This window comes from Stenotrophomonas sp. 109824_Sma, from assembly GCF_056480025.1.
Genome location: NZ_CM151078.1, coordinates 4,442,936 through 4,558,278, shown reverse-complemented (window position 1 = coordinate 4,558,278; position 115,343 = coordinate 4,442,936). Strand labels below are relative to the sequence as shown.

Below are 115,343 nucleotides of genomic sequence, written 5' to 3'. Positions count from 1 at the left end.
ACCACGCCTGCGGCATCGGCATCCGCGAGGACGACAGCGCGATCACCCGCGACAGTGCGCGCTTCGTGCCGCACGCAATCGTTGATGAGGCGCCGACGCGGATCTACGTCTGATGGCGGTGCGGCGCAATCGCGACCTGCGGCCTGCGCCACTGCCGGGTCGGCATCTGGATGACGGCCACGCCCTGTGGCGCTATGCCGACCGTATCGCGGTGCGTTGCCACCGCTGCGATACCCCCGGCTGGGTGGTGGGTACGTCGGAATCGCGACGCTTCCGCTGCCTGGGCTGCAGCGAAGCACTGAACGGAGGCTGCGGCTGCAGTCGTTGTGGCCCGGGTGACTGGGTGGGACCGGTGCGCTACGGCGGCTACCGGCCTTGCGGCTACTGCGGCCACAAGTGGGTAAGCGCTGAAGTGCATCGTGCACGCGCGACGCCGCCACTGCGGACGCTGGCGGCGGACTGCAGTCAGTGCGGACGTAGCAGCGAGGTGGAGGTCACGCTGTCGCGATGGCGTGGCAATGAGGCGATCGACCCGCATTTCGGCCTGCCGCTGCGGTTGGTCGAAAAGACGGCGGCGGGCGTGCTGTGGGCCTACAACGAGGCCCATCTGCAGGCACTGCACGATTATGCCGCCGCGCCTCTGCGCGAGCGCGCGGGCGTCACCAATGGCTCCATGTTCTCGCGCCTGCCGCAGTGGATGAAGCTGGCCCGCAACCGGGTGTTGCTGCGGCGCGCGGTGGAGCGGTTGCAGCGGCGATTGCTGCAGGGGTGATGCCGGCCTTGGTCGGCGCTGTGGGTTTTGTGCCAACCAAGGTTGGCACCTACCCGGGCGATGTGCCGGCTGCTGCATGGGTAGTGCCGGCCGCTGGCCGGCAATCGGTGTTGGTAGATGCCGACCTTGGTCGGCGCTGTGGGCTTCGTGCCAACCAAGGTTGGCACCCACCAGAGCGATGCGGCGGTTGTTGCATGGGTAGTGCCGGCCGCTGGCCGGCAATCGGTGTTGGTAGATGCCGACCTTGGTCGGCGCTGTGGGTCTTGTGCCAACCAAGGTTGGCACCTACCCGGGCGATGCGCCGGTTGTTGCAGGGGTAGTGCCGGCCGCTGGCCGGCAACCGTTGTTGGCACCCACCAGAGCGATCGTTGGTATCAGAGCAGACCTTCGCGCTTCACCGCCAGGTAGCGCTCTACCAGCGCGCCCGGCAGGGCATCGGCGGTCACGTCGAGCACCATCACCTTTTCGCTACGCAGGGCGTCGTGCGCCTTCGCGCGCTGCTGCAGGTACAGCGCTGCGGCACCGGCTTGGGTGGCGTCCTCCAGCGTCTGCACCTCACCCTCCAGTGCGCCGTCCAGCTCGCGCTCGCGCAGGCTGGCCACGCACACCAGGTGGCGCCGCTGCAGCAGGCGCACCGCCGCCAGCAGGTCTTCGATGTCCTCGTCGCGCACGTTGCTGACCAGCATCACCAGCGCGCGCCGGCGCTGGCGCAGCGACACTTCGGTGGCGGCGGCCAGATAATCGGTGGCCACGGCACGTGGCTGCAGGTCGTAGCTGGCGCGCAGCAGGTGCTCGACGGTGCCCATGCCGCGCTGCGGTGCCACCCAGCGGCGCTCGCCACCGGTGGCGAACAGGCCGGCGGCATCGCCCTGGCGCAGCGCCAGGTAGGCCACCACCAGTGAGGCGTTCAAGGCATGGTCGAAGTGCGAGAGCCCGCCTTCGCTGGCCAGCATGCGCCGCCCGCTGTCGAGCATCAGCAGCAGCTGCTGGTTCTTCTCGTCCTGGTATTCACGCGAGATCAGCTTGCGCGCACGTGCGGTGGCCTTCCAGTCGAGCTGGCGCAGGCTGTCGCCGATGCGGTACTCGCGCATCTGGTGGAAGTCGGTGCCTTCACCGCGGCGGCGCTTCACGTGTGCGCCGACCAGCCGCGAGGCCTGGTCGGCACTGAACAGGGCGAAGCGGGTGAGCGGCACGAAGTTCGGATAGACCCGCACGTCCAGCGCCGGTGGCAGCGTGCGTTGCTGCCACCACAGGCGCCACGGCGAGTGCATGCGCAGGTGCACGCCTTCAAAGCGGAAGTGCCCACGCTGCAGCGGCTGCAGGTGGTAGTGCAACGTGGAGGCGTTGCCGGCCTGCAGGCGCACGCGCTGCGGCAGCGCTTCCAGCGGCCAGCCGCCGGGGACCAGATCGAACACCTGCACGGTCATCGATTGCTCGGCCTGCAGCCGCAGCGCGGCCTCGCGGCGCACGCCCAGCGCGAGTGCTTCGGGCAGCTCGCGTTGTACATGCGGCGACGGACGCCGCGACTGGCGCCACAGATCCATCAGCGCCGGCACGGCAATCGCCAGCGCCGCCAGCGCCCAGCTCCAGCGCGGCAGCAACCCGCCCAGCACCAGGCCACCCAGGGCAGCCCAGGCCAGCAGCAGCGCCAGCAGCAGCGGGGCCGGCCTCATCGGCGCGGCGCTTCCACCTTGGCCAGCAACGCGCCCAGCACATCGTCGGCGTCCTGGCCTTCGATCTGCAGTTCCGGGGCCAGTGCAATGCGGTGGCGCAGCGCGGGGCGCGCGATGTCGCGCACATCGTCCGGAGTGACGAAGTCACGGCCGGCCAGCACCGCCTGCGCGCGCGAGGCACGCACCAGCGCGATGCTGCCGCGCGGGCCAGCGCCGACCGCGATGCCCGGCCACTGCCTCGTGGCGGCCACAATCCGCACCGCGTAGTCGATCACTTCGTCATCGACGGTGATCGCCGCGGTCGCGCGCTGCAGTTCCAGCAGCTCGCCAGCCCCCAGTACACGCGGCACCTGGCTCAGGTCGAAATCGCTGGCGGCACGGCCACTGGTGATCGCGGTCACCATGCGCTTCTCGTCCTCCAGCTGCGGGTAGTCGATCAGCACCTTCAGCAGGAAACGATCCAGCTGTGCTTCCGGCAACGGGTAGGTGCCTTCCTGTTCCAGCGGGTTCTGCGTGGCCAGCGCCATGAACGGCGGCGCCAGGGTGAAGGCCTTGCCTTCGATGGTCACCTGGCCTTCCTGCATCACTTCCAGCAGCGCGGACTGGGTCTTGGCCGGCGCACGGTTGATCTCGTCGGCCAGCAGCAGGTTGGTGAACACCGGGCCGCGGCGGATCTTGAAGCTCTCGCTCTTCGGGTCGTACACCGCATGGCCACTGACGTCGCTGGGCATCAGGTCGGGGGTGAACTGCACGCGGCCGTAGTCCAGCTCCAGGGCCTGTGCCAGTGCGCGCACCAGCAGGGTCTTGCCCAGCCCGGGCACGCCCTCGATCAGCACGTGGCCACCGGCCAGCAGCGCCACCAGGATCTGGTCCAGTACATCGGCCTGGCCAATGAAGGCGTGGCCGACGGCATCGCGGATGGCATCGACGCGTTCGATCAGGCGGGCGTTGGCGGCCGCCGGCAGCTCGGGGACTTCGGTCATAGCAGGGATCTCATCTGGAGCAGCAAGCGGATGCGCTCGCGCAGGGCGGAGGAATCGTGCGGCGGAGGGGGCGTGAGCGCGCTGGCAACGCGGCCTTGCGGCCAGGACAGCAGTTCGGCGATGGCCTGTTCGCGCGATGCGCCATCCAGTGCGGCGGCCACCGGTGCGCGCAGGCGCAGGCGATGCAGGAACAGGGCGAGCACGGCGTCATACAGGCGCGCGCCGTGGCCGAAACGCAGCAGCAGCTCGCCGCTGGCACGCACGTGTTCCAGCAGCGAGCGACGCTCCAGCACCGGCGACGGCAGGCGGCTGCCGAAGCGTTGCGAACGGCCCCACAGCCAGCCCAGCAGGGCCAGCAGCAGTGGCGTCCACACCGGCCAGCCCAGGTAGAACACGCGCGCCCACAGCGACGGCGGGCGGCTGGCGTAGACCAGCCAGAAAGCGCCCTTGCCGTAGTTCGGATCGAGCAGGTAACGGGTCAGGTCGCGGTGCGAGAGATCGTGCAGGCCGTCGCTGGCCTTGCCCGCAGCCGACGCCAGGCGGGCCGCCGGCGAATCCACCTCGCCGCGCATGAATTCCATGTCGGCCAGCACGCTCACCTTGCCCTGGCCATGGCGCAGTCGCGCGAACACCAGGTTGCGCTCGTTGCCCCAGCGTCGTTCGGCCTGCGCACTGGCGGCAAAGCCCAGCGTGAAGCGACGGCCGCCGCAGAACTCCACATGGCTGGGATCGTCGATGACGTGGAACGGCTGGCAGTCGCTCTGCTGGTACAGGCTGTCCACACCCAGCTGGTCCAGCAGCGGGCCCTGCGTGCTGCTGGCGTCGTCCTCGGCCGGTGGCGGCGTGCGCACCAGCAGATGGCCACCACCATCGACCCAGGCCAGCAGGGCCCTGGCCGCCGGCGCCGGCAGCTCGCTGCTGTCCTGCAGCAGCACCACCGTATCGTGCGGGCCCAGCGCCATCTGCTGCAGGTCCAGCCGCGGCCGCGCGTGCACGTCGATGCCGTCAGCGCGCAGGGCCTGCCCAAGCACGTACAGCGGGTTGTAGCCCGCTTCGCCCTGCGGCGGCAGCTGCACGGTCTCGGTCACGCGCTCGTGCGTTCGCAGGTAAAGGATCGTCAGCGGTACGCCGAACAGCACCAGCGCGCCCAGCAGCAGCGACCAGAACAGGCGCGGGCTCATGCCAGCCACCTGTACTGCTGGCGCAGGGTATCGGCCAATGCATCGAAATCGGCGCGGCTGGGCAGGCGGCCACCGTAGGCGGCGTACTGCCACATGCGCACGATGCGCGCGAACAGGTCACGGTCGGTGGCATCGGGCATGCGCCGCGACGCGCGCAGGCATTGCGCTTCGGTGGCACCGGGCGGAAGCGCGATGCCGCTGCGCTCGCCCACCGTGCGCACGCTGGCGCGGTACAGCAGGGCCAGCGCCTGCCGAGGCCGCCCCTGGTCCCACAGCAGGCCGGCCTGGGAGGCCACGTCCGGCGGCAGTACGACCGGCAGCTCCACCTGTTCTTCCACCACCTGCGGTGCAGCGTCGGCCTTGCGCCGGCCACTGCCGCGCAGCCACGGCAGCCACAGCCGCGCGGTCAGCAGCAGCACCAGCAGCAGGATGCCGAGCAGGCCCCACAGGCCCCACTCGGCCAGGCGCGCCAGCCAGGCGATGCCGGCCTTGCGGTTGCTGCGCTCGCCCTTGTTGCTGCTGTCGCCCTGTGGCGACGCATCTTCCTTCTTCTTTTCCTCGGCCTGTTCGATCGGCTTCCAGCGCGTGACCTGGCGGGTAGGGCGCTGCAGCGGATCTTCATAGGCGCGGTTCACCGCCTGGCGGAAGCCGGCGGTGTCCACTGGCGCCGCACCGAAGATCATGGCCGGTGCATTGGCCGGATCGTTCGCCGCGGTGGCTGGTTCCTCCGCGCTGTCTTCGTCCTCGTCGGCATCGTCTGCCTGCTCCGCGACCGTCTGCGCGTCCTGCGCATGCACCGGCATGGACACCAGCGGCAGCGCCAGGCACAGCAGCAGGGCCAGCGTCGGCGCCGCCGGCAGCAGCCGCTCGCGCAGGCGGCGCAGGGCGATCTCAACGTCCCAGGCTTCCATCTGCGTGCGCCGGTTCAAGTACAGGCCGAAGCCGGCGCCGACGTAGAACGGCCCGATCAGCACCGACGCCAGCCAGCACGCCAGGTTGAAGCCCAGCCGCGCCCATGCAGGCGTGTCCTGGCCGATCATGTCCCATGCGGCCCGCCACGATTCGGACATCAGCTCCAGTGGCATGAACATGAACACCGCGCCGATCGCGCCGGACACCAGCACCGCTTCAAAGGCCATGCAGGCCACGGTCAGCACGACAGCGGCGCCCGCGGCACCGGCGACCACGGCGCGGCGGCGTGCACCGCGCTGGGCCGGTGCGTTGCCCTCCAGCAGGTTCACCGGCAGGCACAGGCTGCGCAGCACGCTGAAACGGCGCCAGCCCAGGTAGCCCCAGAATCCGCTGTTGCCCCAGTGACGTTGCGCGCGCAGCGCCGCCAGCGTACCGACCGGCTCGCCGAAGATGCCGCGCGACAGCACGTACAGCGGCGCACGTTCGAACAGCGGCTTGCACCACCACATCGCCAGCCAGGCCCAGCCGAACGCATCCAGCCACCAGCCCAGCGCGTTGAAGACCACGAACAGCGGCGCACTGGCCATCAGCCAGCTGCCCCATACCGCGCGCGCGTGGCGGCGTGACAGGGCACTGCCCAGCTCCATCGCTTCCCAGCCGCTGCGCGCGCGCAGCACGACGTCCAGGTGGTCAATGCGCATTGCCGCCTCCGCGTCCGCCGCGCCACAGCCACAGCAGCACGCCGGCCCACAGCACGCCGGCCACGCTGAACTTGCCCCACGCCGGTACTTCGGCAATCGACGACCAGAAGGCCTCGATGAAGGCGGCCACCAGCAGCATGAACGCCACGCCCAGGCACAGGCGCGCACCGATGCGGCCACCCTCGACCAGCGCATCCAGGCGGCTGCGCCGGCCGGGTGCCAGCAGTTTCATGCCCAGCTGCAGGCCGGCACCGCCGGCGATCACGATCGCGGTCAGCTCGAAGGCACCATGGCCTGCGACGAAGCGCCAGAACGGATCACCATGGCCGATGTGCTGCAGGTGGCCGGCCACTGAACCGATGATCACGCCGTTGAACAGCAACACCAGCAGCGTGCCCAGGCCGGCCAGCAGGCCGCTGGCGAAGGTACGCAGGGCGATGCTGATGTTGTTCAGGATGTAGTGGCCGAACATCATCCAGTCGGTGCCGCTGTCGCGCCCCAGGCGCTCGGCGGCAGGATCGTACATGCGCTCCATCTCGGCGATCTGGCGGTTGTCCATCACCATGTGGATCAGGTCCGGATAGACCTGCGCCAGCACGAAGCAGGCCAGCGCCGGCAGCGCGAACATCGCCAGCGCCACCCACATGCTGCGCGCCTGGCTGCGCACCAGCAACGGGAAGTCGGCCACCAGGAATTCCAGTGCACCGCGCCAGCGCGTCGGCGGCGTGCGGTACAGCACGCTGTGGCCCTGCTGCATCAACTGCTGCAGGCGCTGCACCAGCTGCGGGCTGTAGCCGCGCTCGCGGGCCAGCGCCAGCTGCTGGCACAGGCGCCGGTAGCGCTGCGGGAAGGCGGTATCGTCCAGCGCCAGCGCGCTGGCCTTGCGCCGCGTGCGGCGCGAAGCACCGGCGCGCAGCAGCAGCCAGTGTTCCAGGTCCTGCCATTCCTGCTGGTAGCGGGCGACGAACTGTTCCTGCTTCATCGCCGCCCCAGCAGCCAGTTGGCCATGGCATACAGGCGCAGCACGCCGACCTGGCCGTGGGTGCCGGTCAGGGGCTCGGCAATGCCAGCCAGCTCCTGCTGGCGTGCCGCCGACAAGCGCGGCGCGCGCTCGGCGAAGGCCATCAGTGCCGCCTGTTCCTCCGGCCGCAGCGGCTGCGGCGGGGCCAGCACGCTGTCGATGGTGGGCGGAGGCGGCAGGTACAGCACCGGCGCATGCACCACCACGGTGCCGGCCACCAGATCGCCGAGGCGGCGGCCGTGGGGATCGAACAGACTGCTGACCAGGCCCAGTGCATAGCCGAACGGCAGCATGTCCACGGTGCGCAGCAGGTTGCGGGTGATCGACGCCATCCAGCCCACCGGTGCGCCATCGCGCGACAGTACGCGCAGGCCCAGTGCGCGCTTGCCCAGGGTACGGCCCCACAGTGCCTCGCAGACGATCGGGTAGGCCCAGTAGACCAGGAACATCAGCACCAGGTAGAGGCCGGAGCCGAACTTGTCCAGCAATGCCAGCGGGATCGACATCATCACCAGCACCGCGATGCGCACGCCCAGATCCACCAGCCAGGCCATCGCCCGTGGCACCGGGCCGGCCGCCGGCAACTGCAGCGGCACACCCTCTGGCGTCACCACCTCGCGGTAGGTATCGAGCATCGGTGCGGCCATCAGTGCGATGGCCTTCGTTGTGGGCGGCGGAGTCCTCTCCGGCAGGCAGCCACAGGCATGGGGGGTCTCGACAGGTCCTGGTCGGGCCCAGACTTTAGCAGAGCCGCATGGCGGCGTTGGCCGCTCAGCCCAGGTATTCGTCCTTCAGCCGCACGTAGTGGTCGGCCGAGTAGTGCAGCGACTCGATCTCCTTGTCGCTCAGCGTGCGCGCCGGGCGGGCAGGATTGCCGACCCAGAGCTCGCCTTCGCCCACCACCTTGCCCGGGCCGACCACCGCACCGGCACCGACGAAAGCGTGCCGTTCCACACGGGCGCCATCGAGGATGCAGGCGCCCATGCCGATCAGGCTGTAATCACCGATGGTGCAGGCGTGGATGATGCAGCCGTGGCCGACGGTCACGCCTTCGCCGATCAGGGTCGGGTAGCCGGCCTTGTTGTACGGGCTGTGGTGGCTGACGTGGATGATCGTGCCGTCCTGTACATTGGTGCGCGCACCGATGCGGACGTAGTTGACGTCGCCGCGGATGATCGTGCCCGGCCACACCGACACGTCCTCGGCCAGTTCCACGTCACCGATGACGGTGCAGGCCGGATCGATGTACACGCGCTCGCCGAGGACGGGCATCTTGTCGCGGAAGGGGCGCAGCGGGTTCATCGGTGTCTCCGGAAATCAGGGCGTTCACCGCGATGATACCCGCGTGGTCGGCACGCCGCGTGCGTGCCGCGGGGTAGTGCCGGCCGCTGGCCGGGAACTACGGAAATCCAGGCGCGCCATGAGGTTGCCGGCCAGCGGCCGGCACTACCAGGCGCAGCTGCGGCGCTTCATGCAGGCGCGTGTTCGGCCAGCATCTTCCGGAACAGCGCGTCCAGCCACGCACTGTCGCCCTGTCCTGCCGGCAGCGCCGGGGCCTGCGCAGCGCGCACGGCCATTGCCTGGTCGATGTAGTCGCTGATGATGACGACGCGCGGACGGGCCGTGACTTCGGCGCTGGCTCGCTTCACCACCAGCAGGGCGTCGATGGCGTCGCGCACGGGACCGTCCGGCAGCAGCCGGTCCAGCAGGTCCTCGAAGGCCATGGGCGGCGGCGTGGGCTCGCTCTCGATCCACTGGCAGGCAAGCAGGGCACGCAGCACGTACAGGTACTTCTTGGTACTGATGGTGGGCTCGCCCAGATGGCGGTTGTACGTGGTCTTCGCCATGCTCATGTAGTGCCACCAGCTGCCCAGCGGCGAATAGAACTCCTTCGCCGCCTCCCACAGCTGCGCCACCGCAGCGTCCTCCTGCCGGTACACGATCGGCGAACGCAGCCACTCGATCAGCGTTGGATTGGATTTGGAGACCAGCCGCAGTGCCTTGCGCAGGTCCCAGCCGCTGACATCGAGCTCCTCGTCGATCGGCAGCTCGATCACATCGCGCTGTGCTTCGCCGGGGCCGGTGGATTCGTTGACGCTGAGGTACCACGACTGGCGATGCACGTAGATGAAGCGCGCATCGTAGTCGCTGTCCGGCGAAGAGAAGCCCCAGCCACGGCTGCCCGATTCGCAGGCCAGCAGCACACGCACATCGTGGCGCTGTTCGATCCCGGCGAGGGTGGAAAGGAGGGCGGCGCGCTTGTCCGGCGCGATCGGGTGGATGTCGTCCATGCAGTCGTGATTCGTTGATGTCGAGCGTGCTCGACTGTAACGCAGTTGCGCACGGGTCGTGCCGGCCGCTGGCCGGCAACCTCATGGGCGCAGCTGGAATTCTGCGGTTGCCCGCCAGCGGCCGGCACGACCGGTTAGGGTTCGTAGCTGTAGCCCATCCCGTATACCGAACGGATCGGCTCGCCTTCCATGCCGGCGTCGGCCAGCTTGCGGCGCAGGTTGCGCACATGGCTGTCGACGGTGCGGTCGACCACCACGCGGTGGTCCAGATAGAGGCGGTCAAGCAGTTCGTCGCGTGCCCAGATCCGGCCTGGCGTGGCCAGCAGGGTGCGCAGCAGGCGGTATTCCACCGGCGTCAGGTCCAGGCCCTTGCCGTTCCAGGTGGCGCGTGCCGCCGGTTCGTCGATGTGCAGCCCGCTGTTGGCGCGTGCAGCGGGGTCCGGGCGATAGCGGCGCAGTACCGCCACCACCCGCGCGACCACTTCGCGCGGGCTGAACGGCTTGCAGATGTAGTCGTCGGCACCGATGTCCAGACCGAGCAGGCGATCGATCTCTTCCACCCGCGCGGTGACCATGATCACCGGCACGTCGCTGCTGGCGCGCAGTTCGCGGCACAGGTCCACGCCATCGCGTTGCGGCAGCATCAGGTCCAGCAGCACCAGGTCGGGATGGTAGCGCGTGAACGCGTCGATCACCAGGCCGCCATCATCCACCCATTCGCTGGTCATGCCGGCGGCGGCCAGGTAGTCACGCAGCACCGAGGCCAGGCGTGGCTCGTCCTCGACGATCAGGATCTTCGCGGACGTGGCGGCGGACGTGCTCATGCAGACTCCGGCAGGGTGATGACCACGCGCAGCCCGCCCAGTGGCGAGGGTTCGGCGTGGATGTGGCCGTGGTGGGCGAGGATGATGTTGTGGCTGATGGCCAGGCCCAGCCCGCTGCCGCCGCTGGCACGGTTGCGCGAACTCTCCACCCGGTAGAAGCGCTCGAACAGCAGCGCGCATTTGTCGGCCGGCACGCCCGGCGCGGTGTCTTCCACGATCAGCTGCACGCCGGAAGGTACGCGCGCGGCCTGCACACGTACGCGGCCGCCGGTATGGGTATAGCGCAGCGCATTTTCCAGCAGGTTGGCCAGGACCTGCTGCAGGCGCCGTTCGTCGCCGGATACCTGCAGTGGCGTCGCGGGCAGCGCTTCTTCCAGGGCCAGCCCCGCCGCGGAGAAGCGTACGCGCATGCCATTGAGCTCGCTGCGCAGCAATGCCACCAGGTCCAGCGGGGCGAAGCGGTAGGCCAGGCCCCCGGACTGGGTCATCGACAGGTCGTGCAGGTCGTCGATCAGTTTGCCCAGCTGGCGGATCTCGCCCTGCAGGGCACCGAGATTGGCGCGGTCCAGCGGGCGGATGCCGTCTTCGATCGCCTCCAGTTCGGCGCGCACCACCGCCAGCGGCGTGCGCAGTTCGTGCGAGATGTCGGCGATGAAGGCGCGGCGGTTGCGCTCGGTGTCGTCCAGCGCCTGTGCCATCCGGTTGAAGTCGTTGACCAGTGCATCGAGCTCGTCATCGCTGGTGCGCTCGATGCGGGTGGCGTAGTCGCCAGCGGCGAGCCGGTGGGTGGCGGCGGCCAGCTTGGCCAGGCGCTGGCGCAGCGCGCGCGACACCAGCCAGGCCAGCAATACCGTCACCAGCAGCAGCGAGATGCCGATCACCCACCATGCGCGCATCTGGGTATTGTAGAAATTCAGGTCATTGGTGGCGATGACGGTCTGGAACGGCACCATGCCCAGCCAGCCGACGGTGTGCCCATCCAGCAGCACCGGATGCGGATCATCATCACTGGTGGCATCGGGATTGCCGGCCACGAACCGATGCTGCGCATCGAACAGGCCGAGCCGCGAGGGAACGCCGGTCTGGTCGGACAGCGGCGGCACCGGGCCTTCGTGCCCATGGGCCAGGTCCGGGCGCAGCAGCCGCGCCCAGCGGTCACTGTCACCGCGCAGATGCTCCCAGCCGCCGTGTGCGCTGTACTCGCGCTGCAGGTGCGGCATCAGGCGCTGCATGCGCAGGTCGCCCTGGTCGTTGAGGTAGTCCAGGAAGCCGGTCTGGAACGCCACGCGGCTGGCAATGCCGTTCACTGCCAGCACCAGCAGGCAGGCGGTGAAGATCGCGAGGAAGGTCTTCGCGGTCAGGCCGAATTTGAGTCGAATCTTCGCCATCGCGGGGGCCATTAGCGGCGCATGCGGCGCCGAAAGCAAGCGCCAGCTGAGCCGGTCGCACAATCTCCATATTCTCTGCACAGTTTCACGGCAGCGTGCGAGGGTCAACGAAAGGCCCCCACGCCCCCCATGTCACTCCTGCGTCCGCTGTCCCGCTCCCCCCGTCCGCTGTTGTTGCCCCTGCTGCTGGCCCTGGCGGCCTGCTCGGCGGGCCGGACCGAGGCCCCGGCCACCCCCGAAGTGGGCGTCATCACCGCCAGCGCGCAGCCGCTGGCACTGCAGCAGACCCTGCCCGGCCGGGCGGTACCGTTCGAGGTATCCGAGGTGCGGCCGCAGATCGGTGGGCTGATCCGCCAGCGGTTGTTCACCGAAGGCCAGCAGGTCAAGGCCGGCCAGCTGCTGTACCAGGTCGATCCGGCGCCGTACCAGGCCGCCTTCGATACCGCGCGTGGCCAGCTGGCGCAGGCCGAGGCCACCGTGCTGTCGGCGCAGCCGAAGGCCGAGCGCACCCGCACGCTGCTGGGCATGGACGCAGCCAGCAAGCAGGACGCCGACGATGCCACCTCGGCACTGAAGCAGGCCCAGGCCAATGTGATCGCCGCGCGCGCTGCGCTGCAGGCCGCCCGCATCAACCTCGACTACACCCGGGTGACCGCACCGATCGAGGGCCGCATCGGTACCTCCAGCGTCACCGCCGGCGCGCTTGTTGCTGCCGGCCAGGACGCGGCGCTGGCGACCATCCAGCGGTTGGACCCGGTCTATCTGGACGTCACCCAGTCCAGCACGCAGATGCTGGCGCTGCGCAAGCAGCTCGATGCCGGCCTGGTGAAGGCCATCGATGGCAAGGCGCAGGTGAAGGTGCTGCTGGAGGACGGCAGCACCTATGCCCATGAAGGCACGCTGGAGTTCGTAGGCAGCGCGGTCGATCCGGGCACCGGCAACGTGGTGCTGCGCGCGGTCATTCCGAACCCGGACGGCCTGCTGCTGCCGGGCATGTACCTGAAGGCGGTGCTGCCGATGGCCACCGATGCGCGCGCGCTGCTGGTGCCGCAGAAGGCGGTGGTGCGCAATGAACGTGGCGAGCCGCTGCTGCGCCTGCTCGACGCAAAGGATCGCGTGGTCGAGCGGCGGGTCAGCACCGGCCAGGTGGTGGGCAACCAGTGGCAGATCACGCAGGGCCTGAAGGCCGGCGAGCGGGTGATCGTCAGCAACGGCAGTGCGGTTTCGCTCGGCCAGCAGGTGAAGGCGGTGGCGGCCACCACCGCACAGCTGGCAGCAATGCCGGCGATCGACCCGAACGGCAACACCGACGAAAAGTCGCACTGAGGCCTGCCGCGCATGGTTCGTTTCTTCATCGACCGGCCGATCTTTGCCTGGGTGATCGCCATCGCGGTCAGCCTGCTCGGCCTGCTCGCGATCCTGATCCTGCCGGTGGACCGCTACCCGCAGATCGCCCCGCCCACCATCACCATCCGCGCCACCTACACCGGCGCCTCGTCGCAGACCGTGGAAAACGCGGTCACCCAGGTCATCGAGCAGTCCCAGCAGAGCCTGGACCACCTGATGTACATGACCTCCACCAGCGCTTCCGATGGCTCGGCGCAGGTCAACCTGGTGTTCGCCACCGGCACCAATCCGGACACTGCGCAGGTGCAGGTGCAGAACCAGCTGCAGGCCGCGATGGCCACGTTGCCGCAGGCGGTGCAGCAGAACGGACTGACCATCACCAAGTCCAGTGGTTCGATCTTCGAGGTGCTGTCGTTCACCAGCGAAGACGGCAGCATGGACAACTTCGATGTCGCCAACTTCATGGAAGCGCGCATCGACGACCAGATCAGCCGTGTCAGCGGCGTCGGCAACATCCAGCCGATCGGCCAGGAATACGCCATGCGTATCTGGCTGGACCCGGAAAAGATGCGCCAGTACGCACTGATGCCGTCGGACATCGAGACCGCACTGCAGGCGCAGAACACCGACGTGTCGGCCGGTGAACTCGGTGGCCAGCCGGCGCTGAAGGGCCAGCAGCTGGACGCGACCGTGACCGCGCGCAGCCGCCTGCACACCCCCGAACAGTTCGCGCAGGTGGTGCTCAAGGCCGATGCCAATGGCAGCGTGGTGCACCTGGGCGACGTGGCGACGATCGGCCTGGGGCCGGAGAGCTACGACAGCATCAGCACCTTCAACGGCAAGCCGTCGGCCTCGCTGGGCATCGAGCTCAACGCCGGTGCGAACGCCATCGCCGTGTCCAAGGCCATCGATGCACGGCTTCAGCAGCTGCAGAAGTACTGGCCGCATGGCTACACGGCCCACGTGGCATTCACCACCACGCCGTTCGTGACCATCTCGCTGAAGGAAGTAGTGATCACCCTGATCGAGGCGATCGCGCTGGTCGTGCTGGTGATGTACCTGTTCCTGCAGAACTGGCGGGCCACGTTGATCCCGACCATCGCGGTGCCGGTGGTGCTGCTGGGCACGTTCGGCGTGCTGGCGGCCTTCGGCTATTCGATCAACACGCTGACCATGTTCGCGCTGGTGCTGGCCATCGGCCTGCTGGTGGACGATGCCATCGTGGTCGTGGAGAACGTGGAGCGGGTGATGACCTTCGAAGGGCTGGCACCGAAGCCGGCCACGCTGAAGGCGATGGGCCAGATCACCGGCGCGCTGGTCGGCATCGTGCTGGTGCTGACCGCGGTGTTCCTGCCGATGGCGTTCTTCAGCGGTGTCACCGGCGTGATCTATCGCCAGTTCTCGGTGACGATTGCCGCGGCGATGATCCTGTCGGTGCTGGTGGCGATGACCATCACCCCGGCGCTGTGCGGCAGCATCCTGCACCAGATTCCCAAGGGCGGCCACCCGCATGGTGACCACGGCGGCGAGCCGAGCCTGCTGGGCAAGTTCTTCATCTGGTTCAACCACCGCTTCGAGCGCACCTCCAACGGCCTGCGCCATCGCGTGGATGGTTTCCTTGGCCGGCGCACGCTGGGCGTACTGTTCTACCTGGTGCTGAGCGTGGCCACCGGCCTGCTGCTGTGGCACCTGCCCGGCGCATTCCTGCCCGATGAGGACCAGGGCATGCTCAACGCGCTGGTGAAGCTGCCAGCCGGCTCCACCCTGGAGCAGACCCGTGCAGTGATGGATCGCCTCAGTGCCGCTGCGGTGAAGGACGACAGCGTGCTCTCGATCCAGGCCACCGCTGGTTTCAGTGTCACCGGCAGCGGCCAGAACGTCGGCCAGGCCTTCATCCGGCTGAAGGACTGGGATGACCGCAAGGACGATGCCGATACCATCGCCGCGCGCTTGACCGCGGCCATGGCCAGCGTGCCCGATGCGCAGGTATTCATCACCTCGCCACCGGCCATTCTTGGCCTGGGCGATGCGGGCGGTTTCACCCTGGAACTGCAGGACGAAGGCGGTGCCGGCCATGCCGCCGCCGTGGCCGCGCGCAACACGCTGCTGAAGGAGGCGGCCAAGGATCCAAAGCTGGTCAACGTGCGTTATGCCAGCCTGGAAGACGCGCCAGTGTACGCGGTGAAGGTGGACGACGCGAAGGCACAGGCCATGGGCGTGAATCCGCAGGACATCAATGACACCTTGAACGCGGCGTTGGGCGGCGACTTCGTCAACAACTTCATCTACAAGGGCCGCATCAAGAAGGTGTTCATCCAGGGCACGGCCGAAGCGCGCATGCAGCCGCAGGACATCGAGCGCTGGAGCGTGCGCAACCAGGCCGGCCAGATGGTGCCGCTGTCGTCGCTGGTCAGCGCCCACTGGACCAGCGCGCCGGCCGCATTGCAGCGCTACAACGGCGTGTCGGCGATGGAAATCACCGGCCAGCCAGCGCCGGGCGTCAGCTCCGGTGAGGCGATGGCCGAGATCGCGCGCCTGGCCGACACACTGCCGGAAGGCTTCAGCCATGCCTGGTCGGACATGGCCTACCAGGAGCAGCTGTCGGGCAACCAGGCGCCCATGTTGTACGCCATCTCGCTGCTGTTCGTGTTCCTGTGCCTGGCCGCGCTGTATGAAAGCTGGGCGGTGCCGTTCGCGGTGATGCTGGCGGTGCCGGTGGGCGTGTTCGGTGCCGTGCTGATGATGAACCTGCGTGGCCTCAACAACGACGTGTACTTCCAGGTCGGCCTGTTGACCACGATTGGTCTGGCTGCGAAGAACGGCATCCTGATCGTCGAGTTCGCACGCATCCTCGAGCAGCAGGGCAAGCGCACCCGCGAAGCGATCCTGCAGGCGGTCTATCTGCGGCTGCGGCCGATCGTGATGACCTCGCTGGCGTTCCTGATGGGCGTGCTGCCGCTGGTGTTCGCCACCGGCGCCGGTTCGGCCGCGCGCCGTTCGCTGGGTACCGGCGTGGCCGGTGGTACGGTCGCCTCGATGGTGCTGGGCATGTTCTTCGTGCCGTTGTTCTACCTGCTGGTGCGCCGCATGTTCCCGGGCCGCGCACCGGCCGAAGCCACTGCCACGGAGGCAAGCCCATGAAGCCGATGCTGCTGCGCGCCCTGGCGGCCGCAACGATGACCACCGTGCTGGGCGGCTGCGTGAGCATGGCACCGCGCTACCAGCGCCCCAAGGCGCCGGTGCCGGCGCAGTTCGGCAATGCCGCCACCGGCGAGGCCGGGCCGGCACTGGCGATGCCGCCCTGGCGCGAGGTGTTCCTGGAACCGCGCCTGCAGCAGGTGATCGCGCTGGCGCTGCAGAACAACCGCGACCTGCGCGTGGCGGTGCTGCAGGTGGAGAAGGAACGCGCGCAGTACCGCATCCAGCGCGCGGCGCTGCTGCCGTCGGTGGATGCCAGTGGCAGTGTCACCCGCGCGCGGGTGAGTGATGCCAACAGCGAGATCGGCGTCAGCCAGGTAACCGAATCCGATGCCGTGCAGGTGGGCATCAGCAGCTGGGAGCTGGACCTCTTCGGGCGCATCCGCAGCCTGAAGAACGAGGCCCTGCAGAACTGGCTGGCCAGCGCCGAGAACCAGCGCGCCGCGCGCACCAGCCTGGTGGCCGAAGTGGCCACGGCGTGGCTGGCGCTGGCGGCCGACGAGCAGTCGCTGGCGTTCACCCGGCAGACCCTGGACAGCCAGCAGCAGACCCTGCAGCGCACCGAGGCCCGCCACGCACAGGGGTTGGCCTCGGGCCTGGACCTGTCGCAGGTGCAGACCAGCGTGGAAGCCGCGCGCGCTGCGCTGGCCAGGCTGCAGACCCAGCAGGCGCAGGATCGTGATGCGCTGCAGTTGCTGGTGGGTGCGCCGCTGGACGCGGCATTGCTGCCGAGCGCGCAGGCACTGGACGGCACCGTGGCGCTGGCGCCGTTGCCGGCCAACCTGCCGTCAAGCGTGCTGCTGCAGCGCCCGGACGTGCTGTCTGCCGAACACGTATTGCAGGCGGCCAATGCCGATATCGGTGCGGCGCGCGCCGCGTTCTTCCCGACGCTGACGCTGACCGCGAACTACGGCCACAGCTCCACCGCGTTGTCCACGCTGTTCTCGGCCGGCACCCGCGGCTGGTCGTTCGCGCCCAGCATCACCGCGCCGATCTTCCACGCCGGTGCGCTGAAGGCCTCGCTGGATGCCTCGAAGATTGGCAAGGACATTGGCATCGCCCAGTACGAGAAGGCGATCCAGCAGGCCTTCAGTGAAGTGGCCGACGCGCTCGCCACGCGCGATCACCTGGCCACGCAGATGGACGCCCAGCGTGCACTGGTCGCCGCCAGCCAGCGCAGCTACACGCTGGCCGATGCGCGTTATCGCACCGGCCTGGACGGCTATCTGCAGGCGCTGGATGCGCAGCGCAGCCTGTTCGCCGCGCAGCAGGACCTGATCGCGTTGCAGCAGCAGGAGGCGGGCAACCGGGTGACCTTGTTCAAGGTGCTGGGCGGTGGCGCCGACGCACGGTAACGCGCTTGCGCGGGTGTGTGCGTCTTCCGCTCCGGTGGGTGCCGACCTTGGTCGGCACAAAGGCCTTCATCCACGCATGGCGTGGATCTACCGGGGGGGAGGCCTTGGTAGGTGCCGACCTTGGTCGGCACGAATGCATGCAGCATCGCGATCGGATGATTCGTGCCGACCAAGGTCGGCACCCACCAGAAGTAGGTGTGACTGCTTACGCCACGCGGCCGCGGCGTGCGCGCTCCAGATGCACCAGCAGCAGCGAGATCGCTGCCGGGGTCATGCCCGGGATGCGCTGCGCCTGGCCGATGGTCTGCGGGCGCACGCGCTCCAGCTTCTGCAGCGCTTCGGCCGACAGCCCGCGCACCGTCGCGTAATCGAAGGCTTCAGCGATCGGGGTGGCTTCATGCCGCTGCTGGCGCTCGATCTCCTCGCGCTGGCGGTCCAGGTAGCCGGCGTACTTCACGCCGATCTCCACCTGCTCGGCCACCTTGGCGTCGGTCACGGCCGGGCCCAGCGATGGCACCTGCATCAGCTGCGCGTAATCCAGCTCCGGGCGCTTGATCAGGTCCAGCACGTTGGTTTCGCGACTGACTGCCACGCCCAGCGTGTCCTGCACTTCGCGGCCCAGCGCATTGGCCGGGGTTGCCCACAGTGCGCCCAGGCGTGCGCGCTCTGCGGCGACCGCGGCCTGCTTGGTCTCGAACGCGTTCCAGCGGCGGTCATCCACCAGGCCCATCTCGCGGCCGGCCGGGGTCAGGCGCTGGTCGGCATTGTCCTCGCGCAGCTGCAGGCGGTACTCGGCGCGGCTGGTGAACATGCGGTACGGCTCGTTGGTGCCGTGGGTGATCAGATCATCCACCAGCACGCCGAGGTACGCCTCGTCGCGGCGCGGGCACCAGCTGTCCAGCCCGCGCACCTGGCGCGCGGCGTTGAGGCCGGCCAGCAGGCCCTGCGCGGCGGCTTCTTCATAGCCGGTGGTGCCGTTGATCTGGCCGGCGAAGAACAGGCCGTTGACCAGCTTGGTTTCCAGCGAGGCCTTCAGCCCGCGCGGGTCGAAGAAGTCGTACTCGATCGCGTAGCCGGGGCGGGTGATGTGCGCGTTCTCGAAGCCGCGGATGCTGCGCACCATCTCCAGCTGCACGTCGAACGGCAGCGAGGTGGAGATGCCGTTGGGGTAGATCTCGACGATGCCCAGGCCTTCGGGTTCGACGAAGATCTGGTGGCTGGCCTTCTCGGCAAAGCGCACCACCTTGTCTTCGATGGACGGGCAGTAGCGCGGGCCGATGCCTTCGATCTGGCCGCTGTACAGCGGCGAGCGGTGCAGCGCGTCGCGGATGATCTGGTGGGTCTGTTCGGTGGTGTGGGTGATCCAGCAGCTGACCTGCTGCGGATGCTCGTCCACCGAGCCGAGGAAGGACATCACCGGCCGCGGTGTGTCGCCGGGCTGCTCGTCCATCACACTGTAGTCCAGCGAGCGGCCATCGATGCGCGGCGGCGTGCCGGTCTTCAGGCGGTCGACCTGGAACGGGCGCTCGCGCAGGCGCGCCGCCAGCGTGGTGGCCGGCGGATCGCCCATGCGGCCGGCGGCGTACTGGGTCGGGCCGACGTGGATCTTGCCGGCCAGGAACGTGCCGGCCGTCAGCACTACGGCCTCGGCGTCGAAGCGCAGCCCGGTCTGGGTGATCACCCCACGCACGGCGTCGCCTTCGATGACCAGGTCATCGACCGCCGCCTGGAACACGGTCAGGTTGGCCTGGCCTTCGACGATGGCGCGGATCGCCATGCGGTACAGGTTGCGGTCGGCCTGGCAGCGGGTGGCGCGCACAGCCGGGCCCTTGGAGGCGTTGAGCGTGCGCCACTGGATACCGGCGCGGTCGGCGGCATGCGCCATCGCACCGCCCAGGGCGTCGATTTCCTTGACCAGGTGGCCCTTGCCGATGCCGCCGATGGCCGGGTTGCAGCTCATTGCGCCCACCGTCTCGATGTTGTGGGTCAGCAGCAGGGTGCGCACGCCGGTACGGGCCGCGGCCAGCGCGGCTTCGGTGCCGGCGTGGCCACCGCCGATGACGATGACGTCGTAACGATGGAAGGACGGGTTCATGGGGGCTGTTCAGCTGGGGGCGGGCGCGGACCGGGGGCGGCGCCGGGGTGGCGATTTTAGCGCCATTCGGGGCCGGGACGTCGGTGCCGGCCGGCCGGCGTCGAAATCAGCCCTAAAGTTGGCAGGATTTTTGCAGATAACCCAATAGCACCCACCGTGGCTGGCGCCGTAGGCGCCCGTGACCGGAATTGGAACAGGGGCCGGTACAGGCGCACGGTGGGGGAGCAGAGGGCCGGCAGTCGGGGGACTGTCCGGCCCTGTTTTTTGGGGCTGTCGGGAAGGCCCCATCCACGCATGGCGTGGATCTACTGATGCTGGGGCTCTCGCCGAAAACAAACGGCCCCGCATTGCGGGGCCGTCTGCCTTCAGAGGTGCCGACATCCGACAGGGCCGGAACAGGGGGGATCCAGATGTTCCTGTCGGATATCGACGTAGAGCTTTTTGCGGCGGCCCGTGTCGTTTTTGTCACTTTGTGACGCGGGCCGTCACTGGTCCCGTAGAGTGCGGCTTGGACCGTGTGAAATGCAAGACGGTTCAGCGCTCAACTGTGCGCTGCGTCCCACGATCCATGTTGCGCCAGGGGGAACCGTTCATCCTTGGCGCACTGGGCGCCGGGGCCGGACGGGCCTGCGGCGGAGGCGCCGACGGCTGGATGTTCGACTGCGGCGGGCGACGCATCGAGTCCATGTTCCGCCACGGCGAACCGCCGTTGTACGACGGCCGCGACGGCGGCGGCGGACGGTTCTCGCCACCATTGCCGGGCGGGCGCGGCGGCGGGCGGTGGTTGTGCGGCGGGCGGTAGACCGGGCGCGAGTAGTACGGATTGCCATAGCCGCCGTAGTAGCCGCCATAGCCGCCGTAGTACGGGTAGCCGTAGTTGTAGGGATAGCCGGCCGGGTAGCGGTATTCCACCGACGGCGCACCGTGGTAGTAGCTGCCGCTGCGGCCACCGCCGACGTAGTCGTAGGTGGTGCAGCCGGTCAGGGCCAGCATCAGGCCACCGGCAAGCATCAGGCGCGTTTTCATGGTGGGTCCCCCCAGAGGACGGGTTGTGCAGTCAGCTTCGTGCGCAGGCGTTGAATCGGCCCTTAACTTCACTGGCCAGGATGAATGGAGGTGAAGGCCCTCATGCTGGCATGACCTGTGCCGGGGTCGCCAGCGCGGAGCCATACGTTAATCTTGCGTCATGAGCGATTCACTGTTGCCCCGTGCCCACGATGTCCTGGCTGCCGCTGCGCGGATCGCGCCGCACGCCAGCGTGACCCCGGTGCTGCGCTCGCGCACGCTTGATGCGCTGGCCGGCGCGCAGCTGGCGTTCAAGGCCGAACACCTGCAGCGCGGCGGCGCATTCAAGTTCCGCGGTGCCTGCAACGCGGTGTGGTCTTTGGATGCCGATCGCGCCCGTGCCGGCGTGGTCACCCATTCCTCCGGCAACCACGGCGCTGCCCTGGCCCTGGCCGCGCGCACCCGTGGCATCCCCTGTCACGTGGTGGTGCCCGAAGGTGCGGTGGCGGCCAAGCTGGCCAACATCGCCCGGCACGGTGCCACCCTCTGGCGCTGCCCGCCGACCATCGCCGACCGTGAGGCCACCTGCGCCAAGGTGCAGGCCGATACCGGCGCGACCCTGGTTCATCCGTATGCGGACCCGGCGGTGATGGCCGGACAGGGCACCGCGGCGCTGGAACTGCTGCACAGCGACGGCCCGTTCGATGTGCTGGTGGTGCCGGTGGGCGGCGGTGGCCTGGCCAGCGGTAGCGCGCTGGCCCTGCAGCTCGCCAGCCCGCAGACCCGGCTGGTGCTGGCCGAACCGGCCGGCGCCGATGACACCGCACGCTCGCTGGCCGCAGGCGAGCGCCAGGCGGCCTTCACCCCGGACACGATCTGCGATGGCCTGCGTACCCTGATCGGCGCCCCCAACTTCGCGCTGCTGCGCGCGGCCGGCGCCGAGGTGATCGTGGTTGACGACGCTGCCACCACGGCCGCGATGCGCCTGCTGTGGGAGGTGCTCAAGCAGGTGGTCGAGCCGTCCTCGGCCACCGTGCTGGCCGCGGTGCTGGCACAGCCGCAGCGGTTCGCCGGCCTGCGCGTGGGCCTGGTGCTGTCCGGTGGCAATGTCGACCTGCCCGCGCTGCGCTGGGGGGCGCCTTGAGCCGCGACCGGCACCGGCATCGCACCGGCCTGCTGGGCTGGCTGTGGCGGCTGTTCGTGCTGCTGGTGATCTGGCTGCTGGGGGTGACCGCCTGGATCGTCTGGGTGGGTGAGCGCGACCAGGCGGCCAAGGCCGACGCGATCATCGTGCTCGGCGCGGCGGCCTATGACGCCAAGCCGTCGCCGGTGTTCGAAGAACGCATCCGCCATGGCCTGGATCTCTATGACGCACAGTACGCGCCACTGCTGATCTTCACCGGTGGCTATGGCGGCACCGGCGCGCGCTTTTCCGAATCGCAGGTGGCGCGGCGTTATGCGCTCAAGCATGGCGTGCCGGACGACGCGATCCTGATCGAGACCGCCTCGCGCAACACCGTGCAGAACCTGGTCGAAGCCAAGCGGCTGATGGACCAGCGCGACCTGCACCGGGTGATCATCGTCAGCGACCCGCTGCACATGGCGCGCGCGCTGCGCCTGAGCAAGGCGCTGGGCATCGATGCGCTGGCCTCGTCCACGCCCAGCACGCGCTTCCGCAGCTTCCACACCAGCTGGCGCTTCCTGGTGCAGGAGATCTATTTCTTCCACCGCGACCTGGTGCGCCCGCCGCTGAGTTCGCCGGCCAATACCTGATTGGTTGCAGTCGGTAGTGCCGGCCGCTGGCCGGCAACCTCATGATTCCATGGTGGACATCTGCCGGCCAGCGGCCGGCACTACCGGATGATCGGTAGAGGCCAACCAAGGTTGGCACCTACCAGAAGCAGGTGCGCGGTCGCGTGATCAGGTCTGCTTGCGCCGGATCGGAATCGCCGACACCGGTACCGAGGCCACGTCGTGCCCGCCTTCGCGGATCGGTGCGCCCGGGTCCGGTGCCCAGGCGTGGGCATAGATCACTTCCCAGCTGCTGGGCAGCTTGCCGTCGGCACGGCGCATCGGTTCATACGCCGCCGCAGCAGCGGCGAAACGGCCACGCCCGGTCAGCGTGTGGCGGCGGTCCACCCGCGCATTGGTCGCGCCCATCGCGCGCAGCTCGCGCATCAGCGAGGGCAGGTCGTCGTAGGTCAGGGTGAACAGATCGCGGTCCAGCACCGGGTCGCGGAAGCCGGCCATCATCAGCGCATCGCCGAACTGGGCGATCTGCGCGAAGCGGCTCACGTGCGGGCGGTCATCGGCGGCCGCGAAGGCTTCGTTGAGTTCGACCAGCGTGTCCGGGCCGAAAGTGGAGCACAACAGCAGGCCACCGGGCTTGAGCACGCGACGGAACCCGGCGAACACTGCCGGCAGGTCGTCCACCCACTGCAGGCACAGGTTGCTGAAGATCACGTCCACGCTGTTGTCGGCCAGCGGCAGCGCGGCGGCGTCGCCGCACAGGCGCTGGAACGGCTTCCACCAGCCAGCCTGGCGCTTGGCCTGGTCCAGCATCGGCAGCGCCACGTCCAGCGCGATCACCTGCGCCTTCGGCCAGCGCTTCTTCATCAGTGCACTGGCGTGGCCGGTGCCGGCACCGATGTCCAGCACCACCTCCGGCTTGCGTGCCTCCAGGTAGTCCAGCGATTCGATCAGCCGCGCCTGCACCTCGCGCTGCAGGGCGGCGGCGGCGTCATAGCTGTTGGCGGCGCGGGCGAACGCGCGGCGGACATGGCGGGCATCGAAGTGGGACGGCATTGCGAAAGTCTCTTAGAACGTACCGGGGTAGGCGCCGCCGTCGATCAGCAGGTTCTGCCCGGTGAGGTAACCGGCCTGTGCACTGCACAGGAAGGCGCAGGCGGCGCCGAATTCATCCGGCGTGCCGAAGCGGCCGGCGGGGATCTGCTGGCGGCGGCGTTCGGCCACTTCCGCAGCATCGCCGTCCTTGCCCGCAGAGTGGGCGAAGTTGGCGCGCAGGCGGTCGGTGTCGAACTGGCCGGGCAGCAGGTTGTTGATGGTGACGTTGTGCGCCACGGTGCGGCGCGACAGCCCGGCGACGAAGCCGGTCAGGCCACTGCGCGCGCCGTTGGACAGCGCCAGGATGTCGATCGGGGCTTTCACTGCCGAGGACGTGATGTTGACGATGCGGCCGAAGCCGCGCGCGATCATCGCGTCCACGGTGGCGCGGATCAGCGCGATCGGCGCCAGCATGTTGGCGTCCAGTGCGGCGATCCAGTCGTCGCGCTCGAAGCTGCGGAAATCGCCCGGCGGCGGGCCACCGGCGTTGGTGACCAGGATGTCCACCTGCGGGCACGCGGCCAGCGCCGCGGCACGGCCGGCCTCGGCGGTGACGTCGGCGGCGACCACGCGGACTTCCGCGGCGCCGGGCAGGGCACGCAGCTCTTCAGCGGCGGCCTGCAGGGTGGCTTCGCCCCGGGCCACGATCACCACGTTGACGCCCTCGCGCACCAGTGCCCGCGCGCAGCCCAGGCCCAACCCCTTGCTTGCGCCGCAGACCAGTGCCCAGCGGCCGTTGATACCCAGATCCATGCGTCAATCCCGCGGAATGAGGAAGGCGCTCATTGTCCGCCATCGGCCGGTGACAGGCCGGCAACGAAGTGTTGCAGGGCCGCGGCGACCTCGTCGGCATGGCCGAGGAAGGGCGCATGGCCGCCGTGGGCGATGGTCAGCGCCTGCCCGCCCGGGGCCAGTGCCGCAGCGGCCTGCATCGCCGTCGGCGACACCAGCCGGTCACGCTGGCCGGCGATCCACAGGCTGGGTTTGCCCAGCGTCGGCAGTGCGCCGCGCAGGTCGGTGCCTTCCAGCAGGCGCAGGCCTTCCAGCAGGGCGCGTTCGGTGGGTGCACCGCGCTCGACCAGGCGCTGGCGCAGCGTGCGCAGCTCCTCGCGGGCGTGTGCCGAGCCCATCACGTCCAGCGCCAGGAAGCGCTCCAGGGTGCCGCCGAAATCGCTGGCCAGCTCGCGCCCGAACTGCTCGAACACCGCCGGTTCCACCGCATGCGGCCAGTCTTCGCCACGCACGAAGCGCGGCGTGGCCGCGATCATCGCCAGCCCGCGCACCTTCGGCAGCGTTGCGGCGGCGTGCAGTGCGAACAGGCCGCCCAGCGACCAACCACACCACACCGCCGGCGGCGTGGCCGCGGCGATGGCGTTGACCACGAACGGCAGGCGCAGCGGCGTGGTGTCCTCGCGGCTGTGGCCATGGCCCGGCAGATCAACCAGATGCAGGGTGAAGCGATCGGCCAGGCGTTGCACCAGCGGCGCGAACACGCCGCCCTGCAGGGCCCAGCCATGGATCAGTACCAGGTCCGGCCCCTGGCCGGTGACGTCGATATGCATGGGAAAACGGCAACAGGCTCAGGCAAAGACCGGCAGCGGCGGTGGCGCGGCCTCACGCGCGGCCAGGTCGACGCGATCGCGCGCGCTGGCAATGGCTTCGACCACGCCACGCACCTGCTCGGGGGTGTGCAACGCGGACAGGGTGACGCGCAGGCGCGCCTTGCCTTCGGGAACCGTGGGCGGGCGGATCGCGCCGACCAGCCAACCGGCCTGTTCCAATGCCTTGGACATCGCCACGGCGCGGTGGTCGTCGCCACACAGCAGCGGCTGGATCGGCGTTTCCGAGGCCATCAGGTCCAGGCCATGGCGGCGGGCTTCGCCGCGGAACAGCGCGATCAGGTCGGTCAGTTTCGAACGCCGCCAGTTGTCACGGCGGGCCAGGCGCACCGCTTCCAGTGCTGCGGCGGCCAGCGGCGGCGGCATCGCGGTGGTGTAGATGTAGGGGCGCGCGGTTTCGGCCAGGTGCTCGACCAGGTCGTCGCGGCCCAGCACCAGCGCGCCGGAACCGCCCAGTGCCTTGCCCAGCGTGACCAGCTGTAGCGGCACATCGTCCACGCCCAGTCCGGCAGCCGCGACCGCGCCACGGCCATCGCCCACCACGCCCACGCCATGCGCATCGTCCACATAGAACAGCGCCTGCTGCAGGCGTGCCACAAGCGACAATGCACGCAGCGGTGCGATGTCACCATCCATGCTGAAGACACCATCGGTGGCCAGCATCGCCGCGCCATCGGGCGCGTGCTTGAGCTGGCGCATCGCGCCTTCGGCATCAAGGTGCGGATAACGGCGCAGGCGCGCACCGGCCAGCCGCGTCGCATCGAGCAGGCTGGCGTGGTTGAGCTTGTCCTGCACGCACACATCGTTCTCTTCGCTCAGCAGCGCCTGCTGCACGGCCAGGTTGGCGGCGAAGCCACTGCCGAACAGCAGCGCGCGCGGGTAGCCCAGCCACTCTGCCACTTCGCGCTCCAGCGCGTCATGCAGGGCGTGGTGGCCGCAGACCAGATGCGAGGCACCCGCGCCGGTGCCTTCGCGTGCGGCCGCATCCTGCAGTGCGTTGACCACGCTGAACTGCTGGGCCAGGCCCAGGTAATCGTTGCTGCAGAAGCCGGTCAGCCACTGGCCGTCCACTTCCAGGCGGACGCCGTCACGACGGGTGACCGTGCGCCGCGTGCGGCGACGGCCTTGGGCATCGCGCAGGGCGCGTTGGGCGTGGAGGCGGGCGGTCAGGTCGGGGCGGGCCATGGCGGCTGAATGCGGCGACGGGGCGGCTAGGGTAGCGCGTTGCCGCGGCGCCTGCTTGCGACCCGTCTCAGGCCGCGTGAGCGCAGCCACAGGCCGGCGCATCGGCGCTGATATCGGCGTGCACGGTACCGCCGTGGTCATGACCCTCGGCATCCACCTGCACCGCCATCGGTTGCAATCCCAGCCGAGCGAACAAGGCCAGGTCGCGCTCGCTCTCCGGGTTGCCGGTGGTCAGCAGCTTGTCGCCGTAGAAGATCGAGTTGGCACCGGCCAGGAAGCACAGCGCCTGCAGTTCGTCGCTCATCGCCTCGCGCCCGGCCGACAGCCGTACCATCGAGCGCGGCATGGCGATGCGTGCCACCGCGATCATGCGCACGAACTCGAACGGGTCCAGCTCGGCGCTGCCGTGCAGCGGCGTACCCGCCACCTGCACCAGCTTGTTGATCGGCACCGAATCGGGATGTGCCGGCAGCGTGGCCAGCGCCAGCAGCAGGCCGACGCGCTGCGCGCGCGTCTCGCCCATGCCGACGATGCCACCGCAGCAGGTCTTCAGGCCGGCATCGCGCACGTGCTCCAGCGTGTCCAGGCGGTCCTGGTACTGGCGCGTGTGGATGATCGAATCGTAGTAGTCCGGCGCTGTGTCGAGGTTGTGGTTGTAGTAGTCCAGGCCGGCGTCCTTCAGCGCACGTGCCTGTTCGCCGCTGAGCATGCCCAGCGTGGCGCAGGTCTCCAGGCCAAGCGCCTTCACCCCGGCGATCATTGCCGCCACCTTCGGAATGTCGCGGTCCTTCGGCGAACGCCACGCGGCACCCATGCAGAAGCGCGAGGCACCGGCGGCCTTGGCCTGGCGTGCCTTGGCCAGCACCGCATCGGTCTCCATCAGCTTCTGCGCGTTCACGCCGGTGCTGTAGCGCTGCGCCTGCGGGCAGTACGCGCAGTCTTCCGGGCAGCCGCCGGTCTTCACCGACAGCAACGTGGAGACCTGCACCTGCGATGGGTCGAAATGCTCGCGATGGACCGCGGCGGCGCGGAACAGCAGCTCGGGAAACGGCAGATCGAACAGCGCCTGCAGTTCGTCGTGTTGCCAGTCGTGGCGGATGGCAGCAGCCATGGCGGGACCTTGGGTACGAGTGGAGCGAGGGCGGCAGTGTGGGTGGGCTGGCGAGGCCTGTCAACTTAAATATTCTTGTGCAGTTTACAGAAATCGACCGCCAGAAATGCGCGCTACGGTGTAAGTTCATTGCTGCATACGGACTCGCGAGCATGAGCCATGGACAGCTACCAGCCCTACCCGATCCGCCCCGATGCGGTGCTGTGCAGCCTGGCCGAACTGCCTGACGGCGGCCTGCGCGTGGTGATGGATGATCTGCGCCAGACGAGTGAACCCGGTCACTGGCAGAACCGCATCTTCGTGACCTTCAAGGACTACGCGGCGGGGCAGCTCGATCCCTCGACGCTGCCCGACGAGGAGTTGCAGGCGTTCGGTCTGTACGTGCTGGTTCGCCTGCTGGCCATCAATGGCTGCCTGCGCGACACCGAGGAGGAGCCCGACAGCGATGCCCACCTTACCGAGCAGCAGCGGCAGAACATCGCCGCGCTGACCGACGAGGACATCGCCTGGATCGATGCGCAACTGCTTTCCCACTGCGATGGGCAGTTCCGGAAAATCGCCTTCATCGTGGGCAACGCGATGTCGCTGGACCCGCAGCGCCGCCCCGGCATTGCCGATGTCTTCTACGCCCAGCGCGTGCGCAAACTGGTCGCGCGCGGCGTACTGGAAGCGCAGGGCGACCTGGCGCGCATGCGCCATGGCGAAGTGCGCATCCGGCAGCAGCCCTGACCGGTGATGCGAGCGATGATGAGTTGGCACATCTGCCGCGCTATCTGGATTGGCTGCGGTAGCAGCCCAACGTGCGCAGCGTGGAAAAGCGCCGGTGGCGGGAGCGCCTGCCCGTCTAGCGGTGCACGCACGGGGCAGGCTGTCAGCAGGATCCACGGCCGGGCATTTCACCGCATCCTGCAAGGCCTTCAGCCACAGTAGCCGCTGTCCGCCTTCCTCCGCAGCGTCCAGACTGCCCCGCATGACCGATCTCCATCGCCTCCGCGGCCGTATCACCGCGCTGGTTCTCAGTGAGGCCTGGCGCCGCCGCGCCGCACTCTGGGGCGGCGCCGTGGCCGTGGCACTGGTGGCCATCCTGTTCGCCAAGGCCAGCGACGCGGCCTTCCACCTGTTCCAGCGCATCACCTCGCATTCGCCGTGGTGGGCCCTGCTGCTCACACCGGGCATCTTCGCGTTGTTGGCGTGGCTCACTTCTGGCGTGCTGAAGCCCACACGGGGCAGCGGCATTCCGCAGGTCATCGCCGCACTGGACAAGCCGGATGAGTCGTTCCGCAGGACCAATCTTTCGCCTGCGGTCTCGGCGGGCAAGCTGTTGCTGACGTCGTTGTCGCTGCTGGGCGGCGCGTCGGTCGGGCGCGAGGGCCCGACGGTGCATGTGGGTGCCAGCCTGATGTACCTGTTCGGCCGCTGGTTCGGCTTCAAGGACCCACGCGAGCTCTCGCACTTCCTGCTGGCGGGCGGCGCGGCGGGCATTGCGGCGGCGTTCAACACGCCGCTGGCCGGCATCGTCTTCGCCATCGAGGAGCTCAGCGGCCGTTTCGAGCATCGGTTCTCCGGCACCTTGCTGACCGCAGTGATTGTCGGTGGCGTGGTGTCGCTCGGCCTGCTCGGCAACTACACCTACTTCGGTCATGTGAGCGCGCGGCTGCCGCTGGGACAGGGCTGGCTGGCGATCCTGCTGTGCGGCGCAGTGGCCGGATTGCTGGGTGGATTGTTCGCGCGCGCGGTGCTGGCGAGTGCGGCGGGCCGCCCGCGTTGGCTGGGCCAGCTGCGGCAGCGGCATCCCGTGCTGCTGGCTGCAGGCTGCGGCCTGGTGGTGGTGGCGCTGGCGTTGACGTTCGGCGAAGGCGCGTTCGGCACCGGCTACGAGCAGGCGCGCAGCCTGGTGCAGGGGCAGGCGATGGTCGGCCATGAATTCGGTCTGATGAAGCTGCTGGCGAATCTGGCGTCCTACGTGGCGGGTATCCCCGGTGGCCTGTTCTCGCCGGCGCTGGCGGTCGGTGCCGGCCTTGGGCATAACCTGGCGGTACTGATGCCGGGCGTGGATCCGCGAGCATTTGTACTGTTAGGCATGTGCGCCTATCTGACCGGCGTCACCCAGGCACCGCTGACCTCGGCGGTGATTTCGCTGGAGCTGACCGACAGCGGCGACCTGCTGCTGCCGATCCTGGCCACGGTGCTGATCGCGCGTGGTGTGTCCGGGTTGGTGTGCCGGGTGCCGATCTATCGTGGGTTGGCGGAGTTGTTGATGATGCCCGTCGTCGCGCCACACTCGCCTTCCAGCGGAAAGGATTTCACGAAGTGAGCTACACCATCGCCCCTGAACAGGTCATCGATTACCCGCCCGAGCGCTTGCGCGAGTTCCATGGCAGCGTGGTCGAGTACATCGACAACCGGGTGTTCATGCTGGATCCGGGGCAACTGGTCGGCGAGGCTGCCGCGCAGGCCTACCGGGAGACCGCAGCCGGGATGTTCACCGCCCTGGGCTGGCAGGGAGATGGCCGCATCGAGCTGTTGTGGCTGCCCGCCTTTGTTTTCCCGCTGTCGGAGCACATGGCGGATGTCGGTGTTGGCGTCTGGCACGTCAAGCAGGAAGAAGACGGCATCTCCTACCTGTTGTCGCCGGTGCCGATGCCGTTCGAGGCACTGCACAACACGCCACACTGGAAGGAGGTCCGCCAGGCGGCAGAACGCAGGCGCGGTGCACTGGGCCGAGCGGTGGATGAAGTCCTGCACTATGTATGGGATCCAATAGGCATCCAGGCCAATCCGGACTGCCGTGGCGAGTACGCCGCCTACGCAGATCGCATCGAGTCCCAGCTGCTGCGCGGTGCAGGCGAACAGGAACTGTGTGCGGCCCTTGCCGGCATGGCGCGCAATGAAATGGGCGTCAATCCGGATGAGTACAGGACCCAGCGCGCCGCCGCCGCCCTGGTGGCCTGGCGGGCATCCCTGCGTGACTGACCCGATGAGACGACTGACGGTACTGCGTCCGCTTTCCTGACCGTCCGGTGTGGTTGCCGGTGATGGTTCCGGCATCGCTGCGCGGGCAGGTTGGGGTATGCCTCTTGCCTACCTCCCTCTACCGGCGGATTGGCCCGCAGCGCTGCTTCGCGTGCTCCTGCCACTGCGGTGTCTGGTCTGCGGCGACCCGGGCCACGATGATCTTGACCTGTGCCGCGCCTGCCTTGCCGACCTGCCGTGGTCCGGCCGTGCCTGCCTGCGCTGTGCGTTGCCGTTGCCCGACACGGCGTTGATCGTCTGCGGCAGCTGCCGCGAGGAAGCACCACCGCAGACGGCCACCCATGCCAGCCTGTTGTACCTGCCACCGGTCGACCAGCTGCTGGTGCGCTACAAGTTTCATCAGGACCTGGCGGCCGGCCGCCTGCTGGCGCAGTTGATGCGACGCGCACCGCCGCCCTGGTCATGCCCACCGCTGGTGCCGGTACCGCTGCACCGGCGCCGCCTGCGCCAGCGCGGCTACAACCAGGCCGCCGAACTGTGTCGCCTGCTGCCGATGCCGGTCTGGCACGGGCTGTACCGGCAGCGGCATACGGCGCCGCAGTCCGAACGCACGGCCGAACAGCGCCGGGAGAACCTGTTCGATGCGTTCGATGTACGCGATCCGGTGCCACCGCGACTGACCGTGGTCGACGACGTGATGACCACCGGCAGTACGGTGATGGAGATTGCCGAAACGCTGCGCTGCGTGGGCGCTGAAGAGGTGCGGGTATGGGTGTGCGCGCGGGTGCCGTGATCGTCCTCTTCATCGCCAGGGGCTAGGATGAGGCCGGTTCCGGATCGAAGGAGTGGCCATGAATTCCCCCTTGTCTCCCTTGTTGTCGGCGGTGGGTCGCAGCTGGTGGATCCTGCTGCTGTATGGGCTGGTTGCGCTGGGCTTCGGCATCATCGCCATTGGCTGGCCGCTGTCCGCCGCCATGGCACTGGCGTGGACGCTGGGCGTGATGGCCATCGTTGAAGGTGTCATCAGCCTGTTCGCACTGGTCAGCGGCGGCAGCGGTGCGTCGCGTGGCTGGCTGGCACTGTATGCCATCGCCTCGCTGGGTTTCGGCATCCTGGCGGTGATCAATCCGCTGGCCACCGCCAGCGTGCTGGTGCTGTTCCTGGCGGCATGGCTGCTGGTGGCCGGCATCTATCGCATCGTGTTCGCGATCCGCGTACGCAAGCAGATCCAGGGCGAGTGGCTGCTGATTCTCAGTGGCGTGCTGGCGGTGGTGCTGGGCCTGCTGTTCGCTGCCAATCCGTATGCAGGCGTGGCGGTGACCACGCTGTGGATCGGCATCGGCAGCCTGCTGTACGGGCTGTTGCAGGTGCTTGTGGCGTTCAAGCTGCGGAAGCTGAAGTGAGGGTTGCGCTTCCGCTTCTGCTGGGGGCGGCGCTGGTGCTGGCCGGATGCATGCCAGGTGCCGCGCCCGGTGCGCTGGCAGGCAAGGAGCATGCGCCACGCCCCGGCGTGGATGTGCGCCTGAGCGCGGTCGATGCAGACGGCAAGGGTACCCAAGCGCAGTGGCAGGGCGAGACGCTGGCCCTGCGCGAGCCGCCGATTGCCGGCAGCGCGGACATCGCCGATGTGCGCTATGTGCTGGATGAAGGCAAGCAGCCGGGCCTGCAGATCCGCTATCGGCCGGAGGCGCACCAGCGCATCCACGATGGCACCGCGGCCCTGGTGGGCCAGCGGGCGGCGATCAGCGTGGACGGCCGCGTGCTGATGGTGGCGACGGTGCAGGGACCGTTCGGCGAATCGATGATGCTGAGCGGGCTGTCCAGCGTTGCCGAAGCGCAGGCGCTGGCCAGGCACATCACGGGCGAATGACGGGCGCGCCTGCAACCCCGCGCTGCGCGCGGAGGTCGACCCAGGTCGACTGCTACCGCGCGAAGCGGGCCTCGATCTCTTCCAGCGACTTGCCCTTGGTCTCCGGCAGCCAGAACGCGGCTACCAGGAAGAACACGAAGGTGCACGCCGCCCAGAACACGAACATGCTGGCGTAGCCGTAGTGGCCCACCGTGGGCAGGAAGATCGCGGCGATGGTGGTCGACACGAACTGGTTGATCAGCAGTGCGATGCTCATGCCGTTGGAGCGGATGCGGTTCGGCATCAGCTCCGACAGCGCCAGCCACACGCAGACGCCGGGGCCGACCGCGAAGAACGCGACGAACACCAGGATGCAGGCGGCCACCGCCCAGCCGTGGGCCGGCGGCGGCACCGGGCCGATGCGTGCCTGCTCGATGCGCAGCGGTGCCTGCGCGGCCTTGGCCGGGTCGGCGAACGGGTTCAGATGCAGTTTGCGGAAGAACGCGCCGATCACGCTGTCCGGCTGCACGGTGCCGGCACGCTCGATGCGCAGCTCGCGGTCGGTCAGATTGTCGCTGCGCAGGGCGCGCACATTGGTGAAGTCGCCATAGGCATACGACACGGTCAGCTGCAGCGGCCTGCCTTCGCTGTCGATGCCAACACCCAAGCGCTGCCACTGCGCGTCATCCAGTACCAGTTGCAGGCCATCGCCGCTGACCGCCGCCTGCAGCTGCGGCTGCACGTCGGTACGGCCGCGCTCGGCCTGGAAGAACAGCGTGGCGGCGGCCAGCAGGGCCACGCAGATGCCGCCGCTGCCGAGCATCAGCAGGAATTTGCGGCCCTTGCGGTCGACCAGCAGCAGCGCGACCACGGTCATCACCGCATTGAGCAGCTTGATCGCCACGTCAGCGCCATTGGCCACCGAGCCGGACAGGCCCGCCTGGTTGAGGATGTTCACTGCGTAGGCCAGCACCGAGTTGATGCCAGTGGCCTGGGTGCAGGCCAGCACCACGCAGGCGAGCAGGAACGGCACCACGTAGCGGCGGCTGAGCAGCGGGTCGCGCTTGCCGCTGCTGCTGCGCGATTCCGGTGCCTGGATCTGTGCAAGCGTGGGTTCCACCTCCGCAGCCGGCAGCACGCGCTGCAGGCTGCGGCGCGCGTCATCGATGCGGCCGCGCCGCACCAGCCAGCGCGGTGACTCGGACAGCCAGAAGATGCCGGCGCAGAACAGCAGGCCCGGCGCCAGGCAGGTCCAGAAGATGGTGCGCCAGGCGTGGTCCTTCACCGCAAACAGCTCCTGCGCCTGCTGCGCGACCGGCAGTGAGCGCACGGCTTCGGCGGCGGCATCCACTGCATGGGCCTGGTACAGGCCGATCAGCGCCGCCAGCACCAGGCCGACGGTCAGCAACAGCTGGAACATCGCCGCGCCGCGCCCGCGTCGTTCGGGGCTGAGCACTTCGGCCAGGTACAGCGGAATCACCACGCCAATCAGGCCGCCACTGATGCCCTGCAGCAGCCGGCCGAGCAGCAGCGGCGTGTAGCCCGAAGCCAGCGCCATGATCGGAATCGAGGCGGTGAACAGCAGGCCGGCCAGCAGCATCGCGCCGCGGCGGCCGATCAGGTCGGCGACCATGCCGGCGAACAGCGAGGACAACACACTGCCCAGCAGCACTGCCGCGACGACGAAGCCGAGCTGCTGGCTGCTGAGCTGCCACGCGTGGCTGGCCGTTGCCTCCAGGTAGGGCAGGGCACCGGCGATGATGCCGATGTCGATGCCGTACAGCAGGCCACCGAGGCCGCCGATGAAGAGCAGGTAGCGTACGGTCCAGCGCGGGGTGGTGGAAGCGGGTACGGCAGGTGCGGCGGCTGCGGTCATCGGCGTATTCCTGGAATAACGGGGATGGTGCGTGGCTGAGGCATTGCGCTTGCGCGCTTCATGTAGAGCCGAGCCATGCTCGGCTTGCCGCGCGAAGCGCGGCACGGACGTCATCGATGTCGGTATGAAAAGCAGCCGAGCCTGGCTATGCCGATCGTCCTGATCGGCACCCTCCGGGCCGTCGCAAGCGACGTTGGCAATGGCTCCTGCCATTGCCTTCGGCTCTACAAAAACGCAGATATCAGGCGTTTGCGGCGTTCAAATCGACTACCCGCCCGCCCACCACCACCTGCTGCAGGCGCAGTTCGGCATCCAGCACCACCAGGTCGGCGCGGGCGTCGGGCGCGATGCGGCCGCGATCGTCCAGGCCGAGATACGCGGCGGGGAAGGTGGAAACACGCTGCGACGCGTCGGCCAGCTCCAGGCCGACCCGCACCAGGTTGCGCAGCGCCTGGTCCATGGTCAGCGCGCTGCCGGCCAGCGAACCGGTCGCCAGGCGCACGCAGCCGCCGCACTTGTGCACGCGCTGTTCGCCCAGCGCGTACTCGCCATCGGGCATGCCCGTGGCGGCGGTGGCGTCGGTCACCGCGTACAGGCGCGGGATCGCACGCGCGGCCAGGCGGATCACGCCGGGGTGGATGTGCTGCAGGTCGGGGATGATCTCGGCGTACTGTGCATGTGCCAGCGCCGCTGCGGCGATGCCCGGGCGATAGTGATCGACGCCGGTCATGCCATTGAACAGGTGGGTGAAGCCGGAGGCGCCGGCCTGCAGCGCGGCCACGCCTTCCTCGTAGGTGCCGGCGCTGTGGCCAAGCTGCACGCGGATGCCCATCGCCGAAAGCGCAGGTATCAGCGCGGTGTGCTCGCCGATTTCCGGGGCCAGCGTCATCACCCGGATCGGTGCCAGCGCATGCAGCTGTTGCACCAGCGCCAGCGTCGCCTCGATGGTGCGGTTGGGCTGCGCGCCCAGGCGCTGCGGGCTGATGAACGGGCCTTCCAGATGCACGCCGGCAATGCAGGCGGCGTCGGCATCGGGCGCCGCCATGGTGGCGGCCACACCCTGCAGCGCGTGCTCGATCTCGTCCAGCCCGGCGGTCATGGTGGTCGCCAGCAGCGTGGTGGTACCGAAGCGCAGATGGGTGCGGGCGATGGTGCGTGCCACGTCGCCGCCCTGCATCAGGTCCACGCCGGCCGCGCCGTGCACATGCAGGTCGATGAAGCCGGGCAGGATCACCGGCAGCTGCAGGTCGTCAGCGCCGCTGTGGTCATCCACCTGCAGCTGGCGCACCTGCGAATCGAAGTGGACGTGACCACGCCGCCAACCCAGCGGGGTGAGGATGCGGCCATGCAGGGTGCGGGTGTCGGTCATGCGGTGGGCTCGGCGATGATCACTTCGATGCCCAGCCGCTGCAGCCCTTCGCGGGTTGCATCGTCGATGCCGGCGTCGGTGATGATGGCGTGGATCTGATCCAGCAGGGCGATGCGGTGCAGGCTGACGCGGCCGAACTTGGAGGCATCGGTCAGCACCACGATGCGGCGCGCGCGCTCGACCATGCGGTGGTTGAGGCGGGCTTCGGCCTCGTCGTGGGTGGTCAGGCCGAACTGCAGGTCCAGGCCGTCCACGCCCAGGAACAGGGTGTCGAAGCTGTACGAGTTGAGGCTGGCCTCGGCCTGGCTGCCCTGCAGCGACAGCGACTGCTGGCGCAGCAGGCCGCCGGTCAGCAGCACGGTGATGCCTGCGGCATTGGCCAGTTCCCAGGCGATGTTCAGGCCGTTGGTCATCACCGTCACGTCGCGATGCGCGCGCAGGTGGCGGGCCAGGGTCATCGTGGTCGAGCCGGAGTCGATGATGATGTTGTCGCCGGGCTGCACCAGGCGCGCGGCGCGCGCACCGATCGATTCCTTCAGCGGCAGGTTCAGTGCGTCCTTCTCGTGGATGTCCTGTTCCTGCGGCGGCGTACGAACGAGCGTGGCACCACCGTGGGTACGGTTGGCCAGGCCCTGCGACTCGAAGTGGGTCAGATCGGCACGGATGGTCACCGCCGACACGCCGAAGCGCTCGACCAGATCGGCCACCTGTACCGAGCCGTGCTCGATCAGCAGCTGCAGGATCTGTTGCCGGCGGGAGCGGGTGTTGCGCATGGCCATTCTCGGTTTCGCGGGAAAAGGTAGAGATTAGCCGTTCGCAGGAACGCCGGCAGCCGAACCTGCGCTCTGCACGCGGGTGCCGGCCTGGTTGGCGCTGCAGGCGCGGGCGTACTCGCCCAGGCACAGGCCGATGCGGTGCTGCACCAGGGCGGTGGGGGTGTTGACAAGGCGGCCTTCGCGCACGGCGCGGTACTGCTCCGGCAGGTACTGGCTGAGCAGTACCAGCGGCGGCGCGTGCTGCTCCAGGTTGTCGAACAGGGTCTGCACCGCCTGCACCAGCGCCGGCTCGCCCCAGTAGTAGCGGCAGCGGTCGCTGAAGGAGTAGCTGCGCAGCAGCCGCAGCGCGGCGTCATCGCCCTGGTAATAGGACTGCCAGTACTTCGGCTGCGCCACCATCACCTCGTCCAGCACCTGCGGCAGGCGCGAGCACTGTGCGGCCGGCAGCAGTTCGGCTTCGATCGCGGCCAGCGCGAACAGCGCCTCGCGGTAGGCGAAGGTGGCGGCCGGGCCGACCTTCAGGATGGCGAAGTGGTCGCGTACCAGCGCGTGCAGGCCACTTTCGCGCTGGTAGTCGGTGGAATGCGCTTCGAACACGATGCGCGGCTGCTGTTCGAGGAAATCGGCCAGCGCACTGGCGGCGGCCGGGTCGTATTCGTGCACGCTGCTGTGGTCGAAGTCCACGCCGGGCTGCACCACCATCGCGATCACGCGCTGCCACGCGTCGCGCAGCTGCGGGGTATCGAACGCCTGCTGGTGGATGGCCAGGGTCTGCGCGGCGGCGGCCGGCGTGGTCACCTGCAGGCCTTCGGCCAGCGAGGCTTCGCCACCGGGAATCGGCACTTCGGTGCCGATCACGTAGACCGGCGGCGGCAGGCCGTGTTCGGCGGCGGTGCGCTCGGCGATCTCGGCCAGCTCGGCCGAACGCGCGGCGACGATGGCATCGGGCAGCGGCACCGGGTCGTCGGCGCAGGACATGCTGCAGTCCAGGTGGATCTTGTGGAAACCGGCGGCGACGTAGGCTTCGATCAGCACGCGCGCGTGGGTCATCGCTTCGGCCGCCGGGCGCTTCTGCCAGGCATTCGGGCCGAGATGGTCACCGCCCAGGATCAGCCGCTCGCGCGGGAAGCCTTCCTCATCGGCCAGCGTGCCGACGTAATCGCGGTACTGCGGCGGGGTCATGCCGGTGTAGCCGCCGAACTGGTCGACCTGGTTGGAGGTGGCCTCGACCAGCAGCACGGTGCCATGTGCCTGCGCCACGTGCATGGCTGCGCGCAGCACCTGCTCGTTGCTGCAGCAGACGCTGTACAGGCCGACGTTGGCACCAGCGCGGTGGGAGGCAAGCAGGGTCTGCAACGGGGACATGGTCAGGCTCCGGACATCAGGAAAACGAGGGTTGGCAGGCGAGCAGGGCAGCACCACGTGCGCCGCCGGCATCGCCAAAGCGTGGCGGCACGATCGGTGGCACCTGCACGCCCTTGAACAGATGGGCGGCGATGGCGGCGGGCAGGTGCTCGTAGAGCGGCGCGTACTGCGAAAGACCGCCGCCGAGCACGATCACGTGCGGGTCCAGCGCCAGCACCAGCGCGGCCAGGCTGTGGCCGAGCAGGTCGCGATGGATGTCCAGCGCCTTGCGCGCGCGCGCATCACCGGCTTCGGCCAGGGCGATCACCGCACTGGCGTCGGCGGCGCTGCCACCAAGGTGGCGCTCGATCATCGCCACGCCACTGCCGGACACATAGCGCTCCACGCAGCCCTGCAGGCCACAGGCGCAGTCGATCAGCGGCAGGCCGTGGCGCTGCAGCAGATGCCCGGGCACGCTCCAGTGGCCCCATTCGCCGGCCAGCCCGTTGAAACCGGACAGCAGGCGGCCCTGCACGCAGAAACCACCGCCAGCGCCGGTGCCGAGGATGGCGCCGAACATGCTGGGATAGCCGTCGGCGGCACCGCCGTGTGCTTCAGACAGGGCAAAACACTGCAGGTCATTGCCGAAATGTAGCGGCCGCTGCAGGCGCGCCTGCAGGTCGGCCGCCACGCTGTGGCCGGTCAACGCCGGCACATTCGCGCTCAGCTGGCGGCCACTGTGGCGGTCGCGCACGCCGGGCAGGGCGATGCCGATGGCCGCATCACTGCGGCCAAGTGCAGCGTCTGCCTCGGCCACCAGCGCCACCACCGCCTGCAGGAAACCGTCGTAGTCGCCCTGCGGCGTGCTGACGCGACGGCGCCAGGTGACCTGCATCGCCGCATCGCACGCCACCAGCTCGATCTTGGTGCCGCCGATGTCGATGCCGTAGCAGGCGTGGGCGATCAGCTCAGCCATGGTGGATGGTGACGCCCTTGACGACGCGGTTGACGGTGCCGTCCGGGAACGGGTTGTCCGGGGTCAGCCCGAGCGCGGCCGAGCGCTGCAGCGCGAACAGCTGCGCGAAGCCCAGCCATACCGGCGCCAGCCACGGATCGTCCAGTGCCGGCACGATCAGGGGGTATTCGTCATCGGCGCCGATGTCCGAATGCGGGCCGATCGCCAGTACCTGGCCGGCCACGCCGTCGCGGCGCAGCTCTTCCAGCAGGTCCTGTTCGTAGCGGCGCGCCAGCGGCTGCACGCTGCGCAGCACCACCACCAGGGTGTTGCCGTCCAGCGTCGATTTCGGGCCATGGCGGAAGCCCAGCGGGGTGTTGGCCAGCGCCAGCACGCGGCCGGCGGTCAGCTCCAGCACCTTCAGCGCGCACTCGCGTGCCAGCGCTTCCAGCGGGCCGCTGCCGAGGTAGATGATGCGGTTGAACGGGCGTTGCGCCAGCGCCGCCACCGGTGCATCCCACTGTGCCTGGCCTTCGCGGGCCAGCGCGGCGATCTGCTTCAGGCGCGCCACGCGCGCATCCCACGGCGAACGATCGAACACGGTCAATGCGGCCAGCAGCATGCAGGTCAGGCTGCTGGTCATGGCGAAGGCACGGTCGCAGCTGGCGGAGGGCATCAGCAGGGTGCAGGTGTCGGCACGGCCGGCGCCACGACGGGCCAGTTCGCCATCGGCGTTGCAGGTGATGTCGAGGAAGCGCGCGTCATCCACGTCGCTGCGCACGCGGCCCACTGCCGCCACGCTCTCCGGGCTGGAGCCGCTGCGGCCGAACGAGACCAGCAGGGTCGGGCGGTCGCGCTGCAGGTACAGCGCCGGGTGGGTCAGCAGGCTGGTGGTGTGCACCACGCGCACATCAGCTGGCCACTGCGCGTTGATCGCGTCGGCCACCATCTCGGCAATGAAGCCGGAGCTGCCGGCGCCGGTGAACAGCACGCGCTGGTTGGGATCGTTGAGGCTGTCGCCGAGGAAGGCCTGCAGGCGGTCGCGCGCACGCGACAGGTCCTGTGCGAGGGCTTCCCACAGCGCAGGCTGCTGGGCGATTTCGGTAGCGGTATCGGCTCCGCCAAGGCGCTGCCAGGCGGACACATCGGAAAGCAGGGTGACGTCCATTCGGAGGTTCCAGTTGGGCCAGCGCACCATCTGCGTTTTCTTTCGAAATGTCAAACATCGAAAGTAAAAGGAAAGAAAATGGGTGAGTGACTTTCCGCGTCGCGAGGTGCCCGGGAAAACGAAAGGATCGACGAAATGCCGTATCGCACAACGCTTAACAGGCACCTGCAAGCGCTTACACAAAGTATTGCGACGCAACAACTTTCGTTTCAATGGAATATATCTTCCTTTTTCCTTTCAATTTGTTGACATCTTTCGAATCGCTGCCCTAGAGTCGGCCCAACCGCTTTCGAAACGCCCGGTGAACGGGTTGGGAGTCCGCGTGGAAAACTGCGTTCGTCGCTCGCCGCTGATGCTGGCCCTGTTGCCGGCATTGATGCTGGCGTCCATGCCGGCCCGGGCCGAGCCGGTCGGCAACCTGCGTTCGGTGGCCGCCAGCGACAGCCGCGACGGCGTGCAGGGCTGGGACCTGCAGACCGACAAGGGCGCGCGCATCCGCATCGAGCTGCCGGCCACCGACATCATCCGCGTGCAGGCCGGCCGCAACGGCAAGCTCACCGGTGCAGGCGACAAGGCCGCGCCGATCGTGCTGCCGCAGCCCAAGGCGAACGTGCAGGCGCAGCTGGAAGAAGACGCGCAGGAACTCCGCGTGCGCACCGATGCACTGGTGCTGCATGTACAACGGCAGCCGCTGCGCCTGCGCCTGGAGCGGCTGGACAACGGCCAGCCCACCGCCCTCTGGCAGGAGCTGCAACCACTGGACCTGGATGCCACGCAGAGCGTGCAGGTGCTGTCCTCGCAGGCCGACGAAGGCTATTACGGCGGTGGCCAGCAGAACGGCCGCTACCAGTTCAAGGGCCGCGAGCTGGAAGTGTCCTACTCCGGCGGCTGGGAAGAGGGCGACCGCCCCAGCCCGGCACCGATGCTGCTGAGCAGCCGCGGCTGGGGCATGTTGCGCAATACCTGGAGCGATGGCAGCTACGATCTGCGCGAGGCCGACCAGGCCACGCTGCTGCATCGCGAAGACCGCTTCGATGCCTATTACTTCGTAGGCTCCGATCTGCCGAAGCTGATCGAACGCTACACCCAGCTGACCGGTCGCCCCAACATGGTGGCGCGCTGGGCGCTGTCCTACGGCGATGCCGATTGCTACAACGACGGCGACAACAGCAAGAAGCCCGGCACCGTGCCCGAGGGCTGGAGTGACGGCCCGACCGGCACCACGCCGGATGTGATCGACAGCGTGGCCAAGCAGTACCGCGCCCACGACATGCCCGGTGGCTGGATCCTGCCCAACGATGGCTATGGCTGCGGTTACAAGCAGCTGCCGGAAACGGTGAAGGGCCTGGCCTCGTACGGCTTCCGCACCGGTCTGTGGACCGAGAACGGCGTCGACAAGATCGCCTGGGAAGTGGGCAAGGCCGGCAGCCGCGTGCAGAAGCTGGACGTGGCCTGGACCGGCAAGGGCTACCAGTTCGCGATGGATGCCAACCGCCAGGCGTTCAACGGCATCCTCGACAATTCCGATTCGCGCCCGTTCCTGTGGACGGTGATGGGCTGGGCCGGCATCCAGCGCTATGCCGTAGCGTGGACCGGCGACCAGAGCAGCAGCTGGGACTACATCCGCTGGCACGTACCGACCCTGGTCGGCTCGGGGCTGTCCGGCATGGCCTACGCCAGCGGCGACGTTGATGCGATCTTCGGCGGCAGCGCCGAGACCTTCACCCGCGACCTGCAGTGGAAGGCATTCACCCCGGTGCTGATGGGCATGAGCGGCTGGTCGTCGAATGCGCGCAAGCACCCGTGGTGGTACGACGAGCCCTATCGCAGCATCAACCGCGATTACCTGAAGCTGAAGATGCGCCTGACCCCGTACATGTATGGGCTGGTGCACGAGGCCGCGCAGACCGGTGCACCGCCGGTGCGTGGCCTGATGTGGGACAACCCGCGCGACCCACACGCGCAGGATGAAACCTACAAGTACCAGTTCCTGCTCGGCCGCGACCTGCTGGTGGCGCCGGTGTACCGCAGCCAGGCCGCCAGCCGTGGCTGGCGCCGCGACATCCATCTGCCGGCTGGTGGCTGGATCGACTACTGGGATGGCCGCCGCGTGCAGGCCGCCGCCGATGGCCGCCAGCTCGACCGCCAGGTGGACCTGGCCACGCTGCCGGTGTTCGTGCGTGCCGGTGCGATCCTGCCGATGTACCCGTCGATGCTGTTCGATGGCGAAAAGCCACTCGATGAGGTGACGTTCGACCTGTACCCGCAGGGCGATTCGCAGTACACGCTGTACGAAGACGACGGCAACACCCGCCGCTACCAGCAGGGCGAATCGAGCACGCAGCAGATCCGCGTGCAGGCGCCGGCACAGGGCAGTGGCCCGGTGCAGGTGCAGATTGACGCCGTGCAAGGCCAGTACAACGGCCAGCTGGCGCAGCGTCGCTATGGTCTGCGTGTACTCAGCCGGCAGGCGCCGCGTGCGGTGCAGGCTGGTGGCCGTGCGCTGCCAGCTTTGGCCAATGCCGCCGCCTTCAACGGCGCTGCTGAAGGCTGGTATTTCGATGCCGCCGAACGCCGCGGCACCCTGCATGTGCGCACGGCCACACAGGACATCCGCCAGCCACTGCAGCTGCAGCTGGACTTCGCGGTGGCCGCTGCAGCCGCCGACGATGCCTATCCGGCCGCGCCGGTGCTGGGACGCGAACTGCCGGCCGACAGCCTGCTGGTGGTCAACCGCCCGGCCGAAGAGCCCGGCCATGCGCTGGAAAATGCCTTCGATGATGATCCGGGCACCTGGTTCCGCAGCGTCCGCAACCAGGCCGTGCGCACCGGCGCGCATGAGTGGGTGATCGGCTTCGGCGAGCGGAAGATGATCGATGGCATCGACATCGCGCCGCGCAACGACAAGAACTGGAAGCACGGCCAGGTCCGCGACTACGAGGTGTACCTGGGCGACAGCAATGGCGAGTGGGGCGAGCCGATCGCCCGCGGCCGCCTGCAGCTGAAGGAAGGCGTGCAGCGCATCGACTTCCCGGCGCATGCCGGCCGACTGCTGCGCTTCCGCGTGCTGAGCGTGCAGAACCCGGAAGGCGACGGCGCCAGCAGCACCGACCCGATGGTCACCGCAGCGCAGGGCAGTGCCCGCGCCTTCGATGCGCTGCAGCCACGCGACGTTGGCCCGATTGCGTTGTCCACCTTCCACATCCTCGAGCACCAGGAACCGGAGCGACCGGCCCGGCAGCGCTATCTCTCCGAGCTGCCGGTGCCGGCCGCGCTGGCCAGCCAGGTGCGCACCGACCAGTCCTTCCGTGGCGACGCCGGCATGCGCATGAACGGGCTGCAGTTCCGCCGTGGCCTGGGTGTCGGCGCCAACAGCCGCATCGACCTGCGCCTTCAGGGCGGCTGGCACCTGCTGCGCGCCGACCTCGGCATCGACGACGCCTGCCGCAACGCCGGTGGCCTGCAGTTCCAGGTCTGGGGTGACAACCGCCTGCTGTACGGCAGCGGCCTGGTGAAGGCGCCCGGCGTGGTCAAGCCGGAGCTGGACATCCGAGGCCTTTCCACCCTGAGCCTGCGCACGCTGGGTGCGCAGGGCAGCCAACCCGCCCAGGTCTGTGCCAACTGGGCCAACGCCGTGCTGATCGGCCAGGAGGGCGACTCCGCCAGCATCGTCGCCCCATGACTCCCTCGTAACACCGCTCCTCCCCCCGCCCATTCCGACTACGGCCCTCATGGCCGTGGCCCGGGAGCGTTTTGCCCGCCGAACGCCCACGCGCTCACTTTTTGCGCCGCACCCCTGCCAGGAGAGAACCCCGATGTTGCCCGCCCGCCACCACCGCCCCCCCTGTCGTTCGATCGCTCCGCTGTCGCTGGCCATCGCCGGCGTGCTGCTGTCGGTCGCCGTTCCTGCCTTCGCCCAGGAGAGCAAGGACAAGGCCACCGACCTGGCCCGCATCGAGGTCACCGGCTCCAACATCCGCCGCACCGACGTTGAAACCGCGTCGCCGGTGCAGGTGATCAGCAAGCAGGACATCCAGAACATGGGTGCGCGCACGCTGCTGCAGGTGCTCGACAACCTGCCCGCCGCACGCCCGGCGCAACAGGACGCGCGTTCGCTGTTCACCGGCTCCGACGGTGCCTCGCAGGCCAACCTGCGTGGCCTCGGCGCACAGGGCACGCTGGTGCTGCTGAACGGTCGCCGCCTGTCGTACTACGGTGCGCCGGCCGGCTTCCAGACCCAGTTCGTCAACATCGATGCGATCCCGGCCGCGGCCATCGAGCGCATGGAAGTGCTGACCGACGGCGCCTCGGCGGTGTACGGCACTGACGCGGTGGCCGGCGTGATCAACGTGATCACCAAGCGCAACTTCCAGGGCGCCGAGATCAGCTTCACCAACGACACCTCGTCGCGCATCGATTCCTACGGCGAGCGCCAGGCCAGCATCACCGCCGGCTTCGGTGACCTGACCGAGAACCGCTTCAACATCTACGGCGCGGTGAACATGTACCGCCGCGACGCGATTCCGCTCAGCGACTTCTACGACAAGCGGCCCGACCAGTACTACGTCAACAACCCGAACTACCTCAACAACCTGCGCCTGGGCGTGGGCAGCAAGCCGGGCGAATTCAACCCGGGCAGCTACTTCGCGTTCGATCCGGTCACCGGCCGTCGCGTGCAGGAAGCGGCACCGGGCTGCAAGAACGTGCTGACCAGTGAAGCGGCCGGACCGCGTTGCGTCTGGGAAACCTGGATGAACAACGAGATCGATGCCGGCGCCAAGTCCGAGCGCAACACGGCCTACCTCAACGGCACGTTCCTGGTGGGCGACAGCACCGAGATCTTCGCCGAGGCGACCTACACCGACATCGACCTGCGTGCCAACGGCGGCACGCCGCGCACCTACGGCACCACCACCGGCAACCCGACCAGCTGGTTCTCGCGCAACACCGGCAACAACGTCAACCAGTTCCTGTACCCGTTCCTGGGCCCGAACAACGAGTACAACCACGCCAGCCCGCAGATGAAGGCGATGATGGGCGGCGTGGTCGGCCTGAATTACCTGCTGCAGGATGCTGGCCCGAACTACTTCGGCCAGCGCAACACCGACAAGAGCTACCGCGTGCTGGCCGGCGCGCGTGGCAACCGGGGTGACTGGAACTGGGAGACCGCGTTCGCCAGCGCGGGTACGCACTCCACCACGTACCAGACGATCAACGTCAACATCAAGGGCTTCGAGAAGGCCTTCGGCCCGTACTCGATCGATCCGACCACGGGCCGCGTGATCATCTCCGACCACCCGGCGTACAAGTTCGGCGAGATCAGCGAAGCCAACGCTGCGCTGATCCGCGAAGCGTTCCCGACCTTCGACATCCAGTCGTGGACGCGCCTGCACACCCTGGACGGCAAGATCGAAGGCCCGCTGTTCCAGCTGCCGGCCGGCGAGATGCGCGCCGCGTTCGGCTTCAACGCCAGCCGCGAAACCTTCTACACCCCGGGCAACGCCGATGCAGCCAATGGCCTGATTTCCCAGCAGGGCGGCTCGTGGTTCGACGGCAAGCGCAACACCTACGCGCTGTTCGCCGAGACCGTGGCACCGATCACCGACAAGCTGGAACTGGATGCCGCGGTGCGCGTGGACAAGTACCCGAACTTCAGCGCCAACGTCGCGCCGAAGATCGGCTTCAAGTACCAGGCGTTCGACCAGCTGATGCTGCGCGGTACGTACTCCACCGGTTTCCGTGCACCGAGCCTGGCCGAGTCCGGCAACGGTGGCGTGTTCGCTCAGCTCGGCGGCTTCCGTGACGAGCTGCGCTGCAACGAGACCAACGCCATCGCCAACCTGTTGCTGAAGTCGCAGCGGCCGGGCGATGTCGATCTCGGCAAGACCCTGCTCAACGTCGACTGCAGCCGCACCGTGGCGCGCATGACCCAGCCGAACAAGGACCTGAAGCCGGAGAAGGCGAAGATCGCCACCCTTGGCTTCGTCTACGAGCCGGCGAGCTGGCTGTCGGTGTCGGCCGACTACTGGTTCATCTACCGCAACAATGAAATCGTCGCGCCGGACTATCGCCGCATGGAAGACATCATCTCGATGTCGCGCTCGCCGATCACCGACAGCGACCGTGCCAACCTGGCCCAGCTGACGGCGATGTGCGCCGACCCGGCCAGCGGCGTGAGCTGCCCGGCGAACCTGCCGGGCTACTCGGCCGGCAACGTGGCCAGCGTGGTGGGCCAGTACAAGAACCGCGGCAAGACCCTGATCGACGGCTTCGACATCGATGCGCGTAGTCGCTTCTCGCTGGGCGACTGGGGCAACCTGAACATCGGCCTGGCCGCCACCATCGCCAACCGCAACCGCTTCTACATGGACGCCGAGAACGGCTGGTACTACGGCGACGTGGTCGGCTACTACAACAACCCGCGCCTGCGTGCCACGCTCAATGCCGACTGGACCTACAAGCAGGTGACCACCAGCATGTTCGTCAACTACGTCGGCGGCACCAAGTGGGCCACCGACCAGGTCGATGAAGTGAGCAACAACAAGGAGACCTGCACCGGCGGCTACCTGGCCCTGCAGAAGAGCAAGTGTGACGGCGCGCCGTCGTGGTGGACCGCCAACATGAGCGTCACCTGGCGCCCGGATGATGCGTGGAACCTGAGCTTCACTGTCAAGAACCTGTTCAACCGCCTGCCGTTCTACGACCCGAACAGCTTCCTGGGTGACTCCAGTGACTACGCAACCATCTTCGGCCGTGGTTACAGTGTGACCATCGGCTACCGGTTCAAGTAATTCCGTTTGCGTGACCTGGCGTGCCGGCTACGGCCGGCACGCTGCCAAGAGGAGAGATGTTTGCCATGAAGCGTAGGGAATTCATCGCGGCCAGTGCCGCTGTCGCCGCCAGCAGCCTGCTGCCGCAGACCCCGGCCTGGGCACGCGGGCGCAAGGTGCGCCTGGCCATGATCGGTACCGGCATGCGTGGCCTGGTGCTGCTGAAGGAACTGGTGCGCCGCGACGACGTCGAAGTGGTTGCCGTCTGCGATATCGAGCCGATCATGCTCGGCCGCGCCGTGGACATGGTGGCCAAGGCCGGCAAGCCGGCGCCGAAGACCTACGGCCAGGACCGCGACACCAATGCGTGGAAGCGCCTGCTGGAGCAGAAGGGCATCGATGGCGTGATCATCGCCACGCCGTGGGAATACCACGCGCCGATGGCGATTGCCGCGATGCAGGCCGGCGTGGCCGTGGGCTGCGAAGTGGTGGCCGGCATCACCCTGCAGGACCACTGGGACGTGCTGAAGACCCAGCTGGGCACCGGCACCCCGTACATGCTGCTGGAGAACGTCTGCTACCGCCGCGACGTAATGGCCGCATTGCAGATGGTGCGCCAGGGCCTGTTCGGCGAACTGGTGCATCTGCAGGCCGGCTACCAGCACGACCTGCGCGGCGTGAAGTTCAATTCCGGCGACCCGAACCAGCCCTACGACAGCGGCGTGGAATTCGGCCCCAAGGGCTGGAGCGAAGCACGCTGGCGCACCGAGCATTCGGTGGAGCGCAACGGCGAGCTGTATCCCAGCCATGGCATCGGCCCGTGCGCGATGTACACCGGCATCAACCGTGGCAACCGCTTCACCCACATCAACGCCTTCGCGACCAAGGCGCGCGGCCTGCATGAATACACCGTGGCCAAGAGTGGCGGCACCACCCACCCCAGCACCAAGGTGAAGTTCAAGCTGGGCGACATCGTGACCACCACGCTGGCCTGCGAGAACGGCGAGACCATCCTGCTGCAGCACGATACCTCGCTGCCGCGCCCGTACTCGATGGGCTTCCGCGTGCAGGGCACCAAGGGCTTGTGGATGGACGTGAACCATTCGATCCACATCGAAGGCCGCAGCCCGCCGCACCAGTGGGAAGAGTTCAAGAAGTACCAGGACGAGTACGAGCACCCGCTGTGGAAGCAGAATGCCGACACCGCTGCCAGCGCCGGCCACGGCGGCATGGACTGGTTCGTCATCCATGCGTTTGTTGAAGCGCTGAAGGCCAAGGCACCGATGCCGATCGACATCTACGACGCGGTGACCTGGAGTGCGATCACCCCGTTGAGCGAGCAGTCGATCGCGAACAGCTTCCAGACGCTGGAGTTCCCGGACTTCACCGCCGGTGCGTGGAAGCAGCGCAAGCCGATCTTCGCGTTCGACGGCAAGTACTGAGGTTTACCCCTTCCATGCTGTGACGGAAACGCCGGGCCATGCCCGGCGTTGCTGTATATGGCGTACTGGCCCCTGTAGCGCCGGACCCACGCTCGGCCGCCTGTTCGGTCGGCCGCCCGCTTTATCAGAAAACTCTGAAATCCGACCCATTCCACAGTTTCTGACTTGAATGTGTAAACCACATCGGAGATAACGTCCCCCGTGCGGTCAGCCCGCATTCCGGACCAGGGACGATCCGAAGCATGACGTGGTGAGGCAACCGCCCCACGTTCTCGTTCCCGCCGGCGCTGTGTTCGTCCAGGAAGGAGAACAGGGATGTTGAAGCGATTGAAGGATCTGTCGAGCACAGTGCTGGCGATGGCCGCGCTGGGATGCATGGGCACCTCTGCGGTTCAGGCGCAGGAGGTGAAGAAGCAGTGGTTCGCGTTCGCGTCCGGCAACCAGCCCCGCGCGACGGAGAAGCTGGTACAGAAGGACATTGAAACCCGCTTTGCCGCCCATCAGGCCTATGGCCCCTTCAGCTGGGAGATGCGGGGGACCACTACCCTGACCGACAAGATCATCTATGACTACGCGATCAAACCCGCGAAGCTGATCAAGACCGATTGGACATACCGCTTCGACAGCCAGGCGCATGGCTCGGAGGAGGCCCTGTTCGAGGCGCTCAGGCTGACGGTGCCCAAGGAGCCCGCCTGCCCGGCGCCGCAGGTTTCGATGACGCAGGCGTGGACGGGGATCCCTGGCGGTGGCGCAGGTGCCGGCGCCGATGGCAGCAATGTGGGTGAGCAGGGCGTGGCCACCGTTTCCTACCACTTCTTCAATGCAGGCAGTGCAACCTGCGAGCCGATGACAGCGCCACGCCCTGTCCAGCGGACACGGGAAGTGAAGTGCCCCAATACCAGCAGCACCATCATGAAGTGGCGTGAAGATCTGCAGATGTGCGGCATGCCCCCGGCGCTTGAGACGGGGACGGCGGCGATGACCCGCCGATACCACAGCCCGATGATCGCGCAACAGTGTGATGCACCTGGAAATCCATGCGACCCGACAACAGGTGACAAGACCCAGCCCGAGCCCGATTTCGATCTGGGCTGGATCAGCTTCCGCCGTCACTACCACTCGCTGACCAGCACGCCTGGAGCCGCCTTGGGCACGGGTTGGACGCACTCGCACAACCTGCGGTTGACGGTCGGTGTGGACAGCACCACGTTCCCACCGGGCACCGAAGTGAAGGTCGGTCGGATCGGTCAGGACGGCACGCACCTCGCTTTCCCCAAGCGCGGCGCCTACTACGAAGCCAATGACGGCAGCGGCGAGCGGGTAACGCAGCAGGGTTCCAACTGGCTGCTCTCACGCGCCGGGGAGCGCATCCTGTTCAGTTCCACCGGCCTGATGCAGCGTCGCGATTTCGAGGACGGAACGTCGCTGACCTATGCGCACGACAGCCGTGGCCGCCTGCTCAGCGTCACCCATTCAACCGGGCGGCGTCTGGATATTCAGTACCTCCTGCCAGGTGACGACTCGCTGATCTCCGCGGTGATGGTCGCCGGCCAGCCTGTGGTGAGCTACGCCTATTCACCGGCCGGCGAACTGATCCGTGCGACCTACGCAGACGGCGCCAGTCGTACTTACCATTATGAAGACGCCCGCTTCCCGGGTTACCTGACTGGCATTACCGCCGAAGACAACCAGCGCTACAGCTGGTACGGCTATGACACGCAAGGGCGGGTCACCTGCAGCCGCCATTCCGGCGATTGCAGCCAAGCCGACGTGGGCATTGATGGCGTGCGCCTGGAGTACACCCCGGCAGGCACCACCATCGTCACCGACGCACTGGGCAAGCAGAGCACCTACGCATTGACCGCCAGCGGTACCAGCGGCCTTCCGCGCAAGGTCAATGGCATCACCGAAAGCAACGGCAGCATCACTCGCGCCTATCTGCCCGAGGGCACCGATTTCCGGCGTCGGCTGCAGTCGTTGACCGATCGCCGTGGTGTTGTCACCAACTACGCCTATGCCGAGGCCAGCGATTCTGCCGCAGGCGCCGTCAGCGTGACCACCACGACGGAAGCGGCGGGTACCCCGGATCAGCGCATCAGCGAAACGCGCGTGGCCATGGACAGCAATCGGCTGGTGCAGCAAACCGTCGGTAGCCGTGAGATCCGCATCGCACGCAATGCACGCCTCCAGCCGACCACCATCACGGTGCGCGACATGGTGACCGGTGACACCCGCGTCACCACGCAGACCTACTGTGAGGCAGAGGGCCCGGAGTGCCCGCTGGTAGGACTGCTGCGTAGCGTGGATGGCCCACGCAGTGATGTGGCGGATGTCTCCACCTATGCCTACTACACCGCGGACGACGCGGGATGCGCGGCCAATGGTGCCTGCAGTTATCGCAAGGGCGACCTGCGCAGTGTGACCAATGCGCTGGGCCAGACGGTTGAGACCCTGGCCTACGACGCACTCGGGCGGCCGTTGTCGGCGAGGGATGCCAACGGCGTGGTCACCGCCTACACCTACCATGCCCGTGGCTGGCCGACCTCGATCACCGTGCGCGGTGCCACTACAGCCGAGGACCGCGTTACCCAGATCAGCTACTGGCCGACCGGCCAGGTGCAACAGGTCACCGAGCCTGACGGCAGCAGCGTTACCTATGTCTACGACGCCGCCCAGAGGCTGACGGACATCGCGGACAGTGCGGGCAACACCATTCACTATGCGCTGGACAACGCCGGCAACCGCCTCAAGGAAGACACGCTGGATGCCGGCGGCACCCTGCGCCGTACCCTGGCACGGACGTTCAACACGCTCGGCCAGCTGACCGCATTGAAGGACGCAGGCAATCACGCCACCGGCTTTGTCTACGACGCCAACGGCAACCCGCAGACGATCACCGACGCCCTGCAGCGCGTGACCAGCCAGCAGTACGACCCGCTGAACCGCCTGGCGCAGACCCTGCAGGACGTCGGCGGCGTCGCGGCCGAGATCCGCAGCCAGTACAACGCGCTGGACCAGGTCACCCAGGTCACCGACCCGAAGGGCCTGCATACCACCTACGCCTACAACGGGTTCGGTGACCTGACCGGCCAGGTCAGCCCGGACAGTGGCGCCAGCAGCTTCACCGTGGATGCGGCAGGCAACCGCAAGACCACTACCGATGCACGCGGCGTCACCGCCACCTATCACTACGATGCACTCAACCGCCTGATCGGCATTGCCTACCCGGACCCCAACCTGGACGTGGGCTACAACTACGACGTGGCACCGACCGCCTGTGCCGCCGACGAGCGCTTCGCGAAGGGACGGCTGGGGCAGGTGCTGCACGCCAATGGCAGCACCCAGTACTGCCACGACCGCTTCGGCCAGGTCACCCGCAAGGTGCAGACCGTCAACGGCGTTGCCAGCACGCTGCGCTATGCCTACAGCAAGTCGGGTCGCCTGACCGCGCTGACCTACCCCGATGGCAGTGTGGCCGACTACGTGCGCGATACCCAGGGGCGCATCAGCCAGATCGGCCTGACCCGGCCCGGCCAGGCGCGCCAGATCGTGGTGAACAACGTGACCTATGCGGCCTTCGGCCCGGCGACCGGTTGGACTTATGGCAATGGCCGCCAGCTGCAGCGTCCGCTCGACCTGGACTATCGCCCGCAGGCGGTGCACGACCCGGCCGCGGGCGGACTGTCGCTGGGCTACGGCTATGACCCGGTGGGTTCGATCACCGAGCTGAAGAACGGCGCAGGCTCGGCGGTGCTGGCCAAGTACGCTTACGACGCGCTGGGTCGCCTGACCCAGACCCAGGACGGCGCGACCGGCACGCCGATTGAAACCTATGCGTATGACGCCACCGGCAATCGCACCGCCCTGACCACCTCTGCAGGCACCGCCAGCTACACCTATCCCGCAACCAGCCACCGGCTGACTGCCGTGGACGGCGAGGTACGCAGCCATGACGCGGTGGGCAACACCACCGGCATCGGTGGCAAGACGTTCATCTACAACGATGCCAACCGCATGAACGCGGTTAAGCAGGGCAATGCCGTACTGGAAAGCTACGCCTACAACCATCGTGGGGAGCGCGTGCTGCGTACCCCGGCTGGTGGTGCAGCGCAGATCACGCTGTACGATGAGGCCGGGCAGTGGCTGGGCAATTATTCCGCCACGGGCAAGGCCCAGCAGCAGGCCATCTGGCTGGACAACTACCCGGTGGCGCTGATCAACGCGCCAAGCGCTGGAGTGCCGGAGTTGGCCTACGTCCAGCCGGATCATCTGGGTACGCCGCGCGTGGTGATCGATCCGGTGCGCGATGTGGCGATCTGGGAGTGGAGCAACAAGAGCGAGGTGTTCGGTAATCAGATTCCGAGTGCTGACCCGGATGGCGATGGTGTGGTGTTCGAGCTGGTGCTGCGCTTCCCAGGCCAGCAGGCGACGGATGCGAGTGGGCTGTTCTACAACTATCAGCGGGAATACGACCCGGCGGTGGGGCGGTATTCGCAGAGTGATCCGATTGGGTTGATGGGAGGGATTGGTACGTACCCGTATGCCTCCGGGAAGCCTCTTTCGAAGGTCGATGAAAAGGGGCTGGTCGATGTCTGGGTATGGATGCCACTCCCCTATGAGGGAGGGCTGCCGAGCTATGGAAAGCTGCATTCCTCTTTCGGGCACATATCGACAACTTCAAATGGTGTCGATTACTCATTTGGCCCTGCGGGCAACTCAATAAGTACAAACTATGTTTCATCTCAGCTTAATTTGCGCACTGGAATTAAGCACACAATAGAACTTACACCGCAGCAGGAGTCAAAACTATCGGCATGTCTCGCGAGGCCGCAGGGGGCGTACAGTGCAATAAATAATAACTGCGGGACGCCGTTGCAGAATTGCATGCGGGAGATTGGCAAGGAGCTTCAGCCTGTGAACATGATTCTTCCGGAATCAATAAATCACCTACTTTGGTGGATGTCTGATGAATCAACCATTCAGCGCGGGAAAAGATGATGAAATTGATTCCTTGTATTTTTTTTATCTTCTCAGTATTCACTGTCACCTCTTGCGAGCACAAGGGCAGGGAGGTTGTGCCGGAGGGCGTGATCGAAGTTTATGATTCGGCAGAGGGGGGGGCCGTAATTGGTACAAGTACTACTCCGGTTCCGGTTGTTGGATATGTTTATCCGGACAAGACTCGTTACGTGCTGAAGGTCTGCCATCTGGGTCACATAGGATATGTGCGGGATGGAATACGAGAGCTAAGAGCAACAGTAAACCGGAGCTCATCCTGCCCGGAAACCGCGAGGAGCGCGGACTAGAATTAACTAAGCGGGGCGAAACTGAGATCATCAAGCTGGAGACTGTGGCGAAACAGGCGCTGCCACTGCGTGAATTACCGGGTTGGATATGGGCCAGGGCGTACCCCAGCCAGGTTGGGAAGACACAGTGATGGCAGGGCACCTCGGTGCGGTGAGGCCTGCTGAGGGATGCACGGGGGCTCGGCGCCCCCGCCAACTACACCTGTCCCGCAACCAGCCATCGCCTGACTGCGGTGGACGGCGAAGCGCGCAACCATGACGCAGCGGGCAACACCACCAGCATCGGCAGCAAGACGTTCACCTACAGCGATGCCAACCGCATGAGCGCGGTGAAGCAGGGTGATGCTGTACTGGAAAGCTACAGCTACAACCATCGCGGTGAGCGCGTGCTGCGTACCCCGGCTAGTGGCGCAGCGCAGATCACCCTGTACGATGAGGCCGGGCAGTGGCTGGGCAACTACTCGGCCACGGGCCAAGTGCAGCAGCAGGCCATCTGGCTGGACAACTACCCGGTGGCGCTGATCAATGTGCCGGCTACCGGCGTGCCGGAACTTGCCTACGTGCAGCCGGATCATCTGGGTACGCCGCGCGTGGTGATCGATCCGGTGCGTGATGTGGCGATCTGGGAGTGGAACAACAAGAGCGAAGTGTTCGGCAACCAGATTCCGAGTGCGGACCCGGACGGCGATGGCGTGGTGTTCGAGCTGGCGCTGCGCTTCCCGGGCCAGCAGGCGACGGATGCGAGTGGGTTGTTCTACAACTACCAGCGCGAGTACGACCCGGCAGTGGGGCGGTATTCGCAGAGTGATCCGATTGGACTGGACGGGGGCATTAATACCTTCGCTTACGTTGAGGGAGATCCCCTTCTGGGAGTAGATCCACACGGGTTAGCGAACTCGGGCCGAACCGAGAAAGTTACTGGTGGGCGCCCGACCACTGTTCGAGTGGATAATTCGCATGTTGAGGGGCAACAACGTCACGCCCACGTTTGTGCGAAAGGCTGTAAGGAGATCGTCGTGAACCAGGACGGAAGTGGGAGTCACGGGACGGACCCGGCGGGCCTTTCTGATAGAGTCAAGCAGTTCCTTCGTGGGAAGGGATTTTCGCTCTCGATGTGTGGCGGAGCTCTGAATGTAGCCAAAGAAATTGCTCGCGAGGGATGCGAGCGTGGTGATCCAGTCAAGTGCGACATATTCAAGGCTCTCGGCGGAGAAGTCATAGTGGAAGGAAACGAAGGGGCATGAAATAGATGAAGATTTACGGGAAAAGACAGCTCGTTGATGACCCCGGTCGGCTAGAGGAGGTGGTTCTACAGGTCGGGCCCGCTGAAGCGCGCCTCCTTGCCGCGTTCCTGACTGAGTGTGCTCAGGAGATGGAAAGTAGCGATGCATGGGAGCATCGCCACTTCTCTGATTGGCAGAGAGGTGCGGATGTAGAGGGGGCGTGTGAATTGATCGTCTTCAGGCCATGACAGCCTGAAGCGGTAATCCGTCCGAAGATGAATTAGGCGCAGTCTCCAAGTGCAGTCCGGCCGCTCGCCGCGCGTGCTGCGCTCTCCGGCCGGTGGCGAAGCGCAGATCACCCTGTACGACGAGGCTGTATGGTGGATTTGTAACTACTCGGCCACGTGCCAAGAACAGCAGCAGGCCATCTGGCCTGAATGTGCTGGATTGATACGGAAGCTCGAAGTCGGACGGGCAAGTGCGGCCGTTCTCGGCAGGATGCGGGAAATATGCAGATAGTGATTTTCAGATACTCTTCGTCTCACCTACAGTATGGGGCGCAGATGCCCGCTGTGGGTCGGTAGGCGCAATCTTCTTTTCAGTACCACCCTGGCCCTATGAAATTCGAATTTGGTGTCTAGCATTAAGATGAATTTGGACACCTTGGAAAAGGTCTCATCAATATTGTTCGACGAGCTGTGCTCCAAGGGCTTGCAAGAGATTGAAGTGGAGGACGTGTTTTACCGCGTGGTGCCATGGTCGGAACGTCACTCCATGGGCGGTGAGCGGGTGGAGCTTGAAGTTGGAAGTCTTTTCGATGACTACTCTGATATTCAAAGAGTCGCATTGGGGCAGCAGGAACCACTGGCCTATCATCTTTCCGCCCTGGCCTGCCTTCTCTACGAGATAGGGGGGAGGTTGAGTGAAGAAGTGTGATTGCAGATATGCGTGCAGGTTCCGGAGCATCCCATGCACCGTGTGATCGCTGTGAGCTTGAAGGAGAAGCCCAGCAGTGTCTTCGCAGGATGTTCTGCAGCGCGCTGACAGCTCTGTTCGTTGTCGCCGGTCCAGAGTAATCAGTGCAAAGGCTGGAATGGGATGGGTAATCCAAATGACGTGGTTGAATGGACGGTGATTTACCATGGAGCTTGAAGCGAAAAGGGTAGTTTTCTTTTCTCAACAGGATGAACGGTTCTTCTTCGAGTGGATTGGTCGAATCGGCTGCATCGGGAATGTGGTCGGCAGAGGGGATGTCATCTATCTACCCCTGGATCCAGATGCGGTTCTGGAGGAGGAGGTCTGGGAACTGGCTGCACTGTTCAGGAGATATCGGATTCCGCTGGTCCAGCTGCAAATGCTGGAGGCAGGCAGGTACTCTCGAGCGCTGCGCGATGCATTGCGCGAGTAGGGCGCCAAGCGGGAGGCAAGGTGCATGAGCTCCCGCGCTCCTCCACAAAAGAACGCGATCGGTCTGCACGCTCTCGGAGAGATACAAGATGAAAGCCAGGCAGATTCTTCGGTACGGGCTGGCCTACGCGGTGTCGTGTGGAGCGCTCTGGCTGTTCCTGCACATTGTGGGCAGGGCGCTTTACGCCTTCGACTCACATCAGGTTTTCTTCTGGCTGTATGCCGTCAGCCTTCTGTTGCTGGGATTTGGCGCACGGGTTCCCGCCGCTGGCCGCCTGACGATCAGGCGGCTTGCCAAGGGGGCTGGCTTGGGGCTGCTCGCGGGCCTTCTGGCCCAGGTCGTGGTGCTTGCACTGGAAGCCTATAGATTCAGCGGGTTCAGGTCATCGCTGCTCTGGCAGGTACCGGTTTCGCTGACGGTGATGAACGTCGTGCTGCTCACGCCGCTCTGGGGCGTAGTGCTGGTTGCCCTCACCGCCGCATGCCGCCGCGACAACAACCCACATCAGGCCTCGAACCCATGAAGCGACTGACTGCCTTTTGCCTCGTGGTTGCACTGACATCCTGTGCGGCGCATCCGAACCGCACCACGAAGTGTCCGCCGGCCCATTTCACCTATGTCGGCACCGAGAGAGTCGACGGGTTGACCTACGGGCGCTTCCAGATCACCCACAACGCTGATCAGCCACTTCAGCTGTGGGTGGATGAAAGACGCAGGTTGAACTCAAGGACTGCTCGCGCAGAGATGAGGCGTACAGGCGAGGATGCCTGGCGGCCTTACAACGTGATCCTTGAGGAAATCACACCGGGAGCGATCGGGCTGTCGATCGGGCAGGGTGAACAGCAGAGCGTTTTGTTCGATGGTGATGGCGTATTCCTGCCCGGCCAATCCAGCGCGGACACGGAGTACTCCATCGTGGTACGGGATGCAGCCGGTTGCGAGCGTCGCTCGGCATCGTTCATTCCCTGACGTTCCCGCCGTGTGCGAGATTCACGGGCACCACTCGTTCAGTGGCACCCGCCGCATGCGCAGCGGGTACGCCACAGCGGGCAGCGCGAGCTCAATCGGCAGACCAGCGCTCATTCACCCGGTACGCCAGCACCAGCTCGGCATCTGAGGTCAAACTACAATAAATGCCAATGTCCGGCGAACTGATCTTCATAAGGTGCATGAAGGGCGCAGCTGCAGTTGGAGCGTTGGCGATCTGCTGCGCGCTGATTGAGTCCATGATGAGTATGGGCTGTCCAGTCGTTGGATACTCTCCATCAGTTATGTTTGCTCTTTTTGTGGCATTGCTGGTGCTGTTTGTGTATTCCAAGTTCGAACTGGCGAGAAGGGGAATTCTGTCGGTTGAGGTTAGGCGAGTGCGATTCGCATTCGCCATGGCTTTCCTGGCCGAGATGTTCATGATTGGGTTGCTGGTCGCCCGCAACCTCGAATGCGATAGCTTCGTTCGCGCGATTCCCATTCCTGGGGCACTACTTGTTTTCTATACAGCTGCCGCCTTCTCATTTGTATTCAGTGACTTCTATCTTGGTGCCGCGCGAAAAATCATCAGACTTGGCGCTCGGCCGAGGAACTTCTTAAGAGACAAATAGTTGGCACTGCCTTTGTGGTGCTCCGCAGGGATAGCGCCAGTACTGACTCAATCGGCACGCCATCCCGCAGCCACCCGGTCCGCCAGCACCAGCTCGGTATCCACCTGCCGGCCATCGCGCAGATAACGGATGCCCACGCGCGTCCCAACCGGGCGCTCACGCAGCAGCGCACGCCAGTCCGCCAGTCTCCGCGTGGCAATCGGCTCGCCTGAAATCATGACGATGCGATCATCCCTTCGCAGCCCGGCGCGCGCACCAGCGCTGGTCGGCGCCACATCGGCCACACGCAGTGCACCGTGCTCGGCTTGCAACCACAGCCCGCTGCGGTCGAAGGCATCGGCCTGCGTGCTTTCAGCGTTGGGCACCAGATAGAGACGTTTGGCATCGTAGTCGATGCCCATGGAGAAGCGCCGCAGCACGCCGCCACCGAGAATCGCGCCATAGTCGGCCAGGGCCAGCGCGCCCTTGTCGGTGCTGGACAGGTCACCGACCAGGCCGGTGACCTCGATGCTGCCCATGCGCAGCACACCGAGCCGGGCCGGTCGCGCGCGGCCCGGGCCTCCGAGGCCCCACCCAAGCACCGCCTCCTCACTGGCGTGGTACTTCTCCAACAGACCATGGGTACGCACGAACGGGCTGCTCAGGCTCAGCGAGTTGCGTGAGCCGGTGTCCAGCCACAACCGCAGCGGGATGCCGTCCAGTTCGCCATTCAGTACCGGTGCGCGGTCATCCTGCTCGAACGGCAGCACCACCGCGTTGGCGGGTGGCTGGTAGTGGCCTGGCCGGGTGAAGCTGAGCACACGCGCGCCATAGTCGAAGGTGGTGACGAAGCGCAGGAAGGTTTCGTAGCCGATGAAGCCATCGTGTGGCACGCCCATCGAGTTGATCTGCTGGCCGAGGTCGATGATGTGGAACACCGGGTTTGCAAGGTGCGCGCCACCGATGCGCAGGTGGCGGGCCTGTGCCAGGCCCAGGTCGCTGGCGTTGTCGCCGGCACCATGCACGCTCAGGCGGCCCGCTGTGGTCAGTCCCAGGCGTTTGGCGGCGATCGGTGTCAGCAGGTTGATGGCGCCGGTGTCCACCAGGAAGCGCGCCGGCTGGCCGTCCACTTCGGCCTCGATGTAGACATGGTTGTTGATCAGGTCGAACGGGACACGGGTGGTGCCGCTGGCATCCTCGATGTAGCTGTCGTCGGCCATCGCTGGTGGTGCATACAGTACATCCGGCACGGGGAAATCCACCCGGTAGCGCTGCACCTGCACGTCGCTGCGCAGTCGCGGATCAGCACGGCCCTGGGCATCGAGCGTATCGGTGATGAGGCGATGGGGCAGCAGCAGGCCATCGACCGCCCGGTAGTCTTCCAGCGTGGTGGCGGTGGGGGTGCGCGCGGAGGCGATGACCACCCGGCCGAGCAGGCCGCTGCGGGTGTCGAACCAGAGTTCGATCGGGTCCGCGCCCTCCGGCGTCGTCGACAGCACGTCATAGCGCTGCCCGTCGTGGGCCTCGGTGCGAGGGCCCGCAAAGCGCGAGGCCGGATAGGCGCTGGACCAGTAGGCGCGGGTGGCCAGCCACGCCTGCGTGCGCGCGGTCCGACGTGGCACGGTGCCATCCAGCAGGCCGACCTCGCCGCCATAGTCGCGCCGCCAGGACAGCTGGCCGTCGAACCCCTGGGCGACGGTGAAGTCTCCCAGTTGCGCCTGTTCGGCATAGCGCCCGGCGCGCAGGTCCTGGTTGAGCTGCCAGCGCCCGTGCAGGCCGCCCACCGACTGCTCGCCCTCCGCCTGCAGGCGCTGTACCGACAGCCACGGCTCGCCGCCACTGGCTGCACGGGCCCGGGCCAGCACGCTCGCCGCATCCCCCACCGCAGCCTGCACGGGAACCGCCAGCATCCACAGCAGGCCGAACATCATCCGTTGCCATCGCATCGCATCACCTTCTTCGTCGGGTCGAGCGTTGATGGCAACGCAGCGGCGGGCGCCGTTCGACCGGGCGTGAAGGATTGGACGTTCAGTCGGACGTGGTGAGGCGGCGGTACTCGCTCGGTGTCTGCCCGGTGGCGCGCTTGAACGCGCTGTTGAAGGTCGACTTGCTGCCGAAGCCGGCGGCCAGGCCGATGTCCAGCACGCTGCGGAGGTCGGACGGATCGGACAGGCATGCCCTCGCGGCAGCGACGCGGAAGCTGTTCACGAACTCGGAAAAGCTCTGGCCGAGGCCCTGGTTGAGCGCCTGCGAGACCTGGTTGGGTGACCACCCGCTGCGCTGGCTGAGGGACTGAAGGTCCAGCCCGGGCGCTTCATGCAGGCGTTCGTCCCGCATCAATGCGGTCAGCGCGCTGGCGATGGCCGCGCACTGCGCGGCGTCGATGCCCGAGCGCTCGTAGCGTGCGACGGCGACGTCCTCGATGGGCGCGGGGATGAGATTCCCCACGCCCGGTGCGGCGGCATTCACAGGCGCGCGCAGCTGCTGCCGCACCACGCGGCAGGCCAGCAGATACATGCCGGCGGTGGTCAGCAGGCTGAGCCCGATGCTGGCCAGCAGCGGAGCGGCGTGCGGCGGCCATCGGTTCATCGCGCTGGCAAGCCAGCAGCCTGTCATCACGATCGCCAGCCCGCGCAGTCCGCTGCGTTGGATCGCGGTTCCGCGCGGGGCCGAAGACGTACGCAGCGACAGCCACAGCGTGGCCAGCAGGTAGGGCGTGCCCTGCAGCAGCCAGCCATGGAAGCTGAGCTGGAACAGCGCCTTGCCCAGCGGCGAGACGTCGAAAGGCGCAACAGCGTTCAACAGGGAAACGACGAACGCGAGCATGGCCGGCAGCAGATGCGCGAGCGGCAGCAACGAAGTGTGGCCCGGTGCGGGCAACAGCAGCGCACGCGCATGGCCATACAGCAGCGGACCGAGCAGATAGACCAGCGGCACTTCGATGACCCGCAGCCAGCGCACCGCGTCGGCCGAGAGCCAGGCCTGGCCACCCAACAGCACCAGTCCGAACAGATTGGCGGCGGCGAAACAGGCGAAGAAGATGGTGAGCAGATGACTGCCACGCCGAGCGCGGCCGAAGCTCACTCCGGTGGACAAGGCGGCCAGGCCCAGAATCGCAGCGCCTGCCGCCAGCTGCAGCAGATCCGGTGGCGTCATGCGCGCAGTGTTGATGAAGCGCGCGGCAACGTCCAGCGCGGGCTGGCGGCATGCAGGCAACACAGGGGGAGATGGCGCGCCCGGAGGGATTCGAACCCCCGACCAATGGCTTCGGAAGCCACTACTCTATCCGGCTGAGCTACGGGCGCGTTGTAGAACCGCCGCGCCGTCGGCCGGTGCCGGGGCGGGCATCGCAGCGCCATGAAGCGGTGCGGGACCGGCATTCTATCCAGTTTCGCCGAACAAATCTCCCCCCACGGGCAAAGCCCTGCCAGAGGGGCAGGAGTATCCTATCGCCATGGCTGATACCCCCCTCACTTCGCCGCAGTCGCCGGCGACGCCGCGTTGGCGGCATTACTGGAGTCTGATGCGCGCTGATCGCCCGATCGGCACGCTGCTGCTGCTGTGGCCCACCTGGTGGGCATTGTGGCTGGCCGCGGGCGGCCTGCCGCCGCTGTGGACGCTGTTCGTGTTCACCGCCGGCGTGTGGCTGACCCGCTCGGCCGGTTGCGTCATCAACGACTACGCCGACCGCTGGCTCGACCCGCATGTGGAACGCACCAAGGCGCGTCCGCTGGCCACCGGCGCAATCAGCGGCCGTGCCGCGCTGGCACTGTTTGCCGTGCTGATGCTGGTGGCGTTCGGCCTGGTGCTGACCCTGAACGGGTTGACCATCGGCCTCAGTTTCATCGGCGTGTTCCTGGCCGCCAGCTATCCGTACCTGAAGCGCTACACCCATCTGCCGCAGGTCTACCTGGGCATGTCGTTCGGCTGGGGCATCCCGATGGCGTTCGCCGCCGTGCAGGGCGAGGTGCCGATGCTGGGCTGGCTGCTGTATGCCGGCAACATCCTGTGGTCCACCGCCTACGACACCTGGTATGCCATGGTCGACCGCGAAGACGACCTGAAGATGGGCTCGCACTCCACCGCGATCCTGTTCGGTGATCTCGACCTGGTCATCCAGGGCGTGTTGTACGCGCTGTTCCTGGCCACCATGGCGCTGGTCGGCGTGCGTGGCGGGCTGGGCGGGTACTATCTGGCCGGCGTGGCCGTCGCCACCGCGCTGGTGGTGTACGAGTTCTGGATCTGCCGCCACCGCGAACGCGGCCCGTGCTTCAAGGCGTTCCTGCACAACAACTGGGTGGGTGCCGCGCTGTTTGCCGGTATCGCCGTGGACCTGGCGCTGCGTTGATCGCCCGGGGTCGGATCCCTTTCCCGCCGGGAAAGGGCTCTGACCCTTCTGCCGCGCCGATACCCGGCTCGGGGTCAGAGCCCTCTCCTGTGGAGATGGATCCGACCCCGCCACCTACGACCAATAGGTGGCTGACAGCCCGCACCCCACCGCCCAGAATCGGTCCATCGAACCTGGGAGGGTAGGCGATGGCCTCGACGGCAGCAGTACAGGACGGCTGGATGGCGCGTGCAGCATTGCGCTCGGCCGCCTGGGCGGAAAAGTGGTTCCCCGACGCGTATGTGTTCGCGGTGCTGGGCGTGGTCATTGTCGCGCTGGCCGCGATGGGCTTCGGCTCGACCCCGCAGGCCACCGCCAGCGCCTTCGGTGACGGCTTCTGGAGCCTGATTCCCTTCACCATGCAGATGGCCTTCGTGGTCATCGGTGGCTACGCCGTGGCCACCGCGCCGGTGGTCGCGCGCTTCATCGACTTCCTGGCCCGGGTGCCGCGCACTGGCCGTGGTGCGGTGGTGTACGTGGGCCTGGTCAGCATGCTCGCCTCGCTGCTCAGCTGGGGTTTCTCGCTGGTGTTCGGCGGTCTGCTGGTGCGCGCGCTGGCCCGCCGTACCGAACTGCGCATGGACTACCGCGCGGCCGGTGCGTCGGCGTATCTCGGTCTGGGTGCGGTGTGGGCGATGGGGCTGAGCTCATCGGCCGCACAACTGCAGGCCAACCCGGCCAGCATGCCGCCGGGGCTGGTGGAGATCACCGGCGTGCTGCCGTTCACCGAAACCATCTTCCTGTGGCAGTCGATCGCGCTGACCTCGGTACTGATCCTGGCCTCGCTGCTGATTGCCTGGTTGACCGCACCCGCCGCCGGCAGCGCCCGCACCGCCGAGGAGTTCCCCGGCGCTGCGCAGGCCGAGCCGGAGCCGCTGCAGCGACGCACGCGCCCGGGCGAATGGCTGGAATACAGCCCGTTGCTGACCGTGCTGCTCTCGCTGCTGGCGTTCGGCTGGCTGTTCAACGAGTTCGCCAACAAGCCGGTGATCACGGCGATCGCCAACCTCAATACCTACAACTTCCTGTTCATTTCGCTGGGCCTGCTGCTGCACTGGCGCCCGCGCAGCTTCCTCAACGCGGTGGCCAAGGCGGTGCCGAGCACCACCGGCGTACTGATCCAGTTCCCGCTGTACGGCGGCATCGCGATGATCCTCACCCACGCCGCTGGCGGTGACGGTCAGACCCTGGCGCACCGGCTGTCGAGCCTGTTCGTGCACGTGGCCAGCACCGATTCGTTCGCGCTGGTGATGGGCGTCTACTCGGCGGTGCTGGGCTTCTTCGTGCCGTCCGGTGGCGGCAAGTGGATCATCGAGGCGCCGTACGTGATGCAGGCCGCCAACGAACTGAAGGCGCACCTGGGCTGGGCGGTGCAGGTCTACAACGCGGCCGAAGCGCTGCCGAACCTGATCAACCCGTTCTGGATGCTGCCGCTGCTGGGCGTGCTGGGCCTGAAGGCGCGCGACATCGTGGGGTTCACCTTCATCCAGCTGCTGGTGCATATCCCGCTGGTGCTGGGCCTGCTGTGGCTGCTGGGCATGACCCTGGCGTATGTGCCGCCGGTGATGCCCTGAATGCAGGGCTGGCGTCCGTGCTCGACCAGGACGCCAGCCTCGTTCAGCGCGTGTTTCCGGCGGAGCACGCCATGAATGGGCATGGCGCCAAGGCCTGCATGAGCACATGCCGAACCCGCATGAATCCTTCAGGCGCTTGTGCCGCAAGGGGCTCTGCGCGTTCATTCACGCGCGTACACACGAATGTAGCCGGCCCCCCACGCGTGATTAACCAATCGCTGCAGACGATGGCCCCGTCCACCGCATTCCGCGCGTGGCTTTCGGAGAACGGACATGGCACAGCAGAACCAGAACCCGAACCAGAAGCAACCGGGTCAGCAGAATCAGCAGGACCAGCAGCAGGGACGCCGTGACCAGCAGCAGCAACAGCAGCAGGATCAGCAGCGCAAAGAGCGCAACCAGCAGCAGGGCGGCCACGACGAAGAAGAATGACCGCGCCGCGCACGCGGAGTGACTGGCGAAGCCCCGCCCTGTGCGGGGCTTCGCTTATTCCAGCACGCCGATGCGCTGCAGGACCGGCGCCGCCGACATGTCGTTGGGATTGGTCCCGGGCTGGTCCTGTGGCACCTCCATGCCCATGCCGCGGTAAAGATCGACCCAGTGCTGTGCGATCTGCCCGGTCTGCGGGTTGCGGAAGTTCATCGGCTGCAGTGCGAACACGTGGTGCGCACGGAACGCGCGTTCGATGAAGTCCGAGCAGTAGTAGCTGTCTTCGTTCAACACGTATGACGTGTTGTACGGTTTGCCGAGCATCGTGCGCGCGGTGGCGACCGCATCCTTGATCGTTGCCTGCTGCGGTGCGCGCAGGCGATAGATCACGATCTGCCGCTGCTTGGCCCGGGCATCCTGGCGGAACTCGACCAGCGATTGCCGGCGCGATCCCTTCTCGTCCGCATGCAGTACCTCCCAGCCGTTTGACGCCGCGGCGACCAGGGCCACGTGATCGAAGCTGGGTGCGCCCTGCTTGCCGGTGGCATCGTCGATGGCGGCGCTGAGCCCGCTGCGGCCGGCGGTGACGAACAGCAGATCGCCCTCGTGGACATCGACGGCCATCGCCACCGCTGGCCACAGGGCGGGCAGCAGCAGGCCGATCAGGAGCAGGAGGCGACGCATGGGGTATCTCGGACAGGCGGAATGCCGGAATTGTAGGGCGCGCGGTAGCATGGGGCGACCGAACCGGATTCAGGATGAGCCCATGCGTCGAAACCGTTCCGCTGCCGTGCTGGTGCTTGCCTGTGGCGTGGCGCTGGTTGCCTGCACGCCCGAGCCCCAGGCGACGCCCGCGGAAGCCGCACCTGCACATCCCGCGCCGTCGTCCACGACGGCAGCGGTCCAGCACGCACCGGTGCCTGCCAGCGGTGAATGCCCCTATCCGCAGTTCGATGCGTTCCTGAAGCACTTCGGCAACGAGATCACGCTGCAGGAAAAGGCCACTGCCGATCCGCTGCTGGACAGCTACATCGATGCCGAGGCCGAGCCGGAACCGCGCAAGGTGGAAAGCCGACTGGCGCTGGCCGATGTCGAGTGGCCGGTGATGCCCGATCCCGCCGCGTTGGCCGGGCAGGGCCGTGAGATGCAGGTCAGCACGCTGGCCGATGGGCAACGACAGGTACAGATCCGCACGCCGGACAGCAGCGACCAGCAGACCTACACCTTCGCGCAGTCGCCCTGCTGGACGCTGGTCAAGCGTGAGGATGAGTCGATCTGACGCCTGTTCCGGCACAGGCGCGGCCGGGCAGCGCCTGCTAGGCTCGGAGCCTGATCCAGGCAGGGAGACGCCGATGCAGGCTCGCAGGATGCGTACCATCACCGCCACCATGGCCGTCGTGCTGGCGATGGCGCCCTTCACCGGCGCCCAGGCGCAGTCGCTGCGGGCCGACGATCGCGCCTACTTCGCCAGTGCCACCGCCGAACAGGCCGCGCGTGACGAACTTGGCAAGCGTGTCGAGGCCCTGCAGCAGGCATCCACCCTTGCGCCGGCGGAGCGCTTCCATCAGGCCGAAGTGCTGGAGGCGCAGTGCCTGCGCCATCACAGCTATCTGCATCTGCAGGCCGCCCGCAACGCGCGCGATCTTCGCCCGGCGCAGGCGCTGGATCAGGTGATGGGGCTGTGCAGCCGCATCGCCCGCACTGGTCGCGCGGCGCTGCGCGAAGCGCCTGCAGGCGCGGCGTGGGCAGCACCGTATGCCTTCCTGCGCGCGCGTGCGCTGAAGGAAGCTGCAGCCCCGGCCAATACCGCACTGGATGAGGCCGTGGAGGCGCTGGCCGATCCGGCGCTGGACAGTTTCGCGCGGCTGCGTGGGCAGATCCTGCGCAGTGCCGAGTACCCGCAGATCGAGCGTGATGGTCGGCACTGGGACACCGGGCACGACAAGCAGGCACTGGCCCAGCAGCAGGACCGCGCGTTGCGGGAAGCGGGCTGGAAGGGTTACTGGCAGGGCCTTCACTCGCGCCGTGAGCCGATGGCCTCGGTGCTGCTGGGCCTGGTGCAGGTGAACGATGCCGCCGCGCGCCTGCAGGGCGATGGCTCCGCACCGGCGCGGGGCTACCAGCGGATGGGCCTGGATGCATCGGCGGTGGATGCGACGCTGCAGGCGATCGAACGCCATGCAGGGGATCGTCGCGCCTACCAGGACATGCTGCTGCACCACGCTGCGCGCTCCGGCATCGACGCGCCGCAGATCTGGGATACCACCGTGCCCGATACCGGTTACACGCCACCGGTGCTGACGCTGGCGCAGTTGCGCGACAATGCCGCCGATGCCATGCAGCACCTTGGCCCGACGTATGTTGCCGAGCTGCGCGCGCTGCTCGATCCGGTCAACCAGCGCATGGACCTGGCCACCGAGCAAGGCAATCGCAGCCATGATGCGTTCGCAGTGAATGCTCCTGGCGCGCCGGCGATGCTGTACGTCGGGGTGCGCAGGGGGGATCTGGAAAGCGATGTTGAAATCGCCCACGAAGCTGGTCATGCCATGCACGGTGAGTGGATGCAGCGCGGCCATGCGTCGCCGCTGCAGCGCAATGGCAGCCAGTGGCTGACCGAGGCGTTCGCGATCTACAACGAGCTGCGCTTCCGCGACCAGCTGTACCAGCAGGCACAGGACCCGCGCGCCAAGGCCTACTACCTGAAATCGCTGCTGGACGACATGGTGCTGCAGCTGTTCACCTCGTCCGAGGAAGCGCAGCTGGAGCAGTCGATCTATCGGGGCGTGGCCGCGGGCACCTTGGGCACCGCCGATGATCTGGACGCGCTGACCGGCCAGGTGCTGGCGCGCTTCGGTCAGGATCCGGAGCGCTATCCGCAACTGCGCAACAGCTGGATCGGCAAGCGCTTGATGTTTGAAGATCCGAACTATCTGGTGAACTACCTCTATGCAGGGCTGCTGGCAGTGCAGCTCTATGTGCAGGACCAGCGCGACCCCGAAGGGTTCCGTGAGCGCTATCTTGCCGTGCTGGGCGAAGGCTTCGACCGCGCGCCGACCGAGCAGGTGACGCAGCTGTTGGGGCACGCGCCCGACTGGCCGGCATTGGTCGATGCCGATCTGCAGGTGTTCAACCAGACGGCGGCGCAGCTGCAGGCGCTGCATGCGCAGGTTGAAGCGGGGCAGGGTGTGCGCACGCGGTAGCGCGCATCAGGTCTGGAACGGCAGGTCAGGTCGAGAAAACCCGCCAGCCCAAGGCATCGTCGCGGAGTTCGCCGGTGCCGGCGACGTCACCCACACGCAGCAACAGTCCCTGCGCATTCGGCAGGTCCTTCTGCTCGGGGAACCAGCGACGATCCGCCGCAACCACGATCAGCAGACCCTCGTCGTCGCCCATCGGTGCGAACTGCGGCGAAGCCGGGCTGATCGGTTGCAGGCCGAAACGTTGACAGGACTGTTCGCGCACCGCATCGACATCGTGGCTGGGCAGGCCGACTTCGCTCAGGCAGGTCAGCTCGCTGCCATGGAAAACGCCTTCGCGCGCACTGGCTGGCAGGCGGCGGCGGCCGATCAGTTCCAGGATCAGGCCGTCCGGGCCGGTGAAGTACACCGACTGCGATTGCCAGCTGCTTTCCAGCGCGAAGTAATCCAGTCCTGCCGGGTTGCGCTGTAGTGGCGTACGCTCGAGCAGCCAGGCCATCGCCTCGCTGAAGCGGTTGTCCGGCACGTTGAAGGCCAGGTGCACGCCTCCGACCGGACGCCCAGCCGCAGGCTGCAGTTCGATCGTGCTCCAGCCGATGTGCACATGATTGCCGACCACGCGCTGCTGCAGCACATCGTGGAAATACGCGGCGACGGTGGTGACGTCGGACACCGGCAGGGTGAGGTGAAGCAGGCGCATGGCCAATCCTCCTTGGATGCAGCCACTGTAGCGCCGGGCCATGCCCGGCGGCCACTACCGCAGTGCTTCGGCGAAGAAGCGCACCGCGACATCCACTGCCTGCGCGTGGGTGCCCGCCTTCGGAACTGAACTGCTGCAGAGCTCGGGCAGCCTCTGCAAACCAACTGCTGTACAGCCCGCCAGGAAGTCGTAGTGACCGACATCCGGCAGACGCTGCAGCGCGGCGCCCGCAATCAGTGCCTGTGCGGCCTCGCCATTGCTCTGTGGTGGCGCAACCGTGTCAGCCTCGCCCAGTACGATCGACACCGGCTGCCTCAGCGAGGACAGCTGTTCCGGCGCGAATGCCTGCACGATTGCTGGCGCCAGCAGGAATACCGCGCGCACGACGGGGATCGCGCGCGATTCATTGGCGTGGGAGATCCATGGCGACAGTTCCGGCGAGCTTGCAGCGGCAATACGAGCCTCCATCGTGTGCGTGACGGCTTCCCGCTGGGGCCGGCAGACGCCGTCATCCGGATGCGCTTGGCAGAAGGCCAGAAGCCGCTGCAGATCGGGGCGTGCACCGGCGGCGAGCAGTGCGGTGTAGCCACCGGCGGAGAACCCGGCCACACCCAGCCGTTCGCGATCGACGTGTGGACCGAGCACGGGATCGGCCTGCACCGCCGCCAGCGCGGCGCGCAGATCATCCGCACGCAACCAGCTCAGCATGCTACCGGGCAGGGTCATCTCCTCCACGCCGTTGTTGCCGGGATGATCGACCGCGATCACCAGGTACCCGGCGTGTGCCAATGCCGTACCCAGCCAACCCATCATGCGCGCGCTGCCGCCGTTGCCGTGGGAGAGCAGCAGCGTTGGCAGGCGTGCACCCGCGACCGGCGCATCCAGTGCCGCGCGGCCGACGTCGAACAGCGGTGCATCGGGCGGACCGATTGTCAGGGCGGTTTCCCTGCTGCCAGCGGGCGCCGGATACCAGACCGTGTAGCGCAGGGCGTCGCGGTGTTGCGCATCGCGCACCACGGCGCTGGCCACCGTGGTGGTGCCGTGGCGTTCGCCTGCTTTCCAAGGCTCGCCAGCGCTGGCGCCCCCCGCGGAGGCCATCAGCATCATTCCCATCACAGTGGCTTTCATGCGCATCCTCAGCTCCTTGTCAGCGTGGGCGTTCGTCCACCGGCAGCCAGATCTCCACGCCGCCGTTGCCGGTGTGCTCGTCGAAGCGGGTGTCGTAGCGTTCCAGGTCTGGTGCATCGGCCAGGCTGAGGCCGGAGCTGGGCAGGTAATGATCCAGCAGCCAGAACCAGGTCGAGCGGATGGTCGAGATATGTCCGCCGTGCCAGGCCACAAGATAGCGACGCGCCGGCACGTCCACTCGTTGCCAGTGCGCCGGCACGGTCGGCAGCGTGCTGGCGGGCAGTGCGGCGATGTAATCAAAGCCGCCATCGTCGTCGCTGTTGCAGCACACACCGAAACTGATCGGTGCCGGCGTCGGCCATTCGCGGTTGAGCTGCGCCCATTGGCCGGGAATCGCACCGCCACTGTCGCGGGTATGCCGCATACCGATGCCCGCCACCTGGAAAGCGGGCGTGTCGAGCAGTCGCGGCGCCTCACCGCAGGCAGCCGGCGCATCCTCCACGCGGATCGCCTGTACCAGCGCCAGTCCATCGGTGCCCTGTTCGCGTACGCGCTCCGGCGTCTGCCCGAACTGTTCGCTGAAGGCGCGGGTGAACGCCGCATGGGTGGTGTAGCCCGCGCCCAGCGCGACCTGCAGGATGTCACCGGCCCCGTTGGCCAACCGCTGCGCAGCAGCGGTCAGGCGCCGTCCCCGCAGATAGCGCACCACCGAGGTGCCGGTGCGGGCCTGGAACAGGCGTGACAGATGGAACGGCGACAGCCCCGCTACGGCGGCGATATCGGCCAGCGCCAATGGCTGGTCCACATGGGTTTCGATGTACCACAACGCCTTGCCTGCCGCGCTCATCCTGCCGTTCCCCGATTCCGATGCCGGGCACAGTAGCGGATCCTCAGGCAGGGCGTTTAGCAGTTCTTGCGCTGCCGGGGCCTTGCGTCTGCCGGCGTACCGGCAACAATGTGCGCTTCATGGATGTGAGGGAGGGCAGGGAGATGCGATCGACGACGTGGGATGCCCGACCAGCGGAGCCAGGCCCATGATGGAACTGGTACTTGTCTACCTGGTGCTGCCCGCGGTGCTGACACTGGCCTTGCTGGTGCTGATGGTGAAGCGCGCGTCGCGCTGGAAGGGCAATCCCTGGCTTTATCGCGCCGGCTTCGCGTTCCTGGCCGGGTTGCTGTCACCCACGTTGCTGATGGGCGGTCACGGTGGGCTTCCCGGCCCGACCATCGGTGGGCTGGTGATGGTGCTGACGCGGTTGGAATGGATCGGTGACCTGCGTGCCAGCTTCATCGGGTTTGGCAGCAAAGACTTCGGGTTCCTGTCCGCTCCCTTCCTGGTGGTGTTCGCCCTCGCGATGTTTGTTCCGCTGCGAACGGCACGGCCGGCCCGCTTCGGTTTCGACGACGACAGCAACGGCTGACGCCGTGTGCGCGGCCGTGAAGGGCCGGGTGTCCGTCGGCACCGCCCATCCACGCACGACGTGGATCTACGGATGGGCTCTGGCAGTGCTCAACCTTGGTTGGCGCATCAAGTTGTCGCACTGACGTCATGGCTCCTTCACAGATCGCGCCGAGACTGCGCGCCTTGTCCAGCCCTGTTGTTTCCGAACAGGTACTGGCCCTGTCGCGTCCTCCCGGAGCCCTGCCGTGCATCGTTCGAAGCTTTCGCGTTCCATCCTCCTTGCCCTTTCCATGGCCAGCGCAGGAGGCGCGATTGCAGCGGAGGCCGATGCGGTCGATGCCATGGCGGGCAGCCGAGCGGCACCCACCCAGCTCGATGCGATGCTGGTCACCGGTACCCGCGCGTCCAACCGCACCCAGTTCGAAACGCTGGCGCCGGTGGACGTGTTCACCAAGGAAGACATCACGTCGGTGGAATCCACCGACCTGAAGGACGTGCTGGCGCAACTGGTGCCGTCGTTCGTGGTGCAGCGCCTGCCGATGGCGGACGGCCAGGTGTTCGTGCGCCCGGCCACGCTGCGTGGCCTGTCGCCGGACCAGACCCTGGTGCTGGTCAACGGTCGTCGCTTCCACCGCAGCGCGCTGCTCGGCAACCGTGGTGCACAGGCCGCTGATCTGGCACAGATTCCCACCAGTGCGATCAAGCGCATCGAGGTGCTGCGTGATGGTGCGTCGGCGCAATACGGCTCGGACGCCATCGCCGGTGTCATCAACATCATCCTCGAGGATGGTCCGGGCACCGAGATCACCGCCGGCTATTCGCAGTACGCACAGGGCGATGGCGCGTCGCGTGATTTCAGCGCACGTACCGGCTGGTCGCTGGGTGACTACGGCAGCCTGGTGCTGTTCGCCGAATCGTCGAATTCCGACGCCACCTCGCGCACCCGCCAGCGCCCGGATGCGATCGCCTTCCAGGCCGCGCATCCGGATCTGGATGTGCCCAATCCGGTACAGCGCTGGGGCCAGCCGGAACTGGAAAGCCGCCGCGTCGGCTTCAATGTGAAGGCCAATGCCAGCGACACGCTGGAGCTGTATGCGCTCGGCCTGTACAGCCACAGCGATGGCGTCAGCGATTTCAACTGGCGCAACCCGGACACCACCACCGGCGCGTATCGCACCACCGCCATCTTCCCGGGCTGGAACCTGCGCTCGCTGTATCCGGTCGGCTTCAGCCCGCAGTACGGCAACGTCCAGAACGACCTGCAACTGGTCGGTGGCCTGCGTGGCGAGATCACCCCGAAGCTGCGCTGGGATGTCAGCGCGTCGTATGGCCGCAACGCCATCGACTACACCCTGAAGAACTCGATCAATGCCTCACTCGGCCCGGCCAGCCCGACCGCGTTCGATCTCGGCCGCCTGACCCAGACCGAGAAGAACGCCAACGCCGACTTCAACTACGAGTGGGATGTGGCCGCGCTGTCCAAGCCAATCAACGTCGCCTTCGGTGGCGAGTTCCGCCAGGAGACCTACCAGGTGCGCGCCGGTGATCCGGCTTCGTACGCGGTGGGCCCGGGCGCGGTGGCAGGGCTGGAAGCCAATTCCAACGGCGCGCCAGGCTTCTCGGCCAGCCAGGCCGGGCAGTGGAGCCAGCGCAGCAAGGCGGCCTATGTGGATATGGAAGTGCCGCTGGGCGAGCGCTGGAGCATCGGTGCGGCCAGCCGCTACGAGGACTTCTCCAGCTTCGGCAGCACCCTGGACGGCAAGCTGTCGGCACGTTTCGCGATCACCCCTGACGTAGCCCTGCGCGGTACGGTGTCCACCGGCTTCCGCGCACCGACCCCGGCGCAGCTCAACACCACCAGCACCACCCAGGGCCTGGATACGCGCACCCTGCAGATCTTCACCAGTGGCCGCCTGTCGCCGAACGACCCGCTGGCGCAGATGCTCGGTGCCAGGCCACTGAAGCCGGAAGAATCGCGTACCGCGTCGCTGGGCCTGACCTGGCGCACCGACCTCGGCCTGTCCGGCTCGGTGGATGTCTACCAGATCAAGCTCACCGACCGCTTCAGCCAGTCGGCCAGCTTTGCCATTCCGGCAGGCACGCCGAATCCGCTGGGCTATACCTCGGTGAACTACTTCACCAACGATTTCGACACCACCACCACCGGCGTGGACGTGGTCGGCAACTACCTGCGCGATCTCGGCGCCGGCCGCATGACGCTGACCCTGGCCTACAACTACAACCGTACGCGGGTGGACAACGGCAGCACCTCGGTGGCCACCAACGAAACCCAGCGCGTGCTGTTCGAAGATCGCCTGCCCGAGCACAAGGGCAGCCTGACCGGCAGCTGGGACATCGGTGCCTGGTCGCTGATGGCGCGCATGCGCTACTACGGCGCCTGGACCGATTCCAGCGGCAATGCAGTGGGCGATATCTACCAGCGTTTCGGTGCGATGAGCTTCCTCGACCTGGCCGTCGGCTATCGCATCAACGAACACCACAGCCTGCGCGTGGGCGCGGACAACGTGTTCGACCGCTATCCGGACGAAGCCACCTTCCAGGCCAGTCGCGGCCTGGTCTACTCGCGCAACGCGCCGTACGACACCGACGGTGCCAACCTGTACGCACAATACTGGCTGAGCTTCTGATGGACCGCAACCGCCGCTCCCTGCTGCGCGCCGGTGCACTGCTGCCGGCCGCAGCTGCACTGTCTTCACTGCCCGCCATGGCCGCCACGCGTTACGCTGCGCCCATGCAGATTCCCGCAACGACCGTAGCGCCGGACGTGCTGGCCCGCGATGAAGGCTACTGGACCGCCGTCGCCAGCCACTTCGACATCACCGACGAAGTGAACCATCTGGAGAACGGCTACTGGGGGGCGATGGGCCGCGAAACGCTGGCCAGCTACCAGCGGCACACCGCCGAGGTGAACCGTGGCAACGCGTGGTATGGCCGTCGCGAGTTTCCGGCGCAGTACATGGCGGTGCAGCGGCAGGTGGCCGAGTTGCTGGGCGTGGGCGCCGACGAGATCGCACTGACCCGTGGCGCCACCGAGGCGATGCTGGCGCTGATCGGTGGCTACAACCGCCTGCAGCCCGGCGACCAGGTGCTCTACGCCGACATCGACTACGACAGCATGATCGGCGCGATGCGCTGGCTGCAGCAGCGTCGCGGCGTGCAGGTCGAGCGCATCGCGCTGCCGGCCGTGCCCGACCACGCGCAGATCCTGCAGGCCTACGAGGCCGCATTCGCGCGGTTGCCGCGCCTGAAACTGGTGCTGCTGACCCAGGTCAGCCATCGCCATGGGCTGGTGCTGCCGGTGGCGGAGATCGCCGAGCGTGCGCGCGCACGCGGTATCGATGTGATTGTCGATGCGGCACATGGTTTCGGCCAGATCGACTATGCGGTGCCGGACCTGAAAGCCGACTTCGTCGGCATCAACCTGCACAAGTGGATCGGTGCGCCGGTCGGCGTCGGCGCGATGTACGTGCGCAAGGGCCGTGTGGTGGATCTGGACCCGTACATGGGCGAGACCGACGACGGCCGGGTGGGCAGCCGGGTGCACACCGGCACGGTCAACTTCGCTGCCTATCTGGCACTGCCGGAAGCGATTGCCCTGCATCAGCGCATTGGTGTAGCCAACAAGCAGGCGCGCCTGCGCTACCTGCGCGAGCGCTGGACCGTGCCGGCGCGGCAGATGGCACATATCGAAGTGCTGTCCTCGCCGGACCCGGCGCTGGCCAGTGCGCTGGCCAGCTTCCGCCTGCGCGGGCGCGCCAGCGTGGCTGACAACCTCGCGCTGCAGAAGCGCCTGCTGGATGAGCATCGCGTGTTCACCACCCATCGCGATGGCTTGGACTCCGGCGCCTGCGTGCGGGTGACGCCGTCGGTGTTCACCCGGCCGGAGCAGATGGATGCCCTCGTGCAGGCGCTCGTGGCATTGACCTGACCTCCGCCGGTACGGTGGGTGCCGACCGTTGGTCGGCACATTCCATCCACGCATGGCGTGGATGTTCCCCACCTACCGCTCGATCGCCGGCAACGCATCCGACAACAACAACCGATCAATCCGCCGCAGCGCACTTTCCAGCTGCCGGCGATCCGCCGCCAGCCCCAGCGACAACCGCACGCCGTTCTGATGCTGCACCCCCGGTGGGCAGAACGCCGATGACGGTGCGATCGCCAGCCCCTGCAGCTGTGCGGTACGCACCAGCGTGGCATCGGTCCACGGCGCCGGTACCCGGCACCAGGCATGCAGGCCCTCGGCACGCTGCAGCAGCGACGGCGCCAGCAGATACCGCGCCATGCGCATGCGCTCGCGTGCCTCGGTGCGCACCTGCGCCAGCAGTGACTGTGCCGAACCATCCAGCAGCAGCTGGCTTGCCAGCGCCGCCACCAGCGGATGCCCCATCAACCGGGTGGCGCGCAGGGCCGACACCATCGCCTCGGCATGCGCGGCGCTTGGGCAGCGCACGAAGGCGGTGCGCAGGCCGGGGCTGATCACCTTCGACAACGTCGCCACATGGAACACATGACGCGGTGCCAGTGTTGCCAGTGGTATCGGCGCGTTCTCGGCAAGGTGCCAGTACGGATCGTCTTCGATCGCCAACAGGCCTTCGCTCTCCAGTACACGCGCCAGCGCTTCGCGTCGCTGCAACGACAACGTCAGCGCGGTCGGGTTCTGGCAGGTGGGGTTGAGATAGACCAGCCGCGCGCCACTCCCGCGCGCCTGCCGCACCAGCGCCTCGGGGCACATGCCGTGTTCGTCGCCGTCCACCGGCACCAGCCGCCGTCCAAGCGCCCCCGCGGCCTGCAGCAGCCCTGGGTAGACCAGCGTGTCGCACAGGATCGCGTCGCCATCGCGGCCCTGGCTGAGCAGGATCGCGGCCAGCGCCACCTGCGCACCCTCGGTCAGCAGCAGGCAGGCATCGTCCACCGCGCCCAACATCGGCTGCAACCAGCGTGCCGCTGCGTGGCGATCGGTCGGATTGCCGCCGCCCAGGTGATAGGTCATCAGGTTCGGCGCGTTGCTGCGCGCAAGCACGGCGGCCGCACCACGCCGCAGCGTCTCGGCCAGCGCATCGGCATCGGGCACCGGCGGCACGTTCATGCTCAGGTCCACCACCTGGTCGAAGCCGGCCTTGGGCGGTGCGATGAAACTGCCCTGCGGACCGCGTGCCTCGATCAGGCCGCGCTTGCGTGCTTCATCGAAGGCCCGCGTTACCGTGGTCAGGTCGACGCCGAGCTGCTGTGCCAACGCGCGCTGCGAGGGCAGGCGTTGCCCTGGTGCAAGACCACCGCGGCGCACCGTGCGTTCCAGCGAATTGACGATGCGCAGGTAGATCGGCCCGCTGTGCGCGAGCACGTCCTGCACCCATTCGCGGGCTGCGACATCAGGTCGCGGCATGTACGGAGCATGTCGGGGCGTATCGTTGCTTCCAACGGCGGGAGCCTGTCCATAACCATCGGTCGGTTCGGACAGGTGACCGCCGTTGTTGTTTGCGGCGGCCACGCCGGCCAGCATCAGTGATGTCATTGCGCGTCCTCAGCGCTTGGCCTGCCAGGGGCAGTAGCAGCCCACGGCAAGCAGTCCTTTCGGGCGCACGGTTTCGCCGCGCACCAGTTTGTCCAGCAGTGGTTCGACGAAGCTGTTGGCTGAGTTGCAGACCATGCCGATGCTGTAAGGGCCGGCGTAGGCGAGGTGGCCCTGGCGATCCCAGATCGCGACAGCGGGGCTGGCCGGAATGTGCTCGATGCCGTCGATGGTGGGCAGGTTGATCACCTTGTCGCGCAGCGGCTCGGGCAGCTCGCCCTGGGTACCGGGGCGGCGGATGGCATAGAAGTCGATGCCGGCGCGGCGGTACATGCTGATCAGGTAGCTCAGGTGCGCACCGGTTTCGCGGTTGCACACGCCACAGGCCGGGTCCCAGAAATGCACCACGCGGATGCGGCCGGTGTCACCGGCCAGATCGGCCGGCAGGCGCAGCTGCGAGTCGTCGAAGACGATGGCCTGTTCGGTGAAGGTGGACTGCGCGCTGTAGCCGAAGTACTGCCACAGCGCGGCCGCGACGCCGGCCATGAACAGGCAGGCGAGGGCGATCATCGTTGGCAGCAGCCAGCGGCGACGCGGCGCGGCCGCGCCCATCAGGAATCTTCCCGGCCGAACTTGTGCACGTACTGCTTGCGCATCTCGCGGCAGGAATCGGCCTGCGCGCGGCGCTGGATCTCGCTACGCGACGGATCCTCGCTGCGCTGCACGCACTGTTCGATGGCGTGGCGCTCGGCGGCCTGCACATCCACGGTCTGCGGCTGCAGGCAGACCCAGGCCAGCGCAGCCAGCATCAGCACCACAAAGCCGCCACAGCCGGCCATCACCAGGTGGAACTTCAGTTTCTCGGCGCGCATCGGGGCACGTCCCTTCATCCATACATTGCATACAAAATATCATCTTGTATGGATGAAGTGCCATGCACCCGGTTCAGACGATGGCGTTGTGCCGTGCCTCGGGGGCCTCGGACAGGATCTCGTTCAGCTTGGCCAGCGCCCCGGCCAGCGCGCCCTGGTCGACCGCGCCGCCCAGCGACAGGCGGATCGCGTTGCCCGGCGGTGGCTCTTCCACGCTGAAGGCATCCGAGCTGGCAATGCCCAGCCCCTGCTCCTGTGCGGCCTGGATCAACCGGTACTGGTCGAGCCGCGGCGGCAGTGGCAGCCACACGTGCAGGCCGGCCGGATGCGCCTGGGCACGGGCCGGCAGGTAACGGGCGGCAATGGCCTGGCGCTCGCGCAACTCCTGCTGGAAGCGCTGCACCATGTCCTGGGCCTGGCCGCTGCGGATCCACTGCGAGGCCACCGCCACCATCGACTGGGTCGGCATCAGCGCGATCGCGCGCAGCGCGTCCAGCACCGGTTCCATCGGCTCGCCGGCCGGCACCACCAGGTAGGCGGTGCGCAGGCCCGGCGCCAGGCACTTGGACAGGGTGGAGATGTAATAGACCGGGCAGCCCGCATCGCGGTGTGCGGCCAGCGGCGGTGCGGCGTCCCCGGCCAGCAACCAGTAGGGATCGTCTTCGATCACGGTCAGATCGTGGCGCTTCGCGACCGCCAGCAGCGCCTGCCGGCGCTGTGCCGACATCGTCGCCGTGGTCGGGTTCTGGATGGTCGGCACCAGGTACAGCAGGCGCGGGCGACGCAGCTGGCAGGCCTCTTCCAGCGCTTCAGGCAGCATGCCTTCGGCGTCCATCGCCACCGGCACCACGCCCCGCTGCAGCACGCGCGCGGCGGCCAGCAGGCCCGGGTAGGTCAGCTGCTCGGCGGCGATCAGCTCGCCCGGCTGGGTGCGGGCCAGGATCAGCGCGCACAGCGCGGTCTGCGCGCCGGGGCAGATCACCACCTGGTCGGCGCCGACCGTGCCCAGCATCGGCGCCAGCCACTGCACGGCGGCGGCGCGGTCCTCGCGGGTGCCGGCACCGACGTGGTAGCTCATCAGTTCGCCCTGGCCCAGCTGCTGGCCCACGTGCTGGAAACCGGCCTCCATGCCCTGTGCGAACGGCGCGCTGCCCAGCAGCGGCGGGATGTTCATGCTCAGGTCGACCGAGGTGCTGCGGTTGCCGGCCGACAGCGCGATGAAGGTACCGCCGGCGCCCTGCGCGTCGAGCAGGCCGGCCTGGCGCAGCTCGGCGAAGGCGCGGGTGACCGTGGTCAGGTCCACGCCCACCTGCTGGGCCAGGTCGCGCTGCGGCGGCAGGCGGTCACCCGGGCGCAGCACCCCATCGTCCACTGCCTCGCGGACCTGCTGGGCAATCTGCAGGTACAGCGGGCCGGCGCCCTCGCGGAAGGGGCGAACCCAGGTGCGATTGGGGTGTTTCAGGCGGCGGCCGGCGGCAGGTGGCGTCATCGGTCAGTTTTTTCCATACGTGCAGATGCACAAGTCCATACAATGATGTATCTTGTATGGGCTTGATTGGAGTGGCTCGCCCCTCTTGTAGGCGACCTCGTACCCACAGTGTAGCCGCTCCACGCCCGGGCGCTGCGCGCAGGCGAGCCGGTCAAGCGCGCTTCTTCAACAGGGTTGACCTCCAATGAATATCTGCTGGAACCGCATCCGCCTGGCGCTGGTCGCCCTGGCCTGCGTCGGCCTGTCGGGCTGTGACTGGGTGCTGCTGGATTCGAAGGGCATGGTCGGGCTCGCCCAGCGCGACCTGATCCTGATCTGCATCGGCGTGATGCTGATCGTGGTGATACCGGCCATCGTGCTGACCTTCGTGTTCGCTTGGCGCTTCCGTGCCGGCAACACCAAAGCGAAATACACGCCGGACTGGTCGCACTCCACCAAGGTGGAGATCGTGGTCTGGGGCGTGCCGCTGCTGATCATTGCCGGTCTGGCGGTGATCGTGTGGAAGTCGACCCACGAGCTGGACCCGTACAAGCCGCTGGACGTGGCCGGTGAACCGCTACACGTGGACGTGATCGCCACCGACTGGAAGTGGGTGTTCGTGTATCCGGACCTGGGCATCGCCACGGTCAACCAGCTCAACTTCCCGGCCAACCGCCCGCTGGCATTCAACATCACCTCCAACTCGACGATGAATACCTTCTTCATCCCGCAGCTGGGTGGGCAGATCTACGCGATGGCCGGCATGCGCACGCAGCTGCACCTGATCGCCAACGAGCCCGGCCAGTTCCGTGGCATGTCCGGCAACTACAGCGGGCATGGCTTCTCGAACATGAAGTTCATCGCCACCGCTAGCAGCAACGAAGAGTTCGAGCGCTGGGTGGCCGAGGTGCGCAGCGCGCCGCAGGCACTGGATTTCAACCAGTTCAAGGCGCTGGCCGCACCGTCGAAGAACGCACCGGTGCAGCACTTCTCCAGCGTCGAACCGCTGCTGTTCAAGAAGGTCATCGACCAGTTCATCGGCGTTGGTGAGAACACCGCTGCTGCTACCCCGGCGGGTGCTGCCGGTGGTGCCCAGGTTTCCCAGGAGTAACGAACATGTTGGGTAAATTGACGTGGGAGGCCGTGCCGCTGCACGAGCCGATCGTCGTGGTCACACTGGCGGCCATGGTGCTGGGTGGCCTCGCGCTGCTCGGCGCGGTGACGTACTTCAAGCTGTGGGGCCCGTTGTGGCGTGACTGGTTCACCACCGTGGACCACAAGAAGATCGGCATCATGTACGTGGTGGTGGCGCTGGTCATGCTGGTGCGTGGCTTCGCCGATGCGCTGATGATGCGCGCGCAGCTGGCCGCGGCCGGGCCGGGCAGTGATGGCTTCCTGCCACCGGAGCACTACGACCAGATCTTCACCGCGCACGGCGTGATCATGATCTTCTTCGTGGCCACTCCGTTCGTGGTCGGCCTGATGAACATCATCGTGCCGCTGCAGATCGGCGCACGCGACATGGCGTTCCCGTTCCTCAACGCCTTCAGCTTCTGGATCTTCGTGGTCGGCGCCGCGCTGATGATGATCTCGCTCGGCGTTGGCGAGTTCGCCATGACCGGCTGGGTGGCCTATCCGCCGCTGTCGGGCATCGAGTTCAGTCCAGGAGTCGGTGTCGATTACTACATCTGGGCGTTGCAGGCTTCGGGCATCGGCACATTGCTGACCGGCGTCAACCTGTTCATCACCATCCTGCGCATGCGTGCGCCGGGCATGACGCTGATGAAGATGCCGGTGTTCACCTGGACCGTGCTGGTCACCAGCGTGATCATCATCGCCGCCTTCCCGATCCTGACCGTGGCGCTGGGTGCGCTCACCCTGGACCGCTACCTGGACTTCAACTTCTACACCAACACGTTGGGTGGCAACCCGATGATGTACGTGAACCTGGTGTGGGCCTGGGGCCATCCGGAGGTGTACATCCTGGTGCTGCCGGCGTTCGGCATCTTCTCCGAAGTGACCGCCACGTTCGCGCGCAAGAAGCTGTTCGGCTACAAGTCGATGGTGGGCGCCACGCTGGCGATCGGCATCCTGTCGTTCATCGTCTGGCTGCACCACTTCTTCACCATGGGTTCCGGTGCCAGCGTCAATGCCTTCTTCGGCATCATGACGATGATCATCGCCATTCCCACCGGCGTGAAGATCTTCACCTGGCTGTTCACCATGTACGGTGGCCGCGTCGAGTTCAGCGTGCCGATGCTGTGGACCATCGCCTTCCTGGTCACCTTCACCATCGGTGGCATGACCGGCGTGCTGCTGGCCATCCCGGGCGCGGACTTCCTGCTGCACAACAGCCTGTTCCTGGTCGCGCACTTCCACAACACCATCATCGGCGGCGCACTATTCGGCTACCTGGCCGGCTTCGCCTACTGGTTCCCGAAGGTGTTCGGCTTCACCCTCAACGAGCGCCTTGGCAAGTGGTCGTTCGCCTGCTGGGTGATCGGCTTCTACCTGGCCTTCATGCCGCTGTACATGCTCGGCTTCATGGGCATGACCCGCCGCATGAACCAGTACGACAACCCGGCGTGGACGCCGTACCTGATCGCCGCCTTCATCGGTGCACTGTTCGTGTTCGCCGGCATCATCCTGATGCTGGTGCAGATCTACGTGAGCGTGCGCGACCGCAAGCGCAACCTGGACCTGACCGGCGACCCGTGGAATGCACGCACGCTGGAATGGGCCACGCCGTCGCCGCCGCCGTTCTACAACTTCGCCGTGGTGCCCAAGGCCGATGAGCTGGATGCCTTCCACGAAGCGAAGAAGCGTGGCCTGCCGCCGCCGCCGAAGAAGTACGCACCGATCCACATGCCGAAGAACACCGGCGTGCCGCTGATCCTCAACATCTGGATCCTGGTGCTGTGCTTCGCCCTGGTCTGGCACATCTGGTGGATGGCCGCGGCCAGCTTCATCGCGATGATCGTCACCCTGATCGTGCGGTCCTACGACGAGGACGTGGACTACTACGTCAGTTCCGAAGAGGTGGCGCGCACCGAAGCGGCCAGCCTGGCCAAGTTGAAGGAGGTACGCGCATGAACCTGTTGACCCGCCCGGAGCTGGCCAGCGACACGCAGGCGCAAGAGGACCACCACGAACACGACCATGGCCACGAACAGGGCGGCATGAAGGTGTTCGGCATGTGGGTCTACCTCATGTCCGACCTGGTGCTGTTCGGTTCGCTGTTCGCCTCGTACGCGGTGCTCAGCACCGCCTACGCCGGCGGCCCCACCGGCAAGGAGCTGTTCTCGCTGCCGTTCGTGATGGCCGAGACCTTCCTGCTGCTGGTCTCCAGCATCACCTACGGCCAGGCCGTGCTGGCGATGCATCGCCACGACACCTCGGCAGTGCTGCGCTGGCTGGGCGTGACCTTCGTGCTCGGTGCCTCGTTCATCGGCATGGAGATCTACGAGTTCTCGCACCTGATCCACGAAGGCGCGGGCCCGAGCACCAGCGCCTACCTGTCGGCGTTCTTCGCGCTGGTCGCCACCCACGGCCTGCACGTGGCCAGCGGCCTGATCTGGATGGCGGTGGTCATGCATCAGGTCTACCGCCGTGGCCTGACCCCGACCAACATCACCCGCGTGTCGTGCCTGAGCCTGTTCTGGCACTTCCTGGACCTGGTGTGGATCTGCGTCTTCACCTTCGTCTACCTGATCGGAGCCTTCTGACATGGCCCACGTCGAAACCTCGCGCGCCGGCAATGCGCACGGCTCCACCAAGTCCTACCTGATCGGCTTCGTGCTGTGCGCGCTGCTGACCGTGGTGCCGTTCGCACTGGTGATGAACCCGGTGCTGTCGCGGCCGCTCACGCTGTTCCTGCTGGTCGGCTTCGCGGTGGCGCAGATCCTGGTGCAGCTGGTCTATTTCCTGCACATGGACCGCAAATCCGAAGGCGGCTGGAACCTGGCCAGCTTCGTGTTCACCCTGGTGATCCTGTTCATCGTCGTCGCGCTGTCGGTCTGGATCATCTGGAGCATGCACTACCACATGATGATCAACTGAGCCTGCGAACCGTGAAAGGCATTGCGTTCCCCCATCGTGGCCTGCGGCTGGCCGCAGGCCTGCTGCTCGGCCTGCTGGCCGGCTGCAGCGCGCAGTCGCGCATGGACTTCTATTCCAAGGACATCGCCTGCGAAGAACTCGGCCAGCACTGGTCGATGCCCGACAGCCACGGCACCGTGCGTGGCCCGAACGACCTGCAGGGGCAGGTGACCTATCTGTTCTTCGGCTTCACCAGCTGCCCGGACGTGTGCCCGACCACGATGGTCGAGCTGAGCCAGGTGAAGCACCTGATGGGCAAGGATGCCGATCAGCTGCAGGTGGTGTTCGTCAGCGTCGACCCGGCCCGCGACACGCCGGAGGTGGCGCGTACCTATGTGGAAGCGTTCGACCCCAAGGCGATCGCGCTGGTCGGCAACGAAGCGCAGCTGGCAGCGATGGCCAGCGACTTCAAGGCGTTCTACGAGAAAGAGCCCGGCCAGGTACCGGATACGTACACCATGAGCCACATCGCCGGTGGCTACGTGTTCGACCGCCAGGGCCGCCTGCGCCTGTTCGCGCCGTACGGCATGCCGGTGGACAAGCTGTTCTCCGACGTGCAGCGCCTGCTGCTCGAGCCCGGCCACCCGGCCGCCGGCAACGGTCCGCTGGCCAGCTGCAGCCCAAGGCACAGCGACACACTCGCCGCCCGCTGACGCCACCTCTGCCGCGGTGGGTGCCGACCGTTGGTCGGCACACCCTGACATCAATCCCCGGCCGGCCAGGAGAGCCAACCGGCCAGGGGCACCACTCAACGCCTTACTTGGTCTCTTCCCACTGCACCACGTCCGGCTCGGTGGCGCGGATACCGGCGGTGGACAGCAGCTTGGTGCTCGCATCCAGCGCCGCGTTCACCGACGGGTACTCCACGATGGCCTGGCCCGAAGCCTTGGAAACCTTCACCACGGTGCCACCGGTGGCGGTTGCCGCACGCTGGGCCGAGGCTGCATCGGTGAAGAACACCTTGACCCGCGACGTCGCCACCACCGGCGCTCCGTCACGGGAGACCGCTGCCGCGAACTTGCCGGCACCGGCATCAGCAGGCGCGGCCGCCGCACTATCCAGCGAACGCTTGGTGCGCGAACTGGTGGTCGCCGCCGCCTGCGGGGTGATCGTGAACTGACCGCCGCTGGCCTGCTTCACCGTGGTCGAGGGAGACAGCTGGAAGCGCGTGCCGCCCACATCGAACGAGCGGCCGGTAGCGGACGCCTTCAGTTCCTGCGCATCCACGGTCGACAGGGTCCTGGCCGGAGGAGTCTGCCCCGAGCTCTGTGCCCAGGCAGGGGAGGTCATCGCCGCGAAGGCGAGCGTGCTCAACAGAATGGTGGTCTTCATCATCAGTGCCCCAGAACGCGGATCTTGAAGAATTCGAGGTTGCCGCGCGATGCTGCGGTCGCGGCCTGCCCCATGTCGGTCACTTCCAGCGTCCAGGTGCCGCTGGCATTCTCATCCAGGAAGGCATTGCTGGACAGCAGGTCCCAGCTGGTGAAGTTGCTCTGCGCGCCACCCGTGCCCGAACCGATCGCGGTGAACGCCGGCTGCACCACGCTGCGGGTGCCGCTGGGCGACACCAGCACGAACTGCAGCTGGCGCGTGTTGCGGTGGTTGACCCGGAAGCCCAGCTGCACGCTTTCGATGTTGCGCGCGCCGTTGGCCAACTGGAAGGTCAGGCGTGCGGCGGCAGCCGAGGTGTTGCCGATGGCCACGGTACGGGTCGTGTTGCGCCAGCCGCTGTCGACCAGCGGTCCCAGCGACTGGAAGTTCTCGGCGACCTGCACTGCACGCGCAGCGTTGACCACACCGAAGCCATACCAGTTGCTGTAGGCACGGTTGGCCGCATTCACCGTCCAGCCCGGCACCAGCGTGCGCCCGTCGGCCAGCGTCACCGCCGGCTGGTTCGGGTGGTTGCGGGTGGCGGTGGTGGCCAGGATGTACTTCACATCGCGATAGGACAGGTTCGGATTGGCTTCCAGCACCAGTGCCGCCACGCCCGAGACCATCGGCGCCGACGCCGAGGTGCCGTTCATCTTGGCGGTGTAGTTGCAGGTGCTGTCGATGGCCGACAGGTTGCTGTCCAGCGTGTTCTGGCGGTTGGTGTTCTTGTTGCTGCCCTGCGCGCACCCGGTCACGTCGGTGGTGACGATGGCCGGATCGTAGGCGCGTGCCACCAGGCCGGGGGCGTACTGCGCCTGCAGGCCGTACTCGCCGCCAAAGGCCGACACCCACAGGGCCGAGCCGGTGGAGGAGTACGACGAGCGCACGCCATCGGCGCGCACCGCGCCTACGGTGATCACGTTGAACAGGTTGTTGCGCGGATCGCGGCCGGCCGGCACGCAGCCGGTGTTGCGGTTCTTGGTGTCGGTGGTGCAGACATCCTGGGTCTGGCTGATCGAGGCATTGTTGAAGTTGTTGCCGGCCGACTTCACGTAGATGCCGCCGCGGCCACCACGCGTGCCCGACAGTGCCTGCTCGTACGAACGAATCGTGTTTTCGCTGTACGCCAGCGGCAGGTTCGGATTGCCCGGGCCGGCGCCCCAGCTGTTGTTGAACACCTGCACGTCGGCCGATTCCGCGCCATCCCACCAGGCGTACTCGATGTTGCTCTGCTGGTTGCCCAGGGCTGAGCGCGAAATCGGATTGAAGCCCTTCAGCGTCGCTGCCGGGGCCACACCGCGCACGCCCAGGTTGTTGGCGCCCACCGCACCGGCGATGCCGCCGACCATGGTGCCGTGGTTGTCGACATCCGGGTTGGTGGGGGTGGGGTTGTTCGAACCGTTGGTGAAGTTCTTGCCGGCCACCGCCGCCACGTTGGCCGCCAGGTCCGGATGCGCGATCTGCAGGCCGTCATCGACGATGGCGATGGTGACGCCCTGGCCGCGGATGCCGTTGCGGAACAGGCCATCCACGTTCAGATCGTTGCCGGCCACCGGCAGCGTGTCGGCCGGTACCGTCTGCCCGGTGTTGAGCAGGTGCCACTGGATGCCCGCCAGTGGATCGGCCTGTTGGGCCTGGGCGGTGGCGGCCAGGCTGCCCAGCACCAGGGCAGTGGCAAGGGCCAGGCGCGCGGAGCGCGGTGGCGCGGAGCGTTGCGTGTGTCGCTTCATACACGAATCCTTCTGTTGTGAATCGGCATGGCAGGACGGCGGGGCGGGACTGCCCCATCGCAACGAGCCAAACGCGACACAACGAACAACCCCCTACCTCTTCACATAGGCAATCTGCAGATGTGCCAATTGCGTCACAAACACTTAGTACGTCTGGTTATGACAGTGCACACAAACATCTTCACGCCATCTTCGCGCGGTTGAATTTGAGTAGTGGGGAACAGGGAGAACTACTTGCAGATGACCACACACATGAAGAACGAACGGCAGCGCGGCCGTGCGCGCGCAGACCAGACCCAGCTCTCGGTCGCCGCCATCCGCAAGGTGGTGCTGGCCGTGCATACGCGCAGCCACGACTATGGCGACGATGCCGATATCGCCGAGTTGCTGCCCGAACTGGCAGCATTCGGCATCACCACGGTGAAGCCGCTGCGCCTGTTGATGAAGAAGCACCGTCGCGCGCTGCTGCAGGAGGAGCGGATCGTCATGCGGCGCGCGGAGACGCTGCATCTGCGCGCCGAATGGCGGCCCGGTGGCATCGACGTGCATGCCAACACCAGCCGCTACGCCATCGGCGGCCTGGTCCGCACCAGCATGGAACACGAATTCGGCTTCGAGACGATGCTGCCCTTCCACGAGGTGCGCGAGGACGAATCCACGTAGCACGGTGCCCGTCCGGCGGGCGTGGCAGCCCCATCCCGGCGTCATCGCGCGCCCTCACATCGCGCTGTGCTACTACAGCCCGTGCACCCTTCCGCACGGAGCACGATGATGGTCAATCCGCTCGCCCAGGCCCATCGCGGCCTCGGCACCACGCTGTTCAGCCTGTTGAACCCGATACCCTTCGGCTTCTTCGTCGGCGCGCTGATCTTCGACGCGATCTATCTCAACAGCGCCGAGGTGATGTGGGGCAAGGCGGCCGCCTGGCTGATCACCTTCGGCCTGCTGATCGCCATCATTCCGCGCCTGATCAACCTGTTCGCGGTCTGGCGCCGCAACGGCACCGCCACCCGCATCGACCGCATCGACTTCTTCCTCAACCTGGTCGCGGTCGTGCTGGCCATCTGGAACGCCTTCGTGCACAGCCGCGATGCCTATGCCGTCGCGGTGCCGGGCACGATCCTGTCGGCGCTGACCGTGGCCCTGATCGCCCTGGGCCTGATCCTCCTGTCGATGCAGCCGCCGGTGCTGCAGGGAGGTCGTCATGGCTAAGCACATCCTGCCCACCGTGGGCGCCCTGGCGCTGGCCGTGACGCTGTCGGCCTGTGCCGGCAAGGCCGAATACCATCCCGCTGACCAGTCCGGTGCACAACCGCCGTTGCCGGCACCGAAGAACTTCCTGATGCCGCCGATGCAGGTGCCCACGGGCGTCGGCTGGGCCGACGGCCAGTCGCCCACCGTGGCCGACGGCCTGAAGATCGAACGCATCGCCGCCAACCTGCTGCATCCGCGGCGCCTGCTGACCCTGCCCAATGGCGATGTGCTGGTGGTGGAAGGCAATGGCCCCGGTGAAGAACCGGTCACCACGCCCAAGCAGTGGATCGCCGGCAAGGTGAAGGCGCGCTCGGGCAAGGCCGGCAAGGGCGGCAACCGGGTCACCCTGCTGCGCCGCACACCGGGAACGAACACCTGGACCCAGCATGTCTACATCGAAGGCCTGCATTCGCCGTTCGGCATCCAGCTGATCGGCGACACGCTGTACGTGGCCAACACCGGCAACATCGTGCAGTACCACTACGTACCCGGTGAAATCCGCATGTCCGACAAGGGCCGCGAGTTCACCGACCTGCCCAGCACCATCAACCACCACTGGACCAAGGAACTGCTGGCCAGCCGTGATGGCAGCAAGCTGTATGTGGGCGTGGGCTCCAACAGCAACATCACCGAGAACGGCCTGGCCGTCGAGTACCGCCGCGCGGTGGTGCTGGAAGTGGACGTGGCCACCCGCGGCAGCCGCATCTACGCCTCGGGCATCCGCAATCCGACCGGGCTGGACTGGGAGCCGAGTACCGGCAAGCTGTGGGCGGTGGCAAACGAGCGCGACGAGATCGGTGCCGACCTGGTGCCGGACTACCTCACCTCGGTGAAGGAGGATGGCTTCTACGGGTGGCCCTACAGCTACTACGGCCAGCACGTGGACGAGCGCGTGCAGCCGCAGCGGCCGGACCTGGTGGCCAAGGCGATCGTGCCCGACTACGCCATCGGCTCGCACGTGGCACCGCTGGGCCTGCTGTTCTACACCGGCCAGGCACTGCCGGCGCAGTACCACGGTGGCGCCTTCATCGGCGAGCACGGCAGCTGGGACCGCTCGCCGCTGAGCGGCTACGAAGTGGTCTACGTGCCTTTCAAGGACGGCAAGCCGACCGGGCGGCCGCAGACGGTGGTCAGTGGTTTCGCCTCAAAGGACGAGAAGACCCTGATGGGCGCACCGGTGGGCATGGCGATGGACGCCGAAGGCGCACTGCTGGTCGCCGACGACGTGGGCGACGTGGTGTGGCGGGTGTCTGCGAAATAGCGGTGTAGCGTCGAGCCACGCCCGACTGCTGTGGATCCGGCCTTTGTAGAGTCGAGCCATGCTCGACTGCTGTGGATCCGGCCTTTGTAGAGTCGAGCCATGCTCGACTGCTTCTGCCAGCAGCAGTCGAGCATGGCTCGACTCTACAAAAGGCCAGAAGCAGCCGAGCGTGGGCCCGGCGCTACACTTCCGAAGGCGCCGCGCGCAGCCCGCTGAACACCGACTCGGCAGCAAACCCCACGCCGCCCAGCAGTACGCCGAAATACACCACCGTGGCCGCGACGAAGCCATAACCGGCTGCCACCGCCGCGCCATCGCGCTGGATGAAGCCAATCGCAAACGACATCAGCGCCAGCGCCGGCAAGGTATTGCTGAACGGAATCGGCCCGGCCGGCGCCATCAGCAGCAGGGTCGCGAACACCAGCATCAGGTTGTTCAGACGCATCATCTTCTTCGAGCGCACCATCACCGCCAGCCGCATCGGCCGCGACAGCCGCTCCATGCGGTGCACCCATTTCAGCGCACGGCCCAGGTTGGCCTTCAGCTTGTCGGTGGCGATCTCGCGGCGCGCCAGTTTCTGCGGCACCCACAGCGGGCGGTTGCGCACGCGGCTCAGGCCGATCAGCAGGATCGAGGCGCCAAACACCGTGCTCAGCCCGGGAATCGACACCGGAATGATGAAGATGGCCGAGAGCAGGATCACGATCAGCAGCAGGCCTTCATCGCCCAGCGCGCTAAGCAGGGTGCCGACGCGCACCTGGTCGCCGGGCAGCTCGTCGATCATCTGCTCGATCTGCTGGGCCAGGGGCGCGCTGTCGTTGGTTTCGGGGGCACGGTAGGTCATGCGTCGCAAGGTTCTCCAGGGAAGGGCGGTCAGCGGGCCGTCCTGCGGTGGGGGACGCACAGGGTTCTGCAGTATCCCGGCCAACGTGGGCAAAGAGGTGAACCGGGCATGAGGGGTTAAACTGGCATGCCCCGCACGAGTTGAACGCAATGGATATGGGCCGCCGGCAATCGACCATCGAACTGGTCGCCATCGACATGGATGGCACCCTGCTGGACCCCACCCACACGCTTACCGCCCGGGCCAAGCGGGCGATCGCGCAGGCGCGCGCGCTGGGCGTGCACATCGTCCTGACCAGTGGCCGCCCGGTTCCGGGCCTGGCGCCGTTCCTGCACGAGCTGGGCATCACCGGCGACGACGACTACTGCATCGCCTGCAATGGCGGCCTGGTGCAGCGCATCGGCACGCGCGAAACCGTGGTCGAGTATCCGCTCAGCTTCGACGACTTCCTGTTCTGCGAGCAGGTGGCCCGCAACCTTGGTGTGCACTTCCAGGCGCTGGACAGCCGGCGCATGTATACGCCCAACCAGGACATCAGCTACTACACCGTGGCCGACTCGCATCTCTCGCGGATGCCACTGTCGTATCGCCGCGTGGCCGACATGGACCCGTCCATGTCCTTCATCAAGCTGATGATGATCGACGCGCCCGACGTGCTGGATGCCGCCATCGCGCGCCTGCCTACCGAACTGACCGAGCGTTTCGCGGTATTGAAGAGCGCACCGTTCTTCCTGGAAGTGTTCGACCACCGCGCCGGCAAGGGGCCGAGCCTGCAGAAGCTGGCCGAACACCTGGGCATCGACCGTGCCAACGTGATGGCCATCGGTGACCAGGAGAACGACCTGACCATGCTGCAGTACGCCGGTACCAGCGTGGCGATGGGCAATGCCATTGACGCGGTGAAGGCGGTGGCGCGGTTCGAAACCACCAGCAATGCCGATGACGGCGTGGCACGCGCGATCGAGCGCTTCGTTCTGCAATGATCCGGCCTACATCATGAGCTGGACGTTGATGATGTTTGCCCAGTCCTTTGTCAATGAGCGGATGTCGGCACAGGTTTTCTCTGAGTCCTACATTGAGCTATGGAAGATCGAGCGCGATCTTGACTTGCTGGCTTTGGATGACGCAGCGCTTTCAACGTGCCTGTCCAGCATCTTCTGTGCTGCCGACATGTATTGCGACGAAGAGGTAGATCGCCATGCGTATGAGCTTGATGCCGCCCAGCTGCATGCTGCCGTTGTGGCTCAGATCGATGAGTGGAAGCACTCCACGACTGCTCTCTAGCCTGACTTCGATGTATACCTGCGTATAGCCAATACATCCCCATCGCCATCGGCGCTGTACCACGGCGCAATGGCGAATGCGGCAGTGCGATGCAAGAATTTCGCACGTCGAAATCACCCCGCCGAATCCCGCAGCAGATGATCGTCCTCGTCTGCTGACCGGCGCGCACTGCGCCGTCGCTCCCTCAACGCAATCGCATCGCCAGCCAGGGCGCCGATACCGGTGCTGCAACGCGCTGGGCGTGCGCTTGCGCCGCTCTCTCCCTGCACCTGGATCTGCCGATGAACACCCCACCCACGACGCGCCTCGCCCTGGCCATCATCACGGCCATCACCGCACCTGCGTACGCCGCAGAAACGCACGACGCAGCACATGACACCCCCACCACCTTGAACGCCCTGCAGGTCATCGCCACCCCGCGCGGTGCGGCCGTTGCGCCCACCCAGGTGGTCGGTCCAAACCGCTACATCATCAAGGCCGAAGACCTCGACGCCATGGTCACCGGCAACAACGGCCTGGCCATGCTCAAGCAGGTGCCGGGCGCCAGCTACACCGCCACCGACGGGCTGGGCCTGGATATCTCCGCCACCAGCCTGTTCGTGCGCGGCTTCCGCATGAACGAAATGGGCATCACCTTCGAAGGCGTGCCGCTGAACGACAACGGCTTCCTCTCGCTTACCGGCACCAGCGTGGTGAACGTGGGCGTGCCCGATGGCATCGGCGCGATCACGGTCAGCCCCGGTGGTGCACCGGTCAGCGTGTTCTCCAGCAGCGTCAACGGCGGCAGCCTGGAATACCGGCTGCGCGAGCTGCAGGACACGCCCAGCCTGCGCGTGAAGCAGGGCGTGGGCAGCAACAGCACGCTGGTCACCACCGTGTCCGGCCAGAGCGGCCAGCTCGGTGAGCACGGCCCGAAGGTGCTGGTCGACCTGCAGCGCGTGTCCGCCGACAAGTACCAGGGCGAGGGCACGCAGAACTTCCTGCGCGGCGACCTGAAGCTGCAGCAGGACGTCGCCTGGGGCGATTTCACCGTGTTCCTGTCTGACAGCAAGGCCAAGGTCTGGGGCTACAACAACATTTCCTTCGACATGATCCGCAAGCTGGGCTGGAAGGCCGACATCTTCTATCCCGATTATGCGTGGGCGTGGTACGTGGCCTCGCCGGAGAATGCGGACAAATCCTGCGGCGCCTACACCTGCGGTGAGCTGTCCGAACTGATCCCGTACGACACCGGCCAGATCACCCGCGATCGCGTGTCCTCGATCAACCATCGCTTCCAGATCAGCCCGGCCCTGAGTGGCAACGTGCAGCTGTACAACGCCAACAGCCACACCCAGGCCACGCTCACCGACCCGACCGTGCCGTCGCCAAACGGCGCACCGTTCTCCGAACAGGTGCAGACGCCGCGTGTGAATCGGCTGGGTGGCATGTTCAACCTGCAGTTCGAGACCGGCGCGCACACGTTCACCGCCGGCTTCTGGCAGGAGAAGAGCAAGGCCGCGGCCAAGACCGAGTGGTACCAGCAGCCGCTGCTGGGCGAGGGTCCGCCGCTGAAGGCCACCGGTCCGTTCGATGTGTATGGCCCCGCGTTCAAGACCGACAACGCGTCGAGCTGGGTGACCCGCTCGCGCCAGTTCTACCTGCAGGACGACATCGTGTTGAACGACACGCTGAAGCTGGGTGTCGGCTTCAAGGCCGTGGACTTCCGCACCAGCGGTGGCGGCCTGGGGGATGCCAAGGACCGGCCGGTGAACGGCACGCTGGGGGCCAAGAGCAACTTCCTGCCGCACGTCTCGCTGTTCTGGAGCCCGACCGAATCCACCGACGCCTTCATCGACCTGGCCAACACCATGAACGGCTACCGCGTGGCCCAGCGCGGCAACATCGGCTACACCGCCTCGGCGTGGACCATCACCGACCAGGAAGAGTTCGACCGCGTGTCCGGCACGCTGCGCCCGGAAAAGAACTGGAACCTGACCGTCGGCGCGTCGCACCGCTTCGACCGGCTGACGATCACCGGCGACGTGTTCTACAACGACATCCGCAACCGCCTGCTGTCGGCCGCCATCGGCACCCAGTTCGCGCAGATCAACACCGTGCGGTTGATGCCGAAGATGCACGTGATCGGCGCCGACCTCGGCATCACCGCCGACCTGACCGACCACCTGCAGTTCTACCAGGGTGTGGCCTTGGCCCGTTCGTACTACGACAGCGATTTCGTGGTGGGCGACACGGTGTACCCGATCAAGGGCAACGCCCAGCCGGGCTATCCGCAGATCTCGCTGGTCAGCGACCTGTCGGCGCATTTCGGTGATTGGCGCTTCGGTGCCACCAGCACCTCCTACCTGCGCCAGCCCTTCACCTACGAGAACGACATCCGCGTGCCGACCTTCTGGCAGGTCAACACCTATGCCGCCTACCGCTTCGGTGCGGACAGCGTGGTGCCGGGGCTGGAGCTGCGGCTGGACGTGAGCAACCTGTTCAACCGCCACAACATCGGCACTGCCACCATCGCCGGCTCGTCGTTCTCGGGGGATTACCAGACCCTGCAGCGCAGCGCCCCCCGGCAGCTGATGTTCAGCACCTCGATGGCGTTCTGAGGCAAGGGGTGGCGGGGTCAGAGCCCTTTGCGCAGCAAAGGGCTCTGACCCCCAAAACCCGCCTACAAACCTGCCTTGCGCAAACAACAGGGGTTTTCTGGCAGCGACGCAAGGTTCCCACAATGTTGCTGGGTCATGCTGTCGGCATGGCACAGCACAACCCGCGAACCCCGCTGTTCGGCATCCGGGGCGCAGGACGGCCCCGGCAGGCGCTGTCCGTGGCGCCTGCCATCGACCTGCGGGCCGAGTACCAGTTCTGGCAGGTCTACGAACGCGTGGTCCGCCCGCTGCCCGGTGGCGGGCTGCCGCAGGCGTGGCTGGTGTGCCAGAAGGTCTATCGCGACCGTTGGCAGCACCCGGAGGACAGTGAGGCGGCGGGACTGTCGCGGGTGCTGTTCGGCGACAACATGACGGCTGGCCGGGCGTCGGAGCTGGCGGAGCTCCACGCGCTGGTCAGCCGTCGGGTGGCGTTGCTGGCGAAGCGTGGGCGGGTGGATTCCGCGGCGTGATGCCTGCCCTTGGTAGGGTCGACTGTTAGTCGACCGCTCTTCGCGCTCAACTGTAGGTAGAAGGCCGTGCGTGGTAGATGTACCTGCCGCATCCACTGCGGCGGATTGCAATGCTTGTCTCCCGTGCGGTAGCGTGGTCAGGTACACCCCGGTACCGTCTCTGTCCTTCTGGGCATGCGGCCGGGGTATTTTTTTGAGTGTTGCTGCTCCCGTGCGGACGAGGGCTCCAGGCAATCAGGCTCATGCATTTCCCCGATCCAACTGCCGATAGCCGATCGCCTCAGCCAGATGCGCGGTCTGGATATCCTCGCAACCCGCCAGATCCGCAATCGTGCGCGCCACCCGCAGAATCCGGTGCATCGCCCGCGCGGAAAGTTGCAGGCGTTCAATTGCCTGCTCCAGTAAGTCCTGATCGGCCTCGCTCAGCTTCGTGCATGCCCGCAGCGCCGCCGGTGGCAGATGGGCATTCAGCCCGCCACGCGCCTGCTGCCAGGCATGGGCGGCTTCCACCCGTGCACGTACCGCAACACTGGGTTCACCCAGCGGCGTACTCTCCCGCAGCTCCACCGCGTCCATGCGTGCCACGCTGATATGCAGGTCGATACGGTCCAGCAATGGGCCGGATACCCGCGCGCGGTAGCGGTTGATACGTTCGTCGCTGCACAGGCAGCGGTTGCTACGGTCCCCGGCCCAGCCACACGGGCATGGGTTCATCCAGATGTTTTGTGAGGAATAGTGCTTGGGAAAAAAGATAAGGTGCGGCAAATTAGCTCTGCTCACCACGGTAGCTCACATTGCATGGCAACTAGAAAGAAGAAGAGTGTCGGCGAGGTCCAAACGGGCCCGGACGGACTTTGGATCACGGTAAGGGCGATCGGTCGGGCGCATGGAGTAGCGTCGATTGACTTCACATTTCTTCGGAGTTGGATCGGACCTCGCGGTCAAGCCGCATTTGTCGACGCAATTGTCAAGCTATCAAGGCGCTACGTCGCGGCCCAGAACACGTACTCGGTTCGCTGCGTCCTTCAGTTCTGGCAGGCCCTCGGTGCAAGAAGGGGGTGGCCGGCTCCAAGTCGTCGAATGAGTTCCGCTGCCTTGGTCGCGCAATTGTCTGATCTTCGGGGTGAGTTCTACGCGGCCAGAGCGGCGGTTGGAGTCGCGCTAACTACGATCACGAATCAGTGGACCAGCTTTGTTCGATTCATCCCCTGTCTTGTTCAGACCGGTGCAATCAACTTCGTCGAATCGAAATTGGCTGCCATCTCCGCTCCGCCTCGCGCGCTCATCATTGCGGATAGGGAGCATGCTGCAAACTCACCAGTGTGCCTGAACAACGCCCCAAAGACTTTGAATTCGGCACAGAACTCATACAACGACAATCTCTTCGAGTCGATCTCAATCGTTGATGGAAGTGCAGAGTACCTAGATCGCTATCAGGAAAAACTTGGGAAGGCAGTAAACACGATTCTCCGCTGCGCAGTGAAGGACTTCGAGGAGTTCGTGGCTCAACGAGAGAGAGGCTTGGCTGAAATTAGCCGTTTCGATGTAGGTTCACTACATGAGCTTAAGGCGCATCGCCGAGGCGGATTCTCCCGAGAGAACTGGGGGCACCTGCTGAATCAAGAGCGATATGAGAAGGGTCTCAGGATTGCCTTGGGGATATGCGTCTTTGATATGGGCGGGATTCCTAGGCAGCGACGCAAATTCGATGTGAAGTCGAGCAAGGCATCCATCTTAGATGGGTCTAGCAGAATCTGGGACTTCGTTTCTTCGTTCGGAAAGAACGAGCTCCTGCCATACCTTGGCATCATGAGTAGCAAGCAGGCGGCGGTCTGCATACTGATCCTACTCATTGAACACCCGATTCTTAACCCGGTGGCGTTGTACAGGGCCAGGATAGAAAGGGATCGTCATGGTGGAACCTACATCTCCTCCGATGGTCTTGTCGGAAAAGGGGGTATCCGCTTTAGCGTGGAGAAGCTGCGTGCGGGCGAGGAGAAGAGTGTGGAGCTTTCGCCTCTTGCCCAGCGAGTTCTTGTGAAGGTCTTCGAGTGGACCGAGCCCGTACGTACTCGGATGATCCAGGAAGGGAGAAGGAAGGATGCAAACCATCTTTGGATTGGCATCAGTAGCCTCGACTACCGTTTGAAAGCCTTCTCGGAGAAAGCGTTCCTGAATGCACTTGGTGCATCTGAAGCTTGGCGCAGTGTCAGGGGAGCCGGCATGGTCACCCGGGCAACGAACTTCGGGGAGCGCCATGCCGAGCTCGCTCCATGGAGAGAGAAGCTCACCTACAAGAATCTACGAATGAACTCCGGAGTGCTAAAGTTCCTTGAGGCAGATGGTGATCTTGTCGTAGCGGCGAGGATATTTGGCCACCGATCGGTCAAGACGACCTTGGGGCACTACGTCCCAAATGCCCTTCGCATCGCCTTGTTTGAGAGGCAGGTTAGGCGGCACCAGAACAGACTGATCGTTCAAGCATTTTCTGATCACGAGCGGCTTCTTGAAGTGTCGGATTTCTCGACGGTTGAGGACCTCCACCTGTTCCTCTCGGGTAGCGCGGACGAGGCTGCTGAAGCTCAGGTTCCCCGCCGTGTGTACAAGGCCGCTTCTCCTGGCGCGGGACTGATCCTCTGTAAGGATCCTGATGCACTGGCGGTTGCAATGCTCTACCGGGATCGCTTGGAAAGCGCCAGTGCGACCTTCCTGGATCGACCTGATCTCCGGACCGGAGTTGCCCCGCGATTCTGGAGAGACTTTGTGGATGCGCTGACTGCGCCATTGCCCCCGGCATTGATTGAGATCACTGATCTTGTCGAGTGTGCATTGGCTAGAAAGACTGTCATCATTTCTCGCATTCGGCTGCCGGAGATCCGGTGATGGCTCAACTTCCCTCGGAGGTCCTGTCCTTCTTCAGTCGGACCCAAACCGGTTTGAGCCCATTAGTGCGTCCGTGGTGGCTGAAATCCGCGGTCCACGAATCTGTATGGAGAGTTGAGACGGGAAAGAGAGATCTGCGCCAAGTCGGTGAGAAGAGTCGCGGTGGGCAGGTTCTGAGATGGGATCTACTGCTACCAACGGGACGATTGAGCACATCATCTCACGCAGTTATCTGTGAACAATGTAAGGCGTTGATCATCGCCGTAGCGAAGGTCCGTGGATCAACCCGGTCGCTCAGATCAGTTCACGGCGCACTGTTTCTCTTCGCAGAGTTCTTGGCCCTTAAGTACGAAGAGAAGTTCCTGCGTGACGGACTCCTAGTCGCTCATCTGGACGACGTAGAGGCATTCATGGAGTCCTATGCTGAGGCGGGGTCTTGCGGGACGGGGCGGTTCATTGAGCGCCTTAGCTCTTACCTTTCGGCTGAGATTCCGTTGGAACGGTTAGACGCGGATGAGGTTAGGAACCACTTTGGCTTGACGGAAACAAACCAGTTGAGTTTGGTCGCCATTGGCGCGACTATATCGGTGGACTGGCAGAGGCTGCGCAGTAGTCCCGCATTTCGGAGCCATCTGACCCAGTACGGGTACCGAGGAGAACGCGACTTAAGCCGCGGCGCTCGTACCACCAGCGGCTATGCGGATATCTTTCCGCTACTGGCTCAGGCCTCGCACTCCGTCCAGAGCCTAAGCGCGTGGGCTTTGAGCAATGTTCGCGAGGTTCGCGATGCTTGCCGACCTTTTCGCAGAGAACAGTCGGGCCGCACGGCGACATTGCCACCGACCGTCTGTAGGCAGTTTGTTAGGTCAGCGTGTGCGTGGATGCTTGAGGAGGCGCCTGCATTGGAGGCTCACCTTGCAGGGTTGATTGATGAAATCGCCCAAAGTGGTGACCTTGGCCACCGGTCGCCAACTGCATTGTTGAAGGATGCGGAAGCGCTGATTGAAACCGGTCCACTAGTACGCTGTTCGAGGTTCGTTTCCCAGCGTTTCAGGGAGAGAGGGGATGACAGGTACTGTGATTTGGAACCCTATCGGTTGTTCCCTTTGGTTCTCGGACTGATCCGAATCCATCTAGGAGTTTGCTTTGGACTTGTGGCCTTGTTTGCTTGTGCAAGGAGATCCGAGATCATTGACATGGGGTTGCATGCGCTCCTGGCATCTGATGGTCGCTACCACTTGACGATTCACCAGGCAAAGCGGGGGGAAGGGAACGAGAGGCCGAGGTTTGACAAGCCTGTGCCACGTATCGTTGCCATGGCGATATCGATCATGAACAATCTCAGGACGCAACTACTTCGGGTGATGCCCAGGGAGGATTCGTTGCTGGATGATCGCGTGATGTTCTTCGTCGGAATGCAGGGCATCAGGCCATTCAGTGAGAATCATCCGCGCGTCGTTCTCCAGCTCATAAGTGACTACTTTGATCTCCGTGGCCCCGACGGAAAGCGATGGGTGCTTGAGCCTCATCAACTGCGAAGGAGCTTTGCTATGACATTCTTTCATTCGGAGGGGGAAGAGTCATCTCTACCTGCGCTCGCGTGGCTCATGGGTCATCATGATGTCGAGGAGACTTGGAGATACGTGAAGGAGTCTATGACGGGCAAGGAGATCAGTCATGCAGAAGCCTGTTTGGCGATGGCGGCTGTGAACTCAGGTGATGGCTCGGAATCTGCCCAAAAATTGAAGGCGCTTCTTCTCGAGCACTTCGGAAGCGACGATCTCGCTGTTCTCGATCATGATGATGTCTTGGAGTATCTGGAGATGCTCTCTGAGGAGCGAAAGATCAGTGTCAAGCCGATTCAGATTACAACCGGCGATCGTAGTACGTTCACAATCCTCATTTCGCACAGAGGGGAATGATGCCAAGGCTCAGTAAAGGACAGGTAGCTGCGGGTGTGCGGGACAAGCAGCTTCGTGCTGAACGGAGTGTTCGGGGCATCATCGCCATCCTGGACGAGGCGGTGGCAGTTGGGTCCCTTCTTGAAGAGCATAGTGATCTCTTTAGACGCATGAGTGATCTTGCCGGGATGAATGATGAGGCTCGAGGCATCTTTCCGATGTCGGTTCGAACACTCAGGAACAATGTGGAATCGCTGTACCCAGGCGGGATGGAAGCATTTAGGCGTGCCATCGGAGAGCTTCTGGGGGCCGCGAGGAAGCCTGTTGCACAGCAGGAAGATGAGGCTTGGCTGGAGGATGCTGTTCTGGACATGACCGCTAGGTACAGTGATCTCGTGCAACGCTTCAAGAGGCTGGCTCTTGGATCGGAGGTCGCAGCCGATGAGCTAAAGCGACACTTCGATCGGTACCGCGGCTCTAGCTCCCTGCGGGTAGTGAAGTGAAGATTGATGGTGGTTTGTGTAGGAGGGCCAGCAATCAATTCCGCTTACCGGGGGTTGGACGCGTCACCTCGTTCCTCGATAGGGGCGCCGCAGGAGGCATGAAGGTGGTGTTCTTCCCAAACGGCCGTTCTTGCTGGGAAGTGAATGCGTACCTAGTTCATTGCCGACGCCTTGGGCTGACGGTAGGTACGATATCCACCTATGCGAGTGAGCTAAGCCTGCTGGTACGATTTCTGTACTTGCGTCGCCTGGAGCTGAGAGAGATCGATGATGATCATCTGATCGAGTTTGCTGATTGGCTGGTGGTTCGGGATGAGTCCAGCGCAAGGCACATCAATCGTATCCTCTCACGTGTTCTCGCTTTCATTGGCTGGGCCGAATGTATCAGTCTCGGCCCTTCCCAGATCGGCCGGCTTGGTGAGCAGGCGATTATCACGGTTGAAAGGCGCGTGGTGAGGACGAAACGGCTGGACCGGGTGTCCTCGGACAGGCATGCAGCGATGCTTCCAAGTGGTGCAAAGCGAGTCGTACGACCAATGCCTCTTGAGGTATTTCGCCGACTCCTGGCGCAGTGCGAGCGAAGCGCGAAGCGCACCTTTGTAAAGAGTCGCAATCGCGCGATGCTCCTGATACTCGCGGATACCGGGATCAGGCGCGAAGAGCTTGTTTGGATCAGGGTCACCGATGTACTTGATGCATCGAAGGGTGATGGCATGCTGAAGGTGCGGACCTCGAAGAGGAGGGGGAACCCTATACGTCTGGTTCCTGTTCCCGCACTAACTTTGCAGGAGGTCATGAAGTACATCAGGGTGCAACGGGAAATGCATATGCGCCGCCATACCAAGTCCGGACGGGGGAGTCGCGACAAGGGTTGGGTCTTCTGCTCTCAGAGCGGTTCAAGGCTAGCTGCTGCAACGGTGAGCCAGACTTTCTCGGATCTGCGGGCGCTTGCCGGAGTTTCAGAGCGCGCTACGGCTCATATGCTTCGACACAGGTACATAACTCTTCAGGTCATCGATCGGATCAAGAGGCTTCGAAACATTGGGATTCTTGGCGTTGAGGCAGCAGCAACGGTACTCGCACAGGTGGCTTCTTTAAGCGGCCACTCCAATCCTACTAGCATGTGGGACTACATTGACTGGGCCTATCAGGAAATGGCCTCGGATGCCGAGAACCGCGGGACCTTGGAGATTGGCGAGCTCATCCGGGAACTGGAGGTTTTTGGTGATGCGGCGATAGAAAGCTCCGAAGGGAAAGCCCTGCTTAGCCGGGTTCGTAGCGCACTTGCTTCGCAGCTTGAGAAGGCTCCGAAACTGGGTGTACTCGCCCACCAAGGGATGGGGCTGGGATGAACTGCTTGTGCAGGGGGGGGCGCCGGTGGTATGGGTGAGAGCCCTTTGCTGTTGGTGTGGTGCGGGCGATCCAGCACCTCTAGTAGCCGGAAGCGACGTCCATCGAACAGGGCGTCACTGGGGACAGTGAATGTCCTACAGAGTATTGGGTGTCGTGACCACCTTGATCGGTTGCCGGCGACGCCGTAAAAAGCGCCTTCTTCCTTGCGGATGCGATGCACACGCTTGTGGTCGTCCCACCAGGCGTCCCAGCGAAGCATCACCAACACGGGCTCACAGCCATAATGGATGCGCGCGTGAGTGCCCGAAAGCACATGGTTCGCGTTCCGAGTCGCCCTTGCACTGACCCGAATTCAATCGTTGGCGGTCGTGCTGTTCGCTGGCGTCGTACTTCGAGCGTGTAGCTCGTTTCCCTCGGTGCCCTCTCCGCTGGATGCTCAGGCATTCTGGGCAACGGTAGCGTGCTTGATCGTCGGCCGCACCGTCTTCGCTATAGGTAGAGCCTTGGGCCAGGCATTGCTCGGTCACGCGTGTTGCGCTGCTGGTCGGAACCGAACCGCTTTCGGAGCGCCATTTGACTCTATTTGGATGGGTGAGGTCATTGGAAAAGCGGCTTGGGCGGGGGCGAGGCCGGACAGTCCGGAGGAGCGCTTGGGCTGGCGCCGATACCGATTGTGCTCAACGTCCCGCGGGAACCAGCCCAAAGCGCATCAGCTGAGCGGGTGCAGCTGGGCTGCTGACGTGAAACTCTGATATCCGCTTCTGGCCGAAAGCGGACGCTTAGCTCAGTGGCTGTCTATACGGCACATTCCTGGTCGGCCTGCTGACGGAGATTACCAAGTGGGTCAAGCGGAGCGGGCGGGGGATTGAACGGCGCTCCGGCAATAGCACACGCGTCGGCTGGCGTCGCGGCAGGTGAGATGGGCTGGGCTTAGCTTTTTGCCAAACTCGGCGGAAGGCGGCATAGTCTTGCACATATTACCGATCAAGCACTTAGCGGATATTCCCATGGCCAAGAAGGGCAAGGCAGCCAACCAAGCTCTCTTTGAGGAAGACTACGTGCTGCGGTCACTCGGGCGGATTGGCTATGACCCAGATATGGCGCTCACTGAGCTGGTGGCCAACACGTGGGATGCAGGGGCTGCCAGGGTTGCCGTGATCATCCCGGAGGAAACAAGTGGCATGCTGTCGGTCGAAGACGATGGCCACGGGATGACCGAGGACCAGTTTCGCAAGCGCTGGATGACCTTGGGATACAACAGGCATCGAAGCCAAGGGGCGAACGTCCAGTTTCCTTCCGAACGCGACGATTGGGTACGCATGGCCTTCGGACGCAACGGTATTGGTCGCCATGGCTTGTTGTGCTTTTCTGATCATTACACGGTCGAAACTTGGACAAATGGCGTTCTTTCTACCTTCGTGATTGGGACCCGAAATCAGCCGTCGCCGTTCTACATCCAAAGCCATGAGACAGCCACCCGTTCGGGCCATGGCACCCGGTTGTTGGTGGAGGTTGAACGCCACCGCCCAGATCCAGATCGGATCAGGACGGTCCTGTCAGGACGCTTCCTGCACGATCCGCAGTTCGTCGTTTCGGTGAACGGCCAGTCCGTCCCGCTGTCTGAGCATGAGGGCCTTCTGGAGGAACGCAAGATTCAGGTCGAACCTGGCTTTGATGTCACGGCGTATGTGGTGGACACAACACGCACAGCGAAATCCACCCGCTACCAAGGCGTAGCGTTTTGGGTGAGCAATCGGTTGGTCGGGCTGCCGAGTTGGACCGTTGGGCCGATGGTCGTTCTGGATGGGCGGGTGCGCTTTGCCAAGCGCTATGCCCTCGTGATTGAGTGCGGATCGGAGTGGCTTTCCGAAATCGAACCAGACTGGTCGAAGTTCAAGACTACGGAGCGAACTGATCACCTTTTCGAAGCGGCCAACGGGTATGCCCAGGAAATGGTCGAGAAGTTGTCGGCCCACCTGATCGAGGAGAACTCAGAAGACGCGCTCTACAAGAATCGAGAGGATCTGCGGACGCTACCTAGGCGATCCATGCTTGAAGTAGCCCAGTTCACAAAGACCGTGGTGCATGACCAGCCAGGGATACCGCCGGAGACCCTCAACAAGGTCGTCAAAGCGGTTATCAAGATTCAGAAGGCACGAAGCGGTTCAAGTTTCCTTGACAAGCTGATGCAGCTGGATGAGCACGACATCGACGGGCTGGATCGATTGCTAGGACAGTGGACTGTGGAGGATGCGCTCACGGTTCTGGATGAGATCGACAGTCGTTTGTCCATCATTGCCGCCATGGAGAAGCTCAGCGGCGACCCGGAAGCTGACGAGTTGCATACCCTTCATCCGCTCGTGACGCAGGCGCGTTGGCTGTTCGGGCCGGAGTTCGACAGTTCGGAGTATGCATCGAACAACACCCTGCGAACAGTCGCCACCAGTCTATTCAAAGCGAGAAAGCAGAATCAGACCTTTGCTAATGCTGCGAAGCGCCCCGACATCGTCGTCCTCTCCGATGCCACTCTCTCAATCGTCGGGACGGAAAGTTTTGATACCGGCAAGGATCAGCTCGTGATGATGCGCGATGTCCTGCTCATCGAGTTGAAAAAAGGGCGTTCTGAAATCGGTCGCAAAGAAATGAATCAGGCGGCAGAGTATGTCGATGAACTTGTCTCCAGCGGAGGCATACAGGGTGGGCCTTTCTTCCATGCCTTCGTGGTCGGCCATTCGGTCGCATCCAATATCCCAACTGTCAATAACCTGGAATACAACGGAGCCCAGCGCGGACGGGTAACAGCGACCACTTACAACCAGCTCGCATTGACAGCAAACCGGCGCCTCCATGGGCTAAAGGCAAGAATACCCTCACGGTACGAGGAGGTTTCTGGTTACGAGCTTGTCCAGAAAGTCATGGGGACGCCAAGCCAAGCATCGTTCGCTCCGCTGGCAGAGTAGGGCGGTGTCTAGCCCGGGTTAGGCGATCGCTTATGGCCGAAAGCAGACATCGTTGACGAATCCCGCTGGGGCAGAGCTCCCGGAAGGCCTATTCAGAAACCACGTTCATCAACTGCTAGTGTTCGAGGGGAAGCCGCCCTGGCAGCCGTATGAAGTATGTGGACGAGGAGATCTGCAGATGAACAACCTTGATGACTGGCTTGCAAAAGCCGCAAACGCAACGCGCGCAGATGCCAGCGCGGGAACCGATGCGCTGCTGGCCCGCCTGGCCCAGGAGCCGCCACCTGCCAAGTGGGCGGGACGCCGCGAGCTCCGCCGCGCTGTGACCTGTGCTGCGTTGTCTGCGGTGCTGACCTGCGGCGGGGTGGGCTCTGCATTCCTCGTCACCCAGTCCAACCCGCGGCCCACCTGGGTCGCGGCGCCGTCTGCCATGTCCCCCTACGCCCTGCTGGTGGAACGCTGATGGCTATCGGAACCGCCATGCGCCTGCCTTTGGCGACCTTGGCCGGCGCGGTCATCGGCGTGGTTTGCGCCCTGGGGATCGGCTGGGGCTGGCACTACCTCAACCCTGGCCACAGCGACCTGCATGAACGGCTGCACGCCGTGGTGCCCCTGGACAATTCGGAGAAGGACATCCTGCAGGCCAAAGAGCAGCTCTTTGCGACGCGCAGGGGCGAGATCGAGGCGCGCTTGCGAATCGCCAACCGTCAACTTGCCGATGCCATTGCGGCCGATCCTCGCTGGAGTCCGCAGGTAGAGGCGGCAAGCAGGGAGGTCGAGCGTGCGGCGGGTGATCTGCAGCGTATCACGCTGGAGCACGTCTTCGAGATGCGTGCAGGGCTGAAGCCCGATCACCGCGCTGCCTACGACAAGGCGCTGCTGGACGCACTGCGCAACGATTCCCCTTGAAAGCATGGCCTGAGCGTGACGATCGAGGAAGACAACAACTGGGCCGTCGAAGCTGCTGCGGGTGACCCAGCGGCATTCGCGCGCCTGGTGCGCAGGCACTCGCCGGCCATCACACAGATGGTGCGAGGCATGGGCGTTCCGGAAACCGACGTGGACGACGTCGTGCAGGAAACGTTCGTGTCGGCGTGGCGCGCGTTGGCTGAGTATGACCCCGCTCGCCCGGTGCTTCCGTGGTTGATGCGTATCGGAATCAACAAGGTTCGCGATACCCAGCGTTTCCGCCGCGTGCGTTACTTCCTATTCAAGGCCCGGCCCATCGACGATGAAGAGAGCCGGACGCTGGTATCGGACCAGGCCGGCCCGGAACAGAGCGCCAGTTCCAGCCTTGAACTCGCCAGCGTGATGCGCGTGCTCGACAGCATCGATCCCGCCTTACGCGAGGCACTGGTGCTGACGGCATTCGTCGGTCTGTCCCAGGTTGAAGCGGCCGCTGCGCTGGGAATCAGCCTGAAAACGATCGAAGGCCGCGTACTTCGCGCCCGGGCAAAACTGGCCTCGGCGTTGGGTCGTTAGAAAAAAATCTCCCAGATGTGAGGGGAGCGGCACACAGGCCGCGTAGTGCATGAGACGACCGCTGATGCGGCATCACTGCACTGGACCCCTGGATGAAGTACTCATTGCTTGCCTTGTCGACACTGCTGGCGCTGTTCGGCACATCGGTGGCGTGGGCCGCCGACGCGCCCACCTACGAAGATCTACTGGAACAGAGCAGGGCGCAATCGCCTTACCTGCAGGAAAAGCGCTTCGACACCGCAGCGGCCGCCGGCGATGCCCGGCAGGCCAGAGCATTGCGCAACCCCACTATCGACGGCCTTGTCGAGAATCTCAACGCACCCTTAAGCAATGGCAGCAGCCAGCGCCAGACGACCTACACCCTAACCCAGCCGCTGGAGATCTTCGGCCAGCGGAGCGCGCGTATCCAGGCGGGCGAGAAGGGCCTGCAGGCGGCCGAAGCTCGGCAACACCAAGCGCAGGTTGAGTTCTCGGCAGCGCTGGCGGTGGCCTACGCCGCTGCCGAGGCCAGCTTGATTCGCCGGGCAATCGCGCAGGAGGATGTGGAGCGCGCCGAGGGCGACCTGCGTGCGGCCAAGGCTCTGGTGGAAGCTGGCAAAGAGGCCAGCCTTCGTTCCGCCCAAGCCCAGGCCGGCCTGAGCGCGGCGCAATCGGCTGCTGCCAGTCGCGATGCCGAGACGACGGCTGCTCTTGAGCAGTTGTCGGTGCTGGCCGGCCAGACCGAGACGTACTCAGGTGTGGGCCAGTCCCTTCTAGAGCGCGACTGGCCAACGGTGGGCGCAACCGCAGGCGATGCCACGGCGGTGCTGACAGCCAAGGCGGACGTGGACGCTACCGAAGCCCAACTGCGTATCGAAAGGCTCAAGCGTGCGCCGGACCTGAGCGTGTCTGCTGGGCGTCGCAGCTTTGCAGCAGGTGGGGACGCGCTGGTCGTGGGCCTTTCGCTGTCCGTACCGCTGTTCGACCGCAACAGTGGCGGCATCAGCGCCGCCCGTGCCCGTACCGACGCGGCCAGGGCGCGATTGGACGCTGCGCGCCTGCAGAGCCAGGCAGATCGCGCTACCGCGTTGTCCCAGGTGGCTGCGGCACGACGCGGCCTCGAGGCAGCTGCCGAGGGTGAAAAAGCCGCGGCCGAGGCCTACCGCATGGGCCGTTTGGGGTATGAGGCCGGCCGCACGCCCCTGGTGGAACTGCTGCTCAGCCGCCGCACGTTGACAGAAGCGCGGCTGACCGTGGTCGATGCGCGCCTTGCCCGGGTCCGTGCCTACGCATCACTTGCAATGGCCAATGGCCAGATCGTCTTCGGAGACCGTTGAATGAAGCGAAACACCCCTTCCGTGAATACTCTGGGCATGCTCGGCGTCGCCGCGCTGGCGCTTGGCGCAGGCTTCGGCATCGCCCGCCTTTCGCAGTCCTCCAGCGCGGCTGCCCCGGCAGACGCTGCGCCCACTGCCGCTGAAGATACCGGCGGCGTGCAGGCCGTTGCCATTCCCGATGCATATCTTGGAGCAGCCGGTATTGCCGTGGAGGCTGTCACCTCTGCCGACGTGGCAGCCAACATTGGCGCAGCAGGCTCCGTCGTTGCCATTCCGGGTGGCGAAGCCGTGGTTGTATCCAGGGCCGCAGGCAACGTGACCGAGGTGCTTCGCCAGGTGGGCGACAAGGTCGCCAAGGGCGATGTCCTTGCACGGGTCGCCAGCCCTGATGGCGCACGCATTGCAGCAGATCTGCGCGTGGCCAATGCCGGTCTTTCCCTGGCGCAGAAGAACGCCAGCCGGGACCAGTCGCTGTTGGCGCAGGGGGTGCTTGCCCGGCAGGAGGCCGAAGCCAGCCAAGCTGCCTACCTGTCGGCACAGGCCGAAGCGCAACGGGCTGCGCTGGTGGCTCGCACCGCCAACGTCGATGGCGGCGGCAGCGTTTCGGTGGTCAGCCCCATCGCCGGGACCATCAGCAGTTCCCAGGCCACACTGGGTGTATTCGTTGAACCACAGGCCACCCTCTATCGCGTCACCGGCTCGAACGGCGTGGAGGTGCAGGCATCGGTGCGCGCGGGTGATACCAGCCGGATCCGCTCCGGTGATCCTGCCACCATCGTGCGCTCTGACGGCACCGTGGTATCAGGCAAGGTCCGTTCTGTAGCGACGGCGGTGGGAGGATTGACTCGAGCCGCAACCGTGGTGATTACGCCGGAAAACGCTGGCGCCGGACTTGTCGTCGGTGACGGCGTGCAGGTGCGCCTTGTGGCGTCAGCCGGGCAGTCCGGTGGCATGTCCGTTCCCGAAGAAGCCGTGCAGAACATCGATGGCAAAGACGTGCTGTTCGTGCGCACGGAGAAGGGGTTCAACGCCCAGCCCGTGTTCGTAGGCGTGCGTAGTGGTGGAATGGCGCAGATCCTCTCCGGTGTTTCCGCAGGAACCCGCGTAGCGACCCGCAACGCCTTCCTGGTGAAGGCGGAAATGAACAAGTCCGGCGGAGACGAGTGATGATCGAACAGGTGCTTACAGGTGCCGTGCGGCACCGCTGGCTGGTGTTGTTCATCACGCTGGTGATCTCGGTCATCGGTGCCTGGCAGTTGAACATGCTGCCGATCGATGTCACCCCGGACATCACCAACAAGCAGGTGCAGATCAACACCGTCATCCCCACGCTCAGCCCGGTGGAAGTGGAAAAGCGGGTGACCTATCCCATCGAGACCGCGATGGCGGGCCTGCGCGGCGTTGCCAACACGCGTTCGTTCTCGCGCAACGGTTTCAGCCAGGTGACGGTCATCTTCGATGAAAGTGCCGATCTGTACTTCATGCGCCAGCAGGTCACCGAGCGCTTGACCCAGGCCCGGCCGCAGCTTCCCGAAGGCGCCGAGCCGCTGATGGGGCCGGTTTCCACTGGCCTGGGCGAGGTATTCCACTACAGCGTCGAGTTCACACACCCCGATGGCAAGGACGCGCCACGCAACGATGGCAAGCCCGGATGGCAGAGCGATGGCTCGTTCCTGACCGATCAGGGCGATCGCCTGGCCGATGACATGGCGCGCCTAGCGTACCTGCGCACCGTACAGGACTGGATCGTGCGCCCGCAGCTGCGCACGACGCCGGGCGTGGCTGACGTCGACAGCCTGGGCGGCTATGTGAAGGAGTATGTGGTCGAGCCCAATGCAGCCAAGCTTGCTGAGTATGGGTTCTCCTACACCGACCTGGCGAACGCACTGCAGGATGCAAATCTTTCGGTGGGTGCGGACTACATCCAGCGCTCTGGCGAATCCTATCTGGTGCGAGCTGATGCCCGTATCCGTTCAGTGGATGAAATCGCGCGGGCCGTGGTGGGTAACCGCAACGGTGTTCCGGTCACGGTGGGTGATGTTGCGCGGGTGGTGATCGACGGCGAGCTGCGGCGAGGTGCCGCCAGTCGCAACGGCTACGAGACGGTAGTGGGCAGCGCGCTGATGCTGGTGGGCGCCAACAGCCGCACCGTGGCCGCTGCCGTCGGCGACAAGCTGAAGGAGATCAGCAAGACCATGCCGCCGGGCGTGAGCATCGTCCCGACGCTGGATCGCTCGCAGTTGGTGGTGGCGACCATCAAGACCGTCGCCAAGAACCTGACGGAGGGCGCGCTGCTGGTGGTGGTCATCCTGTTCGCGTTGCTGGGTAACTGGCGTGCGGCAGTGATTGCTGCACTGGTAATTCCGTTGTCCCTGCTCATCACCGCCATCGGCATGAACAAGCTGGGCATCTCCGGCAACCTGATGAGCCTGGGAGCGCTGGATTTTGGACTGATCATCGACGGTGCTGTGATCATTGTCGAAAACTCACTGCGACGATTGGCCGAGCGCCAGCATGCCGAAGGCAGAATCCTCACTCTGAGCGAGCGCCTGCACGAGACCATCGCGTCCTCCAAGGAAATGGTCCGCCCGACGATCTACGGACAGGCGGTCATCTTCCTCGTCTTTGTTCCGTGCCTGACGTTCCAGGGCGTGGAAGGCAAGATGTTCTCGCCGATGGTGATCACCCTGATGCTGGCGCTTGCATCGGCCTTTGTCCTCTCGCTGACATTCGTTCCGGCGATGGTCGCTGTCATGTTGAAGGGCCACATTTCCGAGAAGGAAGTGCGTGTCGTGGCGGCCACGAAGAGCCGCTACCAGCCGTTGCTGCGCAATGCGATCCGGCAACCGATGCCATATCTTGCCGGCGGACTGGGCGTGTTGCTGGCCGGGGCGGTGGCGTTCTCCTTCGTCGGCCGTGAGTTCATGCCGACACTGGACGAGCAGAACCTGAACCTGTCCTCTGTCCGTATTCCTTCCACGTCCATCGAACAGTCGGTGGCCATCGACCTTCCCCTGGAAAAGGCCGTGCTGACGCTTCCCGAGGTGCAGACCGTCTACTCCAAGGCGGGTACGGCGAGCCTTGCTGCAGACCCCATGCCGCCCAACGCATCGGACAACTACGTCATCCTGAAACCGAAGGACCAGTGGCCTGATGGTGTGAAGACCAAAGAGCAGGTCATCGAGCGCATCCGCGAGAAGACCGCGTTCCTAGTGGGCAACAACTACGACGCCACACAGCCGATCGAGATGCGCTTCAACGAGCTGATTGGTGGTGTGCGCAGCGACGTGGCGGTGAAGATCTACGGCGAAGACCTGACGGCGCTGGCCACCAGCGCAGACAAAATTGCTGCTGTGCTGAAGAAGATTCCCGGGGCATCGGATGTGCGTGTGGCCCAGACCGGTGGCTTCCCGACCTTCGACATGGCGTTTGATCGCGCAGCGATTGCCCGCTATGGCCTGACCGTGAAGGATGTGGCTGATACGGTGTCGGCCGCGTTGGCCGGACGCCAAGCGGGCCAGATATTCGAGGGCGACCGCCGCTTCGATGTGGTGGTTCGACTGCCCCGCGTCGACCGAAGTGATCTGGACGTCCTGGGTGCGGTGCCGGTCATGCTGCCGCCGGGGAATCAGGAGGGCAGCCCTTCGGTACCGCTGCGTGAGCTCGTCAGCTTCCGCTTCACGCAAGGTTTGAACGAGGTGAGCCGTGACAACGGCAAGCGCCGGATCTATGTAGAGGCCAACGTCGTGGGGCGTGATCTGGGCAGCTTCGTGGACGATGCCAAGGTAGCGATCGCACAGCAGGTGCAACTGCCGACCGGCTCGTGGATCGAGTGGGGCGGGCAGTTCCAGAACCTGCAGGCAGCTACCCAGCGTTTGGCCATCATCGTGCCGCTGTGCTTCATCCTGATTGCCGCGGTGTTGTATATGGCCATTGGCAACGGGCTGTTGACCGGCACCGTGCTGACTGCCGTACCCCTGGCGCTGGCCGGTGGCTTCTTCGCGCTGGCCCTGCGTGGCATTCCGTTCTCGATCTCGGCAGCAGTGGGGTTCATTGCTGTTTCGGGTGTGGCGGTGCTGAACGGACTGGTGTTGATCTCCGCCATCAAGAAGCGCCTGCATGACGGCATGGAGCCGGACGAGGCGGTGGAGCAGGGCGCAATGGAACGCGTCCGGCCCGTGTTGATGACGGCCTTGGTTGCTTCACTGGGGTTTGTGCCCATGGCAATCGCGACCGGCACGGGCGCTGAGGTGCAGAAGCCGTTGGCAACCGTGGTCATCGGCGGCCTCATCACGGCAACCGTGCTGACCCTGTTCGTCCTGCCGGCGCTGTGCGGGCTGGTGCTGCGTAGGACCGCGCGCAGGAAAGCAGCGGGCATCGAGGACCCACTGCCGGCGCCGGAAACCGATTGAGTACGTTCCCTTCCACAGTTTCACGCCCGGCCCTGCGGATCGTTCTAGGATCCGCAGGGTACTCGCATTTCTGCACTCCATTCCTCCGAGGACAGCCATGATCGAGGTTCTCCGTTTTCCGACCTTCAGGAATCTGTTCGCTGCCCAGGTGATTGCGTTGGTCGGTACTGGCTTGGCGACCGTGGCGCTTTCGCTGCTCGCCTATGACCTGGCCGGCGCGCAGGCTGGCCAGGTGCTCGGCACGGCACTGGCCATCAAGATGGTGGTCTACGTACTGCTCGCGCCCATGTCCGGCGCGGTCGTGCCGGCCAATCTGCGCAAGCCGGTCCTGATCGGGTTGGATCTGGTGCGCGCGGCCGCCGCGCTGTGCCTACCCTTCGTGAACCAGATCTGGCAGGTGTACCTGCTTATCGCCCTGCTGCAGTCGGCATCAGCCTGCTTCACGCCGCTGTTTCAATCGACCATTCCGGAAATCCTCAAGGAAGAGCGCGACTACACCCGTGCACTGTCCTTGTCGCGGCTGGCGTATGACCTGGAAAGCCTGCTCAGCCCTGCACTGGCGGCAGCCCTGCTGACAGTGATCAGCTTCCATGGCCTTTTCGCCGGTACGTCGGTGGGCTTCGTCTGCTCAGCGCTGCTGGTCATGATCACGGCATTCCCGTTCGTGGCAGCCTCGCCGCGCAAGGAAGGCCCCTATGCACGGGCCATCCGGGGCATGCGCATCTATCTGAAGACGCCTCGACTGAAAGGCCTGCTGGCGCTGAACCTGTGCGCTGCAGCGGGTGGCGCGATGGTATTCGTCAATACGGTGGTCGTCGTGCGCAATGTGCTGGGCGGTGCCGAAGCCCAGGTTGCCTGGGCCTTGGCTGCATTCGGCGGCGGCTCGATGCTGATGGCGCTGATTCTTCCCAAGGTCCTGGACCGCGTACCGGACCGCCGGGTGATGCTGTCTGCAGCCAGCATGATGCTTGCGGTGCTTGCCGCCTTGGGAGTTACGTGGTGGCTGACGCCCTCCGCGATCGGCTGGCCACTGGTGCTGTCCGGCTGGGCATTGCTGGGCATGAGCTACGCCGGTCTGGTGACACCAGGCGGCCGGCTGCTGCGGCGCTCGGCAGAGTCCACTGACCTTCCCTTCCTGTTCGCCGCGCAGTTCTCGCTTTCACACGTCTGCTGGCTGATTGCTTACCCACTGGCCGGTACCGTAGGGGCACGCCTGGGCATGCCGGCGGCGGTTCTGGCGCTGGCGGTGGTGGCCTGCGCGGGGCTTTTGTTCGCCTGGCGGACCTGGCCTGCGAATGATCCTGACGCAATCACGCACCGACATGATGATCTCCCTGCGGACCACCCGCATATGCAGGAACACGCGCATACGGAACAAGGCCACTCGCACCGTTTTGTCATCGATGACAACCATACCCGTTGGCCCGGATGAACGACGTGCCACCAGAGATCCCCAGTAGCGCGCGCACGCTGAACAAGCCCGTTTTTCGTGTCGACTTTGCTCCAGCAACACACTAGTCTTTGAGCATGGCTTCACTGCGCCGGATATCGAATGTGCGACTGCTCACCAGCATCTTTCTGATGCTGGTGGCGAGCATGTTTCTGCGCCCGGTACTGAATCATCTTGGCGAGCTGCATGGTCTGCAGCACATGGTGCAGACCGCAGCCGAACATGGACATCCGCACGCGGGCGATCGTGATGCTGCAGATCGGGATCCTCTGCACGCATCGGGCGGCCACGGCGTGCTGCACCAGTCCGACGTGGGCGGGTCACTTGGCATCCTGCTGGACGAAGCACTCCACGATCCAGCAATTGGCCCTGACGTGCACCCTTGGCATCGCCAGGCAGCGTTCATTGCCCATCATCGCTCATCGTTGTTCAGGCCTCCCATCGTCGCGGCCTGATGCCGGGCGTATGTCTGCCGCGCTGCCTGCTTTCTGCGGGCATGCGGCTTGACGTGCGACTAAACGCATCGCAGGTCCCCTCTGTATTCCGGCCACGATCCGGCTGACTCCTGCGCCACCGCGCGGTAACGACGTGCATGCGTGCCCTGGCACACATCTGCATGGCGTTGCCGTGCGCCTGTGGCGGGGCGCGGCGCGGAGGACCGTGGTATTTCATGTCACTCAAGAACTCCATCATGATCCCCAGACCATATTCCGGGTTATCCACCCGTGCCCATCCCATGGCCTTGCCGTCGCATTGGCCGCGCACGCTGCTTGCAGCGATAACCATGCTGCTGCTTGTTTTCACTGCCGATGGTGCTCTGGCGCATGCCATCGCCGAGGGCGACAAGGGTTACATCCAGGAGATATCAGGGGTAAACCTGATTGCCTTCGCTTACCTGGGCGCCAAGCACATGGCCACCGGGTATGACCACATCCTGTTCCTGCTGGGCGTGATCTTCTTCCTTTATCGGATGAAGCATGTCGCGCTGTACGTCACCCTGTTTGCCATCGGTCATTCCACGACGATGCTGCTGGGTGTGCTCTTCAATGTGGGCATCAACAGCTATCTGATCGATGCAATCATCGGCTTGTCAGTGGTCTACAAGGCGCTGGACAACCTCGGTGCCTACCAGCGTTGGTTCGGCTTCCAGCCCAATACCAAGGTCGCGACACTGGTGTTCGGACTGTTCCATGGCTTTGGCCTGTCCACCAAGATCATCGAGTACGACATCTCCCCCGATGGTCTTCTGCCGAACCTGCTCGCCTTCAACGTCGGGGTGGAAATGGGGCAGATGCTTGCCCTGGGCGCCATCCTGATTGTGATGGGCTACTGGCGCCGCACCGCCAGCTTCTTCAAGCACGCCTACTTCGCCAACGCGGCAATGCTCTGCGCAGGTTTCGTCCTGATCGGCATGCAGCTGACCGGCTACGCCATTTCCTGAATCCTTGAGAGATCCCTACCATCATGTACAACAGCAAGCCCCTCGAAAGTGACCTCCCCAGCAGCCGTCAGCTGGCGCGCACTACCCTCATCGCCGCCGGCATCGCCGTCGTGCTTCTCATCGGTGTCGTGCTGCCTGCGGAACACGCCGTGGATCCGTTGGGTATAGGCCGAATGCTGGGTCTGACCGAGATGGGACAGATCAAGCAGCAACTGTCCGAAGAAGCCGCAGCGGATGCGGCCATGGATGCCCGGGCCGAGGAGGGCCTCGCCGTGCTCACCCAGGTCTCCACGCGGGATCGCCAGACAGTCGAAGTCACTCCCAAGCCGGCCGCTGCTTCGGCCTCAGCGCCCGCAGCCACGGAATGGCGTGACGAAGCCGAAGTCGTGCTGGCGCCCGGTCAGGGTACCGAAATCAAGCTTTCCATGAAGGAAGGCGAGCGTGCGACCTACACCTGGTCGGTCCAGGGCGGGGTAGTGAACTTCGACACCCATGGTGACGGCGGTGGTCGTGCCATCAGCTATGAGAAGGGGCGGGGCGAGGCGTCAGACCAGGGCGTGCTGCTGGCCGCTTTCACCGGCAACCACGGCTGGTTCTGGCGCAACCGCGGCGAGGAACCGGTCACCCTGCTGCTGCGTACGGGCGGGCAGTATGAACAGCTGAAGAAGATGTAGGGCCAGGCCAGGAGGGCGTGCCCGGGGCAGCCGGGCACGCTCCTCAGCAAACATTCGCCCTGCCATCTCGACAAGGCCACGTGCCGCATTTACCCTAGATCCCATGCGTCTTTCCGCCCGCCACCGTGTACTCGCCCGGATCAGCCTTTTCGCGCTGATGCTGCTGAGTGTCGTGGCGCGGCCGATGGTGATCCAGCTGAGCGAACTGCATGGCCTGGAGCATGACGTCGCCGCTGCGTTCGACCATGGGCATTCCCATCCGGCCGGAGCCAGTGAGAACCTCGACGACGACCACGCCTCTGGCGCGCACAGCGTGCTGCACCAGGCAGACGCAAGCTTTGCAGGGAACCTCTTCAGTGGCCACCACCAGGTAGCCGCTCTCGCACTGAGCGCCGACGTGCCCGCATTGCGGCTGTTGCGCGTGCCTTTGGGTTATCCCGCCTCGCCCTTCCGGCCTCCGATCGTCTGACAACGCCTGCCGCGTCCGCGCGGCCTGTTCTGCTGCCTGTCATAGCGGGCGGCAGCGCGTTGTTCTGACATTTTTCCGGAGGCTTCCGTGAAATTCCGTAGTGTGTGGGCGCTGGCCATTGCCGGCGCCTGCGGTATGGCCGTGCCTGGCCATGCCGCCGAAGTTCTGCGCCTGGAGGAGGCGGTCGCCCGCGCCTTGGGCACTCATCCCAGCGTCGCAGCAGATGCCGCGCAGCTGGAGGCAACCCGCAGCCGTGCAGCCCGGGAGGGCCTGCCGGCGCCAATCATTCTTGGCGGGGAACTGGAGAACGTTGCTGGCAGCGGCAGCGTTTCAGGGGTGGATGCCGCTGAGGCAACGTTCCGCGTATCCCGCCTGCTGGAACTTGGCGGCAAGCGCGCTGCGCGACAGGCATTGGGCGGGGCGGAGATCGACGCGGCCCAACGAGCAGCGGACGTGACTCGCGTAACCATCGCCACCCGGGCCGCAGGAAGGTTCATCGATGTGCTGGCCGCGCAGGAGCATGTGGAACACGCGCAGGAGCGCATCGCGATGGCGCGCGGCCTGCAGCGAGAGGTCGGGCGTTGGGTTTCAGCGGCGCGCAATCCTGATTCCGACCTGCGAGCGGCAGAAATCGCAGTTGCCGACGCCGAACTCAAGCGCGACCAGGCGCTGGAGCGTCTGGAGTCGACACGCCATGCGCTCGCAGCTTCATGGGGTGCGTTTACGGTCGACTTTGGCGCCGTCGCTGGTGATACCTCAGTGCTGCCACCCCTTGAGCAGTTCCAGGCGATGGCCGCGAAGCTGCCTTCGACACCTCAGCAACAGGTTCTTGAGTCCCAGGCAGACGTGCTCGCAGCGCGCCGCAACGTCGCGCTCGCCGCCGCCCGGCCCGATGTCAGTGTGGGCCTGGGCATTCGCCGGCTGGAAGCCACCAAGGACAGCGGATTAGTGATGTCGGTTTCTGTCCCATTGGGCAGCCGCAAGCGATCAGCCTATTCCGTTTCTGAAGTCGACCACGAGCTGTCTGCACTCAGTGCCCGGCGCCAAGCGCAGGCCGTCGAACTGCAACAGGAACTTTTCGACATCTACCAGCAATTGCGGCAAGCGCAGCTGGAGGTCGAGTCGGTACGCGAACGCCAGCTGCCCAAGGCCGAGGCAGCACTGAAGCAGAGCCGGCGTGGCTTTGAGGAAGGCCGATTCTCCTATCTGGCGCTGAGCCAGGCGCAGAAGACCCTGTTCGACCTTCGCGAGCGCGAAGTTGAAGCCGCCGCCCGCTATCTCCGACTGCTGGTCGAGGCTGATCGCCTCACCGCCTCC

General features: G+C 65.8%; 95 protein-coding genes, 1 tRNA gene and 3 pseudogenes (2 of these 99 running past the window's edge). 61 read left to right on the top strand and 38 right to left on the bottom strand.

Features of this window, described 5'->3' with window-relative positions; translation table 11 throughout:
* Positions 1-113, top strand: the 3' end of a protein-coding gene (locus tag ACZK1G_RS21380; RefSeq protein WP_101766269.1) for a glutathionylspermidine synthase family protein. 1,066 nt of this gene lie to the left of the window's left edge; the window shows 113 of its 1,179 coding nt (coding positions 1,067-1,179); its start codon lies beyond the left edge, outside the window; the stop codon is at positions 111-113.
* Entirely contained in the window at positions 113-772 is a 660-nt protein-coding gene (locus ACZK1G_RS21375) for a hypothetical protein (RefSeq protein WP_101766268.1), read from the top strand. The genes ACZK1G_RS21380 and ACZK1G_RS21375 overlap by 1 nt, the downstream gene beginning before the upstream one ends.
* A gap of 374 nt (positions 773-1,146) precedes the next feature.
* Here the strand turns inward: ACZK1G_RS21375 and ACZK1G_RS21370 are convergent, their stop codons facing one another.
* The 10 genes from ACZK1G_RS21370 to baeS form a co-directional block, all read right to left on the bottom strand.
* On the bottom strand, positions 1,147-2,445 hold the full coding sequence (locus ACZK1G_RS21370) for a DUF58 domain-containing protein (RefSeq protein WP_101766267.1): 1,299 nt from the start codon (positions 2,443-2,445) through the stop codon (positions 1,147-1,149).
* Positions 2,442-3,428, bottom strand: coding sequence for an AAA family ATPase (locus tag ACZK1G_RS21365; RefSeq protein ID WP_005411535.1), 987 nt, complete (start codon positions 3,426-3,428; stop codon positions 2,442-2,444). The genes ACZK1G_RS21370 and ACZK1G_RS21365 overlap by 4 nt, the downstream gene beginning before the upstream one ends.
* Positions 3,425-4,609 carry a DUF4350 domain-containing protein gene (locus ACZK1G_RS21360; protein WP_101766266.1) on the bottom strand — a complete coding sequence of 395 codons (1,185 nt, stop codon included), beginning with the start codon at positions 4,607-4,609 and terminating at the stop codon, positions 3,425-3,427. The genes ACZK1G_RS21365 and ACZK1G_RS21360 overlap by 4 nt, the downstream gene beginning before the upstream one ends.
* Positions 4,606-6,222: a DUF4129 domain-containing protein gene (locus ACZK1G_RS21355; RefSeq protein ID WP_101766265.1), complete on the bottom strand. Its 1,617-nt coding sequence runs from the start codon at positions 6,220-6,222 to the stop codon at positions 4,606-4,608. The genes ACZK1G_RS21360 and ACZK1G_RS21355 overlap by 4 nt, the downstream gene beginning before the upstream one ends.
* Positions 6,212-7,204 (bottom strand): stage II sporulation protein M, encoded by a 993-nt coding sequence (locus tag ACZK1G_RS21350; protein ID WP_101766264.1) that lies wholly within the window; start codon positions 7,202-7,204, stop codon positions 6,212-6,214. The genes ACZK1G_RS21355 and ACZK1G_RS21350 overlap by 11 nt, the downstream gene beginning before the upstream one ends.
* The gene (locus ACZK1G_RS21345) at positions 7,201-7,890 is read right to left on the bottom strand and encodes an RDD family protein (protein ID WP_101766263.1); all 690 of its coding nucleotides are present in this window, start codon (positions 7,888-7,890) and stop codon (positions 7,201-7,203) included. The genes ACZK1G_RS21350 and ACZK1G_RS21345 overlap by 4 nt, the downstream gene beginning before the upstream one ends.
* Before the next feature lie 124 nt (positions 7,891-8,014).
* A complete protein-coding gene (locus ACZK1G_RS21340; protein ID WP_075675908.1) occupies positions 8,015-8,545 on the bottom strand; it encodes a gamma carbonic anhydrase family protein in 531 nt (176 codons plus the stop codon).
* Between the two features lie 167 nt (positions 8,546-8,712).
* Entirely contained in the window at positions 8,713-9,534 is an 822-nt protein-coding gene (locus tag ACZK1G_RS21335) for a nucleotidyltransferase domain-containing protein (protein WP_049444193.1), read from the bottom strand.
* A gap of 134 nt (positions 9,535-9,668) precedes the next feature.
* Positions 9,669-10,358: a response regulator gene (locus ACZK1G_RS21330; protein ID WP_197621995.1), complete on the bottom strand. Its 690-nt coding sequence runs from the start codon at positions 10,356-10,358 to the stop codon at positions 9,669-9,671.
* Positions 10,355-11,758 carry a sensor histidine kinase efflux regulator BaeS gene (gene baeS / locus ACZK1G_RS21325; protein WP_101766262.1) on the bottom strand — a complete coding sequence of 468 codons (1,404 nt, stop codon included), beginning with the start codon at positions 11,756-11,758 and terminating at the stop codon, positions 10,355-10,357. Before baeS ends, ACZK1G_RS21330 begins: the two co-directional genes overlap by 4 nt.
* Positions 11,759-11,875: 117 nt before the next feature.
* Here baeS and smeA point away from each other — a divergent pair, with 117 nt between their 5' ends.
* The 3 genes from smeA to smeC are packed head-to-tail and all read left to right on the top strand — an operon-like array spanning position 11,876 to position 17,646.
* Positions 11,876-13,072: a multidrug efflux RND transporter periplasmic adaptor subunit SmeA gene (gene smeA / locus ACZK1G_RS21320; protein ID WP_014038856.1), complete on the top strand. Its 1,197-nt coding sequence runs from the start codon at positions 11,876-11,878 to the stop codon at positions 13,070-13,072.
* Positions 13,073-13,084: 12 nt separating this feature from the next.
* Positions 13,085-16,234 (top strand): multidrug efflux RND transporter permease subunit SmeB, encoded by a 3,150-nt coding sequence (gene smeB, locus ACZK1G_RS21315; RefSeq protein WP_101766261.1) that lies wholly within the window; start codon positions 13,085-13,087, stop codon positions 16,232-16,234.
* Complete coding sequence (gene smeC / locus ACZK1G_RS21310) at positions 16,231-17,646, top strand: multidrug efflux transporter outer membrane subunit SmeC (protein WP_101766260.1); 1,416 nt, start codon at positions 16,231-16,233, stop codon at positions 17,644-17,646. Before smeB ends, smeC begins: the two co-directional genes overlap by 4 nt.
* Positions 17,647-17,851: 205 nt before the next feature.
* Here smeC and mnmG read toward each other — a convergent pair whose 3' ends face one another.
* Positions 17,852-19,741, bottom strand: a complete 1,890-nt coding sequence (gene mnmG / locus ACZK1G_RS21305; protein WP_101766259.1) for a tRNA uridine-5-carboxymethylaminomethyl(34) synthesis enzyme MnmG — start codon at positions 19,739-19,741, stop codon at positions 17,852-17,854.
* Between the two features lie 534 nt (positions 19,742-20,275).
* Positions 20,276-20,767, bottom strand: a complete 492-nt coding sequence (locus ACZK1G_RS21300; RefSeq protein ID WP_014038852.1) for a hypothetical protein — start codon at positions 20,765-20,767, stop codon at positions 20,276-20,278.
* 160 nt (positions 20,768-20,927) lie between these two features.
* Here ACZK1G_RS21300 and ACZK1G_RS21295 point away from each other — a divergent pair, with 160 nt between their 5' ends.
* Both ACZK1G_RS21295 and ACZK1G_RS21290 read left to right on the top strand, forming a co-directional pair.
* A complete protein-coding gene (locus tag ACZK1G_RS21295; RefSeq protein ID WP_049444176.1) occupies positions 20,928-21,890 on the top strand; it encodes a pyridoxal-phosphate dependent enzyme in 963 nt (320 codons plus the stop codon).
* Positions 21,887-22,519 carry a YdcF family protein gene (locus ACZK1G_RS21290; protein WP_049444174.1) on the top strand — a complete coding sequence of 211 codons (633 nt, stop codon included), beginning with the start codon at positions 21,887-21,889 and terminating at the stop codon, positions 22,517-22,519. The genes ACZK1G_RS21295 and ACZK1G_RS21290 overlap by 4 nt, the downstream gene beginning before the upstream one ends.
* A gap of 147 nt (positions 22,520-22,666) precedes the next feature.
* Here ACZK1G_RS21290 and bioC read toward each other — a convergent pair whose 3' ends face one another.
* From bioC to bioB, 5 genes are all read right to left on the bottom strand, one after another.
* On the bottom strand, positions 22,667-23,551 hold the full coding sequence (gene bioC, locus ACZK1G_RS21285) for a malonyl-ACP O-methyltransferase BioC (protein WP_049444172.1): 885 nt from the start codon (positions 23,549-23,551) through the stop codon (positions 22,667-22,669).
* A gap of 12 nt (positions 23,552-23,563) precedes the next feature.
* Positions 23,564-24,343, bottom strand: a complete 780-nt coding sequence (locus ACZK1G_RS21280) for an SDR family oxidoreductase (protein WP_101766258.1) — start codon at positions 24,341-24,343, stop codon at positions 23,564-23,566.
* A 29-nt stretch (positions 24,344-24,372) separates the two neighbouring features.
* Entirely contained in the window at positions 24,373-25,152 is a 780-nt protein-coding gene (bioH, locus tag ACZK1G_RS21275; protein WP_049444168.1) for a pimeloyl-ACP methyl ester esterase BioH, read from the bottom strand.
* Between the two features lie 18 nt (positions 25,153-25,170).
* Positions 25,171-26,394, bottom strand: a complete 1,224-nt coding sequence (gene bioF / locus ACZK1G_RS21270; protein ID WP_101766257.1) for an 8-amino-7-oxononanoate synthase — start codon at positions 26,392-26,394, stop codon at positions 25,171-25,173.
* A gap of 67 nt (positions 26,395-26,461) precedes the next feature.
* Positions 26,462-27,505 (bottom strand): biotin synthase BioB, encoded by a 1,044-nt coding sequence (gene bioB / locus ACZK1G_RS21265; RefSeq protein ID WP_049444160.1) that lies wholly within the window; start codon positions 27,503-27,505, stop codon positions 26,462-26,464.
* A gap of 159 nt (positions 27,506-27,664) precedes the next feature.
* Between bioB and ACZK1G_RS21260 the strand changes: the two genes are divergently transcribed.
* The 6 genes from ACZK1G_RS21260 (at position 27,665) to ACZK1G_RS21235 (ending at position 32,348) form a co-directional block, all read left to right on the top strand.
* Positions 27,665-28,234 (top strand): DUF3658 domain-containing protein, encoded by a 570-nt coding sequence (locus ACZK1G_RS21260; RefSeq protein WP_049444159.1) that lies wholly within the window; start codon positions 27,665-27,667, stop codon positions 28,232-28,234.
* A gap of 241 nt (positions 28,235-28,475) precedes the next feature.
* Positions 28,476-29,819, top strand: a complete 1,344-nt coding sequence (locus ACZK1G_RS21255) for a chloride channel protein (RefSeq protein WP_049444157.1) — start codon at positions 28,476-28,478, stop codon at positions 29,817-29,819.
* On the top strand, positions 29,816-30,478 hold the full coding sequence (locus tag ACZK1G_RS21250) for a hypothetical protein (protein WP_101766256.1): 663 nt from the start codon (positions 29,816-29,818) through the stop codon (positions 30,476-30,478). The genes ACZK1G_RS21255 and ACZK1G_RS21250 overlap by 4 nt, the downstream gene beginning before the upstream one ends.
* Before the next feature lie 97 nt (positions 30,479-30,575).
* Positions 30,576-31,271: a ComF family protein gene (locus ACZK1G_RS21245; RefSeq protein WP_049444152.1), complete on the top strand. Its 696-nt coding sequence runs from the start codon at positions 30,576-30,578 to the stop codon at positions 31,269-31,271.
* A 58-nt stretch (positions 31,272-31,329) separates the two neighbouring features.
* Complete coding sequence (locus tag ACZK1G_RS21240; RefSeq protein WP_049400854.1) at positions 31,330-31,881, top strand: HdeD family acid-resistance protein; 552 nt, start codon at positions 31,330-31,332, stop codon at positions 31,879-31,881.
* Entirely contained in the window at positions 31,878-32,348 is a 471-nt protein-coding gene (locus tag ACZK1G_RS21235) for a SecDF P1 head subdomain-containing protein (RefSeq protein ID WP_049444150.1), read from the top strand. Before ACZK1G_RS21240 ends, ACZK1G_RS21235 begins: the two co-directional genes overlap by 4 nt.
* 52 nt (positions 32,349-32,400) lie before the next feature.
* Here the strand turns inward: ACZK1G_RS21235 and ACZK1G_RS21230 are convergent, their stop codons facing one another.
* The 6 genes from ACZK1G_RS21230 to ACZK1G_RS21205 form a co-directional block, all read right to left on the bottom strand.
* Complete coding sequence (locus tag ACZK1G_RS21230; RefSeq protein WP_197621993.1) at positions 32,401-34,203, bottom strand: MFS transporter; 1,803 nt, start codon at positions 34,201-34,203, stop codon at positions 32,401-32,403.
* A 241-nt stretch (positions 34,204-34,444) separates the two neighbouring features.
* Positions 34,445-35,572 carry an N-acetylglucosamine-6-phosphate deacetylase gene (gene nagA / locus ACZK1G_RS21225; protein WP_101766255.1) on the bottom strand — a complete coding sequence of 376 codons (1,128 nt, stop codon included), beginning with the start codon at positions 35,570-35,572 and terminating at the stop codon, positions 34,445-34,447.
* Positions 35,569-36,345 (bottom strand): DeoR family transcriptional regulator, encoded by a 777-nt coding sequence (locus ACZK1G_RS21220; protein WP_014038836.1) that lies wholly within the window; start codon positions 36,343-36,345, stop codon positions 35,569-35,571. The genes nagA and ACZK1G_RS21220 overlap by 4 nt, the downstream gene beginning before the upstream one ends.
* Positions 36,346-36,378: 33 nt before the next feature.
* Positions 36,379-37,713, bottom strand: a complete 1,335-nt coding sequence (locus ACZK1G_RS21215; protein WP_049444144.1) for a D-tagatose-bisphosphate aldolase, class II, non-catalytic subunit — start codon at positions 37,711-37,713, stop codon at positions 36,379-36,381.
* A 16-nt stretch (positions 37,714-37,729) separates the two neighbouring features.
* Positions 37,730-38,668: an ROK family protein gene (locus ACZK1G_RS21210; protein ID WP_101766254.1), complete on the bottom strand. Its 939-nt coding sequence runs from the start codon at positions 38,666-38,668 to the stop codon at positions 37,730-37,732.
* Entirely contained in the window at positions 38,661-39,815 is a 1,155-nt protein-coding gene (locus ACZK1G_RS21205) for an SIS domain-containing protein (protein WP_101766253.1), read from the bottom strand. Before ACZK1G_RS21205 ends, ACZK1G_RS21210 begins: the two co-directional genes overlap by 8 nt.
* 322 nt (positions 39,816-40,137) lie before the next feature.
* On the opposite strand from ACZK1G_RS21205, the gene ACZK1G_RS21200 reads away from it, so the two are divergent.
* The 11 genes and pseudogenes from ACZK1G_RS21200 (at position 40,138) to ACZK1G_RS21150 (ending at position 57,562) form a co-directional block, all read left to right on the top strand.
* A complete protein-coding gene (locus tag ACZK1G_RS21200) occupies positions 40,138-43,497 on the top strand; it encodes a TIM-barrel domain-containing protein (protein WP_197621962.1) in 3,360 nt (1,119 codons plus the stop codon).
* 133 nt (positions 43,498-43,630) lie between these two features.
* Complete coding sequence (locus ACZK1G_RS21195; RefSeq protein WP_197621963.1) at positions 43,631-46,606, top strand: TonB-dependent receptor; 2,976 nt, start codon at positions 43,631-43,633, stop codon at positions 46,604-46,606.
* A 65-nt stretch (positions 46,607-46,671) separates the two neighbouring features.
* Positions 46,672-48,027, top strand: coding sequence for a Gfo/Idh/MocA family protein (locus ACZK1G_RS21190; protein WP_101766458.1), 1,356 nt, complete (start codon positions 46,672-46,674; stop codon positions 48,025-48,027).
* Positions 48,028-48,342: 315 nt separating this feature from the next.
* On the top strand, positions 48,343-53,025 hold the full coding sequence (locus tag ACZK1G_RS21185; RefSeq protein ID WP_236251745.1) for an RHS repeat-associated core domain-containing protein: 4,683 nt from the start codon (positions 48,343-48,345) through the stop codon (positions 53,023-53,025).
* A 499-nt stretch (positions 53,026-53,524) separates the two neighbouring features.
* Positions 53,525-54,229 (top strand): annotated as a pseudogene (locus ACZK1G_RS21180) (RHS repeat-associated core domain-containing protein); the annotation flags it as partial.
* A gap of 636 nt (positions 54,230-54,865) precedes the next feature.
* A pseudogene (locus ACZK1G_RS21175) lies at positions 54,866-54,988 on the top strand (RHS repeat domain-containing protein); the annotation flags it as partial.
* Between the two features lie 216 nt (positions 54,989-55,204).
* On the top strand, positions 55,205-55,492 hold the full coding sequence (locus tag ACZK1G_RS21170; protein ID WP_158298019.1) for a hypothetical protein: 288 nt from the start codon (positions 55,205-55,207) through the stop codon (positions 55,490-55,492).
* Positions 55,493-55,697: 205 nt separating this feature from the next.
* Positions 55,698-55,964 carry a hypothetical protein gene (locus ACZK1G_RS21165; RefSeq protein WP_101766248.1) on the top strand — a complete coding sequence of 89 codons (267 nt, stop codon included), beginning with the start codon at positions 55,698-55,700 and terminating at the stop codon, positions 55,962-55,964.
* A gap of 88 nt (positions 55,965-56,052) precedes the next feature.
* Positions 56,053-56,487: a hypothetical protein gene (locus ACZK1G_RS21160; protein ID WP_101766247.1), complete on the top strand. Its 435-nt coding sequence runs from the start codon at positions 56,053-56,055 to the stop codon at positions 56,485-56,487.
* On the top strand, positions 56,484-56,933 hold the full coding sequence (locus tag ACZK1G_RS21155; RefSeq protein WP_101766246.1) for an adhesin: 450 nt from the start codon (positions 56,484-56,486) through the stop codon (positions 56,931-56,933). The genes ACZK1G_RS21160 and ACZK1G_RS21155 overlap by 4 nt, the downstream gene beginning before the upstream one ends.
* Positions 56,934-57,103: 170 nt before the next feature.
* Positions 57,104-57,562 (top strand): hypothetical protein, encoded by a 459-nt coding sequence (locus ACZK1G_RS21150; RefSeq protein ID WP_101766245.1) that lies wholly within the window; start codon positions 57,104-57,106, stop codon positions 57,560-57,562.
* 47 nt (positions 57,563-57,609) lie between these two features.
* Here ACZK1G_RS21150 and ACZK1G_RS21145 read toward each other — a convergent pair whose 3' ends face one another.
* From ACZK1G_RS21145 to ACZK1G_RS21135, 3 genes are all read right to left on the bottom strand, one after another.
* A complete protein-coding gene (locus tag ACZK1G_RS21145; RefSeq protein WP_101766244.1) occupies positions 57,610-59,487 on the bottom strand; it encodes an aspartyl protease family protein in 1,878 nt (625 codons plus the stop codon).
* An 82-nt stretch (positions 59,488-59,569) separates the two neighbouring features.
* A complete protein-coding gene (locus ACZK1G_RS21140; protein WP_233490812.1) occupies positions 59,570-60,760 on the bottom strand; it encodes an AraC family transcriptional regulator in 1,191 nt (396 codons plus the stop codon).
* Positions 60,761-60,769: 9 nt separating this feature from the next.
* Positions 60,770-60,846, bottom strand: a tRNA-Arg gene (locus tag ACZK1G_RS21135).
* Between the two features lie 149 nt (positions 60,847-60,995).
* Between ACZK1G_RS21135 and ubiA the strand changes: the two genes are divergently transcribed.
* The 3 genes from ubiA (at position 60,996) to ACZK1G_RS21120 (ending at position 63,934) form a co-directional block, all read left to right on the top strand.
* Complete coding sequence (gene ubiA, locus ACZK1G_RS21130) at positions 60,996-61,889, top strand: 4-hydroxybenzoate octaprenyltransferase (RefSeq protein ID WP_049444132.1); 894 nt, start codon at positions 60,996-60,998, stop codon at positions 61,887-61,889.
* A gap of 188 nt (positions 61,890-62,077) precedes the next feature.
* A complete protein-coding gene (locus tag ACZK1G_RS21125; protein WP_080347488.1) occupies positions 62,078-63,502 on the top strand; it encodes a short-chain fatty acid transporter in 1,425 nt (474 codons plus the stop codon).
* 273 nt (positions 63,503-63,775) lie between these two features.
* Positions 63,776-63,934: a hypothetical protein gene (locus tag ACZK1G_RS21120; RefSeq protein ID WP_014038817.1), complete on the top strand. Its 159-nt coding sequence runs from the start codon at positions 63,776-63,778 to the stop codon at positions 63,932-63,934.
* Between the two features lie 54 nt (positions 63,935-63,988).
* On the opposite strand, the gene ACZK1G_RS21115 is transcribed toward ACZK1G_RS21120, so the two are convergent.
* Entirely contained in the window at positions 63,989-64,615 is a 627-nt protein-coding gene (locus ACZK1G_RS21115; RefSeq protein ID WP_049444131.1) for a YiiX/YebB-like N1pC/P60 family cysteine hydrolase, read from the bottom strand.
* Positions 64,616-64,697: 82 nt separating this feature from the next.
* Between ACZK1G_RS21115 and ACZK1G_RS21110 the strand changes: the two genes are divergently transcribed.
* Entirely contained in the window at positions 64,698-65,210 is a 513-nt protein-coding gene (locus ACZK1G_RS21110; RefSeq protein ID WP_049444130.1) for a hypothetical protein, read from the top strand.
* 88 nt (positions 65,211-65,298) lie between these two features.
* The gene (locus tag ACZK1G_RS21105) at positions 65,299-67,131 is read left to right on the top strand and encodes a M3 family metallopeptidase (protein ID WP_233490811.1); all 1,833 of its coding nucleotides are present in this window, start codon (positions 65,299-65,301) and stop codon (positions 67,129-67,131) included.
* A 25-nt stretch (positions 67,132-67,156) separates the two neighbouring features.
* Here ACZK1G_RS21105 and ACZK1G_RS21100 read toward each other — a convergent pair whose 3' ends face one another.
* Genes ACZK1G_RS21100 through ACZK1G_RS21090 form a run of 3 tightly spaced genes read right to left on the bottom strand, consistent with a single transcriptional unit; the run spans position 67,157 to position 69,803 of the window.
* A complete protein-coding gene (locus ACZK1G_RS21100; RefSeq protein WP_049444126.1) occupies positions 67,157-67,828 on the bottom strand; it encodes a VOC family protein in 672 nt (223 codons plus the stop codon).
* 54 nt (positions 67,829-67,882) lie between these two features.
* The gene (locus ACZK1G_RS21095; RefSeq protein ID WP_101766243.1) at positions 67,883-68,962 is read right to left on the bottom strand and encodes an alpha/beta hydrolase family protein; all 1,080 of its coding nucleotides are present in this window, start codon (positions 68,960-68,962) and stop codon (positions 67,883-67,885) included.
* A gap of 13 nt (positions 68,963-68,975) precedes the next feature.
* The gene (locus ACZK1G_RS21090) at positions 68,976-69,803 is read right to left on the bottom strand and encodes an AraC family transcriptional regulator (RefSeq protein WP_101766242.1); all 828 of its coding nucleotides are present in this window, start codon (positions 69,801-69,803) and stop codon (positions 68,976-68,978) included.
* A 190-nt stretch (positions 69,804-69,993) separates the two neighbouring features.
* On the opposite strand from ACZK1G_RS21090, the gene ACZK1G_RS21085 reads away from it, so the two are divergent.
* From ACZK1G_RS21085 to ACZK1G_RS21075, 3 genes are all read left to right on the top strand, one after another.
* A complete protein-coding gene (locus tag ACZK1G_RS21085) occupies positions 69,994-70,377 on the top strand; it encodes a hypothetical protein (RefSeq protein ID WP_233490810.1) in 384 nt (127 codons plus the stop codon).
* Between the two features lie 226 nt (positions 70,378-70,603).
* Complete coding sequence (locus ACZK1G_RS21080) at positions 70,604-73,006, top strand: TonB-dependent receptor plug domain-containing protein (RefSeq protein WP_101766241.1); 2,403 nt, start codon at positions 70,604-70,606, stop codon at positions 73,004-73,006.
* The gene (locus ACZK1G_RS21075; RefSeq protein ID WP_101766240.1) at positions 73,006-74,307 is read left to right on the top strand and encodes an aminotransferase class V-fold PLP-dependent enzyme; all 1,302 of its coding nucleotides are present in this window, start codon (positions 73,006-73,008) and stop codon (positions 74,305-74,307) included. Before ACZK1G_RS21080 ends, ACZK1G_RS21075 begins: the two co-directional genes overlap by 1 nt.
* A 72-nt stretch (positions 74,308-74,379) precedes the next feature.
* On the opposite strand, the gene ACZK1G_RS21070 is transcribed toward ACZK1G_RS21075, so the two are convergent.
* The 4 genes from ACZK1G_RS21070 to ACZK1G_RS21055 are packed head-to-tail and all read right to left on the bottom strand — an operon-like array spanning position 74,380 to position 78,252.
* Positions 74,380-75,894: an aminotransferase-like domain-containing protein gene (locus tag ACZK1G_RS21070; RefSeq protein ID WP_197621965.1), complete on the bottom strand. Its 1,515-nt coding sequence runs from the start codon at positions 75,892-75,894 to the stop codon at positions 74,380-74,382.
* 9 nt (positions 75,895-75,903) lie between these two features.
* A complete protein-coding gene (locus ACZK1G_RS21065) occupies positions 75,904-76,503 on the bottom strand; it encodes a DUF6436 domain-containing protein (protein ID WP_101766238.1) in 600 nt (199 codons plus the stop codon).
* Complete coding sequence (locus ACZK1G_RS21060) at positions 76,503-76,781, bottom strand: hypothetical protein (protein ID WP_235434874.1); 279 nt, start codon at positions 76,779-76,781, stop codon at positions 76,503-76,505. The genes ACZK1G_RS21065 and ACZK1G_RS21060 overlap by 1 nt, the downstream gene beginning before the upstream one ends.
* 55 nt (positions 76,782-76,836) lie before the next feature.
* On the bottom strand, positions 76,837-78,252 hold the full coding sequence (locus ACZK1G_RS21055) for an aminotransferase-like domain-containing protein (RefSeq protein ID WP_049421130.1): 1,416 nt from the start codon (positions 78,250-78,252) through the stop codon (positions 76,837-76,839).
* Positions 78,253-78,436: 184 nt separating this feature from the next.
* On the opposite strand from ACZK1G_RS21055, the gene cyoA reads away from it, so the two are divergent.
* Genes cyoA through ACZK1G_RS21030 form a run of 5 tightly spaced genes read left to right on the top strand, consistent with a single transcriptional unit; the run spans position 78,437 to position 82,982 of the window.
* Positions 78,437-79,342 (top strand): ubiquinol oxidase subunit II, encoded by a 906-nt coding sequence (gene cyoA / locus ACZK1G_RS21050; protein ID WP_049444111.1) that lies wholly within the window; start codon positions 78,437-78,439, stop codon positions 79,340-79,342.
* Positions 79,343-79,347: 5 nt separating this feature from the next.
* The gene (gene cyoB / locus ACZK1G_RS21045; RefSeq protein ID WP_014038802.1) at positions 79,348-81,324 is read left to right on the top strand and encodes a cytochrome o ubiquinol oxidase subunit I; all 1,977 of its coding nucleotides are present in this window, start codon (positions 79,348-79,350) and stop codon (positions 81,322-81,324) included.
* Positions 81,321-81,956 (top strand): cytochrome o ubiquinol oxidase subunit III, encoded by a 636-nt coding sequence (cyoC, locus tag ACZK1G_RS21040; RefSeq protein WP_080347486.1) that lies wholly within the window; start codon positions 81,321-81,323, stop codon positions 81,954-81,956. The genes cyoB and cyoC overlap by 4 nt, the downstream gene beginning before the upstream one ends.
* 1 nt (position 81,957) lies before the next feature.
* Positions 81,958-82,290, top strand: coding sequence for a cytochrome o ubiquinol oxidase subunit IV (cyoD, locus tag ACZK1G_RS21035; RefSeq protein WP_006399830.1), 333 nt, complete (start codon positions 81,958-81,960; stop codon positions 82,288-82,290).
* Positions 82,291-82,301: 11 nt separating this feature from the next.
* Positions 82,302-82,982: an SCO family protein gene (locus ACZK1G_RS21030; RefSeq protein ID WP_101766237.1), complete on the top strand. Its 681-nt coding sequence runs from the start codon at positions 82,302-82,304 to the stop codon at positions 82,980-82,982.
* A gap of 103 nt (positions 82,983-83,085) precedes the next feature.
* Here the strand turns inward: ACZK1G_RS21030 and ACZK1G_RS21025 are convergent, their stop codons facing one another.
* On the bottom strand, positions 83,086-83,664 hold the full coding sequence (locus ACZK1G_RS21025) for a hypothetical protein (protein WP_014038800.1): 579 nt from the start codon (positions 83,662-83,664) through the stop codon (positions 83,086-83,088).
* Entirely contained in the window at positions 83,664-85,430 is a 1,767-nt protein-coding gene (locus ACZK1G_RS21020) for a S8 family serine peptidase (RefSeq protein WP_014038799.1), read from the bottom strand. The genes ACZK1G_RS21025 and ACZK1G_RS21020 overlap by 1 nt, the downstream gene beginning before the upstream one ends.
* A gap of 252 nt (positions 85,431-85,682) precedes the next feature.
* Here ACZK1G_RS21020 and ACZK1G_RS21015 point away from each other — a divergent pair, with 252 nt between their 5' ends.
* The 3 genes from ACZK1G_RS21015 to ACZK1G_RS21005 all read left to right on the top strand — a co-directional run bounded on the left by ACZK1G_RS21015 (position 85,683) and on the right by ACZK1G_RS21005 (position 87,945).
* Positions 85,683-86,093: a hypothetical protein gene (locus ACZK1G_RS21015; protein WP_233490809.1), complete on the top strand. Its 411-nt coding sequence runs from the start codon at positions 85,683-85,685 to the stop codon at positions 86,091-86,093.
* A 108-nt stretch (positions 86,094-86,201) separates the two neighbouring features.
* Complete coding sequence (locus ACZK1G_RS21010) at positions 86,202-86,642, top strand: DUF2231 domain-containing protein (protein WP_014038797.1); 441 nt, start codon at positions 86,202-86,204, stop codon at positions 86,640-86,642.
* Complete coding sequence (locus ACZK1G_RS21005; RefSeq protein ID WP_101766236.1) at positions 86,635-87,945, top strand: PQQ-dependent sugar dehydrogenase; 1,311 nt, start codon at positions 86,635-86,637, stop codon at positions 87,943-87,945. Before ACZK1G_RS21010 ends, ACZK1G_RS21005 begins: the two co-directional genes overlap by 8 nt.
* Before the next feature lie 181 nt (positions 87,946-88,126).
* Here ACZK1G_RS21005 and ACZK1G_RS21000 read toward each other — a convergent pair whose 3' ends face one another.
* On the bottom strand, positions 88,127-88,789 hold the full coding sequence (locus ACZK1G_RS21000) for an exopolysaccharide biosynthesis protein (RefSeq protein ID WP_101766235.1): 663 nt from the start codon (positions 88,787-88,789) through the stop codon (positions 88,127-88,129).
* A 149-nt stretch (positions 88,790-88,938) separates the two neighbouring features.
* Between ACZK1G_RS21000 and yidA the strand changes: the two genes are divergently transcribed.
* From yidA to ACZK1G_RS20980, 4 genes are all read left to right on the top strand, one after another.
* Positions 88,939-89,772, top strand: coding sequence for a sugar-phosphatase (gene yidA / locus ACZK1G_RS20995; protein ID WP_101766234.1), 834 nt, complete (start codon positions 88,939-88,941; stop codon positions 89,770-89,772).
* A 13-nt stretch (positions 89,773-89,785) separates the two neighbouring features.
* The gene (locus ACZK1G_RS20990) at positions 89,786-90,073 is read left to right on the top strand and encodes a colicin immunity domain-containing protein (protein ID WP_236251747.1); all 288 of its coding nucleotides are present in this window, start codon (positions 89,786-89,788) and stop codon (positions 90,071-90,073) included.
* 281 nt (positions 90,074-90,354) lie between these two features.
* Positions 90,355-92,673, top strand: a complete 2,319-nt coding sequence (locus ACZK1G_RS20985) for a TonB-dependent receptor (protein ID WP_197621966.1) — start codon at positions 90,355-90,357, stop codon at positions 92,671-92,673.
* Positions 92,674-92,795: 122 nt separating this feature from the next.
* Entirely contained in the window at positions 92,796-93,182 is a 387-nt protein-coding gene (locus ACZK1G_RS20980) for a hypothetical protein (RefSeq protein WP_197622161.1), read from the top strand.
* Between the two features lie 240 nt (positions 93,183-93,422).
* Here ACZK1G_RS20980 and ACZK1G_RS20975 read toward each other — a convergent pair.
* A pseudogene (locus ACZK1G_RS20975) lies at positions 93,423-93,896 on the bottom strand (magnesium chelatase subunit ChlI family protein); the annotation flags it as partial.
* Between the two features lie 366 nt (positions 93,897-94,262).
* On the opposite strand from ACZK1G_RS20975, the gene ACZK1G_RS20970 reads away from it, so the two are divergent.
* The 17 genes from ACZK1G_RS20970 to ACZK1G_RS20890 form a co-directional block, all read left to right on the top strand.
* Complete coding sequence (locus ACZK1G_RS20970; RefSeq protein WP_143048170.1) at positions 94,263-96,065, top strand: hypothetical protein; 1,803 nt, start codon at positions 94,263-94,265, stop codon at positions 96,063-96,065.
* 881 nt (positions 96,066-96,946) lie between these two features.
* Complete coding sequence (locus ACZK1G_RS20965) at positions 96,947-97,987, top strand: site-specific integrase (protein WP_197622162.1); 1,041 nt, start codon at positions 96,947-96,949, stop codon at positions 97,985-97,987.
* A 35-nt stretch (positions 97,988-98,022) separates the two neighbouring features.
* Positions 98,023-98,469 (top strand): hypothetical protein, encoded by a 447-nt coding sequence (locus ACZK1G_RS20960; protein ID WP_046984166.1) that lies wholly within the window; start codon positions 98,023-98,025, stop codon positions 98,467-98,469.
* A 98-nt stretch (positions 98,470-98,567) separates the two neighbouring features.
* Entirely contained in the window at positions 98,568-99,821 is a 1,254-nt protein-coding gene (locus tag ACZK1G_RS20955) for a tyrosine-type recombinase/integrase (RefSeq protein ID WP_081352257.1), read from the top strand.
* Between the two features lie 1,008 nt (positions 99,822-100,829).
* Positions 100,830-102,782, top strand: coding sequence for an ATP-binding protein (locus ACZK1G_RS20950; RefSeq protein WP_071227722.1), 1,953 nt, complete (start codon positions 100,830-100,832; stop codon positions 102,780-102,782).
* A 178-nt stretch (positions 102,783-102,960) separates the two neighbouring features.
* On the top strand, positions 102,961-103,245 hold the full coding sequence (locus ACZK1G_RS20945; protein ID WP_046984168.1) for a CnrY/NccY family anti-sigma factor: 285 nt from the start codon (positions 102,961-102,963) through the stop codon (positions 103,243-103,245).
* Entirely contained in the window at positions 103,245-103,691 is a 447-nt protein-coding gene (locus ACZK1G_RS20940) for a periplasmic heavy metal sensor (RefSeq protein ID WP_046984169.1), read from the top strand. The genes ACZK1G_RS20945 and ACZK1G_RS20940 overlap by 1 nt, the downstream gene beginning before the upstream one ends.
* Positions 103,692-103,706: 15 nt before the next feature.
* Positions 103,707-104,264, top strand: a complete 558-nt coding sequence (locus ACZK1G_RS20935) for an RNA polymerase sigma factor (protein WP_143048169.1) — start codon at positions 103,707-103,709, stop codon at positions 104,262-104,264.
* Positions 104,265-104,356: 92 nt separating this feature from the next.
* On the top strand, positions 104,357-105,580 hold the full coding sequence (locus tag ACZK1G_RS20930) for a TolC family protein (RefSeq protein WP_065428117.1): 1,224 nt from the start codon (positions 104,357-104,359) through the stop codon (positions 105,578-105,580).
* A 156-nt stretch (positions 105,581-105,736) separates the two neighbouring features.
* A complete protein-coding gene (locus tag ACZK1G_RS20925; RefSeq protein ID WP_275575464.1) occupies positions 105,737-106,747 on the top strand; it encodes an efflux RND transporter periplasmic adaptor subunit in 1,011 nt (336 codons plus the stop codon).
* Complete coding sequence (locus ACZK1G_RS20920; protein WP_197622164.1) at positions 106,747-109,992, top strand: CusA/CzcA family heavy metal efflux RND transporter; 3,246 nt, start codon at positions 106,747-106,749, stop codon at positions 109,990-109,992. The genes ACZK1G_RS20925 and ACZK1G_RS20920 overlap by 1 nt, the downstream gene beginning before the upstream one ends.
* A gap of 97 nt (positions 109,993-110,089) precedes the next feature.
* The gene (locus ACZK1G_RS20915) at positions 110,090-111,424 is read left to right on the top strand and encodes an MFS transporter (protein WP_197622165.1); all 1,335 of its coding nucleotides are present in this window, start codon (positions 110,090-110,092) and stop codon (positions 111,422-111,424) included.
* A gap of 95 nt (positions 111,425-111,519) precedes the next feature.
* A complete protein-coding gene (locus ACZK1G_RS20910; RefSeq protein WP_197622166.1) occupies positions 111,520-111,897 on the top strand; it encodes a hypothetical protein in 378 nt (125 codons plus the stop codon).
* 137 nt (positions 111,898-112,034) lie between these two features.
* Positions 112,035-112,883: a HupE/UreJ family protein gene (locus ACZK1G_RS20905; RefSeq protein WP_429000183.1), complete on the top strand. Its 849-nt coding sequence runs from the start codon at positions 112,035-112,037 to the stop codon at positions 112,881-112,883.
* 23 nt (positions 112,884-112,906) lie between these two features.
* On the top strand, positions 112,907-113,557 hold the full coding sequence (locus ACZK1G_RS20900; RefSeq protein WP_046984177.1) for a hypothetical protein: 651 nt from the start codon (positions 112,907-112,909) through the stop codon (positions 113,555-113,557).
* A 103-nt stretch (positions 113,558-113,660) separates the two neighbouring features.
* Positions 113,661-114,026, top strand: a complete 366-nt coding sequence (locus ACZK1G_RS20895; RefSeq protein WP_197621998.1) for a hypothetical protein — start codon at positions 113,661-113,663, stop codon at positions 114,024-114,026.
* Between the two features lie 87 nt (positions 114,027-114,113).
* Positions 114,114-115,343, top strand: partial view of a TolC family protein gene (locus ACZK1G_RS20890; protein ID WP_197621999.1) — the 5' portion only. 21 nt of this gene lie beyond the right edge of the window; 1,230 of the gene's 1,251 nt are visible here — the first part of the coding sequence; the start codon lies at positions 114,114-114,116; its stop codon lies off the right edge, out of view.

What these genes read in the sequence shown, in the direction of transcription:
- ACZK1G_RS21100 (WP_049444126.1), bottom strand. Translation starts at nt 67,828, where the DNA reads ATGCGCCTGCTTCACCTCACCCTGCCGGTGTCCGACGTCACCACCGTC.
- ACZK1G_RS21070 (WP_197621965.1), bottom strand. Translation starts at nt 75,894, where the DNA reads ATGACATCACTGATGCTGGCCGGCGTGGCCGCCGCAAACAACAACGGC.
- ACZK1G_RS21295 (WP_049444176.1), top strand. Translation starts at nt 20,928, where the DNA reads ATGAGCGATTCACTGTTGCCCCGTGCCCACGATGTCCTGGCTGCCGCT.
- ACZK1G_RS21245 (WP_049444152.1), top strand. Translation starts at nt 30,576, where the DNA reads ATGCCTCTTGCCTACCTCCCTCTACCGGCGGATTGGCCCGCAGCGCTG.
- cyoB (WP_014038802.1), top strand. Translation starts at nt 79,348, where the DNA reads ATGTTGGGTAAATTGACGTGGGAGGCCGTGCCGCTGCACGAGCCGATC.
- ACZK1G_RS21015 (WP_233490809.1), top strand. Translation starts at nt 85,683, where the DNA reads ATGAAGAACGAACGGCAGCGCGGCCGTGCGCGCGCAGACCAGACCCAG.
- smeC (WP_101766260.1), top strand. Translation starts at nt 16,231, where the DNA reads ATGAAGCCGATGCTGCTGCGCGCCCTGGCGGCCGCAACGATGACCACC.
- ACZK1G_RS21230 (WP_197621993.1), bottom strand. Translation starts at nt 34,203, where the DNA reads ATGACCGCAGCCGCCGCACCTGCCGTACCCGCTTCCACCACCCCGCGC.
- ACZK1G_RS20980 (WP_197622161.1), top strand. Translation starts at nt 92,796, where the DNA reads ATGTTGCTGGGTCATGCTGTCGGCATGGCACAGCACAACCCGCGAACC.
- bioF (WP_101766257.1), bottom strand. Translation starts at nt 26,394, where the DNA reads ATGGCCCGCCCCGACCTGACCGCCCGCCTCCACGCCCAACGCGCCCTG.
- ACZK1G_RS21300 (WP_014038852.1), bottom strand. Translation starts at nt 20,767, where the DNA reads ATGAAAACGCGCCTGATGCTTGCCGGTGGCCTGATGCTGGCCCTGACC.
- ACZK1G_RS20905 (WP_429000183.1), top strand. Translation starts at nt 112,035, where the DNA reads ATGCGTGCCCTGGCACACATCTGCATGGCGTTGCCGTGCGCCTGTGGC.
- ACZK1G_RS21025 (WP_014038800.1), bottom strand. Translation starts at nt 83,664, where the DNA reads ATGATGAAGACCACCATTCTGTTGAGCACGCTCGCCTTCGCGGCGATG.
- nagA (WP_101766255.1), bottom strand. Translation starts at nt 35,572, where the DNA reads ATGACCGACACCCGCACCCTGCATGGCCGCATCCTCACCCCGCTGGGT.
- ACZK1G_RS21370 (WP_101766267.1), bottom strand. Translation starts at nt 2,445, where the DNA reads ATGAGGCCGGCCCCGCTGCTGCTGGCGCTGCTGCTGGCCTGGGCTGCC.
- ACZK1G_RS21120 (WP_014038817.1), top strand. Translation starts at nt 63,776, where the DNA reads ATGGCACAGCAGAACCAGAACCCGAACCAGAAGCAACCGGGTCAGCAG.
- ACZK1G_RS20955 (WP_081352257.1), top strand. Translation starts at nt 98,568, where the DNA reads ATGAAGGTGGTGTTCTTCCCAAACGGCCGTTCTTGCTGGGAAGTGAAT.
- ACZK1G_RS21145 (WP_101766244.1), bottom strand. Translation starts at nt 59,487, where the DNA reads ATGCGATGGCAACGGATGATGTTCGGCCTGCTGTGGATGCTGGCGGTT.
- ACZK1G_RS21360 (WP_101766266.1), bottom strand. Translation starts at nt 4,609, where the DNA reads ATGAGCCCGCGCCTGTTCTGGTCGCTGCTGCTGGGCGCGCTGGTGCTG.
- ACZK1G_RS20930 (WP_065428117.1), top strand. Translation starts at nt 104,357, where the DNA reads ATGAAGTACTCATTGCTTGCCTTGTCGACACTGCTGGCGCTGTTCGGC.
- ACZK1G_RS21165 (WP_101766248.1), top strand. Translation starts at nt 55,698, where the DNA reads ATGGAGCTTGAAGCGAAAAGGGTAGTTTTCTTTTCTCAACAGGATGAA.
- cyoD (WP_006399830.1), top strand. Translation starts at nt 81,958, where the DNA reads ATGGCCCACGTCGAAACCTCGCGCGCCGGCAATGCGCACGGCTCCACC.
- ACZK1G_RS21350 (WP_101766264.1), bottom strand. Translation starts at nt 7,204, where the DNA reads ATGAAGCAGGAACAGTTCGTCGCCCGCTACCAGCAGGAATGGCAGGAC.
- ACZK1G_RS20965 (WP_197622162.1), top strand. Translation starts at nt 96,947, where the DNA reads ATGCTTGAGGAGGCGCCTGCATTGGAGGCTCACCTTGCAGGGTTGATT.
- ACZK1G_RS21155 (WP_101766246.1), top strand. Translation starts at nt 56,484, where the DNA reads ATGAAGCGACTGACTGCCTTTTGCCTCGTGGTTGCACTGACATCCTGT.
- ACZK1G_RS21125 (WP_080347488.1), top strand. Translation starts at nt 62,078, where the DNA reads ATGGCCTCGACGGCAGCAGTACAGGACGGCTGGATGGCGCGTGCAGCA.
- ACZK1G_RS20970 (WP_143048170.1), top strand. Translation starts at nt 94,263, where the DNA reads ATGAGTTCCGCTGCCTTGGTCGCGCAATTGTCTGATCTTCGGGGTGAG.
- ACZK1G_RS21340 (WP_075675908.1), bottom strand. Translation starts at nt 8,545, where the DNA reads ATGAACCCGCTGCGCCCCTTCCGCGACAAGATGCCCGTCCTCGGCGAG.
- bioB (WP_049444160.1), bottom strand. Translation starts at nt 27,505, where the DNA reads ATGGCTGCTGCCATCCGCCACGACTGGCAACACGACGAACTGCAGGCG.
- ACZK1G_RS20985 (WP_197621966.1), top strand. Translation starts at nt 90,355, where the DNA reads ATGAACACCCCACCCACGACGCGCCTCGCCCTGGCCATCATCACGGCC.
- ACZK1G_RS21335 (WP_049444193.1), bottom strand. Translation starts at nt 9,534, where the DNA reads ATGGACGACATCCACCCGATCGCGCCGGACAAGCGCGCCGCCCTCCTT.
- ACZK1G_RS21255 (WP_049444157.1), top strand. Translation starts at nt 28,476, where the DNA reads ATGACCGATCTCCATCGCCTCCGCGGCCGTATCACCGCGCTGGTTCTC.
- ACZK1G_RS21085 (WP_233490810.1), top strand. Translation starts at nt 69,994, where the DNA reads ATGGAACTGGTACTTGTCTACCTGGTGCTGCCCGCGGTGCTGACACTG.
- ACZK1G_RS21095 (WP_101766243.1), bottom strand. Translation starts at nt 68,962, where the DNA reads ATGCGCATGAAAGCCACTGTGATGGGAATGATGCTGATGGCCTCCGCG.
- ACZK1G_RS21375 (WP_101766268.1), top strand. Translation starts at nt 113, where the DNA reads ATGGCGGTGCGGCGCAATCGCGACCTGCGGCCTGCGCCACTGCCGGGT.
- bioH (WP_049444168.1), bottom strand. Translation starts at nt 25,152, where the DNA reads ATGCATATCGACGTCACCGGCCAGGGGCCGGACCTGGTACTGATCCAT.
- ACZK1G_RS21105 (WP_233490811.1), top strand. Translation starts at nt 65,299, where the DNA reads ATGCGTACCATCACCGCCACCATGGCCGTCGTGCTGGCGATGGCGCCC.
- ACZK1G_RS21190 (WP_101766458.1), top strand. Translation starts at nt 46,672, where the DNA reads ATGAAGCGTAGGGAATTCATCGCGGCCAGTGCCGCTGTCGCCGCCAGC.
- ACZK1G_RS21215 (WP_049444144.1), bottom strand. Translation starts at nt 37,713, where the DNA reads ATGTCCCCGTTGCAGACCCTGCTTGCCTCCCACCGCGCTGGTGCCAAC.
- ACZK1G_RS21010 (WP_014038797.1), top strand. Translation starts at nt 86,202, where the DNA reads ATGGTCAATCCGCTCGCCCAGGCCCATCGCGGCCTCGGCACCACGCTG.
- ACZK1G_RS21220 (WP_014038836.1), bottom strand. Translation starts at nt 36,345, where the DNA reads ATGCGCAACACCCGCTCCCGCCGGCAACAGATCCTGCAGCTGCTGATC.
- ACZK1G_RS21260 (WP_049444159.1), top strand. Translation starts at nt 27,665, where the DNA reads ATGGACAGCTACCAGCCCTACCCGATCCGCCCCGATGCGGTGCTGTGC.
- ACZK1G_RS21240 (WP_049400854.1), top strand. Translation starts at nt 31,330, where the DNA reads ATGAATTCCCCCTTGTCTCCCTTGTTGTCGGCGGTGGGTCGCAGCTGG.
- ACZK1G_RS21205 (WP_101766253.1), bottom strand. Translation starts at nt 39,815, where the DNA reads ATGGACGTCACCCTGCTTTCCGATGTGTCCGCCTGGCAGCGCCTTGGC.
- ACZK1G_RS21000 (WP_101766235.1), bottom strand. Translation starts at nt 88,789, where the DNA reads ATGACCTACCGTGCCCCCGAAACCAACGACAGCGCGCCCCTGGCCCAG.
- ACZK1G_RS21065 (WP_101766238.1), bottom strand. Translation starts at nt 76,503, where the DNA reads ATGGGCGCGGCCGCGCCGCGTCGCCGCTGGCTGCTGCCAACGATGATC.
- ACZK1G_RS20945 (WP_046984168.1), top strand. Translation starts at nt 102,961, where the DNA reads ATGAACAACCTTGATGACTGGCTTGCAAAAGCCGCAAACGCAACGCGC.
- ACZK1G_RS21185 (WP_236251745.1), top strand. Translation starts at nt 48,343, where the DNA reads ATGTTGAAGCGATTGAAGGATCTGTCGAGCACAGTGCTGGCGATGGCC.
- ACZK1G_RS21210 (WP_101766254.1), bottom strand. Translation starts at nt 38,668, where the DNA reads ATGGCTGAGCTGATCGCCCACGCCTGCTACGGCATCGACATCGGCGGC.
- mnmG (WP_101766259.1), bottom strand. Translation starts at nt 19,741, where the DNA reads ATGAACCCGTCCTTCCATCGTTACGACGTCATCGTCATCGGCGGTGGC.
- ACZK1G_RS21020 (WP_014038799.1), bottom strand. Translation starts at nt 85,430, where the DNA reads ATGAAGCGACACACGCAACGCTCCGCGCCACCGCGCTCCGCGCGCCTG.
- cyoA (WP_049444111.1), top strand. Translation starts at nt 78,437, where the DNA reads ATGAATATCTGCTGGAACCGCATCCGCCTGGCGCTGGTCGCCCTGGCC.
- ACZK1G_RS20940 (WP_046984169.1), top strand. Translation starts at nt 103,245, where the DNA reads ATGGCTATCGGAACCGCCATGCGCCTGCCTTTGGCGACCTTGGCCGGC.
- ACZK1G_RS21150 (WP_101766245.1), top strand. Translation starts at nt 57,104, where the DNA reads ATGTCCGGCGAACTGATCTTCATAAGGTGCATGAAGGGCGCAGCTGCA.
- ubiA (WP_049444132.1), top strand. Translation starts at nt 60,996, where the DNA reads ATGGCTGATACCCCCCTCACTTCGCCGCAGTCGCCGGCGACGCCGCGT.
- smeA (WP_014038856.1), top strand. Translation starts at nt 11,876, where the DNA reads ATGTCACTCCTGCGTCCGCTGTCCCGCTCCCCCCGTCCGCTGTTGTTG.
- ACZK1G_RS20990 (WP_236251747.1), top strand. Translation starts at nt 89,786, where the DNA reads ATGAGCTGGACGTTGATGATGTTTGCCCAGTCCTTTGTCAATGAGCGG.
- ACZK1G_RS21160 (WP_101766247.1), top strand. Translation starts at nt 56,053, where the DNA reads ATGAAAGCCAGGCAGATTCTTCGGTACGGGCTGGCCTACGCGGTGTCG.
- ACZK1G_RS21345 (WP_101766263.1), bottom strand. Translation starts at nt 7,890, where the DNA reads ATGGCCGCACCGATGCTCGATACCTACCGCGAGGTGGTGACGCCAGAG.
- ACZK1G_RS21090 (WP_101766242.1), bottom strand. Translation starts at nt 69,803, where the DNA reads ATGAGCGCGGCAGGCAAGGCGTTGTGGTACATCGAAACCCATGTGGAC.
- ACZK1G_RS20920 (WP_197622164.1), top strand. Translation starts at nt 106,747, where the DNA reads ATGATCGAACAGGTGCTTACAGGTGCCGTGCGGCACCGCTGGCTGGTG.
- ACZK1G_RS21005 (WP_101766236.1), top strand. Translation starts at nt 86,635, where the DNA reads ATGGCTAAGCACATCCTGCCCACCGTGGGCGCCCTGGCGCTGGCCGTG.
- ACZK1G_RS21355 (WP_101766265.1), bottom strand. Translation starts at nt 6,222, where the DNA reads ATGCGCATTGACCACCTGGACGTCGTGCTGCGCGCGCGCAGCGGCTGG.
- ACZK1G_RS20910 (WP_197622166.1), top strand. Translation starts at nt 111,520, where the DNA reads ATGGCTTCACTGCGCCGGATATCGAATGTGCGACTGCTCACCAGCATC.
- baeS (WP_101766262.1), bottom strand. Translation starts at nt 11,758, where the DNA reads ATGGCCCCCGCGATGGCGAAGATTCGACTCAAATTCGGCCTGACCGCG.
- ACZK1G_RS21280 (WP_101766258.1), bottom strand. Translation starts at nt 24,343, where the DNA reads ATGGATCTGGGTATCAACGGCCGCTGGGCACTGGTCTGCGGCGCAAGC.
- ACZK1G_RS21170 (WP_158298019.1), top strand. Translation starts at nt 55,205, where the DNA reads ATGAATTTGGACACCTTGGAAAAGGTCTCATCAATATTGTTCGACGAG.
- ACZK1G_RS20895 (WP_197621998.1), top strand. Translation starts at nt 113,661, where the DNA reads ATGCGTCTTTCCGCCCGCCACCGTGTACTCGCCCGGATCAGCCTTTTC.
- cyoC (WP_080347486.1), top strand. Translation starts at nt 81,321, where the DNA reads ATGAACCTGTTGACCCGCCCGGAGCTGGCCAGCGACACGCAGGCGCAA.
- bioC (WP_049444172.1), bottom strand. Translation starts at nt 23,551, where the DNA reads ATGCCGTCCCACTTCGATGCCCGCCATGTCCGCCGCGCGTTCGCCCGC.
- ACZK1G_RS21075 (WP_101766240.1), top strand. Translation starts at nt 73,006, where the DNA reads ATGGACCGCAACCGCCGCTCCCTGCTGCGCGCCGGTGCACTGCTGCCG.
- yidA (WP_101766234.1), top strand. Translation starts at nt 88,939, where the DNA reads ATGGATATGGGCCGCCGGCAATCGACCATCGAACTGGTCGCCATCGAC.
- smeB (WP_101766261.1), top strand. Translation starts at nt 13,085, where the DNA reads ATGGTTCGTTTCTTCATCGACCGGCCGATCTTTGCCTGGGTGATCGCC.
- ACZK1G_RS21110 (WP_049444130.1), top strand. Translation starts at nt 64,698, where the DNA reads ATGCGTCGAAACCGTTCCGCTGCCGTGCTGGTGCTTGCCTGTGGCGTG.
- ACZK1G_RS21195 (WP_197621963.1), top strand. Translation starts at nt 43,631, where the DNA reads ATGTTGCCCGCCCGCCACCACCGCCCCCCCTGTCGTTCGATCGCTCCG.
- ACZK1G_RS20900 (WP_046984177.1), top strand. Translation starts at nt 112,907, where the DNA reads ATGTACAACAGCAAGCCCCTCGAAAGTGACCTCCCCAGCAGCCGTCAG.
- ACZK1G_RS21330 (WP_197621995.1), bottom strand. Translation starts at nt 10,358, where the DNA reads ATGAGCACGTCCGCCGCCACGTCCGCGAAGATCCTGATCGTCGAGGAC.
- ACZK1G_RS21115 (WP_049444131.1), bottom strand. Translation starts at nt 64,615, where the DNA reads ATGCGTCGCCTCCTGCTCCTGATCGGCCTGCTGCTGCCCGCCCTGTGG.
- ACZK1G_RS21060 (WP_235434874.1), bottom strand. Translation starts at nt 76,781, where the DNA reads ATGAAGGGACGTGCCCCGATGCGCGCCGAGAAACTGAAGTTCCACCTG.
- ACZK1G_RS20915 (WP_197622165.1), top strand. Translation starts at nt 110,090, where the DNA reads ATGATCGAGGTTCTCCGTTTTCCGACCTTCAGGAATCTGTTCGCTGCC.
- ACZK1G_RS21055 (WP_049421130.1), bottom strand. Translation starts at nt 78,252, where the DNA reads ATGACGCCACCTGCCGCCGGCCGCCGCCTGAAACACCCCAATCGCACC.
- ACZK1G_RS20950 (WP_071227722.1), top strand. Translation starts at nt 100,830, where the DNA reads ATGGCCAAGAAGGGCAAGGCAGCCAACCAAGCTCTCTTTGAGGAAGAC.
- ACZK1G_RS21365 (WP_005411535.1), bottom strand. Translation starts at nt 3,428, where the DNA reads ATGACCGAAGTCCCCGAGCTGCCGGCGGCCGCCAACGCCCGCCTGATC.